Below are 115,343 nucleotides of genomic sequence, written 5' to 3' on the forward strand. Positions count from 1 at the left end.
TCAAGTGAAAAGCCCTGTACTGACGTACAGGGATTTTTGCTGTCTGTGACAAAATTGTCTGGAACAATTTGAACGCCGTTTACGGCGGCCCCTCCGGGGCGAGTATCCGGATGATACGAGTAATTTACGCAATTTCCCCAATAGAACCCGCAAAAAGATTAGCTTGCTCACAGTTTTTACTGCAACTACATCGAAACAGATTACTCTGTATAGCATCTCTTTTATCACCTGCTTTACTGGATCTTCAGGCTTTATGCCTATTCAGGAAGACAGGAGAAAAAAATGACAGAAGCAGCAACAACACATCAGGATAAAGCTGCTCTTACAGGTTCAGATACGCGGCGTCGCATTTGGGCAATTGTGGGAGCATCGTCCGGGAATTTGGTTGAGTGGTTTGATTTCTACGTCTACTCATTCTGTTCCCTCTATTTTGCACACATCTTTTTTCCTTCAGGTAATAGCACAACACAACTTTTGCAAACAGCAGGCGTATTTGCCGCAGGCTTCTTGATGCGGCCAATCGGAGGCTGGCTGTTTGGCTATATTGCGGATAAACACGGACGTAAGAATTCCATGCTTATCTCGGTTTGTATGATGTGCTTTGGATCGTTAGTGATCGCCTGTTTACCCGGTTACTCCACTATCGGGACATGGGCACCTGCGCTTCTTTTGTTGGCTCGCTTATTTCAGGGATTATCCGTTGGAGGCGAGTACGGAACAAGTGCGACATACATGAGTGAAGTCGCTGTAGAAGGGAGAAAAGGATTTTATGCGTCTTTTCAATATGTAACGCTTATCGGCGGGCAGCTTTTAGCACTTTTAGTCGTTGTCGTTCTTCAGCAAATTCTGAGTGAAGAAGAGTTACGTGAATGGGGCTGGCGAATTCCGTTTGCACTAGGTGCCGTTTTAGCTGTTGTTGCTCTCTATTTACGCCGCTCTTTGGACGAGACCTCCGATAAAGCAACACGGGAACATAAGGATGCAGGGACTCTGAGTGGGCTATGGAAACACCGCCGTGCATTTATTATGGTGCTGGGGTTCACCGCCGGTGGTTCGTTAAGCTTTTATACCTTCACAACTTATATGCAAAAGTATTTAGTCAATACCGCAGGCATGCATGCCAATACTGCCAGCGCTCTGATGACGTTCGCATTGTTTATATTTATGTTGGTACAACCCTTCTTTGGCGCGCTGTCTGACAAGATTGGCCGACGTAACTCCATGCTTTGTTTTGGTGGACTGGCGACAGTAATGACTGTGCCAATTCTTACCGCATTGCAAAACGTGACGTCCCCTTATGCAGCTTTCGGCCTGGTCATATTCGCTATGCTTATCGTCAGTTTTTACACGTCCATTAGCGGTATTTTGAAAGCAGAAATGTTTCCACCGGAAGTCCGGGCATTAGGTGTCGGCCTGTCTTATGCCGTGGCGAATGCATTGTTTGGTGGCTCAGCGGAATATGTCGCGCTTTCACTGAAATCGATAGGAATGGAAACCGCATTTTTCTGGTATGTCTCAGGAATGGGGGCTCTGGCATTCCTGGTTTCCCTGATGCTGCACCGCAAAGGGAAGGGAATCAAACTCTAATATTTGGCGAGTTGCCAGATTGCGTAGCCGGTGGCAGCACCGGCTACATCCCATGTAAAATCTTTCCAGCTCCATCCGCTGCCAGCTTCCCGACTATCCCAGAATTCTTTCGTTGCTCCAAGACTGACGGAAAATAAGAAACCGAAGTTTGCGCTGCGGGAATCGCTCCATCCCTGATGTTGGCCATACTCATTACCTGCAGCAGATAAAATAGCTGATGCGATAAAGTGCTGTGCTTTATCCTGACCATGCCACTGGTCTTGCGCCATATGGCTACAACCGCTGAGAAGGAGTATTGAGGGAAGTAAAAGACGTAGCATTCATGATCCTCTGGGTACAAAAAAGCCCTGCAAGCAGGGCTTTTCAGTATAGCGATGAACTACAGAATACGACTTATCAAACGATCGATACGGATACGGCGTAGACGGCGAATAAGTTTACGCACTTTCACAGGGTAATCAGCAATGCTCTGTAGATCATGATAGTGCTGAACTACCGTAGTATGAGTCCGGATTAAATCTAACTCATGGTCACGTTGAGCGGCCAGTTCTTGTTTAGGATCATGAATAAGAAGCGCATTCTCCAAATCTAGTCTCCATGCTCTCGGGTTAAGGTTATTACCCGTCAACAGCATCCACTCATCATCAACCCACATGCCTTTAAGGTGATAGCTGTTATCGTCATCTTTCCACAGACGTACCACCAATTGACCACTGTTAACGTAGTATTGTAGACGGCTCAGGAAGCGGCGAAGATTAATTTCATAGAGATAAGGCAATGCACCAATTATCTTAAACGGCTGATCTTCTGGAATATAAAAATCATTCGCCGTTTTATCACCGACAATAATCTCGACTTCTTTCCCTTCGCGTAACAGCTGGATGATACTCCGCACCAGCACAGCTGGCAGGTTGAAATACGGTGTACAGATAATCAGCTTTTGCTCGGTACACGGCATTAAATGGTAGATTGTTTTGTTCAGCAGACTACTTTTTCCCAGACCAACTAACGGCGTAACGGCAAGTTGCTCGTTATCGGCATTGCCCTGGAAATGGAAACTGGCATCACGTAACTCCTGACGGAATAAGCGAATGTCATTTTTAATTTCCGGACTTTTTGGTCGATGTTGTCTGTCTAATCGATGGACTGCGCGACCACCAACCAGATTTTCTTGCATCCAGTTATACATGATGTCGGACAGCTGAGAATTGCAGACAACCTGGTAGCGGTCATAGCGATATTTATCCTGCTGATGCAGGTAAACATCATTAATACTCGCGCCGCTATAAATCACGCAATCATCAACGATAAAACCTTTGAAATGCAGCACGCCCAAGGCTTCACGCGTGTTGACCGGCACGCCATAGACGGGGATATCTACGCCGGGGTACTCCTCGGTCATACGCTGATACCAGTCGGCATTGGTGTTAGTCGCAGCCGCGCCAATACGGCCTCGTTGAGCACGATGCCAGTCAACCAGAACGGTGACTGCAATTTCCGGACGTTGTTGCTTTGCCTTGTAGAGAGCATGCAACACGGCTTTACCGGCGTCATCTTGCTCAAGATACAGTGCGACAATGCAGATGCGGCGCGTAGCACCAGCAATTTTTTGCAGCAGAACTTCACGGAAATCCGCTGGGGAGAAAAGGGTCTTTACATCATCAACTGACTGAGAAAGCTTCGGCAATTGGGCAAGGTGTTGTTGATGTTTATTACGTTTAAATTTAGACAACATCACAGTGCGTATCTTCTCTATTCATTGGATGGCCTTCTGCAAAATCCAGACGTCAGAACTTGCTGATAATACCACTACTGACCCGTAAAGTGAGTAAGTTTTCCAGTACCTTACTCACGAATCTATGCTTTTAATCAATGGAAGAGTCAGGCTTACGATGCCATCTTCTAATTGAATATCGACATCAAATCCAAGCTTGCGAGCTAAAGAGACCATACCGCGGTTGTTCGGCATCGTAATACCATTCAGCCTTTGCAGGCCATGATCACCGGTGTAGCTAATCAGCTTTTCCAATAAGCGTCGCCCCAGTCCAAGCCCTTTCAAATCGGAACGAACCAGCACCGCAAACTCGGCATCAATATTATCGGGATCTGAGATTGCCCGTGTGACACCGATAATCTCCGGTGATCCATTTTGTTCACGAACAGCCACAAAAGCCATTTCTCGATCGTAGTCGATCTGGGTCATATTGGCTAAATCTTCATGGGTAAATTCGTTGATCTCACTGAAATAGCGATAGTAAAGATCCTCTTTGGTGACAAGGGAGATAAACTGTTGTAGCAACGGTTCATCTTCCGGCAGGATCGGGCGGAACAAACATTGTTCACCATTCTTGAGAATGATGTTTTCTTCCAGTTGATAAGGATAAGGGCGAATGGCAAGACGGCTTTCCGGATCGCCCTCAAACTTATCGAGCTGCAAAGTGACATCCAGCAAGGTGAATTCATTGCCCGAAGCCAGAAGGGGATGAATATCCAGGCGGCGAATTTCCGGGCAATCCACGATTAAGTTTGAAACCTGAACCAGGATTTGGCTAATTCCGGGAACATCCAGCGGACGTAATGCGCTGCGCCCACGGATCTTACCGCTTTTGATAGCCTGAATAACCAGATAGCGGGCGAGATTCATATTGAGCGGCGGTAATGCCACGACCGCCTGCTGATCCGGTCTCCATTCAACGCCACCTTCACCTAACATAATCAGCGGGCCAAATACCGGATCGTGTTCAACCACGATTCGAAGTTCCTGAGCGCCTGCACGGTTAGCCATGCTTTGTACCAACAATCCGTGGATCCGCGCTTGTGGCCACGCCATTTTAACGCGATCAATAATCGCATCAGCGGCTTGCTGAACCTCAGTAGCAGTTCTCAGATACAGCATCACCCCCTGGACTTCAGACTTATGCGGAATGTCCGGGGAACGTAACTTCAGCGCGACGGGATAACCAATTTGTTCGGCAATATGCACCGCTTCTGCGCTGTCACTCGCAATCCAGGTTGGCAACGTATTCAGCCCATACGCCTGTAAAATAGGGCGAACTTCATGGGTATCGAGCGAGGTAGCGCCTTCGCTTAATGCCTGCTGGAGAAGAAGGTGAGCTTCGCTGGTATTGGCTGTCAAATTGGCGGGCAAAGCCGGTGTTTCACGCAGTTGCTTCTGGTTTCGACGATATTCCACCATATGCATAAAGGCGGTAACGGCACCTTCAGGCGTACGGTAAGTGGGAATGCCTGCTTCGCTGAATAACCGCCTCGATTCCTGGGAAGAAAACTCGCCGCACCAGTTGGTGATTAAAGTGATGTATTTGCTGCGCGGGTGTCGGCGTATCAGCTCAATTAAAGCGGTGGCACTTTCGGTTCCTGGCGCCGCCGCACTCGGAGCATGAATAATCATTAACGCGTCAAAATCTTGGCTATCGAGCAGGGTTTCCACAGCACGCAGATAACGTTCAGGCGTCGCATCATCGCGAAGATCTAATGGATTGCCACTTTCAACACTGACTGGCAAAGCACTCTTTAGCTTATTAAGGATTTCATCACTCAGCGTCGCGAGCTTCCCGTTCCGCAGCCATAACTCGTCCAGTGCAAGAGCGGCAGGTGCCGCGCCATTGCTGATAATCATCAAACGCTCACCACGCAATGGACGCATGTGGCTTAAGGTTTCTACCGCCGAAAACAGCTCATGAGTGTCCTGGACGCGTAACAAACCGGCACGCTGAATAGCGGCGTCCCACGCGGCATCAAGTCCTAAATGTGTTTTAAGCAGTTCCTGCGCTTTTGCACTGCGCCCGCTTTTAATCACCAGAATGGGTTTATTACGTGAAGCACTTCGGGCAGCCGAGACAAAACGTCGTGCATCGCTTAGGTGTTCGAGATACAGCAAAATTGCGCTGGTTTTTGTATCGCGAGCCAGATAATCCAGCAGTTCATCAACATCAATATCAAGGCTGTCACCCAGAGCAATAAACCATGAGAATCCCATTTCCCGTTGCTGCGCCCAGTCGAGGATCGTGTTGGATACGGCGGCAGATTGCGAGATAAATGCAAGCTTTCCTTTCTGAATCGGAACGGGAGAGAAACTCGCATTCAGGCCTTGCCAGGGGGCAAGCAGACCGAGGCTATTGGGTCCGAGTAGACGCATTTGCCATTGGGTCGCACAGGCTAATAATTCGGGGAGCTGTTCTGGTGGCGCGGAGAGAATGATGCAGGCTTTGCACCCTTTTTCGCCCAGAGATTGCAATAATTCAAGGTTACGTTTCGAGTGAGTACAAATTACTGCAAGGTCAGGGGGAAAGGGGAGGCTTGATATATCAGGCCAGGCAAGAACACCGCATACCGCTTTATGGCTCGGTGTTACGGGCATTACCGGGCCATTAAAACCGCCAGCCAACAGATTGCGCATCATTAAGTAACCGGCACGATCTGTTTTCGCCGAAGCGCCGATAACAGCGATTGATTTGGGACGCAGCAGCGCCTCCAGCCCACGTTGACTCATTGTTCTCTCCACTGAGAATTAACTCAGTGAGTTTAAACGCTTTCTGGCTCTGCTGCTGTGATACGGGATTGATGATGAGGTTTACCTGCCAGATATCGTTCACGGAACAACGTGAAATGCTCTGTCAGACCTCTTGCCGCTTGTTCATCATCGGCCAGTGTGAGTAGTGCGGCGGCCACTTCGGCTGTGCAGTATTGACCGTCTGCGTGGGCTTCACGTAACTGATAAGCAGAGACAATACTCAAATCAACCGAAATAACGGGCAGTTGATCAAGCCAGGGGCTTTTTCGGAACATCTTGCGTGCTTCAGTCCAGGTGCCATCCAGCATAATAAACAGCGGTGGCTTGCCACTTTTTGGCGGCATCGTCAGCACTTCACGTCCGATGCTTGCATATGAGGCAGGGAATACAACCATCGGCTGGTAATCTGGTGAGCTGACTAAATCGAGCAGCGCCTCAGGTGGCTCGGTACGTGACCACTGGAAGGCTTCGGTATCAGGAAGAATATCTGCAATCAGTCTGCCAGTATTACTTGGCTTCATCGGTTCCGTATCGAACATAACTAAACAGAAACGGCTACGTGCATTCTGCGGTTGTAGCGTTTCACACAAACACTGTTTGAGCGGCAATAAGCAACGCTGGCAACGGCGAATGCGATTACCACGGGCGAGGAAAGGGCGAGTTGCACGCGCCAGGCGTTCGGCACGAAGACGTAAGACGGCGTTTTCAGTCATCAGATAAACAAGCTTAAAAACGCCATTCTAACGTAGATGAAGTTCACAGGTACAAGAAACGTACCCGTTAACTTAGAGATTTTCGTTCAGCCAGCTATCAAACGGGGCTTTCGGCATCGCTCCGTTTAGCATGTCGACCATCTCACCTTTTTTGAACACCATAATGGTGGGAATACTGCGGATGCGAAAACGTGCGCTAAGCGTCGGTTCTGCTTCAGTATTCACTTTAACGAAGCGTACTTTGCCACTTCGTTCTTCAGCGACATCTTCGAAAATTGGCGCGAAGTTGACACAAGGGCCACACCATGGTGCCCAGAAATCCACTACCACAGGCAAGTCGTCTTGCAGCAGCTTATCCAGAGTCTCGCTGGTGGCATTAATCACCTCACCATCAAAGAGATCATGACCACAACGGCCACATTTGGCACCGTCATCAATACGCTCATCAGGAATGCGATTAGTTGCCTGGCAGGCGGCACAAACGGTATTCATAACTAACCTCTAAAGGATGTGTTGTCTAATAATGGTGAAAGTCATAGATGATGTTTCTTATATGTTAAATATTATCGGCGATTAGTCGAGTGCCAGCAAAGTGATTTATTCGATGACTACAATAGTTACCGGCTTTTGACCAAAGTTAATGGCTAACGAGTGCCACATCGGGTAATCTGCGCGCCACGCGCTCAGCCAGGTGGAGAAAAGCATGAACGACGAATTTAAAGGTAAAAGCGGCAAGGTCAAAGTGATGTATGTCCGCGGTGACGATGACAGCGAAAAACGCAGCCAAAACCCGCGCACAGGTAAAGGCGGTGGGCGTCCTGCAGCACCGTCACGGGGTGAGGGCCGTCGTGGTCCACGTCGCGATGATAAACCTGGCGCAGGGCGCGAGCGGAATCGTAGTGACGATCGTGAAGACCGCGGGGATAACCCGTGGAGAACAGTCTCACGTCCGCCAAGAGAAGAAGTAGTAGAAGCAGGCGAGCAAATGGGTGCCAACGGCAGACCAATTGTTGACCCTGAAGTGATTCGCCGCCAACGTGCGGAAGAAACGCGTGTTTATGGTGAAAATGCTTGTCAGGCTCTGTTCCTGAGCCGTCCTGATTGCATCGTTCGCGGCTGGTTTGTCCAGAGCGTGACGCCGCGTTTCAAAGAAGCATTGCGTTGGATGGCTGCAAACCGTAAAGCCTACCATGTGGTCGACGATGCTGAGTTAGTGAAAGCATCCGGTACAGAGCACCACGGTGGCGTTTGCTTCATCATCAAAAAACGTCGCGGTATTACCGTTCAAAGCTGGCTGTCTAAAGCTGGTGAAGAAGATTGTGTGTTGGCGCTGGAAAACGTCGCTAACCCGCATAACCTCGGTGGCATTATGCGTAGCTGCGCGCACTTCGGTGTGAAAGGTTTGCTGGTGGAAGATGCAGCAATGCTTGAGTCTGGCGCTGCGGTTCGTACTGCCGAAGGTGGTGCCGAGCATGTTGAAGCTATCAGCGGCGAGACTTTCAATGAAGGTCTGGAGCAATTCCGTAAAGCAGGTTACGCGATTGTCACGACATCAAGCCATAAAGGAACTCCGCTTTTCAAAGCTGAGCTGCCGAAAAAAATGGTTCTGGTGTTAGGTCAGGAACGTGAAGGCGTTTCCGATGCGACCTTTGAAAATGCCGACATGAGCGTTGCCATCGATGGCACCGGTAATGTCGAAAGCCTGAACGTATCTGTCGCGACAGGTGTGTTGTTGGCAGAATGGTGGCGTCAAAACAAAGCGTAACGCTTTGAGAATGACCGAGCTAAATAAAAAGCCAGCCGTGAAGGTTAATGCCGATCATTTAAGGATCGGTTGACCGATCCGGTGGCTGGTGTAAAAAGGGTTCATGTTCATCATGGACCCTTTTTAATTGGAACTTTCACAAGCCCCTGGCATTATCAATGTCACCACGCCTGAACATGCCCGCAACCCCTCTGAATTTATCCCCTCTGAATTTATCCAGCGAGCACTTACGCTGACTGATACCGTCACGCTGCGCAAACGCCAACTTCCTCTCGAATCCATGATTTGTGCAGCCAGCCGGAGAAAAACGGCATGGCTGCTGATAACGTTGCCGTGGGCTTTACCCGGAAAGGTGCCGTGCGAGTTAAGGACGCTGTATGTGAAGGCGAAATGGCTGGTATTACCAGGGCGAAGGGAACGAAGTTGCCCACGAGAACTCAGGGTCAGAAGCAGAAAATACCCGGATAAAAAAGCTGCTGGTCACCTTAAGTGACCAGCATTAAGCGTAAGCTGGCTTTTTTTTCTCTTTATTCAGGTAACTCTGGCGTCCAGTGAATGGTGGGCTGATTACGCTCTGCCAGATATTCATTGGTTTTTGAGAAGTGACCGCATCCCAGAAAGCCCCGGTGTGCCGACAACGGCGACGGATGAGGCGCCAGCAAAACGTAATGGCGGTTCCGGTCAATAAAGCTGCCTTTCTTCTGTGCATGTGAACCCCACAGTAAGAAAACTACTCCTTCACAATGTTCATTTATCAAAGCGATGACTTTATCCGTAAAGGTTTCCCAGCCTAATTTCGCATGCGAATGCGCCTTGCCTGCTTCAACCGTTAGAACCGTATTGAGCAGCATTACGCCCTGGCGCGCCCAGCTTTCCAGATAGCCATGGTTTGGTCGCACAAAATCCGTAATGTCACTCTGTAACTCTTTATACATATTGGATAGCGAAGGTGGCACCGCAACACCCGGTAGCACAGAGAACGCCAGACCATGTGCTTGACCTGGTCCGTGGTAGGGATCCTGACCCAGGATCACAACTTTCACATCTCCTAGCTCAGTAAATCTGAAAGCATTGAAGACGTCCTTCTGAGGTGGGTATACAGTTACCCCAGCAGCACGACGTTCAGCAACGGTTGCCAGCGTATTCGTGAAATAGGTTTGTTGCTTCTCTTGCGCCAGCACATCGTGCCAGGTGAGTTGGGTCGTCATCTCGCTCTCCTGCGATTCGTAATGCGACTAGCTTAACGGCTTCTTTCTTCTAAGCAAATGAATGCGCTACAGAAGAAGCAAGAACCTAAAAAAAGTTGAAAATTTACATAATTTTTAACTTCTACTAAATGAGCTAAGTTGATGTAAAACAAATAAATGATATGATAGCCACATTGGTTGCATGGAATTAATTGATTTAAATCAAGGTTTGCCATGTGTTTGGCTAGTATAAAGATCAGTAACGCAACAATGGTTTTACCAATGAGCCAGTTTATGGCCCGAAATAGAATCACAAAATTAGCCCATAGGGAGAAATAAAATGATTACTGGTATCCAAATTACTAAAGCTGCAAATGATTCACTCCTGAACTCTATCTGGCTGCTGGACAGCGAGAAAGGCGAAGCGCGTTGTGTCTGTGCTAAAGCAGATTTTGCAGAAGATGAAGTTGTCGCAGTGAGCAAACTGGGTGAGTTCGAATATCGTGAAATCCCAGTTGAAGCAAAACCTGAAGTTCGTGTGGAAGGTGGTCAGCATTTGAACGTGAACGTTCTGCGCCGCGAAACTCTGGAAGATGCAGTTAAACATCCAGAAAAATACCCACAGCTGACCATTCGTGTGTCTGGTTATGCGGTGCGTTTCAACTCACTGACTCCAGAACAACAGCGTGACGTTATCGCTCGTACATTTACAGCAAGCCTGTAATAGTTAAAATATTAAAAAAGCCGGTGCAACTGCACCGGCTTTTTTTATGGGTTTGATTCAATAATGATGATTAAACCGCTAAAACATCCATTCAAAACATAAAAAAACCGCCTAAACGGAGGCGGTTTTAAGTATCAATGACGATTTATTCAGCAGAGTCAGTTTTCGCACTGCTTGGCTTGCGGCGCTTACCAACGTTCTTCTTATCACGAAGGCGAACTTTCACACGCGGTTTTTCTTTATCGTCTTTTTTCTTCTCTTCGCGCCTGGCGAGAACTTTCTTCGACGGTTTACCCGTGAGTTTCTCACTTGGCGCACGAGTCGTAGGACGCAGTTCATCAATCACACGCGATTTCATCGGCTCTTTCATGTAGCGAGTGACTTTGCCAAGCAGCAAATGGTCATGCGCTTCAACCAGTGAAATTGCCGTACCTTTGAGTCCAGCGCGGCCAGTACGCCCGATACGGTGCAGATAGGTATCAGCGGTACGTGGCATATCGAAGTTGAACACATGGCTGACTTCTGGAATATCAATACCACGCGCGGCAACATCGGTAGCAATCAGTACGTTCACGCGGCCATCAGTCAAACGCTTGATAGCTTCAGTACGCTTCATTTGCACCATTTCGCCTTCGAGATAGCAGGTGTTGATACCCGCTTCACGCAGCCACGCTACTAATTCATGCACACGATCGCGTTTACGCACAAACACGATTGAACGTGTGGTATCCGGTTGTTGTAGCAAATGCACCAACAGCGCGGTTTTATGTTCAACGTTGTCTGCGCGGTAGTACCACTGATGGATTTTCTTGCGCTCACGAGTTGATGATGTAGCAGAAACTTCAACAGGGTCTTCTAACAAACGCTCTGCAAAATTCTTAATTGCATCGCCTTCAAGCGTTGCGGAGAACAGCATGGTTTGTTTGCGCCAGCGAGTTTCAGCAGCAATGGTTTCGATATCCTGCGCAAAGCCCAGATCCAACATGCGATCGGCTTCATCAAGAATCAGTGTCTCTACCGCACGGCAATCAAAATTTTCTTCTTTAATGTATTGCAGCAGGCGACCCGTCGTTGCAACAACGATATCCTGGTTTTCGCTGAACACTTCTGCGTGGTTCATATAAGCCACGCCACCTGTGATGGTTGCGATATCAAGATGGGTATGTTTTGCCAGTTCACGAGCGTGATCGGCCACTTGCATTGCCAGTTCACGCGTTGGCGTGACGATCAAAATACGTGGTGGGCCAGACTTCTTACGCGGGAAATCGACCAAATGCTGTAACACAGGCAGCAAATAAGCGGCTGTTTTACCGGTACCGGTTGGTGCGGAACCGAGGACATCACGCCCTTCAAGTGCAGGTGGAATGGCGGCAGCCTGAATAGCTGTCGGGCGGGTAAAGCCCTTGTCCTGGAGCGCGAGCAACAAGCTCTCGTCAAGTTCGAGTTCGGAAAAAGTGGTTACAGTCATGGTCTTCCTCTATGTAGGGCGCCGATTATAGACGTTATGGCTGCGATCTTCATCTGTTTGTGTGGGTAACTGACGCTTTTCCTGGCTGCAAGTTTCCCCTATGCTACTCCAGTTTCTCTACAGGGTAGCTAAGATGTGCAGTCAAAAAGCAGTATTGCGTCGTGATGGATTCACCTTTAAACAGTTCTTTGTAGCGCACGATCGATGCGCAATGAAAGTTGGTACCGATGGCACGTTGCTGGGAGCGTGGGTTCCCGTCGCTAAAGTAAAGAATGCACTGGATATCGGCACTGGTAGCGGGTTGCTGGCATTGATGCTGGCGCAACGTACGTCTGAAGATGTAATCATTGATGCCGTGGAACTTGATCCCATTGCCGCAGAGCAGGCCGCGGAAAACGCGGCAGGGTGTAAGTGGTCTTCACGCATTAATGTTCATTGTGCGGATATCCGTGAGTGGGCGCAGCAAGCTACGCAACGTTACTCGTTAATAGTTAGCAATCCACCGTTTTTTGCACAGGGCAGTGATTGTGCATCCCCGGAACGTGCTCAGGCTCGTTATACCACGACGCTTGATCATCAGGCGTTGCTGAGCAGTGCAGCGGAATTGATCACGGAAGACGGCTTTTTCTGTGTGATCATGCCTGAAACGTCGGGAACAGCTTTTACTGAGTTAGCAAAAACGCAGGGATGGTTTGTACGTTATCGTACAGATATTGCAGATAATGAAACGCGTTTGCCGCATCGTGTGATGCTTGCGTTGTCACCGACAGACGGAGAGTACTTTACCGATCGTTTGATTATTCGTGGGCCAGACCAGCAATATTCCGAAGGATACTGTGGCCTAACCCAGGACTTCTATTTGTTTATGTAAAGCGGCGAAAGAATGCTTGGTCCGGAGTTATCAGCCAAATCCGGGTAGTCCAGAGTGTAATGCAAACCCCGGCTTTCTTTACGCATCATGGCACAGCGCACAATTAACTCTGCAACCTGAACCAGGTTGCGAAGTTCCAGTAAATTGTTCGACACGCGGAAGTTGGCATAGTACTCGTCGATTTCCTGCTGCAACATGGTAATTCTGCGCAATGCACGTTCCAGACGGCGAGTGGAGCGCACGATCCCGACGTAATCCCACATAAACAGACGCAGTTCATGCCAGTTGTGCTGGATAACCACCTGTTCATCAGGGTTATCGACGCGACTGTCATCCCAGTCAGGCAATGAGCGGGAAATTCGTGCGTATGGCATGCGCTTCATAATATCCTCCGCGGCTGACCAACCATAAACCAGACACTCGAGTAACGAATTTGACGCCATACGGTTTGCACCGTGCAGCCCGGTATAAGTCACTTCGCCGATAGCGTACAAGCCATCAACGTCAGTGCGACCATTCTCATCCACCATCACACCGCCGCAGGTATAGTGGGCTGCAGGTACCACGGGAACCGGTTCTTTAGTAAGATCGATACCCAGTCCCATCAGTTTTTCGTAAATGGTAGGGAAATGGTGGCGCACAAACTCTTCGGGCTTGTGGCTGATATCCAGATACATGCAATCGGCACCCAGACGTTTCATCTCATGATCGATGGCGCGTGCGACGATGTCGCGCGGGGCAAGTTCGCCGCGCTCATCAAAATCAGGCATAAATCGGCTACCATCTGGGCGTTTGAGATACGCACCTTCACCGCGTAATGCTTCGGTTAGCAGGAAATTTCGCGCTTGCGGATGGAACAAAGCGGTAGGGTGGAACTGATTAAACTCAAGGTTCGCTACACGACAACCGGCACGCCAGGCCATGGCAATACCATCGCCCGAAGAAATATCCGGGTTAGTAGTATATTGATAAACTTTTGATGCGCCGCCGGTGGCTAAAACCACAGCTTTCGTCCGGCAAGTTTCCACTTTTTCGCGGTTACGGTTCCAAATCCACGCACCCACCACGCGACGGGTGCCCGGCAGACCAATCTTATCTGAAACAATCAGATCGACAGCGTTACTCCGCTCAATCACGCGAATATTGGGATGGCTCAACGCTTTGCCGACCAGCGTGGTTTCAACTTCTTTACCTGTGGCATCTGCAGCATGCAGAATGCGGCGATGGCTATGCCCACCTTCGCGAGTTAGATGGTAGCTTTCAGCACCATTTGCCTGGATCTCAGTATCAAACAGCACGCCTTGATCGATTAACCACTGCACACAATGGCGCGCGTTACTGGCAACAAATTCCACCGCATCTCGATCGCAAATTCCGGCACCTGCAATCAGCGTGTCTTCGACATGTGAATCGATGCTATCCGTTTCATCAAACACCGCGGCAATGCCACCTTGAGCATAGAATGTCGAGCCTTCATTTATTGGCCCTTTACTCAGAACAATAACTTTGCAGTTTTCGGCAAGCCGTAAAGCGAGAGATAGGCCAGCAGCTCCGCTACCGACGATAAGTACATCACATGCGAGTTCGGAATTTGCGTTCATCGTGTTTAATTTACTAAACAAAGGTTGGGCCAGCATATCATCCGATGTGGGCTGTAACACGCTTTTTTTAAGGCTGCGTTATATCAACTAAACAAGAGGAGGGTTTTACTCAGTTTCATCCGAATAATAGCGTTAATACACACTTTTTCGCGCCAGCTCACCGTTAGTGGCAGATTTTCTGATGAAAAATCATGATTCATGCGATACTCTGCATGATTCTAGCGATCGCCTTTCAGGATAAAAAAGGTGCCACCGTTTGTGCCATGAAACTTATAATCAAGAAGAGACAATTCGTGGAACAGATCAGGAAAACAATGGCGTAATGGAACTTTGCTCAAATCGAGCGCTCCAACCGTGAACTTGCTCATTTATGCAGAGTTCGGGTGGCTTTTCAATTACGCGTGGAAATAGGTTTGGGGAGACATTACCTCGGATGAGCGAGCAGTTAACGGATCAGGTCCTCGTCGAACGGGTCCAGAAGGGAGATCAGAAGTCATTTAATTTACTGGTGGTTCGCTATCAGCATAAAGTGGCGAGTCTGGTTTCCCGCTATGTACCTTCAGGAGATGTTCCTGACGTGGTGCAGGAGTCTTTCATCAAAGCTTATCGCGCATTGGATTCATTCCGTGGCGATAGTGCGTTTTATACATGGTTGTACCGCATCGCGGTCAACACGGCAAAAAATTATCTGGTTGCTCAGGGACGTCGTCCTCCATCTAGCGATGTGGATGCAATTGATGCGGAAAACTACGAAAGTGGCAGTGCATTAAAAGAAATTTCGAACCCTGAGAACTTAATGTTGTCTGAAGAACTGAGACAAATAGTTTTCCGTACTATTGAGTCACTCCCTGAAGATTTACGCATGGCAATTACGTTGCGGGAGTTGGATGGTTTGAGCTATGAAGAAATAGCCGCCATCATGGATTGCCCAGTAGGGACTGTACGTTCTCGTATTTTCCGTGCGCGGGAAGCTATTGATAATAAAGTTCAACCGCTTATCAGGCGTTGACGATAGCGGGTTACTGGAAGGGTAATTAGGCATGCAGAAAGAACAGCTTTCCGCTTTAATGGATGGGGAAACTCTGGATAGCGAGCTGCTGAGCGTCTTATCACAAGACAAATCATTGCAGCAAAGCTGGGAGAGCTACCACCTAATCCGCGATACTATGCGCGGCGATACCAGTGAATTGCTTCATTTTGATATTGCAGCCAATGTTATGGCGGCGATTGAAAATGAACCAGTGCGTCATGTCACGCCACTTATCACGGAACAGCAGCCTGAACCTCAGCAATGGCAGAAAATGTCGTTCTGGAATAAGGTACGTCCTTGGGCCAGCCAATTGACTCAGGTAGGTGTTGCAGCATGCGTATCACTTGCGGTTATTGTTGGTGTGCAGCACTATAATGGCCAATCTGACAATCCTGCGCAGCCTGAAGCACCAGTGTTCAACACTTTACCTATGATGGGTAAAGCGAGCCCGGTAAGTTTGGGTGTACCGTCTGACAGTACTGCAAGTACCGGTCAGCAGCAGGTACAGGAACAACGTCGACGTATCAATGCTATGTTGCAAGATTACGAATTGCAGCGTCGTTTACACGCCGAGCAACTCCAGTTTGAACAGGCACAAACCCAGCAAGCTGCGGTACAAGTGCCAGGAAACCAAACGTTAGGAACTCAATCGCAGTAATGAAGCAACTTTGGTATGCAGTGTCTCTTATGACAAGCAGCCTGTTGTTCAGCTCAAATGCCTCGGCGGACACTGTTTCGTCCGGGGCATTGTTGCAGCAAATGAACCAGGCGAGTCAGTCACTCAATTATGAGTTGGCATTTATCAGCATTAATAAGCAAGGGATAGAGTCCTTACGCTATCGCCATGCAAGGCTTGATAATCGTCCACTCGCGCAATTGCTTCAGATGGATGGCCCGCGCCGAGAAGTTGTCCAGCGTGGCAGTGAAATCAGCTACTTTGAACCTGGGCTTGAGCCTTTTACGCTCACCGGTGACTACATCGTTGATTCGCTTCCATCCATCGTCTATACCGACTTCAAACGTTTAACGCCTTATTACGACTTCATTTCAGTCGGACGGACGCGTATTGCCGATCGTCTGTGCGAAGTGATTCGAGTCGTGGCGCGAGACGGCACCCGATACAGCTACATGGTGTGGTTGGACTCCGAAACCAAATTACCGATGCGTGTTGATTTGCTGGACCGTGATGGTGAAACGCTGGAGCAATTCCGTGTCATCTCCTTCAACGTCAGCAAAGAAGCTAATGGCATGATGCAGAGCCTCGCGAAAGCGAATTTACCGCCACTGTTATCAGTGCCAGGTGCTGAGAAAATCAATTTTTCCTGGGCGCCGACCTGGTTGCCGCAAGGTTTTAGTGAAGTCTCCAGCAGCCGCCGTCCATTGCCGACCGTTGATGTTCCAATCGAATCACGCCTATATTCTGACGGCCTGTTTAGCTTCTCGGTTAACATTAGTCGCGCAGCCAATAACAGCACTGATCAGATCCTACGTACCGGGCGTCGCACGGTAAGTTCCGAAATTCGTGATAAAACTGAAATCACTATCGTCGGTGAGTTGCCGCCACAAACGGCAAAACGTATTGCTGACAGCATTAAATTCAGGACTGCACAATGATTAAGGAGTGGGCAACAGTCATCTCCTGGCAAAAGGGTGAAGCATTGTTGAGTTGTGACGTTAAAGCGTCATGCAACAGCTGTGCTTCACGCGCAGGTTGCGGCAGCCGTGTTCTTAATAAGCTAGGTCCACAAACCAGTCATACCTTAGCGGTGGCTTGCGATACGCCACTGGTGGTGGGGCAAAAAGTCGAGTTGGGTATTGCCGAAGGCAGTCTGATTGGCTCTGCATTACTGGTGTACATGTCCCCGCTGGTGGGATTATTTGTGGTTTCGGCACTGTTTCAGGCGCTGTTTAGTACCAACTTTGCGGCGATTTGTGGCGCTCTGTTAGGCGGAGTGGGCGGTTTTCTTATCGCGCGTGGCTTCTCCTTGAAACTCAGTCGTCGTGAGTCCTGGCAGCCCGTTATTCTCAGCGTCGCCTTACCGCCAAATGCTCTAAGAGTCGAAACAACGACCTCTGCGGACAGCCAGTAACATCTGCGCTGCCCGCATTCCTTTAGACACACATTCCATAGGTCTTTCATCTCTCAGCGACGCTTGCATGATGACCTGTTTCCTCGCTTTCTCGTTGTAGTGTAGAATGCGGCGTTTCAGGCAAAAGACAGCCATTGACATCACGCTCTGTACAGCGCATTGCGCCGAGCTTTCCCGGATTTGTAAGGCATAAAAACCTCTAACTATGAAGAATATACGTAACTTTTCTATTATTGCCCACATCGACCACGGCAAATCGACGCTGTCTGACCGTATTATCCAAATTTGCGGTGGCCTGTCGGATCGTGAAATGGAGGCTCAGGTCCTCGATTCCATGGATCTGGAACGTGAGCGCGGAATTACCATTAAAGCGCAAAGCGTTACCCTGGATTACAAAGCAAGTGATGGTGAAACCTATCACCTGAATTTCATCGACACCCCAGGCCACGTAGACTTCTCTTATGAAGTTTCCCGCTCATTAGCGGCTTGTGAAGGTGCATTGCTGGTGGTGGATGCCGGTCAGGGCGTAGAAGCTCAGACCCTGGCAAACTGCTATACCGCGATGGAAATGGATCTGGAAGTGGTTCCTGTCCTGAACAAAATTGACCTGCCAGCAGCCGATCCTGAACGTGCTGCGCAAGAAATTGAAGATATCGTTGGCATTGATGCAGCAGATGCTGTGCGTTGCTCGGCAAAAACCGGTTTAGGTGTCACCGATGTTCTTGAACGTCTGGTTCGTGATATCCCAGGTCCTGAAGGTGATCCGGACGCGCCACTGCAGGCGCTGATCATTGACTCCTGGTTCGATAACTATCTTGGTGTTGTCTCTTTGGTCCGTATTAAAAACGGCACCATGAAGAAAGGCGATAAAATTAAAGTCATGAGTACCGGCCAGGTGTATAACGCTGACCGTCTGGGTATCTTTACGCCGAAACGTGTTGACCGTGATGTGTTGGGTTGCGGCGAAGTAGGCTGGTTGGTCTGCGCAATCAAAGATATCCTGGGCGCACCGGTTGGCGATACCTTGACTCTTGCTCGTAACCCAGCAGAAAAAGCGCTGCCGGGCTTCAAAAAAGTGAAACCGCAGGTTTATGCCGGTCTGTTCCCTGTCAGCTCTGACGATTACGAGAACTTCCGTGATGCGTTGGGCAAACTGAGCCTGAACGATGCGTCTTTGTTCTATGAACCAGAAAGCTCTACCGCGTTGGGCTTCGGCTTCCGCTGTGGCTTCCTCGGTCTGCTGCACATGGAAATCATTCAGGAACGTCTGGAGCGTGAATACGATCTGGATCTGATTACCACTGCGCCAACCGTAGTTTACGAAGTTGAAACCACCAGTGGTGAGACGATTTATGTCGATAGCCCATCCAAGCTGCCAGCGCTGAATAACATTGCTGAGTTGCGTGAGCCGATTGCTGAGTGTCACATGCTGATGCCTCAGGAATATCTGGGTAGCGTTATCACTCTATGTATCGAGAAGCGTGGCGTGCAGACCAACATGGTTTACCACGGTAACCAGGTTGCGCTGACCTATGAAATCCCAATGGCTGAAGTGGTACTCGACTTCTTCGACCGCCTGAAATCAACGTCCCGTGGCTATGCTTCCCTGGACTATAACTTCAAACGCTTCCAGGCATCAGACATGGTGCGCGTAGACGTATTGATTAACGGCGATCGCGTTGATGCCCTTGCATTGATCACTCACCGTGGCAACTCGCAGTTCCGTGGACGCCAGTTGGTCGAGAAGATGCAAGAGCTGATCCCTCGTCAACAATTCGACATCGCGATTCAGGCGGCAATCGGCGCACATATCATTGCGCGTTCGACCGTAAAACAGTTGCGTAAAAACGTATTAGCAAAATGCTACGGCGGTGACGTAAGCCGTAAGAAAAAGCTGCTGCAGAAACAGAAAGACGGTAAGAAGCGTATGAAGCAAGTCGGTAACGTCGAATTGCCTCAGGAAGCGTTCCTCGCCATTCTCCATGTTGGCAAAGACGGCAAATAATTTAAGGAGTTGGCATGGCGAATATGTTTGCGCTAATCCTCGTGATTGCGACGCTGGTAACGGGTCTTCTATGGTGTATTGATAAATTTATCTTTGCGCCAAAGCGTCGGGAAAAACAGGCGGCAGCGCAAGCTGCCACTGGCGATGCACTTGATAGCAAAACGCTAAAAAAAGTTGCACCGAAACCAGGTTGGTTAGAAACGGGGGCATCCGTATTCCCGGTGCTCGCTATTGTATTGATTGTGCGTTCGTTTGTTTACGAACCGTTCCAGATCCCATCAGGATCAATGATGCCAACGTTATTAATTGGCGATTTTATTCTGGTGGAGAAATTTGCTTACGGTATTAAAGATCCGATTTACCAGAAAACGCTCATCGAAACCGGTCATCCAAAACGTGGCGATATTGTGGTGTTCAAATATCCACAAGATCCGCGTCTTGATTACATCAAGCGTGCAGTCGGCTTGCCAGGCGACCGTGTTAGCTACGATCCTGTCGCCAAAGAAGTGACTGTTCAGCCAAATTGTAGTTCTGGTCAGGCATGTGATAACGCGTTGCCAATCACTTATAGCAATGTTGAACCTGGTGATTTTGTGCAGACTTTCGCGCGCCGTAACGGTGGAGAAGCAAACTCCGGTTTCTTCGAGTTGCCGTTAAACCAGACTAAAGAAAACGGTATCCGTCTGTCTGAGCGCAAAGAAACACTGGGAGACGTGACGCACCGCATTCTGACCGTACCAATTGCACAAGACCAACTGGGGATGTACTACCAGCAACCGGGTCAACAACTGGCAACGTGGATTGTGCCGCCGGGTCATTACTTCATGATGGGTGATAACCGCGATAACAGCGCTGATAGCCGTTATTGGGGCTTTGTTCCTGAGGCAAATCTGGTAGGTAAAGCGACCGCAATCTGGATGAGTTTTGAGAAACAAGAGGGTGAATGGCCAACGGGTGTTCGTTTAAGCCGTATTGGCGGAATTCATTGATCAATTAAATCCATTCAAGTGACGACATACCTTGTCGTTGCGTATAGAATATCCCCCCGTATTAGGCTGGCTCCCGTAAGGGAGCCACGGCAAACGAAACAGCGTTGGTTCTCTTCTTCAGGTCTGTTCCGTGTGCTGAATAATTGACGCATTCATTAATTGGTATCGCATGAACCCCATCGTAATTAATAGGCTGCAGCGTAAGCTGGGCTACACTTTTGTACATCAGGATCTGTTGCAACAGGCATTAACGCATCGCAGTGCCAGCAGCAAACATAATGAGCGTCTTGAGTTTTTAGGCGACTCCATTCTTAGCTACGTTATTGCAAACGCGCTTTATCATCGTTTTCCTCGTGTAGATGAAGGCGATATGAGCCGTATGCGTGCGACGCTGGTACGCGGAAATACGCTGGCAGAAATTGCCCGCGAATTCGAATTAGGCGAATGTCTGCGCCTTGGGCCGGGCGAATTGAAAAGTGGCGGTTTCCGTCGCGAATCTATTCTGGCCGATACCGTCGAAGCCTTAATTGGTGGCGTGTTCCTCGACAGCGATATCCAGAATGTTGAGCGTTTAATTCTTTCCTGGTATCAATCTCGTTTGGATGAAATTAGCCCAGGCGACAAGCAAAAAGACCCTAAGACGCGTCTGCAAGAGTATTTGCAGGGTCGCCACTTGCCACTGCCATCTTATTTGGTTGTGCAGGTTCGTGGTGAAGCGCACGATCAGGAATTTACCATTCACTGTCAGGTGAGTGGCCTGCCTGAGCCGGTGATTGGTACCGGTTCAAGCCGCCGTAAAGCGGAACAGGCTGCAGCTGAGCAGGCGCTTATCAAGCTGGAGCTGGAATAATGAGCGAAGAACAAACCTTTTGCGGATTCGTGGCCATCGTTGGTCGCCCGAATGTCGGCAAATCCACGCTGCTAAACCAGTTGCTTGGGCAAAAAATCTCTATCACTTCCCGTAAAGCGCAGACCACTCGTCACCGCATTATGGGTATCCATACTGAAGGCCCGTATCAGGCAATTTATGTTGATACCCCAGGGCTGCACATGGAAGAAAAACGCGCGATCAACCGCCTGATGAACAAAGCGGCGAGCAGCTCTATCGGTGACGTTGAGCTGGTTATCTTTGTAGTTGAAGGGACGAAGTGGACCGCAGACGATGAGATGGTGCTCAACAAGCTGCGTGACGCTCGCGCGCCGGTGATTCTGGCGGTGAACAAAGTTGACAACGTTCAGGATAAAGGCGTTTTGCTGCCGCATCTGCAGTTCCTCGGCAGCCAGATGAACTTCCTCGATATCGTGCCTATCTCTGCTGAGAATGGCATGAACGTGGACACAATCGCCAGCATCGTTCGTAAACGTCTGCCAGAAGCGATTCATCACTTCCCGGAAGATTACATCACCGACCGTTCACAGCGTTTCATGGCATCTGAAATCATCCGTGAAAAACTGATGCGTTTCCTCGGTGCTGAGTTGCCGTATTCTGTTACCGTTGAAATCGAGCAATTCGTGTCTAACGCCCGTGGCGGTTTCGACATTAATGGCCTGATTCTGGTTGAACGTGAAGGCCAGAAGAAGATGGTAATTGGCAACAAAGGCGCCAAGATCAAAACCATCGGTATTGAAGCGCGTAAAGACATGGAAGAGATGTTCGAAGCCAAAATCCACCTTGAACTGTGGGTTAAGGTTAAATCCGGTTGGGCTGATGACGAGCGCGCACTGCGTAGCTTGGGCTATACTGACGATTTGAAATAAGAAAATGGAAGGCTGGCAACGGGCTTTTGTCCTGCATAGTCGCCCCTGGAGCGAAACCAGCCTTCTGCTTGACCTCTTTTCTGAAGAGTCCGGGCGCGTTCGTTTAATTGCGAAAGGCGCTCGTTCTCGTCGCTCTAATCTTAAAGGGACGCTACAACCCTTTACCCCCTTGTTAGTTCGCTGGGGCGGTCGTGGTGAAGTCAAAACACTGCGAAGCGCCGAAGCTGTCTCACTGGCTCTCCCGCTTAGTGGTATCACGCTCTACAGCGGCCTGTACGTGAATGAACTGGTTTCTCGCGTGCTGGAAGATGAAACGCGTTTCTCTGAATTATTCTTCGATTACCTCCATTGCATTCAGGCATTAGCAGGAACGAGCGGCTCACCCGAACCGGCTTTGCGCCGTTTTGAATTGGCTCTGCTCGGGCACCTGGGATATGGCGTGGATTTCTTGCACTGCGCCGGAAGTGGGGAAGAAGTTAGCGATACCATGACTTATCGCTATCGTGAAGAGAAAGGGTTTATCGCCAGCCTGGTGGTGGATAATCGCAGTTTCACCGGACATGAATTAAAAGCCCTCGCGAACCGCGAATTTCCTGATGTTGCAACCTTACGCGCCGCAAAACGCTTTACCCGTATGGCATTGAAACCCTATCTGGGTGGCAAACCCCTTAAAAGCCGCGAATTATTCCGCCAGTTTGTGCCGAAAAAACCACCAATTAAATCACCTCAAGACCCGCAATAACGCCTTATCGTAGCCATGCTTTCCTCACCGGGTGTAAACTGCCGGAACTCAAACCTGTTCTGACCTCGAGGATTGTCATGGCTGAATTACTGTTAGGCGTAAACATTGATCACATCGCAACTTTGCGTAATGCACGTGGCACGGCATATCCTGACCCAGTGCAGGCGGCATTTATCTGCGAGCAAGCAGGAGCTGACGGTATTACGGTTCACCTGCGCGAAGATCGCCGCCACATTACCGACCGCGATGTGCGTATTCTGCGCCAGACCCTCGACACCCGTATGAATCTGGAAATGGCCGTCACCGAAGAGATGATTGGCATTGCTTGCGAGACTAAACCGCATTTCTGTTGCCTGGTGCCGGAAAAGCGTCAGGAAGTGACGACCGAAGGTGGGCTGGATGTCGCCGGTCAGCTGGATAAAATGCGCGATGCCTGCAAACGCCTCGCCGATGCCGGTATTCTGGTTTCCCTGTTTATCGACGCCGACCACGCGCAAATTGATGCTGCCGTCGCCGTGGGCGCGCCATATATCGAAATTCATACTGGTTGCTACGCCGATGCAAAAGACGAAGCGACTCAGGCCAAAGAACTGGCACGTATTGCAGAAGCGGCAACTTATGCCGCAGGAAAAGGCCTGAAAGTGAATGCCGGACATGGTCTGACTTATCACAACGTTAAAGCCATTGCTCGTCTGCCTGAAATGCATGAACTGAATATCGGCCATGCGATTATTGGTCGCGCCGTGATGAGCGGTTTGAAAGATGCAGTCGCAGAAATGAAACGCCTGATGCAGGAAGCGCGTAGCTAATGGCCATTCTCGGCCTTGGCACTGATATCGTTGAGATAGCGCGCATAGAAAGCGTTATCTCGCGTTCGGGCGACCGACTGGCGAAGCGTGTGCTGAGCGCCAATGAATGGCTGCAATATCAAGCGCACCAGCAACCGGTGCGCTTTCTCGCCAAACGTTTTGCGGTAAAGGAAGCGGCGGCCAAAGCCTTTGGCACCGGAATACGTAACGGGCTGGCGTTTAATCAGTTCGAAGTGTTTAACGATCCGCTCGGTAAACCACAGTTACGTTTTTGGGAAGAGGCGGAGCGAGTGGCGCAAAGAATGGGCGTTCGTTCGGTGCATGTTACGCTTGCTGATGAACGCCATTACGCCTGTGCGACCGTGATTATTGAGAATTAGAGTTTGTCGGCGTGGTGCAACTGTACAAACTTGTCCCACAGTTGCTCTTCGTTCTCGACGCGTGCCGGATCGCTGATGATGGTATTCGGGATCGGGCAAACTTTCTGGCAGGTAGGTGTTTCGTAGTGCCCGACGCATTCGGTGCAGCGATCGGTGTTGATCTCATAAATACTATCCCCCATGGAAATGGCTTCGTTCGGGCACTCCGGCTCGCACATATCGCAGTTAATACATTTTTTAGTGATGAGCAGCGCCATGGGAAGATCTCGATAACAACAGAAACAGGGCGGGCATTATACGCCCAAACTCCGGTCAAACCAGTTTTTTTACCAGCGCTTCACTGTGACGGATCCGTTTTGGCGCGTGTTCAAGATCACGCTGCACTAACGCCATAAACAGAAGATCAGTGAGCATCATCTGCGCACTGGTAGATGAAATCGCCGCGCTGCGCGTTGCTTGTTCTTCAGCGATGGTATACAGACAAAGCGTGGCGCGTTGCTGTAAAGCGTTAGGTGTAAACCCGGTAATGGCGAGGATTTTTGCGCCGGTGCGCAGTGTTTCATCGGCAGCGAGATTTATCTCACGCCGTTCACCAGAATAGGAAATCGCCAGCAGCACATCGTCGCTGCTCGAGGCTTGCGCCGTCGCCAGTAATGCGTGCATGTCTTGCTCAGCCACCGCGTTAATGCCAATTTTCATCAGCTTCCAGGCAAAATTCTTAGCCACCAGGCCGGACGCGCCAATGCCTACAAGCAACACACGCCGTGCGTTTCGCAACATATCCACACTCGCCAGCAGCTTCTCTTCGCTGTTGACATCAAGTGTTGCGTGCATCGCCGCCATATTATCCTTTATAAGCTTTTCGCCCACTAAACGCAGCGGGTCATCACCCAAAATCAGATTGTGAACCGGGACGGACTGCAATTCCTGGTGGCTTGCCAGCGCTTCGCTGATTGCCAGTTTGAGGGCCGGAAACCCTTTGAATCCCAGCTTTTGGGAAAACTTCACGACGCTTGACTGGCTCACGCCTGCTTCAGCAGCAAGTTGCTGTGAACTTAGATGACGGGCGTAGTCGGGCTTCTCCAGCAAAAAGTCAGCCAGTCTACGGTCACTTTGTGCAAGCGTTGGGTAGCGGCTTCGAATACGCAATAAGCAGTTCATTTCCTCTCCAGTCCGTCGGGTCAATTATGTGAGCAACTCCATAATAACGTAAATTACGCTCGCCTGAATGAATTTAATATTCCATTATGTGTAATCTTTACGGAATTAAATATTCAAAGGTGCATGATGAATCTCGGCTCACTCGTTTCTGAAACTCGCAATCCACAAACTATGGATCTCGATTGCCTCTCCACGCTGGAAATGGTTCAGCGTTTTAATCAACAGGATGCCCTGGTGGCGGGCGCAGTCGAAAAAACGCTGCCAGAGGTGGCCAAAGCTGTCGATGCCGCAGCGGCCTCATTGCAGGCTGGTGGCCGTTTGATTTATATGGGAGCGGGAACCAGTGGGCGTTTAGGCGTGCTGGATGCCTCTGAATGCCCGCCGACTTTTGGTGTCCAACATGGCCTGGTGATTGGTTTAATCGCCGGTGGCCCGGGTGCGTTACTGAAAGCGGTTGAAGGTGCTGAAGATAATCAGCAATTGGGTGAGGACGACCTGAAAGAGCTTGGGCTTACTGCAAACGATATGGTGGTTGGGCTTGCCGCGTCAGGGCGTACGCCTTATGTGATTGGCGGTTTGCGTTATGCACGTCACCTTGGCTGTCGTACTGCGGCTATCTCCTGTAACCCGGGTTCGGCTATCGCGCTGGAAGCTGAAATTGCTATTTCGCCGGTTGTTGGGCCAGAAGCATTAACCGGCTCGACACGTCTGAAATCAGGCACCGCGCAAAAACTGGTCCTGAACATGATTTCCACCGGCGCGATGGTGAAACTGGGCAAGGTCTACCAGAACCTGATGGTCGATATGAAAGCCACCAATATTAAGCTGGTGGACCGCGCATGCCGTATCGTGATTGAAGCGACAGGCGCGACACGCATCGATGCCGAAAACGCGCTCAAACAGACGGATTACGAAGTCAAACCCGCCATTTTAATGATACTCACCGGTGTCGATGCAAAGACCGCCCACACGCGTCTGGCTGACAGCAGTGGTTATCTTCGCTCAGCCCTTAGCCAATCTCAGTAGGGCTATTTTATTTGCCATTTTGAACCAGGGCAGTGCTCAAAATCCTCACGTACTACGTGTACGTTCCGGTTGCTGCGCGCTGTCCGTGTTCAAACTGACTGCAACAATAACGCCTACTGGGATAGGCTATAACTAAAAGCAGGCTCTGAATCATGGATAAGACAGCTACTCTCGCCAGTGAAATTTTGCTTGGAATCGGTGGGCAGGGGAATATCGCCCGTCTGGAAAACTGCATGACTCGCGTGCGCGTTGAAGTGAATGACGTAAGCCTTCTTGATATTGCCCGCCTGAAAAAACTGCCGGGTGTGAGTGGCTACGTGAAGCAGGGCGAGCAGCATCAGCTGATTGTTGGGCCAGGTCGTGCGGCACAAGTGGTGGATGCGATGCGCGAAATGTTGCAAAGCAGTGGCCAGACGCTCTCAAGCGAGGATGATATTGCGCAGAATAAAGCGCAGGCAAAAGCCCGTTATCAGGCACCGATGAGCGAAGCCCTGCGTAAGCTGGCGAATGTCTTTATTCCATTGATTCCTGCTTTTATAGCGTCGGGATTGATAACCGGGATCATCAACATCCTCAAGCGCCCGGACATTGTCGGTGACCTTGCCACGCAGTATCCGAACATTCTCGGCCTGCTTGCCATCTTCGGTAGCGCGGTGTTTGCTATCATGAATATTCTGGTTGGCGTGAATGCCGCCAAAGTCTTCGGCGGTTCGATGGCGATGGGTGGCGTAATGGCCGGGATCCTTTCCAGCCCGCAACTGGCGCAAATCCAGCTGTTTGGTGAAAATCTCCAGCCCGGTCGTGGTGGGGTGATTGCCGTATTGCTGGTGGTCGCGCTGATGTGCTGGATTGAAAAACGCTTACGTCGATTACTGCCGGGTTCCATTGAGTTAATTCTCAATCCGCTGCTGACGACATTAATTACCGCCTCGATTGCGATTGTGGCGCTGCAACCATTAGGTGGCCTGATTTCTGACGCGATTGCCCATGGTGCGACCCTGGCGATTGATAAAGGTGGGCTGGTGGTTGGGGCAGTACTATCGGGTGTCTTCCTGCCGCTGGTATTGTCGGGATTACATCAGGGGCTGGTGCCGATTCATGTTGAACTTATCCAGACTCACGGCCAAAACGCATTGTTGCCGATTCTGGCGATGGCAGGAGTTGGACAAGTCGGTGCGGCACTGGCCGTGTTGCTGAAAACGCGTAATCAGCGCCTGAAAAAACTGATTAAAGGTGCGTTACCCGTTGGGTTGCTGGGTATCGGTGAACCGCTGATTTTTGGGGTCACGCTTCCGCTCGGCAAACCGTTTATCGGCGCCTGTTTAGGCGGCGCGGTAGGCGGAGCGCTCATCAGTTACTGGAAAGTGGCCACTGTCATCACTTTCGGGATCTCAGGTTTACCCCTGGCATTAACAATTGTTGCCGGAAAAGTGATGTTCTATCTGTTAGGCTTCTTAATAGCGGTAATTGCTGGTTTCTTATTTACGTGGTTTATGGGCTTTAATGATCCAGAGGAGTAACGTTTGGCAATTCAGAGTGAGCGTCGGGTAGTTTTTTTCGATTTAGATGGCACGCTGCATCAGCAGGATATGTTTGGCAGCTTCTTGCGCTACCTGCTACGCCGTCAACCCCTCAATCTGTTACTTGTCGTTCCGCTCCTGCCGGTGATAGGTGGCGCGTTGCTGATTAAAGGACGCGCCGCTCGCTGGCCGATGAGTTTGCTATTGTGGGGCGCAACCTTTGGTCATAGTGAAACGCGCCTCAAGCAACTGGAAACCAATTTCGTGACGTGGTTTCGCAGCCGGGTCACCGCTTTCCCCGTGGTGCAGCAACGCCTGACCGATTATCTCACCAGCTCAGATGCTGACGTCTGGTTGATCACTGGCTCGCCACAGCCGCTGGTGCAGCAGGTTTATTTCGATACGCCGTGGCTGCCAAAAGTGAAATTAATCGCCAGCCAAATCAAGCGCTCCCACGGTGGGTGGGTACTCACATTGCGTTGCCTGGGACATGAAAAAGTGTCGCAGCTCGAACAGCAAATCGGCACGCCACTACAACTCTATAGTGGCTATAGCGACAGCAACCAGGACAACCCCTTACTCTATTTCTGTCAGCACCGCTGGCGGGTGACTCCGGAAGGCCAGCTACAGCAACTCGAATAATATCCTTCGTGCTTCAAGTCGCCGCCTGCCTGCACCTCGAATTATTTTGGCTATAAAAAGGAGCTGTGTATAATGCGCCGCCCGAAACTAGCCCGGAGAAACCCTTGAGCGAATTTACCCATGAACACTGGATGCGTCATGCATTGACTCTCGCACGTCGTGCATGGGAAGAAGGTGAAGTTCCGGTAGGTGCGGTCCTGGTGCATAACAACCAGGTGATTGGCGAGGGCTGGAACCGTCCGATTGGCCGGCACGATCCGACTGCTCACGCGGAAATTATGGCGCTACGTCAGGGCGGCCTGGTATTGCAAAACTATCGCCTGCTGGAAACCACGCTTTATGTCACCCTCGAGCCTTGTGTCATGTGTGCAGGGGCGATGGTTCATGGCCGCATCGGTCAACTGGTGTTTGGTGCGCGTGACGCCAAAACCGGCGCCATTGGCTCGCTTATGGATGTTTTGGGTCATCCTGGTATGAATCACCAGGTTACTGTGACTGAGGGCGTTTTGGCTGAAGAGTGCTCGGCAATGTTAAGTGATTTTTTTCGAGCACGGCGTCTTGAGAAAAAGGCGCTAAAGGAAAAGGCCCGAAGCGCGGAATAGCCAACTCGGCTGGAGCGACGGCCGGATACGCCCCGGCATATTTTTGCTCTTGCGCTTCCTGCTTCTCTTTTTCGAGTAAGTATCCCACCAGGCTGATGTAATACTTCCGGATGTTCTCCACATACGCATACGCTTCGTGACCACGGGCGTACCCATAGGTTGTTTTCGTGTAGTACTGTTTTTGGCTCAGTAGTGGCAGACGTATTTTGACATCTGCCCAGCTATCCGGATTGCCTTTCTGCTTCGCCGTCAGCTGGCGGGCATCAAGCATATGGGCATAACCCATGTTATATGCCGTCAGCGCAAACCAAATCTGTTCATCCTTTGGCACACTGTCGGGGACTTTGGTCATCATATCCCTCAGATAACGGCTTCCCCCTTCAATACTTTGCTCCGGATCTAACCGGTCAGTGACGCCCAGGCTTTGCGCGGTATTTTTGGTCAGCATCATCAACCCGCGGACACCGGTTGGCGACGTTGCCTGGTTATCCCAGTGTGATTCCTGATAAGAGATGGCAGCCAGCAAACGCCAGTCTATTTCGGTGGCATACTTTTCGAATAAGGGCTGTAGCTCGGGGAGTACCGCATCGACCGCTTTGAGGAACGTGCGGGTATCGACGTAATCAAAATCCCCAACGTGGCCGAGATATTTCTCTTCAAGGCGCGCAAATGTATCGTCACTGTTGAGTTGGTTATAAAAGTCGAGCAGGGCGGCGGACAGGCTGTCGTCGCTATCTAATGCGCTGAACCACGTCACCGGTTGTTCATCTGTGATATCCAGCGCAACCGCCAGTTGTGGATGAACGCGCTGGAAAGTGCTTATCGCAACCGAATCAGCAATGGTAAAGGCAATCTTTCCATCCACCACTTGCTGCATCAGCTCTGTACTGCTGAGGTGCTCATCAATACGCCAGCTCAAATCAGGATATTTTTGTTGTTTCAGTTTGTTCAACGCGCCGAGGGATGTGACGCCTGGCGAGAGCACCAACTGGTTTTCTTTGATGCCAGCCAACGTCTTAGGACGTGCACTACCCATGCGATAAACCATCTGCTGTGAGACGGAATAATAGGCTGGCCCCGCGCGGTAATGCTGGCTGCGTTGCGTGTCGTACACCAGGCCCGCCGCGATAATATCGGCGTTGCCATGATCAATATCGTCAAACAGTTCCTGAATATTGGGCCGTACGGTGACTTCAAGCTTAACGCCAAGATATTGAGCAAACTGTTCGGCTAACTCGTAATCGAGGCCAATTTTTTTGCCCTGAAAAAGGGTATAGGTCAGAGGCGATTCAATCGTACTGACGCGCAGAACCCCCCGCTCCTGAATGGCGGCGATACGGTTTTCGGCTTTTCCGAACCAGGGAATGGAGGGCCAGAGCGCCACTGCCAGCAACACGGTTACGGCACCGATTAGCAGATAATTAATTTTAAATCTTTTCAAATAGTTAATCTGCAACGAGGCGACGAGTCTTAGCTAACAACAGGCTTCAAAAGTGGAGGCTATACAATAAGGTGTGGCGCATTTTGCTTAACAAAACGCCACTGTGCAACTTATTCGACATTTCTGGCTATATTCTCGCCAATGAAAACTAATCCGTTTATTTCTACGCAAACGGTTTCGTCAAGGCCGCGGATTATCTATAATGGCGCCCGTTTTCCCCTTGCGCCCACTGAAGCGTCCCCCTGGCGTTTCGAAGACGAGAGATCTTTGATGATGGAAATTCTGCGTGGTTCGCCCGCTTTATCGGCATTTCGTATTAACAAATTACTGGCCCGTTTTAATGACGCCAACCTTCCGGTCAGCGACATTTATGCCGAGTATGTTCACTTTGCCGATCTCGATGCGCAGCTCGACTCTGAAGAGCACGCCCGTCTGCAACGGTTGTTGAAATATGGTCCAACCCTTGCCGACCACGCCCCGACCGGCCACTTGATTCTGGTCACGCCGCGTCCTGGTACCATCTCACCCTGGTCCTCTAAAGCGACTGATATTGCCCACAACTGTGACTTAGCCAAAGTGAAGCGCCTGGAGCGCGGTGTGGCTTATTACGTCACCGGCAGCACGTTGACTGATGCACAGCGTCAGGAAGTTGCGTCACTCTTGCATGACCGCATGATGGAAAGCGTGTTTGGCACGCTCGATGATGCCCGGCAACTGTTCTCCCAACATCAGCCTGCACCGGTGCAAAGTGTTGACCTGTTAACTCAAGGTCGCGAAGCGCTGGTTGAAGCCAACATCCGTCTGGGTCTGGCTCTGGCAGAAGACGAAATCGATTATTTGCAGGATGCGTTTACCAAACTGGGACGCAACCCGAACGACATCGAGCTGTACATGTTTGCGCAGGCAAACTCCGAACATTGCCGCCACAAAATCTTTAATGCCGACTGGATTATCGATGGCGTTGAACAGCCTAAATCGCTGTTCAAAATGATTAAAAACACCTTTGAGAAAACCCCGGACTATGTGTTATCTGCCTATAAAGATAACGCCGCAGTGATGGAAGGCTCGACGGTAGGGCGTTTCTTTGCCGATCATGATGCGGGCCGTTATGACTATCACCAGGAAGATGCGCATATCCTGATGAAAGTCGAAACCCACAACCACCCAACGGCAATTTCCCCGTGGCCAGGTGCGGCGACCGGTTCCGGTGGCGAAATCCGTGATGAAGGTGCGACAGGCCGTGGTGCTAAACCAAAAGCGGGCCTGGTTGGTTTCTCGGTTTCCAATTTGCGTATTCCTGGCTTTGAACAGCCGTGGGAAGAAGATTTTGGCAAGCCAGACCGCATTGTAACGGCGCTGGATATTATGACCGACGGCCCATTGGGCGGTGCGGCATTTAACAACGAATTTGGTCGTCCGGCACTGACCGGCTACTTCCGTACCTACGAAGAGCAAGTCAACAGCCATAACGGCGTTGAACTGCGCGGTTACCATAAGCCGATCATGCTGGCGGGTGGTATCGGCAACATTCGTGCAGACCATGTTCAGAAAGGCGAAATCACCGTTGGCGCGAAACTCATCGTGCTTGGTGGCCCATCGATGAACATCGGTTTGGGCGGTGGCGCGGCTTCTTCCATGGCTTCAGGCCAGTCAGATGCAGATCTGGATTTTGCTTCCGTGCAGCGTGATAACCCAGAAATGGAGCGTCGTTGCCAGGAAGTTATCGACCGTTGCTGGCAATTAGGTGACGCCAACCCAATCCTGTTTATTCATGATGTGGGGGCAGGCGGCCTGTCTAACGCGATGCCAGAACTGGTGAGCGATGGCGGTCGTGGTGGTCGTTTTGAACTGCGCGACATCCTCAATGATGAGCCAGGTATGAGCCCGCTGGAAGTGTGGTGTAACGAATCCCAGGAGCGTTATGTCCTGGCGGTTGCTCCAGACCAGTTGCCGCTGTTTGACGAGCTTTGCCGTCGTGAACGCGCGCCATACGCGGTTATCGGTGAAGCCACCGAAGAGAAACATCTGACACTCAACGACAGCCATTTCGACAACCAGCCGATTGATATGCCGCTGGACGTTCTGCTGGGCAAAACGCCAAAAATGGAACGTAACGTTGAAACCCTGAAAGCCAAAGGTGATGCGCTGGATTGCCGCAATATCACTATTGCTGATGCGGTAAAACGTGTGCTGCATTTACCGACGGTCGCTGAGAAAACCTTCCTGGTGACGATCGGTGACCGTTCGGTAACGGGCATGGTGGCTCGCGACCAGATGGTTGGCCCATGGCAGATCCCGGTAGCTAACTGTGCGGTCACTACCGCAAGCCTCGATAGCTACTACGGTGAAGCGATGTCTCTTGGTGAGCGTGCACCGGTTGCGCTGCTGGACTTTGCTGCATCCGGGCGTCTGGCAGTCGGCGAAGCGCTGACCAACATCGCAGCCACACAAATCGGCGCACTTAATCGTATTAAACTTTCAGCAAACTGGATGTCAGCAGCCGGTCACCCGGGTGAAGATGCGGGTCTGTACGAAGCAGTGAAAGCTGTCGGCGAAGAACTTTGCCCGACGCTTGGCCTGACTATCCCGGTCGGCAAAGATTCTATGTCGATGAAAACCCGCTGGCAGGAAGGTACTGAGCAGCGCGAGATGACTTCTCCGCTGTCACTGGTTATCACCGCGTTTGCCCGCGTCGAAGATGTGCGTCGTACCGTAACGCCACAGCTGCAATCCGAAGACAACGCCTTGCTGCTGATTGATTTAGGCGCAGGTCACAACGCGTTGGGCGCCACCGCGCTGTCCCAGGTTTACCGTCAACTGGGCGACAAACCTGCGGATGTACGCAGTGCTGAGCAGCTTAAAGGCTTCTTTAACGCCATTCAGGCACTGGTTGCTGAACAGAAACTGCTGGCCTACCACGACCGTTCTGACGGTGGTTTGTTGGTGACGCTGGCAGAGATGGCCTTTGCCGGTCACTGCGGCGTCGAAGCGGACATCGCCACTTTGGGTAAAGATCACCTTGCAGCACTGTTCAACGAAGAGTTAGGCGCAGTTATCCAGGTTAAAGCGGCTGATCGTGCGGACGTTGAGCAAACTCTGGCGGATCATGGTCTGGCGGATTGTGTTCACTTCCTTGGTAAAGCCGTGGCAGGTGACCGCTTCACTCTGAGCTCTGACGGTCACGCTGTATTTAGCGAAAGCCGTACCCAGCTTCGCATGTGGTGGGCGGAAACCACCTGGCAGATGCAGCGTCTGCGTGACAACCCTGATTGCGCTGACCAGGAACATAAAGCGAAAGCCAATGACAACGATCCTGGCCTGAACGTCAAACTGAGCTTCGATATCAAAGAAGATATCGCGGCACCGTATATCGCTAAAAGTGCACGTCCGAAAGTTGCCGTGTTGCGCGAGCAGGGCGTTAACTCCCACGTTGAAATGGCTGCAGCCTTCCATCGTGCAGGTTTTGATGCCATCGACGTTCACATGAGTGATTTGCTGGCAGGCCGTCGCGGTCTGGAAGATTTCCAGGCGCTGGTGGCGTGTGGCGGCTTCTCTTATGGCGACGTATTGGGCGCGGGTGAAGGCTGGGCGAAATCCATCCTCTTTAATTCACGTGTGCGCGATGAGTTCGAGACCTTCTTCCATCGTCCAGAAACTCTGGCGCTGGGCGTATGTAACGGTTGCCAGATGATGTCGAATTTGCGCGAACTGATCCCGGGCAGTGACCTGTGGCCACGCTTTGTGCGCAACCATTCTGACCGCTTTGAAGCACGTTTCAGTCTGGTAGAAGTGACCTCCAGCCCGTCGTTGTTGCTGCAAGGCATGGTCGGTTCGCATATGCCAATCGCTGTTTCTCACGGTGAAGGGCATGTTGAAGTACGCGATGCGGCGCATCTCGCAGCACTGGAAAGCAAAGGGCTGGTGGCGCTGCGCTTTATCGACAACTTCGGCAAAGTGACACAAGACTATCCCGCTAACCCGAACGGTTCACCAAACGGGATCACGGCAGTCACTAACGAAAGCGGGCGCGTCACTATTATGATGCCGCACCCGGAGCGTGTGTTCCGTACCGTCAGCAACTCATGGCATCCAGCCGAATGGGGTGAGGACAGCCCGTGGATGCGCATTTTCCGCAATGCGCGTAAGCAACTCGGTTAAATTCGATTAAGTTATTAAACATCCCTGCTTCGGCAGGGATTTTTTTTGTCACCGATTGCCGACAATGGGTAAATATAACTGTCGCAAATAGGTGACACTTAACTTATTGATTTTAAATCATATGTAAAACCGATATGTAAAGTGTTGCTAAATGGCGACATTAAGAGCAAAAAACAATCAAATTCAAAAATGAGTTATACGCTAAATAAACATAATAAAAACATTTAGATGTAAACTTTGTAGCAAACTTGGCACACATACTGCATAATACTCAGCAGTGGCTCATTCACCCTCTTATGTCAGCCCCCGCAAGGGTTGTGCTACATAAACCTTCGAATGACGCACACAAGGTGCCTGCCGTCCGACTTTTGATTATTGCCAGTCTCGTACTGCTTTATCATGCTCCGGGCGAAACGTTGAGTAAGGCACCGCCTGATTTCAGAACAAAGGCAGAGATTATTCTCTGCCTTTGTCGTTTTTATACCCGTCGCCCTTCATGCCGCAGGGGTGTTGGTTTCTCTCGCTCACCCGAATCACTTACTGGAGTAAGCTCATCGGGATTTACTCGATTGCCGCCTACCTGCATCCTGAAGTCACTTGGGTATAAAGGTTCTTTCTGAGTTGAATACTTTAAACTCTGCCCATTCCCCGCTAGCATCGACTTATTCAGAATCCGAATGAGATGAAGCTTTTGAACCAGTGGCATTTTTTCCCGCGCTCGTTACGCCAGCTTGTGATGATGGCTTTTTTGTTGGTGCTGGTTCCGCTGTTGGTTCTGGCGTGGCAAGCCTGGCAAAGCCTGAATGCGCTAAGCGATCAGGCGGCACTCACTAACCGCACAACACTTGTCGATGCGCGTCGCAGCCAGGCCATGACTAACGTGGCACTGGAAATGGAGCGTAGCTACCGGCAGTACTGCGTGCTGGATGACGCAACACTCGCCACGCTTTATCAAGGGCAACGTAAGCGTTACGCGCAAATGCTTGAAGCGCACGCTGGCGTGTTGCCGGACAATCAACTCTATGACGTGCTGCGCAAATCGCTAAACGACCTCGCCGAAATCCAGTGTAAAAATAGCGGGCCGGATACCACCGCCTCGGCAAACCTTGAAACCTTCGCCAATAAGAATGCTGAAATGGTGCAAGCCACGCGCTCGGTGGTCTTTTCCCGTGGACAACAACTTCAACAAGAAATCGCCGAACGCGGACAATTCTTTGGCTGGCAGGCGCTGGTTTTATTCCTGCTGAGTTTCGCGCTGGTGATTATCTTTACGCGCATGATCATCGGGCCGGTGAAAGGCATTGAACGGATGATTAACTTGCTTGGGGAAGGGCATTCGCTGGGCAACACGGTGCTGTTCAAAGGGGGGCCACGCGAACTGCGTTCGGTCGGGCAGCGGATTGTCTGGTTAAGCGAACGTCTCTCATGGCTTGAATCCCAGCGCCATGAGTTTTTGCGCCACATTTCCCATGAACTAAAAACCCCGCTTGCCAGTATGCGTGAAGGCACCGAACTGCTGGCCGATCAGGTTGTCGGGCCACTGACAAACGACCAAAAAGAAGTGGTGGAAATTCTTGATAATAGTAGCCGTCACTTACAAAAATTGATTGAACAATTATTGGATTACAACCGCAAACTGGCCGATGTCCCGGTCGAACTCGAAAAAGTTGAGCTCGGTCCACTCATGGATGTGATTATCGCTGCTCACAGTTTGCCAGCACGGGCTAAAATGATGCGTACCGAGTGCAATTTAAGTCCGGTGGCTTGTCTGGCAGAACCGATGTTGTTAACCAGCGTGTTGGATAATCTCTACTCCAATGCGGTGCACTATGGGTCTGAATCCGGTACCATTTATCTACGAAGCTCGCAGGTGGGTAACATGCTGCAGATTGATGTCGCGAACACAGGCGACCCGATTCCGTCTGCGGAGCGAGAGATGATCTTTGAACCTTTTTATCAGGGAAGCCACCAGCGAAAAGGTGCAGTAAAAGGTAGCGGCCTGGGTCTGAGTATTGCCCTGGATTGTATTCGTCGTATGCATGGCGAATTGCACCTGATTGACGATGAAACGGCAGATGTTTGCTTCCGTATCGAGTTGCCTGTATTTCCCGAGAAAAAATAAAAAATGAAAGTGACAATTTTTAGCGTGCTGCGCAATGGCTGGTTATCCCGCCGTGGCAGCTCTGTGTCGATTCGCCCGATCTCAGCTTTGTTCGTGCCGTTATTACTGGCGAGCTGTGTACAAAACACGCCACCGAAAGACGTAAAACACCCGCAACTCGTCGAAGAGCCGGAACAACAACTGGCGGATTACCTGTCGACGAATTGTGAAGATATCTGGCAAAACCAGAACCATGATTCCACCACCAACCCGCTGTACTGGTTGCGTGCGATGGATTGCTCCGAACGTTTAGCGCCAGCGCAGGCACGGGCAGAAGCTCGCCGCTGGCCGTCCGATAACTTTCGCGACACCTTCAAGCGCGGCATTTTGCTCTCCAACGCCAAAATCACCCCAACCGAGCGCCGCCGCTACATGACCAAACTGGATGCGATGACCGCTGACGTCCCGGCACAAGTGCGTTCGTTGTTCCAGGTCTGGCGTGATGGGCAGGCTTCTTTACTGGCGCTTTCTGACGAACGCACCCGCTACAGCAAATTGCAGCAAAGCTCTGACAATGAGCTGGATATGTTGCGCGAGCAGCAGCAACGCCTCAGAAGCCAGTTAAGTCTGACTACCCGAAAACTGGAAAACCTCACGGACATCGAGCGCCAGCTTTCCAACCGTAAACCGGCCACTGCCGAGTTACCGGATAACACCAAACCCGCGCAGGAGGCGAAACCATGACGCAGCGTAAACCCGCCAGATTGTTGCTGGTTGATGACGATCCCGGTCTGCTAAAACTTCTTGGTATGCGCCTGACGAGTGAAGGTTACACCGTCTCCACGGCGGAAAGTGGTGCGGAAGGGTTGCGTCTGCTGGGGCGTGAAAAAATTGACCTGGTGATAAGCGACCTGCGGATGGATGAAATGGATGGCATGGCTTTATTTGCCGAAATCCAGAAAGTACAGCCGGGAATGCCCGTCATCATTCTGACCGCTCACGGCTCCATTCCTGACGCAGTTGCTGCGACACAACAGGGTGTGTTTAGCTTCCTGACCAAACCGGTTGATAAAGACGCGCTGTACAAAGCCATTGACGATGCGCTGTCACATTCGCAAATCGCCGGCGATGACATGTGGCGCGATACCATCGTCACCCGCAGCCCCATCATGCAGCGTTTGCTGGAACAAGCCCGTATGGTCTCGCAGTCTGATGTGAGCGTACTGATTAATGGGCAAAGCGGCACCGGCAAAGAGATCCTCGCCCAGGCCATTCATAACGCCAGCCCGCGTAGCAAAAAAGCCTTTATCGCCATTAACTGCGGCGCATTGCCAGAGCAGTTGCTGGAATCCGAACTGTTTGGCCATTCCCGTGGCGCGTTTACTGGTGCGGTTAGCAGCAGAGAAGGGTTGTTCCAGGCCGCAGAAGGGGGAACGCTATTCCTCGATGAAATCGGTGATATGCCGATCCCTTTGCAGGTCAAATTATTGCGCGTGTTGCAGGAGCGTAAAGTTCGCCCACTGGGCAGCAATCGTGACCTCGATATCGATGTGCGCATCCTCTCCGCCACTCACCGTGATTTACCCAAAGCTATGGAGCGGGGCGAGTTTCGTGAAGACTTGTTCTATCGCCTGAATGTGGTAAGTCTCAAGATCCCGGCGTTGCACGAACGTGCCGAAGATGTTCCGTTGCTGGCTAATCATTTGTTACGTCAATCGGCTGACCGCCATAAACCCTTCGTGCGTAGCTTCTCAACCGATGCGATGAAACGCCTGATGGCGGCAAGCTGGCCGGGTAACGTGCGCCAGTTGGTCAACGTGATTGAACAATGTGTGGCGCTAACTTCGGCTCCGGTAATCAGCGAAGCGCTGGTTCAACAGGCGCTGGAAGGGGAAAACACCGCGCTGCCGACCTTTGTCGAAGCCCGTAATCAGTTTGAGCTGAACTATCTGCGCAAACTGCTGCAAATGACGAAGGGAAATGTCACTCAAGCGGCGCGTGTTGCGGGGCGTAACCGTACCGAATTCTACAAATTACTCTCACGGCATGAACTCGATGCCAATGACTTTAAAGAGTAGTCTGTGGTAATTTGAAGCCACGATCACTGTAGCCAAGCAGCACACTAAAGTTGTGCGGGAACCGGGAAGACCATGAAAAAAATTGATGCGATTATTAAACCGTTCAAACTGGATGACGTTCGCGAAGCGCTGGCAGAAGTTGGCATCACCGGCATGACGGTAACAGAAGTAAAAGGTTTTGGTCGTCAGAAAGGGCATACCGAACTGTACCGTGGTGCTGAGTACATGGTAGATTTCCTGCCAAAGGTGAAAATAGAAATTGTGGTGACTGACGATATCGTCGACACCTGCGTAGACACGATTATCCGTACCGCGCAAACCGGTAAAATCGGTGATGGTAAGATCTTTGTCTTCGATGTGGCTCGCGTGGTGCGTATCCGTACTGGCGAAGAAGACGACGCTGCTATTTAATTTTTACCCCTCACCCCGGCCCTCTCCCCAAAGGGGCGAGGGGGAAAGAAAATCCCTTCTCCTGCGGGAGAGGGCGAGGGGGAAAGAAAATCCCCTCTCCTGTGGGAGAGGGCCAGGGTGAGGGCATGTTTTCGGCTAAAAAATCACATCACTTTATGTGGACCAAAACACTCGTAATGAATCTGGTCCTGCGCAACACCCAACTTCACTAACTGCTCCGCAGCAAAACGCATAAACACCACCGGACCGCAGAGATAAAACTGCATATCTGGCGCGCTGATTTTGCTTTCCAGTGCCACTAAATCCATCAATCCTTCGCTATCGAATTTGGACTGTGCCCGGCAGATTTCACCCGGCGCGCGATACCACACGTGACGCTCAAAACGCGCTAACTGTTCACCCAGACGATTCACCTCTTCGGCAAACGCATGCACGTCACCGTTATCTGCCGCATGGAACCAGTTTACCTGTGCGCCATGACCATTTTTCGCCAGCGTATCCAGCATCGCCAACATCGGTGTCTGGCCGACGCCAGCCGAAATCAACGTCACCGGCGTTTGGGGGTCGACATCCATAAAGAAATCACCGGCCGGAGCAGCAAGATGAACTTCGTCACCCACTTGTGCATGGTTGTGCAACCAGCTTGAAACCTGGCCCAGATCTTCACGTTTCACGGCAATGCGATAAGTTTTGCCATCGGGCTTACGGGTCAGAGAATACTGGCGAATTTCCTGATGTGGGAACCCTTCAGGTTTTAACCACACGCCAAGATATTGACCTGGCTGATAATCGGCAACTGCTTCGCCATCCACTGGGGCAAACTCAAAACTGGTGATAAGCGTACTTTGCGGCTCTTTTGCCACAATGCGGAATGCCCGAGTGCCTTCCCAACCGCCATTTTTCGCAGCGTTCCCCTGGTAAATTTCCGCTTCACGATGGATAAACACACCCGCCAGCACGCCGTACGCTTTGCCCCACGCATCCAACACTTCCTGGCCCGGGCTGAACATTTCATCCAGCGTGGCTAACAGGTGGCCGCCGACAATGTCGTACTGCTCAGGTTTAATCTGGAAGCTGGTATGTTTTTGGGCGATTTTTTCTACCGCAGGCAACAGCGCCGCCAGATTCTCAATATTGGTCGCGTAGGCACAAATCGCATTGAACAGCGCTTCACGCTGATCGCCGTTGCGCTGGTTGCTCATATTAAAGATCTCTTTCAGCTCTGGGTTATGGCTGAACATACGATCGTAAAAGTGCGCGGTAAGTTTTGGGCCGGTGGCGGCGAGCAGGGGAATCGTGGATTTCACAACAGCGATGGTTTGTGCATCTAGCATGGTTTGGCTCCGGTTTTAATCAGAATATTTAATTGATGTATTTTAAATGCATCTTATAAAATTCCCCGACGAAAAAAAAGCACTACATTGTAAATGGACTCTTGTGGAGTCGATGTGGGTCACAGAACGTGAAATTTCCGCATGTTGATGATGAATTAATATCCGGAGAAATGGGGAACAGCTATTCGCGTCAAACCCTTGCTGGACGCCAAGCCAATCGTTTGCGTAAAAACCTCTGTCAAGACCTATCACACAGCGGAGTTTAGGTTTACACTGTTGCCCGTTGTATTTAAGGCGGCCTTAAAGCTGTTCAAATATTTACTGTTAGCTGAGTCAGGAGATGCGGATGTTAAAGCGTGAAATGAACATTGCCGATTATGATGCCCAATTGTGGCAGGCTATGGAGCAAGAAAAAGTACGTCAGGAAGAGCACATTGAACTGATCGCCTCCGAAAACTACACCAGCCCGCGCGTTATGCAGGCTCAGGGTTCTCAGTTAACCAACAAATACGCTGAAGGTTACCCAGGCAAACGCTACTACGGCGGTTGCGAATATGTTGATGTGGTTGAGCAACTGGCTATCGACCGTGCAAAAGAGCTGTTCGGCGCTGATTACGCTAACGTGCAACCGCACTCCGGTTCACAGGCTAACTTCGCGGTGTACACCACTCTGCTGGAACCAGGCGACACCGTTCTGGGTATGAACCTGGCACACGGCGGCCACCTGACTCACGGCTCCCCGGTAAACTTCTCCGGTAAGCTGTACAACATCGTGCCTTACGGTATCGATGAGACAGGTCATATCGATTACGCAGACCTGGAAAAACAAGCTAAAGCACACAAACCTAAGATGATCATCGGCGGTTTCTCAGCTTATTCTGGCGTTGTTGACTGGGCAAAAATGCGTGAAATCGCAGACATGGTTGGCGCTTACCTGTTCGTGGACATGGCACACGTTGCAGGTCTGATTGCCGCAGACGTTTACCCGAACCCAGTTCCACACGCACACGTTGTGACAACCACAACGCACAAAACGCTGGCAGGCCCACGCGGTGGTTTGATCCTCGCTAAAGGCGGCAGCGAAGAGCTGTACAAAAAACTGAACTCCGCAGTCTTCCCTGGCGCGCAGGGCGGCCCACTGATGCACGTCATCGCGGGTAAAGCTGTTGCACTGAAAGAAGCTATGGAGCCAGAGTTCAAAACTTACCAGCAGCAGGTTGCTAAAAACGCGAAAGCGATGGTTGCCGTGTTCCTGGAGCGTGGCTACAAAGTGGTGTCTGGCGGTACTGACAACCACCTGTTCTTGCTGGATCTGGTTGATAAAAACCTGACCGGTAAAGAAGCTGATGCTGCTCTGGGTCGCGCAAACATCACCGTGAACAAAAACAGCGTACCAAACGATCCGAAGAGCCCGTTTGTCACTTCTGGTATCCGTATCGGTACACCAGCTGTAACACGTCGTGGCTTCACCGAAGCTGACGTTCGCGAACTGGCTGGCTGGATGTGTGATGTGTTAGATAACATCAACGACGAAGCGGTCATCGAGCGCACTAAGAAGAAAGTTCTGGATATCTGCGCCCGCTTGCCGGTTTACGCATAAGCCGACACAACTGGTGGATGACGCTAACGCTTATCCACCCTACAAAACCCGTTTATCAGTCTTCGTAGGTCGGATAAGCGCAGCGTCATCCGACATAACTGGTGGATGACGCTCACGTTTATCCACCCTACAAAACCCGTTTGTCACCCTTTGTTATTTTTAACGCGACTATTGATCGCGGGTAATCGCCGAACACTTCTCAGCGATATTCACGGTATCTCCATTTTGAGTTGCCTGTTTACACTCGTCCATTGGCGACATAGGCGGTGGTGTATTGACAGTCTGGGCGGCACATCCGGTTAATAATATTCCGCAAATTATTATTCCTGCTTTGAACATCACTTCACTCCCGATTTGAAAGGGGCGCTGCTATAAAGGGCAAATAACAGATCCTGGACGGTATCAGTCTGCCAGGTTTTTCCGCTGTCCACAGAATGGCGAAGTTCTCCGCGGGCGTAGGGATTATTTGTGCTTACGCGCAGGCTGTAACTGTTTTTTCCCCCAGGTTGAGTGGTTGATCCCTGTGAGCTGAAAATCAGTGCATAGCGTTTGTTAATATCCAGCCCCATCAAACGAGGCCAGAGCGAGTAAATCGCCGGGCTTGCGGGCAGGTTAAACGGTGGCAGTGCTGCGGAAAATAGTGTTTGAGTGGGATTGTCATGAGCATCAAGCTCCACAATTCGTAAGCGTAAATTATCGCCAGGTACGGCATCCACATAATTTTCTGATAACCAGAAATCGAGCTTTGGCAGATCGGGCTGTTGCAGCGTGAATGTCTGCATGAGTTGCTGCTCGCCCTGGAGATCGGTGCGCTCGCTACCCGGTGCATTACTATCCTGCACGACACGCATCTCAGGAATTGTTGTGGCGTGCTGGTAAACCTCAATTGCAGGTTCGTTAAGGGTCCCTTCGTGGCTATCAAACTCAATGCGCAGATGACGAGCGGTCAATTCCGGGAGCGAAAAGGTTCGCTTGTCACCGAGGATAAATCCACGGGCTAATGTGTGCCATGCACCATCCTTCTGATAAGCCAGCACATAATTGCGTATCGCAAACGGTGCCGGTTCTTTAACCACGACCTGATTAAATCGCGTCAGCTTGCCCAAATCCAGTTCATAGCTGTTCGTTGTGGCGGTAATCGCCTTACCCTGTGCCAGGTTATCAGGTGCAGGAAGAGTCACGCCAGTGGGTCTGCTGAAGTGGAGCAGAGCGGTCGCTCCTCCCGCCAGTGGGTAGCTCAAAACGCCGAGTTTTTGCTGCCAGCTTTGCCCACTGTAAAGTTCGGTTATCTGCCACTCGCTACCGGCTTTAAGCCCCAGTGATTCAGGCGAAAGCGGCAAGGATATCGATTTGCTCTGCCAGTTTGTTAAGCCCGCGTACACGCCACCTTTGCCGTCGGCTCGCACCAGTATTGCCGGGCTGTGTTCGCCAGCATGATAAAAATGACTCATAGAAACGGGACGTGCGGCGACACCGTCTTTGGCTACGTTCAGCAAGGCTTTATTTTCCAGCCATGCGCTGCGGTCTTCATCGATAAATGGTAAATTGTCCCCCGCCAGCCAGTGCCCGCCGCCAAGTGCAACTGTGGTTGCAAGCCGCAGGGCTGCCAGTTGACCGTAACGCTTCGCCCCCTGAGAAAGGTTCTCTGGCAGGAACATATCGGCATCGTTGTAATCGTATAACGTGCCATTGCTCCACCAGGACGCCGCGCTGTTAAATGCCTGACGTTCAATGCCGCTATAGTTTGCCACCCCCAGCGAAGTATCGCAGGCCGCACGCCTACCATGGGTAAACGCTGCTGGCAACAATGGCGCGATGGATGCATTCAGGAATACCGGGCGACCACTTGCCAGCACTTCATCACGCATAATCTGCATCCCAATGCGGTAGTTCTGAATGCCGTTCACTGCGGGATCGTAGTGCTTGCCTTCGTACAAACCCATATCCAGAAAATCGAGTTTGATGTAGTCGTAACCCCAGGTGAGATAATTTTTAATATTCCGCCGCACGATGTACTTCGCCGCCGGGTGTGACATATCCAGCGCATAACTGCCAAGATAGGTTTTCACCAGCTTGCCGTTCTCATCATGCAAACAGGCATCGCGGTGGGTGTAACCTGTGTCGTCTACCGGCAGATCCAGCCAGTTTTCGTAAATGGCAAATGGCGTCAAATAGCCGCCCGCTTTCAGCTCCTTCTTATGCACATAATCGGAGAATGTTTTCATGCCCTCGGGATAGCTTTCGGGCTGGAACCCGCCGTCCATGTTGACGTACTCATAGCCGAGTGGTTTGAGATTTTTTGCGACGTAATCGGTGATGTCATACATATCCCGCGCTTTACCGTAGCTATCGTGCGAGTAAAACGCATTAAACCCAACGGGAACGCCACCCTGCCAGTTGAGGCGGGGTTCGCCCTGGTTGTAGATTTTCCCGTAGGTTTCCAGCCCGTTGCGGTAATCCTCGAAGTAGCCGATAAAAAACAGATCGGAACTGACCTGTTTGCCACTTTGTGTTCCGCCCCAGTTGTACAGCGCGAACTTGCTGAGTGCCCCATTAGCTTGTCGGGCTTCACCCAGCAGCTGGCTACTTTTCCATTTCTTTACGCTTGCGGCACCGGCGATTAAACCGTGGTAGCTGATATTGTCGAACAGTGCGGTGACCCAATGGCTCACGCCGTTGAACTTCACCATCGGTTCCTGTGGGTTAGCGAAACGATCCGTGCCGTTCTGGCTCACACCAAAGTGGTTAACCGCCGCTACCCCAAAATCGAAATTATTTGAGTAAGGTGTGGTGTAGATGCGTTTATCCTTCCCTTGCCCGATATCGGCAAACTTCGCGCTGACTGGCGTGAGCTTTTTCACCTCCAGAAGGTGTGCCGAGGCCACCTGCATATCACTCAACAGCCAGCTTTTATCGTCAAAGAACCAGAAAGTTATGCTCAGGATGTTGCCGTTGGCAAAGCGATTGCTCAGCGTGAGTTTCTCGCCTTCGCCTCGTTGTTTATCATTCACACTCTGCCAAAACGCAGTCCGGCTAACGGCCTGCTGGCTATTGAGTGTTGCAGAACTTAGCTCCGCTTCACTGTGGAAAGTTTTAATCAGCGGTTTGTCGCTCCACAGTAAATCACCGGTACCGTGGCTGAGATCGTAGCGCAACGTATACTCGCCGTGACGCACCGTCACTTTTTGCCCCTGCTGAGAAAATTCGGCTGCATGGGCGGCATTTAGCGTGACAAGCAATGCGAGGGTAAACAGCGTTCTATTCATCATTTTGCCCTCCATTAAAAGACAGTAAACGGTGCAATGACATTGAATTTAATGTCAATTTCATCCTGGAACATATTGTTGTAGCCGCCGCTGTAGTTCGGGTTGCTGCCGTGGTTGTCGTAGTTGATGTAATGCAGATTGAACAACGTGCCTTTCAGGCGACCGGTTTGCACAACATGGGCAAGATTGAATGTCCAGGCGGACTCATCAATGCGCTGGCTTTGGTCTGCCAGTTCGCCATCGACGGTACATGTGGTGCAGGGTTTGCCACCCCAGCCATACACATAACCCGCGCCAACCGCCCAGCCTGGGAGTTCATAGTTTTTCAGGTCATAGGTCACACCGGCAAAAACCGAGGTTTCGCCGTTGGCATCGAAGTCAGACCCTGCATCCCACCAGATATCCAGCCGCCCGTTGGAGCTGGCATAGGCCGGAGTGATACGTTGCAGGAAGAATCCCTGGTTGCCTTCGGCTTTTACTGTCTGCGCCTCGAGGCGAAAATCCAGCGTATCAAGGGTGTAACCGAGTGTTATCCCTTGCAGCCAGGCAAGCCCATCGTATTCGTCGTTCACCGAGCCGTAAGCGGCAATCGAATTATCCCCGACCATGTCTCTGGCACCATAAAACTGATAGCTCAGGCGCAGATCGTTTCCCGCCACCGGGAAGCTGTACGAGAGCTTCGTCATGTATTGATCCATAAAATCAGCGGCCTGCGCCCATGAAGTTTCCAGCACTACTTTATTCCTGAAGTCGTAGCGTATGCCCAGGGCATGGACGTAATCGATTTTGGTGGTGTTATCGGCGGCGCGGAATTCGTACATCTCGGTGTACCACGGGGCTTTGTATTTATCTGACCAGAAATAAGAGCTGGAGAGTGCGCCATATTGACCGAAGTCCCAGGTACCACCCATTTCAGCACCCTGATAGGCACCAGGTACAAATCCCCAGTGCACAGCGAGCAACGTTTGTCCGGCTGGCTGGATATAACCGGCGCGCATCCAGTAATCGTCATGTTTTAATTTCAGCGCGGCTTTGTAGAGGTTGAAGCCGCCTTTATCCCCTGACCAGTCTTCATCCCAGCGCTGGTTTGCCGAGCTAAGGCTAATTTCATTCGGGTGTGCGGCGCTGCCGGTGGCGAGGTTGGCGGCGGCAAAACCTGCGACGTCAAGGCCAATAAAACCCCCGGCGTAACCTGAAACAAAATCGAGATTGGCGTTAAAGGTTGCGTGGTGAAGGTCTTCAACGTAATGGCCGTAATCCGGGCTACCGACGGTCATATCGCGTTTGTCACGGTAGCGTTGCGAGTAGTAAATACCGCCAGTTAAATGAGAGTCATCTACGAAACCTTCGGCCTGCACGGGCGTCGCTATCATTAACGCTGGAGCGGCGACCAGTGCGGCGGCCAGCAGCGGTTGTAAGGATATGTCACGCATAGGGGATCCTTCCATGAATATACCCGTCATACTTCGAGTCGCAGGGGTGTTGGCTGCACTCACAAACCCCAGTCACTTACTCAAGTAAGCTCCTGGGGATTTGCTCCCTTGCCGCCTGGCTGCAACTCGAATTATTTTGGGTTTAGAATAAGTAAAGAATGGGGCGATTAGCCCCCTAAAAAGCTATGGCAGGCGCTTCAGATGCCAGATACGGCTGACATAATCGCGGCTGAGCGGCGGGTCGATATACATCCCTCTGTACATCAGCTCATCCCCGCCAATCTGCTGCGGCTGGTTGTCTATCTGATAAATAACGTCGGCATCCAACCCGGCAAGGCGTACTAAGCGGTGCGGCGCAGAGGCCTGGCTGACCAGAGAAAACGCCATCAGAAGCGCTTCACTTCTATCCTGCGAAACGAACATCCACGCAGCAAAATCTGCATTTTCCCAGGGGCTTACCAGGCGCCAGAAGGTGCCAAATTGCAGCAATTCACGGTGCTGTTTATAAAAAGCAATTTGTTTACAGACCGCTTCGTCACGTTCAGTATCCTTGCGCATCAGGTCGAGCATCAGGCCGTAGTTGCCACTCATCGCAACAGCGCCACGCATGCCCATGCTGGTGGAACGCCCCATCTGATGATTCGGGACTTCCGAAACGTGCGCGCACTGCATAATCGGCGGGTAGAGCAGGCTGGTTGAGTACTGGATATGCACCCGTGAAGCCGCATCGGTGTTATCACTCACCCAGGCCTGGGCCATGTAGTGCAACATTCCGGGGTCGAAGCGCCCACCTCCGCCCGCGCAACATTCAAATAAAATGTGCGGGAAACGAGTCGTCAGCGCATCGAGCAGCTCATACAGACCCAGGATGTAACGGTGAGCCGTTTCCTGCTGGCGCTCGGGGCTTGCGGTCGTCGAGCCCACCTCCGTCATATTGCGATTCATATCCCACTTGATGTAATCAATGGGATGTTGCTCCAGGAATGCGCACATTTGCGTCAGAATGTTGTTCCGCACCTCCGGGCGACCTAAGTCAAGAATGTACTGATTACGCCCTTGCGAAAGTGGCTGGTCCCCGGCGTTGAGCACCCAATCGGGATGCTGCGCGAATAACTCACTGCGCCGCGAAATCATCTCCGGTTCAAACCACAAACCGAACTTCATCTCCAGCCTGTGAACCTGATCAATTAACGGGCGCAGGCCATTGGGAAACTTCTGCTGGTTGACGAACCAGTCGCCAAGCGATGAGGTGTCGTCCTCGCGCTTGCCAAACCAGCCGTCATCCAGCATCAGCAGCTCCACGCCAAGCTGTTTTGCATTGCGGGCAAAACGCAGTAGTTTTTCCTCGTTAAAGTTGAAGTAGGTGGATTCCCAGTTGTTGGCCAGAATCGGCCGAACCAGATGGCGATGCTGTCCGCGCACCAGATTGTCGCGATAAAGTCGGTGCAGCACCTGAGAAAGGCCATTAAGACCGCTCTCGCTCCACGCCATTACCACTTCCGGCGTCTGGAAGCTCTCTCCAGCCTGCAACTGCCAGCCGAAACCGTGCGGGTTAATGCCCAGCATGACTCGTGTCTGGCGATACGCATCAACCTCGGTACGGGCGGTAAAGTTCCCGCTGTACACCAGATGCAGCGCCCATGCTTCTCCCTGCATCTCCGTGGTTTCCGGGCGCACCAGACCAATAAACGGTTGTTGATGGGTACTACTGGCACCGCGCTTGCTGTCCAGCACTGTGATGCCAGGGTTGAGTGGCTGGCGATGAAGGCTACGTTCCCGCGCCCAGGCTCCCGGAAACTGAATCTGCTGATAGTCACTATCAGGGAAATCTATCGAGCAGCTCAGAGCGCGTAGCAGCCTTAAGGGTTTATCGCTCTGGTTAATAATGCGTGCGGAGCGGGTAATAACCGGCAGACAGCGAAATACCGTGTAGCTCAGCTCAACCTGCAGATGAGTCACTGGGTCGGCGAGGGTAATGATCAATGTGTCAGCTTCATCCGGCGTTTCCACCCAGGTTGCGGGTAAGCCTTCAAGGTGTGGTTTGCCCGTCAGGATTTGATGCGAAACATAATGCAGATTACTGACCTGGTGGCCATCCGCATAGCGCACTTCATAAGCGGGCTCGCGGTAATCTCCCGCGCCGTGGCCAGGATATTCCTGCAACACGGTATCGAGCGAGAACGTTCTGTCCTGCCAGTGGGCAGGGGTCGGCGAAAATGACGAGCGATCAAGTTTCGGGTAATCATGAAACGGGTGAAAAGCGGTAACGCGTTTGCCCCAATAGCAATGCACCAGAAAGCGCTGGTGTTCAATCCCTATCACGTAGCTAATCAGTGGGTTATGCAGATGAAACACCTGCTGTTCGGCATTCCAGGTAATCATGATTTCACCTCTACATGCGGATGGGTATTACGTTGATGAATATCCTCAAGGATTTCGTAAAAGCGTTTCTCAGTGATTTCATATCTGGAAAGGGGGATCAGACTTATGAGCGTTAATGCGCCGGGAATTAAGGTAAATAACAGGCCAATCCACATTGCGGTTTCAGCAGCTTGCACCTGATGGGGGATATACCCTGCCCAGGACAACATAAAACCACCAATAGCTCCACCAATAGCTCCGGATAATTTGGTCTTAAATATATTGAGAGAGAAAACCATCCCTTCGGAACGGTTGCCACTGCGCCATTCTCCATATTCCACACAGTCTGCCACCATCGAATAAAGCGATATTTGCCCGATGCCACCACAGAATGGTGCCAGTGCGCCAATGATGAAAATAAAGGTGATATTGGTCTGGAAAAAGAACAGCAACATACATGCAGCAGCCATCACAGTACTGCTATATATCGCAGTGTTCTTCTTGCCTATTTTTGCTGAGATAAACGGTGAAATTACCGCTCCGGCAACCTGTGCAATCATCGACACGGTGAGAAAGACACCGAGCATCATTTCCGCATTCAAATTATAAATAAAGAAATAGAGTTGGAATGTGCCACGAATAACGCCAATCATTTCTAATAAAAACATGCCTACCAACAACAGGCGAAGAGGGCGATGTTGTTTTAATAACGTCCAGAACCCTTTAAAACTTTGACGCTCTTTTCGCGGTACGGAATATTTTTCTTTGACACCAAAGAAAGTAATCAACATGCAGATTAAGAAGATAGCGCTGTAAATAACCGCCACGCCTGCCCAACTCCCCACAAATTTAACCAGCCATAAGGTTGCCGCACTGACGGAGAGAAAGCCAAAAGTGGCAATGGTTCGAGGGATGGTGATGACTTTGCTGCGTTCCGTCGGATCCTGAGTGATTGCCGCAGAGAGTGACCAATAAGGGATATCAATAATCGCAAAGCAAATACTCCACAAAATATAGGTGGAGTAGGCGTAAGCCAATTTTCCTGCTTCAGATAAATCAGGGCTAAGGAAACAGGCCACGGTGGTGAGGGAAACCAGAATACTGCCGACCAAAATCCATGGCCTGAATTTACCCATTTTTGTGTGGGTATTATCCACAAGGATCCCAAGGGCAATATCCGTTGCACCATCCACCAGACGAGCAATTAAAAATAATAAACCTACAGCGGCCGCTTTAATTCCAAAACTGTCGGTGTAATACAACATCAGGTAAATAGCGATAAAGGCGTACATCACATTTGCGCCATAACTGCCTATGCCATAGGAAATGGCGGTAGTCCAGGACACTTTGTCGCGTGGATATCTCTCTTTTTCAGCGTTAGAACCTTCAGTTGATCGGGCTAATTCCATTGGAGTCACTCCTGTGTTAATGGAACAATTAACTCGGAAAGGTATTCGGTAAATTAAACTGATATGCCGAAGGAGGCTAAGCGTAGAGGATTAAAAATAATGGAAACTTGCGCGGGGGTTTATATTTAACTAAACAGCGATTACTAATATTTTAAGAGTGATGCGGCGATCTTCAGGAAACACGCTCATGTTTCCTGAAGTTCTCTTGTTTATATGTATTGGCTGGGTGAATATATATAATGAAAAATAGCGTTATAAATTATCTATTCACCTTCAAGCGTACTTTCAACATATAAATAGCCAATTCCCATCACTTGCTGCGAACGAGTCAACTGGCCAAAATTGATTTGTGTGGCATTGGCTTTTACCGCGTTGCCGTGATCAAACGGGTTAAAGCCAATTTGCCTGGCGACGGTCGCAAGCCACTCATCTCCAAATCCACAGCAGCGGCCATAAAACCATATCTGGTTGATATTCAGAATATTGAGGAAGTTATACAAGCTCAGTCCGATAGCGTTAGCGGCATTTTCCACCCAGCGACGCACCTGTTCGTTACCTTCATGCCAGGCGGTAATTAACTGCGTGGACGTTAAAGTGTCAGGGTCTAACCCGGGAGTTGAAGGGCGAGATTTTAACCATATCCGAGCCTGCTTTTTTAACGCCGTTAGCGAAGCCACGGTTTCAAGGCACCCGTATCTTCCGCAGTCGCAAGCCATTCCGTCGGGATTGACAATCGTATGGCCGATTTGCCCGCTTCCGTACAGGCTGCCGCGATAAATTTGCCCGTTTATCACAAACGAAGAACCGATACCGTAATCCACATTGATGACGCAAAAATCCTGGCGGCTCGCGGGGTTTTGCCATTTTTCAGCCAACGCCAGCATCACGCAGTCGTTATCCACGCGCACGGAAATCCCGAGCTTTTCTTCCAGCAGATATTTAATTTCCACCGGGCTCTTCCACGGCGCTTGCGGCATGGTTTGTGAAACGCCGGTAATCGGGTCGACTTGCCCGTGAATAGCCAGCGCTAAATTGATGGTCTTTTTTGGCCAGCTTTTACCCTGGCTGCGCCAGACACTTTCGATGGCAGCCAGCAACGCTTGCGGCGTAGCGGCGTTGATATGAATAGCGGTAAATTCCCCGAGCGGCGAAAGCTGGGCGTCGCAAAGTTGGCTTTCAATACTGGTCGGGGTCACATTCATGCAAAGAATGAAATCACCGTCGGAAGGGATTTGGTAACTACCGCTGTTAATGCCCCGATTGCTCAGGTTTTCGCTGGAATGGCTGAGCTTTCCATCCGCAACTAACTCTTCAAGGATCTTACTCACCGCCGGGATCGAAAGACCGGTGTACTGGGAAAACTGCGACTTACTGAGCCGCTTATGTTGCCACACCAGCTTCATCAGGGTCTGACGATTAATCTGTCTCACCCGTTGGTTGTTCAACCCTGAAGTCTGCATTTAACTTAACTCCGTTAACTATATTGCGTGAGCATTAAGCATTTTAAGCCGCGATGAGTTCCCTACACTCCAAACATATCCTATTTCACTGTTGATTGTTTACTGGAGATGCGAAATGTACGGAGCCGTTAACGTCTGGCAAGAGACTATTGCTTTACCCACCTGGACTACCGGTGCGGAAGACCCGAATCCGATGTTTTTGGAAAACCGTGTGTATCAGGGATCTTCAGGTGCAGTTTATCCTTACGGCGTGATTGACACGCTCACCGGCAAGCGTGAGATGCGTGATTACAAAGCTGTATGGATTGAGAACGACTTTATTAAGGTCATGTTGCTCCCGGAACTGGGTGGTCGTATTCACCGCGCTTATGACAAAGTGATGGAGCGCGACTTCGTTTACTACAACGAAGTGGTAAAACCGGCGCTGGTGGGATTAGTGGGGCCGTGGATTTCTGGCGGTATTGAATTTAACTGGCCACAGCACCACCGCCCAACCACCTTTATGCCAGTAGATGTGACGTTCCAGAAGCATGCAAACGGCGCGCAGACGGTCTGGCTCGGCGAGGTGGAACCGATGCGTGGCTTGCAGGTGATGACCGGCTTTACGCTGTATCCGGAAAAAGCACTGATCGAAATTACCGGTAAAGTGTTCAACGGGAATGCCACACCACGCCATTTCTTATGGTGGGCGAACCCCGCAGTTAAAGGCGGCGATGAGCACCAAAGCGTGTTTCCACCAGACGTCACGGCGGTATTTGACCACGGCAAACGCGATGTTTCTGCTTTCCCGATTGCCCACGGGACTTACTATAAAGTCGACTATTCCGCTGGTGTCGATATCTCGCGCTACAAAAACATTCCCGTTCCAACGTCGTATATGGCGGATAAATCAGATTACGATTTTGTCGGCGCATACCATCACGGCGAGCAAGGCGGTCTGCTGCACATCGCCGATCACCATGTTTCCCCCGGCAAAAAACAGTGGACCTGGGGCAACTGCGATTTCGGCCAGGCCTGGGATCGGAATCTCACCGACGAAAATGGCCCCTACATTGAACTGATGACTGGCGTGTTCACCGACAACCAGCCGGATTTCACCTGGATTGCGCCTTATGAAGAGAAAATATTCGTACAGAATTTCCTGCCGTATAGCCAGCTCGGCACTTTGCAGAATGCCAACACGCAGGCGGCCATCAAACTGGAGCGCCACAATGGCGACCTCAAACTGGGTGTCTACGCCATTGCGCCACTCACTGACGCCACCCTTGAAATTGAATCGGCAGGCAGCCTGCTTTGGAAAACGTCGCTGACGCTACAGCCCGCGCAGGCGTGGCAGGATTTTGTTGAGGACAGCTGGCCGCAGCGTTTAACGCTGAATCTTCGTGACGCGCAAGGCAACCTGATCCTCAGTTATTGCGAGCACATTGCAGAGGATTTACCGCTGCCGCAGCCCGCTTCTGTTCCCGCCAAACCGCATGAAATCTCCAACTGTGATGAACTCTATTTTATCGGCCAGCATCTGGAGCAATACCTGCATGCCAGCCGCTCGGCATTCGATTACTACCAGCGCGCGCTGGCGTTAGATGCCGGAGATTATCGCTGCAATGTGGCATTAGGGCAGCTTGAGTTAAACCGTGCTAACTGGGCGGTTGCCGAACAGCTGGCGGATGCGGCACTGAAACGCGCTCATCGTCTGAATAAGAATCCGCAAAATGGCGATGCCAGCATGTTGCGCGGTACCGCAAAAGAGCGGCAGGGTGATTTCGCAGGCGCATTTGATGATTACTTTAAAGCGAGCTGGAGCGGTAATTGCCGTGATGCGGCATTTTACGCACTCGCCCGTCTGGCTTTGCGAAAAGGTGATGCCGCTCAGGCGCTGGTGTTTGTGAATCAAAGCCTGAAATTTAATGGCAGCAATAATCTGGCGATGGGGCTAAAAGCGCTGCTGTTGCAGCAAACGGGGGGCGCGCCACAGGCACAACAATGGATTGCACAGCAGCTTGAAGAATATCCCCTCAGTTACGTACTGCATTACGCACGTTGGGCGATGACGCAAAACGAAACTGACAAAGCTGAACTGGTGCGCGTCACCGGGCGTCGCGGAGTCAACGCCAGTGTGCTGGCGGGATGGCTGGTGAGTTTAGGTGATGAAACCGCCGCTAAAAAAATGTTGAGCATTCTCGATTCCCAGGAAGCGATGCCGCTGCTGTGGCAAGCGGCTTTAGAAACCGACCACGCACAGCAACTTGCTTACGTGAAACAAGCGCAGGACTGCTTTGCTCGCAAAGTGCGATTCCCTAACACACTCGATGAAGTGCAGATGCTGCAACGTCTGCCGCACGATGGCTTCGCGCAATATCTGTTGGGCTGCTTCTGGTACAGCAAACGCCGTTACTGCGAAGCCGTCACCTGTTGGGAATTTGCCGCGCATCAGTTGCCTGAGTTTGGTGCGGTGCAGCGTGTTTTAGGCATTCATGCCTGGAATAAACTGCACGACGCGCAACTGGCAGAACAGTATCTGCAACACGCGGTTGAGCTTGAACCGGATAACGCTCGCTTCCTGTTTGAACTCGATTATCTGCAAAAACTCACGGGTCGCTCAACGAAGCAGCGTCTGGAGAACCTCGCGGCTCGCCGGGATGTGGTGCTTAAACGTGACGACCTGACGGCTGAGTTACTCAGCTTGTGGAACATTCATGGCGAAACTGACGCTGCGGCTCAGGTGCTGGCTCAACGTAAATTCCATCCATGGGAAGGCGGGGAGGGCAAAGTCACCGGGCAGTATCTGATTAACCTGCAACGCAGAGCGCTGGCGGCGATTGCCGATAAGCAGTTTGGACAGGCGGAAGAGTTACTTCAGCAAGCACTGAGTTACCCTGAAAATCTCGGCGAAGGGCGTTTAGTCGGCCAGAGCGATAACGATATCTGGTATCTGCTGGGCTGGTGTGCGCAGCAACTGCAACAGCCAGAACGCGCTCAGCGCTTTTTCGCCCGCGCGCTGGAAGGCGGTTCCACTCTGGAAGCCGGACGTTACTACAACGATCAGCCTGTCGATTATCTGTTCTACCAGGCGATGGCGCTGGTGCAAACCGGCGAAAAAGTTAAAGCCCAGCAGCATTTCCGTCGCTTTATTACCTGGGCGGATAAGCATGTGAACGATCACTCCGAACCTGATTTCTTCGCGGTATCGCTACCCGATTTAGTCGCGCTGGATGCTGACCGTCAATCCGCTCACCAGCAGCACTGCCTGTTTGTTACCGCCCTTGGGCATCTCGGACTGGAGGAATATCCCGCGTATGAATCAGCGCTGAAAACCTTGTTGTCGCAAAACCCGGCTCATGACAAAGCGCATCTGCTGCAGCTTGCTGTGCAGTGCGGTGTGTTTGCCGAATAACAATAAATAGCGGGATAAAAATTCGTAGGTCGGATAAGCGTGAGCGTCATCCGACACAATCGGTGTAAACGGTGGATGGCGCTTACGCTCATCCACCCTACAAAACCTGCTTTTCTGGCCTCTGTATCTCTACAAGATTGAAATGAGGAATAACGATGAATACTGTGCAGACACAATTACGCATGGGCTATGTCTGGACTATCTGTCTGGTCGCCGCCTGCGGAGGTTTACTGTTTGGTTACGACTGGGTGGTGATAGGTGGGGCGAAACCGTTCTACGAAGCCTATTTTTCAATTACCGATCCCGCACAATCCGGCTGGGCTATGAGTTCTGCACTGGCGGGATGTGTTTTTGGCGCATTAATTTCGGGCTGGAGTGCCGACAAATTTGGGCGTAAAGCGCCGCTGATTTTGTCGGCTATCTTATTTAGCGCCTCGGCCTGGGGCACGGCGATGGCCAGTAGCTTCGATATGTTTGTGGTGTACCGCATTGTTGGGGGCGTGGGTATTGGCCTGGCTTCTGCACTAAGCCCGATGTATATCGCGGAAGTCAGCCCGGCGGAAAAACGCGGTAAGTTTGTTGCCATCAACCAGTTAACAATAGTGGTGGGCGTGCTGGCAGCCCAGTTGATTAACCTGATGATTGCCGAACCGGTGACCTCAACTGCGACGATGCAGCAAATCACGGAAAGCTGGAATGGTCAGGTCGGCTGGCGCTGGATGTTTGGTGCGGAACTGGTTCCGGCTCTGGCATTTTTAGTGCTGATGTTCTTTGTACCAGAATCACCACGCTGGCTGGCTCGTGCCGGTAAAAATGAACGTGCTCATCAAATGCTTAAACGTATTGGCAATCAGCAATATGCCGATGAGACACTCAATGACATTCTGCAAACCCTGAATAAAGACACGCAAAAAGTGTCCTGGAGCGCGTTGTGGCAGCCTCAGGTCAAGCCGATCATTATCATCGGGATGGTGCTCGCGGTATTCCAGCAATGGTGCGGGATTAACGTGATATTCAACTATGCGCAGGAGATTTTTGCCTCCGCCGGGTTTGATATCAACAGCACGCTTAAATCGATTGTGGCTACCGGTTTGATTAACCTTATCTTCACCCTTGCCGCATTACCGTTGGTCGACAAAATTGGTCGCCGCAAACTGATGCTGTTTGGCGCGGCGGGTTTAACCATTATCTATGCGTTAATCGGTGTGGCATATGGCCTGGGTATTATGGGGCTGCCGGTGTTGATCCTGGTTCTGGCGGCGATTGCGATTTACGCACTGACGCTGGCACCGGTGACCTGGGTTCTGCTTTCAGAGATTTTCCCGAACCGGGTGCGCGGGCTGGCAATGTCTTTAGGGACACTGGCGCTATGGGTGGCGTGCTTCCTGCTGACTTACACCTTCCCGTTATTAAACGCCAGTCTGGGTGCCGCAGGCAGCTTCTTGTTGTACGGTGTGATTTGTGCGGCGGGCTTTGTTTACGTGCGTCGTTATGTGCCTGAAACCAAAGGTGTCAGCCTGGAAGCACTGGAAAAACGTATGGCGGATCAATACGGTGCTGAGGCGAAAGCCCGTGCGCAAAGAGTGACGCATTAAGCGATGAAAACCTTATTACTCGAAAATGAATTTCTGCGTTTGACCGTCGCCCCGCAAGGGGCGGCAGTTCTCAGCCTCGATTCGAAAAAACATCAACAGCCGATTCTGTATGCCGGAGGAAAAGCGCTGTTCCCGATGTTGCCGCTGGCAAATCGCGTCGCCGGGAATGCGTTCCCGCTGCTTGGGGAAACCGTTGAGCTGCCGGACAGCGAAGCGGATGCGCAATTCTTCCTTCACGGCGATGGCTGGCTGAAAACCTGGCAGGTTGAATCGCATGACGCTGTGCAAATCACGCTCACGCTTGAAAGCCGCCACTGCTGTGGTTTTGATTATCAGGCCCGGCTCATTTACCGGTTGCACGGGCCGCGCCTGATAGCGGAACTTGAGTTGATGCACAGGGCGGAGAAGCCGATGCTATACGGACTGGGCTTTCATCCGTTTTTTCATCTCACGCCTGATACCCATGTGCAGTTTGCGGCGACGGGATTCTGGCCGGAGGGTGAGGATCATTTGCCGGAACAATGGTGTGGCAAACTCACGCCGCAAACGAATTTCATCGCGCCAAAAATCCCGTACAATCAGTGGCTGAATGTCGGTTTTTCCGGCTGGAGTGGCAACGCGTTGATTGAGCACCACGGCATGTGCGTGCAGCTAACATGCGCGACGCCGTATTTGATGGTGTTCCGTATGGCTGACCAACCGTTTATCTGTCTTGAACCACAAAACCATCCGGTGAATGCCCACAATATGGACGGGCAACCGGGGCTGGTGTTGTTGCAACGTCAGCAATCAACGGCGATGAAAATGGAAATTGCGATTAGCTGAGTTGATGCGCGCATGAACCTTTAATCATGGGGATCAGAAGCTATAACCCATCTTTAAATAGATCCCCTGATTATCATCTTTCCCCATGGCGTACTCGAGATTCACCACAATCCCCGCTTCGGGTTTAAGCAGGTACTGCACGCCTGCGCCCCACGCCGGATATAAGTTTTCACTGTCCCCACAGTTGAGTTGCTCACCGCTGGTTGAGTCGCCATATAAACATGCCGCACCGGCAAACACCGTGGCGGTCCAGCGGTCAGCCAGTTTGTAACGCTCCTCAACTTCTATGGAGGACATGTGCTGTGCGAGATATTCACCCGGTGTGTAACCACGCATATAAACCGGAGAGTAAGCCCCCGCAGGGGCATCGTTGGAAAACTGGTGGCGGCTGCGCACGGCGAAAACGTTGCCATCGCCGTGTTGCCAGTAGCCGCGGTAATCGACGCGCCAGATATCGAAGTCTTGTTCTCCGCCCAACGCTTCCCGATAGGCCATATTATTGACGTTGAGATACCAGCCTTGGGTGGCTTTAAAGTCGTTGTCGCGGGAGTCGTGCATCACGACGGCACCCACACCGCCGGACTTGTAACCGACTAACCCCATTTCATCGAGGATTTCGTTGGAGGTGGGATCTTGTCCTTGCAATTCATAGTTGGAATAGGCGCCCTGCGCCCCGAGGAACCAGTCGCCCTCAACCCGATAGAGATAACGCAAAAATGCGAAACTGTAGTTATCGTTGGTGCTCAATGGCTTGCCGGAGCCGAGATAATTTTCGTAGTCGTTGTTAATATCCCCGACCATCACACCACCCAGAATACGGTGCTTGTCTTCACCAAAAGAGGTTTTGGCAAAAGCGTTGGCAATCAAGGATTCTGAAGTGGTGTACTTGGCCGACACGCCGAACAGAGAAGGGCGCGACTTCTCATCAAAGCGGTGCATGTAGCCCACCATCATCCCTGCTGCGGTATCGAGTTTTGGACTGGAACTGAATAGCGGAACGAACAACCACGGAGAGGGCGCGGCCTTTTTGTCTTTATCTGACTCGCTTCCTTCATGACTGTCTTCAATCATGTCGTTTTTTGCATCAGCAGGGGATGTCTCAGTGGCATTGGCCGGTAACGTGAGCATCGACAGAATCAGGATCAAACCCCTGAAGAGAATGGTATTAGACATGACAGCTTCAAACTTTTGTTCGATTTAACGGAACGAGATTCTAATGGAAAAGATGACAGATTGAATTTCACTGTTTATATAAAAATAAATGGACGCGTTGAATTGAATATATTGAGTTATAAAACAATAGTTTCCGGATGTTATTAGTCTGTTAATGATTGCTTGCAAGCTCGCCACCGCTCGGCGACACTAACGCCTCCAAAACGGGAGGGATCATGGTTTTGCATTCAACGCGCTGGCTTGCGCTCAGTTATTTTACCTACTTCTTTAGTTACGGGATTTTTCTACCCTTCTGGAGTGTCTGGCTTGCTGGAGTTGGCTTGCCGCCTGAAACCATAGGGTTGTTGCTCGGTGCAGGGTTAATCGCCCGTTTCCTCGGTAGTTTGCTACTGGCTCCTCGAGTTACCGATCCTTCCCGACTTGTTTTTGCCTTACGTTTACTTGCCTTACTTACGCTGATTTTTGCCGTCGCCTTCTGGTTCGGGCAAACCGCCACCTGGCTGCTGGTGGTGATGGTCGGCTTTAACCTGTTCTTCTCACCGCTGGTGCCGCTGACTGATGCACTGGCCGGCACCTGGCAGCGCCAAATCACTATGGATTACGGCCGTGTGCGGCTGTGGGGATCGCTGGCATTTGTTATCGGTTCCGCCATGACCGGCAAACTGGTCAGCCTGTTTAGCTATCAGGCGATTCTGGTGCTGTTGAGTATCGGGGTCGCGTCGATGCTTATCGGCATGATGTTGCGCCCATCGGTGATGCCGCAGGGAGAAACCCGACATAGCGAAGGTGCGGGTTGGCCTGCCTGGAAGAAACTGGTGCTCGGTTCGTGGCGTTTCCTGGCCTGTGTAACCTTGCTGCAAGGCGCGCACGCGGCTTACTACGGATTCAGTGCCATTTACTGGCAAGGCGCGGGATATTCCGCCTCGGTGGTGGGCTATTTGTGGTCCCTTGGCGTGGTCGCTGAAATTGTGATTTTTGCCCTCAGCAATAAGCTGTTCCGCAACTGGAGCGCCCGGGATTTGCTGCTGCTTTCTGGCGTGAGCGGTATTCTGCGCTGGTGCCTGATGGCGTATACGACCGATTTACCGTGGCTGATTGCCGCGCAAATCCTGCATTGTGGTAGCTTCACCGTTTGCCACCTTGCGGCGATGCGTTATATCTCCGCGCGTGAAGGCAATGAAGTGATTCGTCTACAGGCGGTCTATTCGGCGGTGGCAATGGGCGGCGGTATTGCCATTATGACAATGTTCTCCGGCTACCTTTACCAGCATATGCAGGGCGGGGTGTTCTGGATGATGGCCTTAGTTGCTGTTCCGGCATTGTTTATTCGCCCGCGCCCTGTTTCATACTGCGTTAACACTCGATAATCTTGCGTATCTGCTGCTGCTGGTGGTCACCCAGTGGCAGCGTGACGTGAATCAACGGTGGCGAGTAGAGTGGCAGAGTGGTGGAGTAGGGCGTAATCACCAGCACCACCTCTTTTGGCGCTCCCTCCTTTTGATAGCTATGAATCGTCAGATGTTTAATATTGAGCGGCAGCAACGTCAGCTCACGTAGCTGCTGTTCAATATCTTGTTCAAGCTCCAGATTGTTGCCGGTGAGCAACAGCACCTGCTTCTCATGCAGGTCATTTTCCTGCATTAACCACGCGCCAAAAATCACGGCCACCAGACCCACTTCTTCGTCAGAAAAACGCAGCTCATAATGCGTTTCAAACTCGCTGAAAACTTCACGCGTGGTGCGCATCAGCCGCGGGTACAGTCGGGTAATCTCTTCCGGCAAACTGTTATCAATGCCGATACAGAACTGGCAGCGATCCAGCGCCTGAGCCAGATGAATATAGAGCTGGTCGCTCAGACCCTGTTCGTCGCTAAACGACATCCCTGCTTGTTCACGAAAACGCGCGATCATTCCGGAAATCGCGGTACGCAGGCGTAAGTCCTGATGATGGCTATCGTTAATCGGGTCGGGCATGCGTAATAAAAGGAATAACAGTGCGAGGAATAATTGCTCGTTTTCATTGGCCGATTGCAGCACACGGCGCTTCCAGTGGCGGGCAATCTCAAGCGCTGCTAAGAACTCCGGGCGCATCTGCGTCCATGCCCGTTGCTGCTCAGTGAATTCTGGGGTAATCCCCGCATGATGTTGATGCAAACAGTACTGCAAAAACAGCGTTATAAACTGCACGTCGCGGGTGTCAAACTGCCGCTGTAAGCGCCTTGCACACAGGCTAACCAACGCCTGGAGATTCTTTTCATCGTACAAGGCGGTCAGGATCCCTTGCTGTTTAAGCTGGGTTTTGAGTGCTGGAGTAAAATGTTGCTGCACGAAGTGCGGACATAAGCGCAATGCTCGACGTAACCAGTGCAACAAGCACAGGCGGCGATTCAGAGGCGTGCCCTCAATCCGATAGCTACCATCCTGTTGTGTGATAAGACTCAGCCGGTGATAGCGCTGGATTTCATCGCTCGTGTCGGCTATATCTTGCAGGGTTTTGATGTCGTCAACACCGTTGAGCCTTGCGAGGATCTCCGGAGTGACCGTCTGGCCCGGTATATAGAGCAACAAAAGCAGGTGGCAGCGACGCTGCGGACTGGAGAGTACAGATGGTGGTGGGGAAAGCAGTGTCATCATCCGCATAACCAAGTCAAAGGTGATTAATGCTAAGAGTAGCTAAACCTTTTGTCGTAGAGAGTCCCATTTGAGCTTTTTAATTACGGAATTCTGACTGGCTCACAGAATTTTAAGTTTGAGAGAATAATGAGCGGGAAAATGTGTAACAGAATTGCGTTTTTTGCCTTGAGTGCGGCGCTTTTTAGCCCGATGGCTTTGGCACATCCGCACAGCTTTATTACGCTCGTGACCACCGTCATGACCGAAAACGACCAGCTTACCGGTCTGAAAATGCAGTGGACGATGGATGAAATTACTTCAGCGGATCTACTGTATGACGCGGGTGATGCAAAGCCCGATTCACCGGTCTGGAAGAAGCTTGCCGCCGAAGTGATGGCGAATGTTTTAGGGCAACATTATTTCACTGAATTCTGGCACAACGGCGAGAAAGTGACATTTAACAATTTGCCGCCAGAGTACGGGCTCGCACGGGTAGGGCATCAGGCGGTACTGACCTTTATTTTACCGCTGGCACATCCGCAGCCGTTAAAAGGGCAAACCTACCAGTTCGCAACCTTTGACCCGACCTATTTTGTCGATATGAGTTATGACCATCCGTCCGATGCCAGCGTGCCGAAAACATTAGCGTCACAATGCAAAATCTCAGTGAAAACACCGCAACCCACCGAGGATATGCAGGCGTTTGCTTTGTCGCTAGATAAAGCCGATGCACCGCCAGAAGATATGGAACTGGGTAAACAATTTGCTCAACAGGTGACGTTGCAATGTCAGTAATGCCTTCCGCCAGATCTCACTCACGCCGCTGGTTACAACTGTGGCCGCTGGCGATTTTCCTGCTTACCTGCGCGATTGGGCTCTACAGCCTGTGGCTCTTCTGGCCGCAAATCATCCTTAACAGCGCGATGTGGCAGAAATCGATTAACCAGCAAATGAGTGCGCTGTTGCGTGAGGTTGCTGAAAACCCAACGCGAGCGGGCTGGTCGCTGCTGTCATTTAGTTTTGTCTACGGCGTGCTTCATGCTTTGGGGCCAGGACATGGCAAAGTGGTGATTACCACCTGGCTTGCCACCCATCCTTCGCGTTTGAAAAGCAGTCTCAAACTAACTTTTGCCGCTTCCTTATTACAAGGGTTGGTGGCGATTGGGCTGGTGACGGTGGTGCTGGGGTTACTGGCCTTACCGTCGCGACAATTGCATATGAGCAGTTTCTGGCTGGAGAAAGGCAGTTATTTGCTGGTGGGTATTTTAGGACTGATGCTGTGCGCCCGCGCGTGGCGAAATCTACGAAAGGTGCTGCGCAAACCTGCGCGTTTTACCGGCTTCACGCCACATCATGTTCACGATGAGAAATGCGGGTGTGGCCATCAGCATTTGCCAACAGAAAAGCAGCTTGAGGCAGGAGAGGACTGGCGCGCCCGGTTAATGATTGTTTTATCGATGGGCATGCGCCCGTGTTCCGGTGCCATCATGGTGCTGTTGTTTAGCAAAGTGACTGGCGTATATAGCTGGGGGATGTTGTCAGCGCTGACCATGGCGGCAGGCACATCAATAACCATTTCAGGGCTGGCATTTTTGGTCCATGGATTCCGAAATCTGGCAGTGCGCATGAGCGGTAATAAAGCACCGGTTTTATGGCGACAAGTGGCCTGGGCGACACTGGCTTTAGCGGGGGGCACAATTCTGGTATTAGCTGCGGTAGTGATGTGGCTGAGTGCTCAACCGGTCGTGCGGGGGATTAGACCTTTTTAGCGTTTGATTAAAACAACCCTCACCCCGGCCCTCTCCCTGAGGGAGAGGGGGAAAAAATGTTCCCTCTCCAGAGAGCTGGGGGGAAATGTTCCCTCTCCAGAGGGCGAGGGGGAAAATGTTCCCTCTCCAGAGGGCTGGGAAAAAATGTTCCCTCTCCAGAGAGCTGGGGGGGAATATTCCCTCTCCTGGGGGAGAGGGTTAGGGTGAGGGCTTTAAAGATTAACGCTTCAGCGCTTCGCTCAGTTCATCACGCATCGTTGCCAGCATAGCTTTAACAACGCGCGGATTACCTGCAACGATGTTGCCGGTCAACAGGTGGTTATGGCCGCCGGTGAAATCACACACCAGGCTACCCGATTCGCGAGCAATCAGTTCGCCTGCTGCAAAATCCCATGGCTTCAGACCAATCTCGAAGAAACCATCAACACGGCCAGCCGCAACGTAGGCCAGATCAAGTGCTGCTGAACCGGTACGACGGAAGTCTGCACACTGGGTGAACAGTTTAGCGACGATGTTGATATAAGGAGTGGCGTGTTGCTTCAGCTTGAATGGGAAGCCCGTTGCCAGAATGGTGCCATCGAGGTCACGAGCATTGCTGCCGCGCAGACGGTAACCGTTCAACTGTGCGCCTTGACCACGAACAGCGGTGAACAACTCGTTACGCATTGGGTCATAAACCACAGCAACTTCGGTGCGGCCTTTAACACGAACAGCGATAGATACCGCGAAGTGCGGCAAACGTTTGATGAAGTTTGAAGTGCCATCCAGAGGATCGATAACCCATTGCACATCCTGCTCGGTACCCGCCAGTTCGCCTGATTCTTCAGCGATAATGGTGTGTTGCGGGTAGGATTTGCGGATAATTTCGATAATCAGGCGCTCAGCCTCTTTATCGACGTTAGTCACAAAATCGTTGCTGCCTTTCTGGCTCGTTTCTACAGCGTCAGGGGTTTCGTAGTTCTTGGCAATTAAATTGCCCGCCTTGCGCGCTGCGCGCACGGCGATGGTCAGCATCGGATGCATCGGTCTCTCTCTGGATGTTAAAGAACGGGAAAACGCGGCGGAGTATAGCAGAGCGTTCGGAATATGTCTCAGGGTTATGATAGGATAACGCGATAATCTTTTCAGGCTATGAGTCAATAATGCTGCAAAACGTACGTATAGTGCTGGTTGAAACCTCTCATACTGGCAACATGGGCTCTGTAGCTCGTGCGATGAAAACCATGGGGCTGACAAATCTTTGGCTGGTAAATCCGCTGGTTAAACCTGACTCACAGGCCATCGCGCTTGCGGCGGGTGCCAGTGATGTTATCGGCGAAGCTAAAATTGTCGACACGCTGGACGAAGCGTTGGCGGGATGCAGCCTGGTGGTTGGCACCAGCGCACGTTCTCGTACGCTGCCATGGCCGATGCTTGATCCACGCGAATGTGGTGTAAAGAGTATTTCTGAAGCGCAAGATTCGCCAGTGGCGATTGTTTTTGGCCGCGAGCGCGTGGGCTTAACCAATGACGAACTGCAGAAATGCCACTATCACGTTGCGATTCAGGCAAACCCGGAATACAGCTCGCTTAACCTGGCGATGGCAGTGCAAATCCTCGCTTATGAAGTGCGAATTGCATGGCTTGCTACACAAGAAGAAGGCAAAGAAGCGCCGGTTGTGGAAGACCAGACTCAGTATCCGTCGGTTGACGATCTCGAGCGTTTTTACGGTCATCTGGAACAAGTTCTGCTGAAAACCGGCTTTATTCGCACCAGCCATCCGGGTCAGATTATGAGTAAATTACGCCGCTTATATACTCGTGCACGCCCGGAAACTCAGGAACTTAACATCCTGCGCGGCATGCTTTCTTCTATTGAAAACGAGAAAAAATCCGGCAAATAATACTTGAGTAAATTACTAGGTTAAATAGTTGACCAATTTACTCGGGAATGTCAGACTTGCGGCCTGCTATGTGACAATCACATTTATAAAAAACCCCCGGTTCGAGGGGCAATTTGAGGTTAAGTAAGACATGAGACTGACATCTAAAGGACGTTATGCCGTGACCGCAATGCTTGACGTTGCGTTGAACTCCGAATCAGGTCCAGTACCACTGGCTGATATTTCAGAACGTCAGGGAATCTCTCTCTCCTACCTGGAGCAGTTATTCTCCCGCCTGCGTAAAAATGGCCTGGTTGCCAGCGTACGTGGTCCAGGCGGTGGTTATCTGTTAGGTAAAGAAGCTAACAGCATCGCGGTTGGCGAAGTCATTAGCGCCGTAGATGAATCTGTTGACGCGACGCGTTGCCAGGGTAAAGGTGGTTGTCAGGGCGGCGATAAGTGCCTGACTCACGCGCTGTGGCGCGATCTGAGCGACCGTCTGACCGGTTTTTTAAATAACATCACCTTGGGTGAGCTGGTGAATAACCAGGAAGTGTTGGATGTCTCTGGCCGTCAGCACAATGAAAACCATCGCAGCACGCGCTCCCAGGACGCGATCGACGTCAAACTGCGCGCATAAGCAGACAATTAGATTTTTTAGAATCAGGCCTGGGTGCTTCGCACCCGGCTTTAACCTTTACGCCTGGTTCTTCGCATTGTGATGTACGGAGCTAAAAGAGCAATGAAATTACCAATTTATCTCGATTACTCTGCGACTACGCCGGTTGATCCACGCGTTGCGCAGAAAATGATGCAGTGTTTGACTATGGACGGAACCTTCGGTAACCCGGCTTCTCGTTCTCACCGTTTCGGTTGGCAGGCAGAAGAAGCTGTTGATATCGCCCGTAACCAAATCGCTGAACTGGTTGGTGCCGACCCTCGTGAAATCGTCTTTACCTCCGGCGCAACTGAATCCGATAACCTCGCTATTAAAGGTGCCGCTAACTTCTATCAGAAGAAAGGCAAGCACATCATCACCGTAAAAACCGAACACAAAGCTGTGCTGGATACCTGTCGCCAGCTTGAGCGTGAAGGTTTTGAAGTGACTTACCTGGCACCACAGAGCAACGGTATCGTTGACCTGAACGTGCTGCAAGCGGCAATGCGTGACGACACCATTCTGGTCTCCATCATGCACGTGAACAACGAAATCGGCGTGGTACAAGATATCGCGGCAATCGGTGAAATCTGCCGTGCGCGTGGAATTATCTATCACGTGGATGCGACTCAGAGCGTGGGCAAACTGCCTATCGACTTGAGCAACCTTAAAGTTGACCTGATGTCCTTCTCTGGTCACAAAATCTATGGCCCGAAAGGGATCGGCGCGCTGTATGTTCGCCGTAAACCACGTATTCGTATCGAAGCTCAGGTACACGGTGGCGGTCACGAGCGCGGCATGCGTTCTGGTACTCTGCCTGTTCACCAGATCGTCGGCATGGGCGAAGCTTACCGTATCGCGAAAGAAGAGATGGAAACAGAAATGTCCCGTCTGCGCGGTCTGCGTAACCGTCTGTGGAACGGCGTGAAAGATATGGAAGAAGTATATCTGAACGGTGACCTGGAGAATGGGGTTCCCACTATCCTGAACGTAAGCTTTAACTACGTTGAAGGCGAGTCCTTGATCATGGCACTGAAAGACCTCGCGGTTTCTTCTGGTTCTGCCTGTACATCAGCAAGTCTTGAGCCATCCTATGTGCTGCGCGCGCTGGGTATGACTGATGAACTGGCTCACAGCTCCATCCGTTTCTCTTTAGGTCGTTTTACTACTGAAGAAGAGATCGACTACACCATCGAACTGGTACGTAAGTCTATTGGCCGTTTGCGCGACCTTTCTCCACTGTGGGAAATGTTCAAGCAGGGCGTGGATCTTAATTCCATCGAATGGGCTCATCACTAAGAGTTAGTGACGGACGTCGTTCATAACGAACATCGAAATCGAATTCAGGAGAATTAAAAATGGCTTATAGCGAAAAAGTAATCGATCACTACGAAAACCCACGCAACGTTGGCTCTTTTGACAACAGCGATGACAGCGTTGGTTCCGGTATGGTAGGTGCGCCTGCTTGTGGTGACGTGATGAAGTTGCAGATTAAAGTCAACAATGAAGGTATTATTGAAGACGCTCGCTTCAAAACCTATGGCTGTGGCTCTGCCATCGCTTCCAGCTCGCTGGTAACCGAATGGGTTAAAGGTAAATCTTTGGATGAAGCGCAAGCAATCAAAAACACCGACATTGCAGAAGAACTTGAACTGCCGCCGGTGAAGATTCACTGCTCAATCCTTGCAGAAGACGCTATCAAAGCGGCTATCGCGGATTACAAAAGCAAACGTGAAGCTAAATAATAAATTTGAGTCTTTTTCAAAATAATTTGAGTTGCAGCCAGGCGGCAAGCTCATGAATCTCCAGTCGCTTACTAAAATAAGTGACTGGCGTAAGTGAGAATAGCCAACACTCCTGCGACTTGAAGAATGAAGAAAAATTGATTGAGGTTGTTGTATGTCGATTACCCTTAGCGACAGTGCTGCCGCACGCGTGAATGCCTTTCTTTCCAATCGTGGTAAAGGTTTTGGTTTGCGCTTAGGCGTTCGCACATCTGGCTGCTCTGGCATGGCTTATGTTCTTGAATTTGTTGACGAACCTATGGATGAAGACACCGTGTTCGAAGACAAAGGCGTGAAAGTGGTCGTCGATGGTAAAAGCCTGCAATTTTTGGACGGCACTGAGCTCGACTTCGTCAAAGAAGGTCTTAACGAAGGGTTTAAATTCACTAACCCGAACGTGAAAGACGAGTGCGGTTGCGGCGAAAGCTTCCACGTCTGATAAGCGCCAATACCCCGCGTAGCGTAAGTTGTGCGGGGTATCACGCTCTACTATGAAACCCCGAGTCTGTTATGGATTACTTTACCCTCTTTGGGTTATCGCCAGGATTCACTGTCAACACTGAGCTGCTGGCTACCCGTTACCAGGAGCTGCAACGCCAGTTCCATCCGGATAAATACGCCAGCCGCCCTCAGGCGGAACAACTGCTGGCGGTCCAACAATCTGCGACCATCAATCAGGGCTGGCAAACGCTGCGTCACCCGCTGCCGCGCGCCGAGTACATCCTCTCTCTCAACGGTTTTGATCTGGCTAACGAGCAGCATACCGTGCGCGACACCGCGTTTTTGATGGAGCAACTCGAATTACGCGAAGAGCTTGATAACATCGAGCACGCCAAAGATAGCGACCGCCTGGAATCCTTCAGTGCCAACGTGAATGCGATGGTGAAAACCCGCATGGCTCAAATGGTGCAGCAACTGGATAACCAGGACTGGACGCAAGCGGCAGATACTGTGCGTAAACTTCGTTTTCTCGATAAACTGCGCAGCCAAATAGAACAACTCGAAGAAAAGCTGCTCGATTTTTAACTGGAAGCTCAATATGGCGTTATTACAAATTAGTGAGCCGGGTCTAAGTGCGGCACCTCATCAGCGTAAGCTGGCGGCGGGTATCGACTTAGGCACCACCAATTCACTGGTTGCAACTGTGCGTAGCGGGCAAGCTGAAACGCTGCCTGACCATGAAGGGCGTCATCTCTTGCCTTCAGTGGTGCACTATCAGCAACAAGGCCTGAATGTTGGTTTTGACGCGCGCGCGCAAGCGGCAATCGACCCGGCAAACACCATCAGCTCAGTAAAACGTCTGATGGGTCGCTCGCTTGTGGATATCCAGACGCGTTACCCGCATCTGCCTTATTCACTCCAGGCGAGTGAGAATGGCCTGCCGATGATCAACACGCCGGCCGGACTGCTGAACCCTATTCGTATTTCATCCGACATCCTCAAAGCTCTTTCTGCGCGCGCAACCGAAGCGCTGGAAGGCCAGCTTGATGGCGTGGTGATTACCGTTCCTGCTTATTTCGATGATGCACAGCGTCAGGGCACCAAAGATGCAGCGCGTCTGGCTGGTCTGCATGTTCTGCGTTTGCTGAATGAACCGACTGCTGCGGCGATTGCCTACGGTCTGGACTCCGGCAAAGAAGGCGTTATTGCCGTTTACGATTTGGGCGGCGGTACTTTCGATATCTCTATTCTGCGTTTAAGCCGTGGTGTGTTTGAAGTGCTGGCGACCGGCGGCGATTCCGCACTGGGCGGCGATGACTTCGACCACCTGCTGGCTGACTGGCTGCGTGAACAAGCGGGCGTGGCTGACCGCAGCGACGACCGCGTGCAGCGCCAGTTACTCGACGCCGCGATTGCCGCAAAAATTGCCTTAAGCGATGCCGAAACCGCAACGGTTGAAGTGGCTGGCTGGACAGGCACCGTCACCCGCGAGCAGTTCAACGAACTGATTGCCGCTCTCGTTAAACGTACTTTGCTGGCCTGCCGCCGCGCATTGAAAGATGCAGGTGTCGAAGCCTCTGAAGTGCTGGAAGTGGTGATGGTCGGCGGTTCAACCCGCGTGCCATTAGTGCGCGAACGTGTGGGTGAGTTCTTTGGCCGCACGCCGCTGACTTCCATCGATCCGGATAAAGTCGTCGCCATTGGCGCTGCGATTCAGGCCGACATTCTGGTGGGTAACAAGCCGGACAGCGAAATGCTGCTGCTGGATGTGATCCCGCTGTCGCTGGGTCTTGAGACCATGGGCGGGCTGGTGGAAAAAGTGATTCCTCGCAACACCACGATTCCGGTGGCGCGGGCGCAGGACTTCACCACCTTTAAAGACGGCCAAACGGCGATGTCGATCCACGTGATGCAAGGCGAGCGCGAACTGGTGCAAGATTGCCGTTCGCTGGCACGTTTTGCGCTGCGTGGAATCCCGGCGATGCCTGCGGGTGGGGCGCACATTCGCGTGACCTTCCAGGTGGATGCGGACGGCCTGCTGAGCGTGACCGCCATGGAGAAATCCACCGGCGTAGAAGCGTCTATCCAGGTGAAGCCTTCTTATGGCCTGAGCGACGGTGAAATTGCCTCGATGATCCAGGATTCCATGAGTTTTGCCGAGCATGATGTGAAAGCGCGCATGCTGGCGGAGCAAAAAGTTGACGCCGCCCGCGTGCTGGAAAGCCTGCAAGGTGCGTTGAGCTCGGATGCCGCGCTGTTAAGTGCGGCTGAGCATGCGGAAATTGACTCAGCAATGGCGGCATTAAGCACGGCCGCAGCGGGCGATGATACGGATGCTATTGAACAAGCCATTAAAAACGTAGACAAACAAACCCAGGACTTTGCCGCTCGTCGTATGGATGAATCAATCCGTAAGGCGCTGAAAGGCCACTCCGTGGACGAGGTTTAACATGCCAAAGATTGTATTTTTGCCTCATCAGGATTTGTGTCCAGATGGCGCAGTTTTGGAAGCAAATGTCGGTGAAACCATTCTTGATGTTGCCCTGCGCAACGGTATCGAGATTGAACATGCCTGTGAAAAGTCCTGTGCCTGCACCACCTGCCACTGTGTGGTGCGTGAAGGTTTCGACTCCCTGGCTGAAAGCACGGAAGACGAAGATGACATGCTGGACAAAGCGTGGGGTCTTGAGCCTGAAAGCCGTTTAAGCTGCCAGGCACGTGTTACAGACGAAGACCTGGTGGTTGAGATGCCGCGCTATACCATCAACCACGCGCGTGAGCACTAACAGGAGCCGCAAATGGGACTGAATTGGACCGATAGCCGCGAAATTGGCGAAGCGCTGTATGACAGCCGCCCGGATCTTGATCCGAAGACGGTACGTTTTACTGACCTTCATCAGTGGGTCTGCGATCTGGAAGATTTTGACGATGATCCAAACGCATCCAATGAAAAAATTCTGGAAGCTATTCTGTTAGTCTGGTTAGATGAAGCCGAATAGTTATAACTGTCATCCTTCAAGCTGCAGGCGCGTTGACTGCACTCACTCACCCCAGTCACTTACTTTATGTAAGCCCCTGGGGATTCATGAGCTTGTCGCCTTCCTGCAACTCGAATGATTTAGGTTATGAAAAAGGGCTGCCAATGGTGGCCCGTTTTTATATAAAGCATGAGCTGAAAAAGTATAAGGAAAAGAAAATGACACAAGCCATGAAAATCACGCTTTCCACTGCGCCTGCCGATGCGCGTTGGGGCGAAAAAGCTGCTTACAGTATCAATGACGAAGGGATTACCCTGCACCTGACAGGCAAAGATGACCTGGGGTTAATCCAACGCGCGGCACGTAAAATCGACGGCCAGGGCCTGAAGCATGTAGAGCTTGCGGGTGACGGTTGGGATGTAGAAAAAAGCTGGGCATTCTGGCAGGGCTACCGAGCACCAAAAGGCACGCGCAAAGTTGACTGGGCTGTGCTGAGTGAAGAAGAGCAAAAAGAGCTCAACAACCGCCTGAAAATCATCGACTGGGTACGTCATACCATCAACACCCCAGCAGAAGAACTTGGCCCAGAACAACTGGCTTCGCGCGCGGTAGATCTGCTGTGTGATGTCGCGTGTGACAAAGTATCCTACCGCATCACTAAAGGCGAAGATCTGCGCGAGCAGAACTACATGGGTATCCACACCGTTGGCCGTGGTTCAGAACGTGCGCCAGTCTTGCTGGCACTGGACTACAACCCAACAGGTAACCCGGAAGCCCCGGTTTATGCCTGTCTGGTCGGTAAAGGTATTACTTTCGATTCCGGTGGCTACAGCATCAAACAAAGCGCGTTCATGGACTCCATGAAGTCTGACATGGGCGGTGCTGCAACCATTACTGGCGCTCTGGCCTTCGCCATTACTCGTGGCCTGGATAAACGCGTCAAACTGTACCTGTGCTGTGCGGATAACCTGATCAGCGGTAACGCCTTTAAACTGGGCGACATCATTAAGTATCGTAACGGCAAAACCGTTGAAATCATGAACACCGATGCAGAAGGTCGTTTAGTGCTGGCTGATGGCCTGATTGATGCATGCGCTCAAAAACCTGAACTGATCATCGACTGCGCGACGTTAACCGGTGCGGCGAAAACGGCACTGGGTAACGATTACCACGCTCTGTTCAGCTTTGACGATGAGCTGGTAAACCGCCTGATGGCGAGTGCGGCAGCAGAGAACGAGCCTTTCTGGCGCCTGCCGTTGGCTGAGTTCCATCGCAACCAGTTGCCCTCTAACTTTGCTGATCTGAACAACACCTCTAACGCTTCCTACCCAGCGGGTGCCAGCACGGCAGCGGGCTTCTTGTCCCACTTCGTGGAAAATTATCACCATGGTTGGCTGCACATTGATTGCTCCGCAACATACCGTAAGGGTGCGGTTGAGCAGTGGTCTGCTGGTGCAACCGGTATTGGTGTGCGTGCCATTGCTAATTTGTTGACCGGTAAGTAACTGTTTGCTCCTTCTCCTGGGGGAGAAGGCCGGGATGAGGGCGACCTCGCTTGACGGCTGTCATCAATGTTTACCCCCTCACCCTAACCCTCTCCCTCAAAGGAGAGGGGATCAAATCGGGATAATCTGGAACCACCATGTCAGAATCAAAAAACGAACTTGAAACCCTGCTTGAGCAGGCGGCTACTGAACCCGCTCACCGTCCGGCATTTTTCCGCGTATTGCTGGAGTCTACCGTTTGGGTGCCCGGTAGCGCGGCAGAAGGCGAAGCCATTGATGCCGACAGCGCAGTGGAGTTGCAGCACTGGGAAAAAGACGATGGCACTTCTGTCATCCCATTCTTCACCTCAGTTGAAGCGCTGCAGGAGGCCATCAGCCACGAGCAGGCTTTTGTCGTGATGCCGGTACGTACGCTGTTTGAAATGACGCAGGGTGCAACACTGTTTTTGAATGCGAAATTGCCGACGGGTAAAGAGTTTACCCCGCGTGAAATCACGCATTTAATCAGCGATGAAAGTGACCCATTAACTCAGCAAGAAGTGTTGGATGGCGGAACGTCGTTGCTGCTTTCCGAAGTGGCTGAGCCGCCGGCACAAATGGTCGATTCATTAACCACGCTGTTTAAAAATCTCAAAACAGTGAAGCGTGCTTTTATCTGCTCAATCAAAGAACGTGCAGATGAACAGCCAAATTTGCTGATTGGTATTGAAGCTGAAGGGGATATTGAAGCGATTATTCGCCAGGCGGGGAGTGTTGCAACCGACACTTTGCCAGGTGATGAGCCGGTCGATATTTGCCAGGTCGTCGAAGGTGAGAAGGGCATCAGCCATTTCATGATGGCGCACATTACGCCATTTTATGAACGCCGCTGGGGCAGCTTCCTGCGCGATTTCAAAACCAATCGAATTATCTGATGGTTTAGCTTGTCGCTTGTAACAGCAACAAATCGATAAGCATCACCAGATTAGACTCAAACGAGGTGATCCCGGCAGCTTCTGCTGCATAGTGGATTGCCTCGTCATAAAGCTGAAAATGCACATCCGCAAGTTCGGACAAACTGTTCGGCGACGCGCGAGTAAATGCCACAATCGCCATCCCCACATTCTGTGCAATCCGCGCTTTATCCAGTACCTGTTCGGTTTCGCCGCTACGAGAAATGGCGATAAAAACCTGGTACTTGGACGCATTGCTAAGGAATATTCCCCGACTATCCCCTGGACCTGAAATAAACGCCGTTTTGCCCAGTACCTGTAGTTTCTTAGTGAGGTATTCCGCAAACAGATAGGAAAAACCGGCACCGTATAAAAAGAAGCTCTCTTTTTCACGCAGCAATGTCGCGAACTGCTCCATCACGTCGGGTGTTACCCAACGGAATGTTTGCTGGTAATTCGCCACAAACTCATTGAATAAGACCGGCAGTGTGGCCGTGGGCTGTACAGGTTGCTGAGCAATATGTGGTGCGTTGGAAAGCAGCTGTTTACAGTGCCAGATAAGTTCACTAAAGCCACTAAACCCCAGCTTATGACACAGCCGCATAATGGTTGCGCTGGAGACAAACGTCGCCTGGGCAAGCTCGCGCACCGTAATATTGCCGACCAACAACGGGTGGTTCGTCAGATGTGATAGCACGCGATACTCAGCGCGGGTTAAAGACTCCCCACGCTCCAGCAGGCCGGCCAGGCGGTTATCCATTACAGAGATTGTGCAGGTTCGACAGGCAAATCAGGGCGTGCACCCCATTCACTCCAGGAACCGTCATACAGCGAAACACCATTGACGCCCAGCGTGGTTAACGCCAGCACCACAACCGCTGCAGTAACGCCTGAGCCACAACTCGCGATGACAGGTTTATCGAAACTGACACCCTGGCGGGCGAAGATATCACTCAGCTCATCCGTGGTTTTCAGCTGACCATTTTCCACCAGATCGCTCCACGGTACGTTCAGCGCACCCGGGATATGCCCGCGTCTTAAACCCGGACGAGGTTCGTCGACTTGTGCGTTAAAGCGTGGGGCAGGGCGTGCATCCACGATTTGCGCGGTGCCTTCATGGCTGACCAACAGAACATCGGTCAGACGTTTAATCACCAGGGGATCGAAGTTCACATCAAACTCACCTTCCGGCAATTCGACATCCCCTTTTTCGAGCGGCAACTCTTCGCGCTGCCAGTCGGCCAGACCACCAGCCAGAATCGAGACTTTCTCCGCGCCAAACGTACGCAGCATCCACCAGGCACGTGGGGCAGAGAACAGGTTACCTTCATCGTAAACAATCAGATGTTTGTCCTGGCTGATACCCAACTCGCGCATCGCGACGGCAAAGGCTTCAGCGCGCGGCATCATATGCGGCAGCGGGCTTGTGTGATCGGAAAGGGATTCGATATCAAAAAATACCGCACCCGGCAGATGGCCTGCGCGGTATTCACCAGGTACATCCCGGTGTTCCTGGCCGGGAGGAGCCATGCGAGCATCAATAATCTGGATATTCGCATCATTAACATGTTCTGCGAGCCAGTCGCCCGCAACGAAGAAAGTGGTGGACATGGTTGCCTCCGATTTATTGCCTGTTATCGGATTGTCGGTGTTTTTCAGCAAACCGACAAGCCACCATGTCCAGGTGCGCGAGGTGCCTCGTATTTATTGCAAAACTATTTCACGGCTTCGCCATCTTTCCACGCTTGTTGCAGTTGCGGCCAGTAATCACGATTGGCTTCAATCATATCGTCAAGAATCGCTTTCGCATGCTGCATGGTCGGCACGGTGCGGTTTAGGGTAAACGCCTGCAAGGCCTTTTCGTAGCTGCCTTCAATCGTCGCTTCCACCAGCAATTGTTCTGACGCCAACTGCTGCATCAGCAACGTTTGGTGGAATAGAGGAACGGCACCCATACGCACCGGTTCAGGTCCTTCAGAAGTGATATAGGCTGGCACTTCCACCATCGCGTCATACGGCAGGTTGGCAATCGCCCCTTTGTTTTCCACAATCACCAGGTGGCGTTGGCGTAAATCAAAGGCCAGGGAGCAGGCGACATCAACAATAAATGCCCCGTGTACGCCGACATGGAACGCGTCTGGCAAAATGCCCGTTTTTTTATACTCGTCAGCTGCAGCAAAAAGTTTCTTCTCACGCCCATCCATCACTTCGTTGGCGCGAGTGTAGTCAGGGTTTTGATGTTCAACGATGTCGTTTGGCATCAGGTAATACTGCAAATACGGGTTCGGCAGGTATTCCGGGAAATGATCCATTATCGGTTTTATATGGCGCCAGGTTTTCACCCAGGAGGGATCCGAATGCTGCGGATCGGTTTGCGCAGCGTCTTCGGTTAAAAGCCCAAACCTGGCGATATGACGACGCAATTCCGGCAGACGATCTTCCCCATCAACCAGCACGCGGGTAAACCAACCAAAATGGTTCAGACCGAAGTAATCCACTTCCAGTTTATGGCGATCTACGCCGAGGATCGCGCCCATATTTCGCATCGCGGCGACCGGCATATCACAAATATTCAGCACTCGAGCCTTCGGGCGCAGGCGACGCACGCCTTCAGCAACAATCGCCGCAGGGTTTGAATAGTTAACAATCCACGCTTTTGGATGCGCATAACGCTCAACAAAATCGCATAATTCCACCATCGGTAAAATGGTGCGTAAACCATATGCCAGCCCGCCTGGTCCACAGGTTTCTTGCCCAACAACGCCATGGCGTAATGGGATTTTTTCATCCTGCTCACGCATTTTATATTGACCCACACGCATCTGAGCGAAGACGAAATGGGCACCGCTAAAGGCGACTTCCGGGTTGGTCGTCACGGTGAATTTAATGCTTTGGCTATGGTCACGGATCACTTTCTCAACCACCGGAGCAATGACCGACTGGCGCTCGCCATCAATATCGTAGAGGCGAATTTCAGCTAATGGGAAATCGGCCAGGCGCACCATCAGGCTCTTAACAATGCCTGGCGTGTAAGTACTACCGCCACCGGCAATGGACAAAATAAATGGGGGTTTCAACATCATTGGCTCCTTTAGAGATTCGTCTCTACTGCTTCTCGCATTTTTTTGACATGCAGCCCGTAGACCACCTGAACGTTATTACCTTGTTTAATCACCCCTTTCGCGCCAGTGGATTTCAGGCGGGGCTCGTCGATAAATGAAACATCACGTACCGTCACTCGCAGGCGGGTGTAGCAGTTGTCGACCACTTCGATATTGGCTCTTCCACCCAGACCCTCAATAATGGCTTCACCCAGCCCATCGTTGCTGCCTTTGGCTTGATACTCTTGTTTGCTATAAAGTTTTGTTTCTTGCTCGTCGTCCTCACGCCCCGGCGTTTTCATATCGAAGCGGCGAATAAGGAAGCGGAACACCAGGAAATAGATAACCGACATCGTCAGGCCGACGGCGATATACATCGGCCAGTTGGACTTCTCGGTGCCCAGCGGCAGGTTATACAGAATGAAATCGATAATGCCGTTTGCGCCAATCGCGTGGACGCCCAGCAGGTAGAACAGCATCATGCCGATGCCGGTCAATACGGCATGCACGCCAAATAGCATTGGGGCGACAAACAGGAAGGAAAACTCCAGCGGCTCCGTGACCCCCACCAGTAAAGAGGTCAGGGCTGCCGGGATAAGAATCGCTTTCGCCGCTGCTTTGCGCTCAGGTTTGGCGGTCATATACATAGCCAGTGCCGCAGCAGGAAGTCCGAACATTTTACTAATGCCGCGAGCGTCCCACACCACCGTGCTACTCAGTTGATGAACACTCGGACAGGCCATTTCAGCGAAGTAAATATTGCGCGCGCCCTGGTAAATATTGCCGCAAACATCGGCGGTGCCACCTAATTCGGTGTAGAGGAATGGCGTATAGACCAGGTGATGTAGACCGGTTGGCACCAGAATGCGCTCAAGGAAGCCGTAGATAGCAACACCAAATGCGCCAGCCCCTTTAATCGCCAGCGCCAATGCACTGATTCCATGTTGAGCAAACGGCCAGAGTTCACTCATCACAACGCCAAGTAACATCGAAACCGGAAGCATGATAATGGCGACGAAGCAGTGCCCGGAGTAAATCGCCATCGCACCCGAAAACTGTACGCTGGAGTAACGGTTGTACAAATATCCAGACAGTGCACCGGTGAGGATCCCGGCAAATACGCCCATCTCAAGCACCTGTACGCCCAACACCATGCTTTGCCCTGCGGCTCGCATCTGTTCTGCTGGCGCCAGTTCGCCTTGTAGTTGTAACGTCACATTCATTGCATTAATGAATACGATAAAAGTGACCAGGCCAATCAATGCGGCATACCCTTTGTCTTTGGCTGCAAGACCAATAGGAATGCCTACGCCAAACACCAGCGCCAGGTTCGCCAGCACTGATACGGCTGATTTGGAGATGAGCACCCCAGTGTGCTGAATAGATGGGTGGCCGAGGAACGGTAAATATTCCGCCAGATTGCCATTGCCCAGTACATTGCCGAACGCGATGAATAAACCGACGATCGGTAAAATAAGCACTGGGCCATAGAGCGATTTTCCGAAATTTTGTAGGGCATTAACGGCACTTTTCATTTAGCAGTCTCTTATTATCTCTTTGGCTAAACACCGCGTTGAGGCAGCGACTCAGCACAAAATGTAGCAAGAATAAGGTCTGGATTTCTATCTATCTTATTGTTTTAAAAACAAATGACTTTGAAGGTTACATGTAACCTTTCAGGCTGTGATCGCGCTTCCACTTTGCAACAGAAATGCACATGAAACAGTTGCACTAATAAACGTTTCCTTTGCGAGGAAACGCGCAATGAAGAATCTTCATACTTTCGTTTTTTTAATGTACCCGCATAATACAAGTACAATATCGTGGATTAATGGGCCAGAACGGCCAGGGATAAAACATGAGAGCAATACGTCTGGGTGCGCTGGCTGCGACGCTGGTGGCAGCTTTTGCCCTTGCAGGGTGCGACGATAATGACAAATCTCAACCGGTGGCTAAAAGCGATAGCGCCGCCCAGCAAGCTGCGGCTCCCGTGGTAAAACCGGATGCCTCGCAACTTGAAAAGTTAGCCAAAGATTCAGCGGGCAAACCGCTTAAATTGCTTGATGCCTCCGAGGTTCAGCTTGATGGGGCGAGCACGTTAGTCCTCACGTTCTCCATTCCACTCGATCCGAATCAAGACTTCTCCCGGGTCGCCCATTTGGTAGACAAAACCAGCGGTAAAGTGGACGGTGCATGGGAACTGTCAGCCGACCTGAAAGAATTACGTTTGCGCCACCTTGAGCCGAAACGTGAACTGATACTAACGGTTGATAACGGCTTGCTTGCTCTAAATAAAACCACATTTAACGATTCGTTCGAGAAGCAAATTTCGACACGTGATATTCAACCGAGCGTTGGATTTGCCAGCCGGGGTTCCTTGCTTCCCACCAAAGTGATTGCAGGCTTACCGGTGATGGCACTCAACGTCGATAAAATTGACGTCAATTTTTACCGGATCAAAGGCGAATCCTTAAGTTCATTCATCAGTCAGTGGCAATACCGCAACTCAGTCTCTAACTGGGAATCTGACAATTTACTCAAGCTAGCCGATCTGGTTTACAGCGGCAGGTTTGATCTTAATCCGGCGCGCAATACTCGTGAAAAACTGCTGCTACCGCTAGGCGAAATTAAACCGCTACAACAACCTGGCGTCTATATCGCGATTATGAACCAGGCCGGTCATTACAGTTATAGCAATGCCGCCACGCTTTTCACCTTAAGTGACATCGGCGTGTCAGCACACCGTTACCATGACCGGTTAGATGTCTTTACCCAAAGCCTGGAAAATGGTGCCGCGCAGTCGAGTGTCGAAATCTCCCTGCTTGATGAAAAAGGGCAAACTCTGACACAGGCGAAGAGCGATGGTGATGGCCACGCGTCGCTTGAAAAACCAGGTAAAGGGACATTGTTACTGGCGCGAAATGGCGAACAAACGACCTTGCTGGATTTGAGTCGTCCTGCACTGGATCTGGCTGAATTCGATATTGCCGGTGATGCCGGATTTGCTAAGCAATTCTTTATGTTTGGCCCAAGGGATCTTTACCGCCCAGGTGAAACCGTTCTGCTTAACGCCTTGCTACGCGACAGCGATGGGAAAGTACTGCCTGCACAACCGGTGAAACTGGAAGTGGTGAAGCCGGACGGTCAGGTCGCCAGAACCCAAGTCTGGCAGCCAGAAAAGGGTTTGTATCAGTTCAGCTACCCATTGAATGCGAATGTGCAAACCGGCAACTGGCAGGTGCGCGTCAATACCGGCGATAACCAGCCACGTATCTGGTCGTTTAAAGTCGAAGACTTTATGCCAGAACGTATGGCGCTCAATATTACCGGCAATAAAGACCCCGTTAGTCCTGATGACGCTGTGAGTTTCGAAATCGCCGGGCGTTATCTGTACGGTGCACCTGCGTCTGGTAACAATCTGCAAGGGCAACTGTTCTTACGTCCGCTTCGTGAAGCAGTATCTGCTCTGCCAGGTTTCCAGTTTGGCGACATTAACGAAGAAAACCTCACGCGTAATCTGGATGAAGTCCAGCTCCAGCTTGATGAGCAAGGCAAAACCACCGTGAGTACCGATAGCCAGTGGGCTGATGTCCACTCGCCTTTACGGCTGGTGCTGCAAGCCAGTTTGCTGGAATCAGGCGGCCGCCCAGTAACGCGTCGCGCTGAACAGGCTATCTGGCCTGGGGATGCGCTGCCCGGCATTCGCCCTCAATTTGCTAGCAAAGAGATCTACGATTACCGAACTGACAGCACCCGTACTCAACCTATCGTCGACGAAGACACTAACGCCGGTTTTGACATTGTTTATGCCAATGCAAAAGGGGAAAAACTGGCGGTTTCTGGGCTGGATGTACGGCTCATCCGCGAACGCCGGGATTACTTCTGGAGTTGGGAAGAGGGTGAAGGCTGGCAGTCTCAGTATGACCAGAAAGATCTCGTAGAAGCGGAACAAAAACTCACGCTTGCTGCGGGCGAAACCGGCAAAGTGGCTTTCCCCGTTGAATGGGGATCCTATCGTCTTGAAGTCCGTGATCCGGATACAGACATTGTAAGCAGCCTGCGTTTCTGGGCGGGTTACAGCTGGCAAGACAATAGTGATGGCGAAGGAGCCGTGCGCCCAGATCGTGTGACGCTGAAAATAGATAAGCCAGCTTATAAGGCGGGCGATACCATCAATCTGCATATTTCAGCCCCCGCTGCGGGTAAAGGCTATGCGATGGTGGAATCCAGTGATGGCCCACTGTGGTGGAAAGAAATTGATGTGCCTGAAAAAGGCATGGACATCGCTATTCCAGTGGATAAAAGCTGGCAGCGACACGACCTGTATTTGAGCACACTGGTGATTCGACCGGGTGATAAGAGCCGTTCGGCAACACCAAAACGCGCAGTCGGTATTTTGCATCTTCCACTGGCGGATGAAAGCCGTCGACTGGGGCTGACGCTTGAAGCTCCCGCGAAGATGCGCCCGAATCAAAATATGACCGTGAAAATCAAAACTCAGCCCATTAACGGTGAAATGCCGAAGCAAATTAATGTGCTGGTCTCCGCCGTTGATAGCGGTGTATTGAATATTACCGACTACAAAACCCCAGACCCGTGGGAAGCCTTCTTTGGGCGTAAACGTTACGGTGCGGATTTATACGATATCTACGGCCAGGTAATTGAAGGGGAAGGGCGCTTAGCCGCGTTACGTTTTGGTGGTGATGGTGACGAAGGTGATGCGCTAAGTCGTGGTGGTAAAAAACCGGTCAACCACGTCACAATCATTGCTCAGCAAGCTCAGCCGGTACAACTGGATGAGAAAGGCGAAGGGACGGTTACGCTCCCCATTGGCGATTTCAACGGTGAACTGCGTGTCATGGCGCAAGCCTGGACCGACGACCGTTTTGGTAACAGCGAGGATAAAGTGGTGGTCGCCGCTCCACTGGTGACTGAACTGGCCGCACCGCGCTTTATGGCGAGCGGTGATAGCAGCCGTTTAGCGATGGATCTGACCAACCTTACTGACCAGCCGCAACAACTGAATATAAACCTGAACACCAACGGATTAATTTCCCTGGACTCAGCGGCATTGCAAACGGTGAAACTGATGCCAGGCGCTCGTCAAACGCTGTTTATCTCAGTCCGTGCGTTGGATGGTTTTGGTGATGGGCAACTCAACGCGCAAATCAGTGGCGTCAACTTACCTGGCGAAACCTTCACGCCGCTGCAAAAACAGTGGACCTTATCTGTGCGTCCTCCGTTCCCGGCCCAGAGTATCAACAGTGGTGCAGTCCTGGCTCCTGGGGAAGTGTGGAATATTCCGCCGCGACATATTTCCGGTCTGGTTCCAGCAACACTTGAAGGCCAGGTATTGCTCAGTGGTCGTCCGCCGCTAAACCTGGCGCGCTATATTCGTGAGCTTAAGGCATATCCGTATGGTTGCCTTGAACAAACCACCAGCGGCCTGTTCCCATCGCTTTATACCAATCAGGCGCAGCTTGCTGCACTGGGAATAAAAGGCACTACGGATGAGCAGCGTCGTGCAGCCATTGATTTGGGAATTTCTCGACTACTCGATATGCAGCGCGATAACGGCAGCTTTGGTTTATGGGACAAAGAAGGACCGGAAGAATACTGGTTAACGGCTTATGTGACTGATTTCCTGGTACGGGCGAGCGAACAAGGTTACAGCGTGAATGTTGATTCGCTCAATAAAGCCAATCAGCGCTTGCTGCGTTACCTTCAGGATCCAGGTCTCATCGCACTGCGTTACAGCGATGATGCCGCAGCCAGTAAGTTTGCCATTCAAGCCTATGCAGGCCAGGTTCTGGCGCGCCAGCAAAAAGCACCTCTTGGAGCGTTACGTGATCTCTGGCAGCGGCACAACACTGCCCGTGCTGGCTTACCACTGGTGCAACTGGGGGTGGCGTTAAAATTGATGGGTGATGCTCCTCGTGGTGAGGAAGCGATCAAGTCAGGGCTGCAAACCCGTCGCAGTGACGAGCGTATCTGGATGGCGGATTACGGCAGCGAACTGCGTGATAAAGCGATGGTTCTCAGTCTTCTCGAAGAGAATAAATTGCTGCCAGACCAGCAAAATAATTTGCTGTTGGATTTGTCTAACCTCGCCTATAGCCAACGCTGGCTGTCCACTCAGGAAAGTAACGCACTCTTCCTGGCGGGCCGTAACTGGCAAACAGCGAAAGGGGACTGGCAATCACAGACCTCCTTTACTGACGAACCGCTGGTGAGTGGACAATCAATGACCCGTAATCTGACGGCTGAACATCTCGAACATCTGCAAGTCACTAACACCGGTAACGGTAACCTTTATCTGCGTTTAGACAGCGTGGGCTATCCGCAACAGGCTCCAGCGCCTTATAGCAATGTGTTACACATCGAGCGTCATTTCCTGGATGCGAAAGGCAATAGCAAATCGTTGTCAGAGCTGAAAAGTGGTGAGCTGGTGATGGTCTGGTTAGATGTTTGGGCAGATAAAAATGTACCTGATGCGCTGGTGGTCGATTTACTGCCTGCCGGACTTGAGCTGGAAAACCAGAACCTTTCTGATAGCAGCGCCAGCTTGAGTGACAGTGATAATCAGGTGCAGGGTTTACTTAGCCAGATGCAACAGGCTGATATCCAGCACATGGAATTCCGTGACGATCGTTTTGTTGCCGCATTGCCACTTAATGAAAGCCAGCATGCGACACTGGTTTATCTGGCACGCGCGGTGACGCCGGGAACTTATCAGGTGCCGGTTTCTCAAGTGGAATCGATGTATGTGCCGCAGTGGCGGGCAACAGGAGCCAGCAGCGGTATGCTGACTGTTCATCCGTAACAGGCCTGGTCAAGTGCGACAGCCTTTACGTTGGCGCCGCCGCTACCTTTTCGTGGTGGCGCCTTTCATTCTATGTCTGGGGATATGGCTGGCAGATCGGCTTTGGCCACTGCCGCTGTCTCAGGCTAATCCTGCACGTGTCGTGGTTGCCGCAGATGGTACGCCACTGTGGCGTTTTGCTGATGAGAACGGCATCTGGCGTTATCCGGTCACGCTTACAGATGTCTCGCCCCGTTACCTCGAAGCCCTGATCAACTATGAAGATCGCTGGTTTTGGGAGCATCCAGGGATTAACCCGTTTTCGATTCTACGTGCTGCTGGCCAGGATCTTCTCAGCGGGAAGGTGATTTCCGGTGGCAGTACGCTGACGATGCAAGTGGCGCGCTTACTCGATCCTCACCCCCGAACTTTTGGCGGGAAAATTCGCCAGGTGTGGCGAGCGCTGCAACTTGAGTGGCATCTTTCGAAAGAGCAAATTCTCACGCTTTATCTGAACCGCGCACCTTTTGGCGGTACGTTACAGGGAGTGGGGGCTGCGAGCTGGGTCTACCTGGGAAAATCCCCTGAGCATCTAAGTTATGCAGAAGCGGCTTTACTGGCTGTACTTCCACAGGCACCGAGTCGCTTGCGCCCGGACCGCTGGCCTGAGCGTGCGCAAGCGGCCCGTGACAAAGTACTGCTTCGCATGGCTGAGCAGGCAGTCTGGGAACCGCAGCAGGTTAAAGAGTCCCTAGAAGAACCCGTTTGGCTTGCAGCACGGCAGATGCCGCAATTAGCACCGTTACTTTCTCGTTATCTGATCAATCACAGTCGTGAGCAGAAAATCACCACCACTATCGATGCACCGTTACAACGTCAACTGGAAGAGCTGGCGCTGAACTGGAAAGCTCAACTACCGGCGCGTTCGTCAATGGCGATCCTGGTGGTCGATCACACCACTATGGAAGTTCGCGGCTGGGTTGGTTCCGCCGATATTAATGACCAGAGTCGTTTCGGGCATGTGGATATGGTTACGGCGATTCGCTCACCAGGCTCGGTGCTCAAACCCTTTGTCTATGGCCTTGCATTGGACGATGGGTTAATTCATCCCACCTCGTTGTTACAAGATGTGCCTCGTCGCTTTGGCGATTATCGCCCGGGAAATTTCGACACCGGCTTTCATGGTCCCGTTAGTATGAGTGAAGCACTGGTGCGTTCGCTCAATCTCCCAGCGGTGCAGGTGCTTGAAGCGTATGGGCCAAAACGCTTTGCCGCGCAGCTGCGTAACGTTGGTTTGGATCTGCGTTTTCCTGCAAACAGCGAGCCTAATCTTTCGCTTATTCTGGGCGGCGGCGGGGCGCGGTTGGATCAGTTAGTTGCTGCTTACAGTGCTTTCGCCCGCCATGGACGCGCGGCACATTTGCGCTTGCAGCCAGATCAACCGCTGGTTGAGCGACCCTTGATGTCTGCGGGAGCCGCCTGGATCATTCGCCGGATTCTGGCGGGTGAGGCACAGCCGCAGCCGGATGCTACTTTGCCAGCGGTCGTGCCTTTGGCCTGGAAAACAGGCACCAGTTACGGCTATCGCGATGCGTGGGCTATAGGGATAAATCCTCGCTATCTGATTGGCATCTGGACGGGCCGTCCTGATAGCACGCCCGTTGCGGGGCAGTTTGGTTTGGGTAGTGCCGTGCCTCTTTTAAACCAGGTCAATAATTTACTGCAAGCCACGTCTGCGATTCAGCAAGCGCGTCTGCCGGTTGATCCACGCCCGGCGACGATATCTGCAGGTGAAATTTGCTGGCCGGGAGGCCAAAATCTTGCTCCAGGAGACAGCAATTGCCGACGCCGGTTATCGGGCTGGTTACTCGATAACAGCCAACCACCAACACTTGAAGCGCCAGGGCAAGAGGGCATTCAGGGGTCGAGAAAGGTTGTCTGGCTGGACGAGCAAGGCAAACGTGTCGCAGCTGACTGCCCAAATGCGACACAACATATTATTTCTTTGTGGCCCCTGCCACTTGAGCCCTGGTTGCCCGTAAGTGAAAGACGAGCGGCTCGTTTGCCACAGATTTCGGCTCAATGTCCGCCACCACAGAAAGATGAAGTTACGCCTTTATTGTTGTTGGGTGTACGTGAGGGCGCTATTTTGAAGCGTCTGCCTGGCGAACTGAGCTTAGTCTTTCGCTTGAGTGCGCAGGGTGGGCAAGGAGATCGCTGGTGGTTTCTGAATGGGGAACCGGTAAGCGAAAACCAGAACGGGGTGGTGCTAACTCTGGATAAACCGGGAAATTATCAGGTGTTGGTGCTTGATGAAGCCGGCCAGATTGCGGCTGCGCATTTCACTTTGCAGTAGAGTGATAGTGTGATTTTTAGGCGCTTAAGTCAAAAGTGTTGCCGATGTTCGCTTTATTTTAAAAAAATGTTACCTACATCCATAGGCAACACGAGACTTGCTCATTATAATCGGCGCCAAATCATAACCGGTTCCCCCGTTATTCTTCGATCCGCAGGGGTGTTGGCTGCGTTCACTCACCCCAGACACTTACTTAAGTAAGCTCCCGGGGATTCCTGAACTTGCCGCCTTCCTGCAGCTCGAAGTATTTAGGGGGAATACCGGTGCAAACAGAACAGACACAGAGGTAATCATGGCTATTGAACGTACTTTTTCCATCATCAAACCAAACGCGGTGGCAAAAAACGTTATTGGTAACATTTATGCTCGTTTTGAATCCGCAGGGTTTAAGATTGTTGGCGCAAAAATGCTGCACCTGACGACTGAGCAGGCTCAGGGTTTTTATGCTGAGCACGAAGGCAAACCATTCTTCGACGGTCTGGTTGAGTTCATGACTTCCGGGCCAATCGTTGTTAGCGTTCTGGAAAGCGAAAATGCTGTTCAGCGTCACCGTGACATTATGGGCGCAACTAACCCAGCTAACGCTCTGGCAGGTACTCTGCGTGCAGATTACGCTGACAGCTTCACCGAAAACGGCACCCACGGCTCTGATTCTTTAGAGTCAGCTGCACGTGAAATCGCTTACTTCTTCGCTGAAGGCGAAGTTTGCCCGCGCACTCGCTAATTACCCTTTCGTGTTGGAGAGCAGGGAGAAACACCTGCAAACCAAATGAAGTGGGCATTAGCACTATCTGTTAAGCGACCGTTACATTTTATTTGTATGTACATCGCTTTCAGACATGGCATCTGTGCCATAGAATTTGTACAATGCTACGCCCCGGATGAGCCTGCTCTCCGGGGCGTATCTTTTTAACCCTCCTGGGGCCGTAACGTGTAACAACGAGGCCGGAAGAAATTATGTCAGAGCAAATTGTCACTCCTGAGACACCAGTTTCAGTCGTTTTCAACAAGTCAGAAAAAATCAACCTGTTGGATCTAAACCGCCAGCAACTGCGAGAGTTCTTCGCTGAAATGGGCGAAAAACCTTTCCGTGCTGATCAAGTCATGAAATGGATGTATCACTATTGCAGTGATGACTTCGATGACATGACCGACATCAACAAAGTTCTGCGCAACAAACTCAAAGAAGTCGCTGAAATTCGCGCACCTGAAGTTGCTGAAGAGCAACGCTCTGCCGATGGCACCATCAAATGGGCAATCAGAATCGCCGATCAGCTGGTTGAAACGGTGTATATCCCTGAAGAAGACCGCGCAACCTTGTGTGTTTCCTCTCAGGTAGGTTGTGCTCTGGAATGTAAATTCTGCTCAACCGCTCAGCAAGGTTTTAACCGTAACCTGCGTGTTTCCGAAATTATCGGCCAGGTATGGCGTGCGGCTAAAATTATCGGCGCGCAAAAGAAAACCGGCGTCCGTCCTATCACCAACGTGGTGATGATGGGGATGGGGGAGCCGTTACTGAACCTCAACAACGTGGTTCCAGCAATGGAAATCATGCTTGATGATTTCGGTTTTGGGCTTTCTAAACGTCGTGTCACACTTTCTACGTCGGGTGTGGTTCCAGCACTGGATAAATTGGGCGACATGATTGATGTGGCACTTGCCATCTCTCTGCATGCTCCTACCGATGATATTCGTGACGAAATCATGCCGATCAACAAAAAGTACAATATCGAGACCTTCCTGGCTGCAGTGCGTCGCTATCTGGAGAAATCCAATGCCAACCAGGGTCGTGTTACCGTGGAATACGTTCTGCTGGATCACGTCAACGATGGTACTGAACATGCGCATCAGCTGGCTGAATGCCTGAAAGATACGCCATGTAAAATTAACCTGATCCCATGGAACCCGTTCCCGGGCGCACCATATGGTCGTAGTTCCAATAGCCGAATTGACCGTTTCTCAAAAGTTTTGATGAGTTATGGCTTCACTACCATCGTGCGTAAGACGCGTGGCGATGATATTGATGCGGCTTGCGGACAGTTGGCCGGTGAAGTTATTGACCGTACCAAACGTACGTTGCGTAAACGTATGCAAGGTGAACCTATTGATGTTAAAGCAGTCTGATAAGCATTCATTTTTATCAGATGCGTGCCATACCGTCTTGCGGCTGTATGGCACGAAAAACACGTAGTTATATCTTGCAGTTATGCAAGGTTAGCAACTGTCTTTAAGATTAATAATTACGGTGCGTTTCACCGCGCTTTAAGGCAGTATGTAGCGGCACAACAATAGTTTAGGCACATCTATTTAAGCCATCGTGGGTCTCAATCCACTGACAACATTCAAAATGATGTCTATGGTTAACTCATCGGTGATCAAGCCTTCATGTAAAACGGTTGGTTTATGTGAATAAGTAGTTTGAGCTGAATACTATGTTGTCTGAAGGGGTGCCCTTCAGAAGAAAAATTAGTTTCGCGGAGCGGGAGAGTGTGGCGTAGCGGAAATGCTGTGCGACAAGGCTCCTGCCTAATTCCTCAATCGAACAGCACCAGCAGTTGTAGCTAATGAATACTGAAGCCACTCAAGAATCAAATGCAGCAAAAACCACGGGCGAACGTCTGCGTACAGCTCGTGAAGAACTCGGTCTTAGCCAACAAGCTGTGGCAGAACGCCTGTGCCTGAAGGTTTCTACCGTCCGGGATATTGAAGATGACAAGGCGCCTGCCGACTTAGCGTCAACGTTCCTGCGTGGTTATATCCGCTCTTATGCACGTCTGGTGCGTATCCCCGAAGAAGAACTGTTACCCATGATGGCAAAACAGGCGCCGATTAAGGCTGCCAAAGTTGCCCCAATGCAAAGTTTTTCCTTAGGTAAACGTCGTAAGAAACGTGACGGTTGGTTAATGACCTTTACCTGGCTTGTTCTGTTTGTTGTTGTCGGTCTGACGGGCGCATGGTGGTGGCAAAACCACAAAGCGCAGCAGGAAGAAATTTCGACGATGGCAGATCAATCCTCAGCTGAACTTTCAGCAGGTAATAGCAATTCTCAATCCGTTCCATTGAATACCACTGATTCCTCTGCCGCTGATACTTCAGCCCAGCAGCCTGTGCAGACTCCTGCGACACCTTCTGCACCTACGACTGACTCAACACAAAATACGGATCCGGCAGCTACGGCTCAGCAAACCACTACAGCGGATCCTTCCGCTGTAGTGTCTCCAAGCCAGGCTCCTGTAGACAATGCGCAGGCCACTACTACGCCTGCGCCGAATGCCACTTTACCTACCGATCAAGCCGCTGTGACCAATCCTGCAACGGCTCCGGCTGATCCGAATGCTTTAGTCATGAATTTTAATGCCGATTGTTGGCTGGAAGTGACCGATGCGACGGGTAAAAAACTGTTCAGCGGTATGCAACGTAAAGATGGCAATTTGAATTTAGCCGGTCAGGCACCGTATAAGTTGAAAATTGGTGCACCGGCGGCAGTACAGATTCAGTTCCAGGGTAAACCTGTCGACCTGAGTCGTTTTATCAGAACTAGCCAGGTTGCACGTCTGACGGTAAGTGCTGAATAATTGCAGCCAGCATGACGCGTAATTGTGGAGATTTGTAATGCATAATGAAGCCCCAATTCAACGTAGAAAATCCAAACGGATCTACGTCGGGAATGTGCCAATCGGCGACGGGGCACCGATCGCCGTCCAGTCAATGACCAACACCCGTACCACGGATGTTGAAGCTACTGTTAATCAGATCAGAGCATTAGAAAGAGTGGGAGCAGATATCGTTCGTATATCTGTGCCGACGATGGATGCAGCAGAAGCCTTCAAGCTGATCAAACAGCAGGTCAATGTTCCGCTGGTCGCTGATATCCATTTTGACTACCGTATCGCCCTCAAAGTGGCCGAGTATGGTGTCGACTGTCTGCGCATCAACCCAGGTAACATCGGTAACGAAGAGCGTATTCGCACCGTTGTCGATTGTGCCCGCGACAAAAATATCCCTATCCGGATTGGCGTTAACGCCGGATCGCTGGAAAAAGATCTCCAGGAAAAGTATGGCGAACCCACACCTCAGGCGTTGTTAGAGTCTGCGATGCGTCATGTGGATCATCTGGATCGCCTTAACTTTGATCAATTCAAAGTCAGCGTGAAAGCATCGGATGTTTTCCTCGCTGTTGAATCCTACCGTTTACTGGCTAAGCAGATTGATCAACCGTTGCACCTTGGGATCACCGAAGCAGGTGGCATGCGCAGTGGTTCTGTGAAATCAGCTATTGGCTTGGGTTTACTGCTTTCCGAAGGCATTGGTGACACGCTGCGCGTTTCACTAGCAGCCGATCCTGTTGAAGAGATCAAGGTTGGTTTCGATATTTTGAAATCATTGCGCATCCGTGCTCGCGGTATTAACTTCATCGCCTGCCCAACCTGTTCGCGTCAGGAATTCGATGTTATCGGCACTGTGAATGCCCTTGAAGAGCGCCTGGAAGATATCATCACGCCAATGGATGTTTCGATCATCGGTTGTGTGGTGAACGGGCCGGGCGAAGCATTGGTTTCCACCCTGGGTGTGACCGGCGGCAACAAGAAAAGTGGTTTCTATGAAGACGGTGTGCGTCAACGCGAGCGAATGGATAACGAAAACATGATTGCGCAGCTTGAAGCGCGTATTCGTGCCAAGGCATCCATGCTTGATGAATCACAGCGGATTGCTATCCAGCAGTTGGAAAAATAGTGCGAAACATGGGAAGCATTCGGCTTCCCGTGTATGATTGAACCCGCCAGACGTTTTGCGAAAGCGAACAGTCTGATTTCGGGTTCATTTTTTGTATAAATTCGGTAGAGAATAAACGTGGCAAAAAACATTCAAGCCATCCGCGGCATGAACGATTACCTGCCTGGCGAAACCGCCATTTGGCAGCGCATTGAAGGCATTCTGAAACAGGTGCTCGGCAGCTACGGTTACAGCGAAATCCGTTTGCCGATTGTAGAGCAGACCCCGTTATTCAAACGCGCCATCGGTGAAGTCACCGACGTGGTTGAAAAAGAGATGTATACCTTTGAGGACCGCAACGGCGATAGCCTGACCTTGCGCCCTGAAGGCACCGCGGGCTGCGTGCGTGCCGGTATCGAACATGGTCTTCTGTACAATCAGGAACAGCGCTTGTGGTACATCGGGCCGATGTTCCGCCATGAGCGTCCGCAAAAAGGGCGTTATCGCCAGTTCAATCAGTTGGGTGTCGAAGTCTTTGGTCTGCAAGGGCCAGATATTGACGCGGAACTGATTATGCTGACTGCTCGCTGGTGGCGTGCTTTGGGTATCGACCAACACGTCAGCCTGGAACTGAATTCTATCGGTTCTCTTGAAGCTCGTGCTAACTATCGTGATGCGCTGGTTGCGTTCCTTGAACAGCATAAAGAGAAACTCGACGAAGATTGCCAGCGTCGTATGTACAGCAACCCGTTGCGCGTTCTGGACTCAAAAAATCCAGACGTTCAGGCATTGCTGGATGACGCGCCAACACTTGGCGAGTATCTGGATGAAGAGTCTCGTGAACATTTCGCGGGTCTGTGCCAGTACCTGGATGCTGCCGGTATCGCGTATACCGTGAATCAGCGCCTGGTGCGTGGTCTGGATTACTACAACCGCACTGTGTTCGAGTGGGTGACTAGCAGCCTGGGTTCTCAAGGTACCGTGTGTGCCGGTGGCCGTTACGACGGTTTAGTTGAGCAACTCGGTGGCCGCGCAGCCCCAGCAGTGGGTTTTGCGATGGGTCTGGAACGTCTTGTTTTACTTGTTCAGGCTATTAATCCGGAATTTAAAGCAGAATCTGTTGTCGATATTTACCTGATATCGTCAGGTCAGGGAACGCAAGCTGCAGCAATGCTGTTGGCTGAGCAATTACGTGACCAGGTCCCAGCAATCAAGCTGATGACTAACTACGGCGGTGGTAACTTCAAGAAGCAGTTCGTCCGTGCAGACAAGTGGGGTGCGCGTGTTGCACTGGTGCTGGGCGAAACTGAAGTGGCTAATGGTCAGGTCGTCGTGAAGGATCTGCGCACAGGTGAGCAAACTACCGTTGAACAAGCAAACGCGGTCGCTCATTTGCAGGCGCTACTGGGCTAATTTCCCCAGTGATTAATCGTTAAGGAGAAGGACTGCGTGGAAATTTACGAAAACGATAACGAACAGGTTGATGCGGTAAAACGCTTCTTTGCTGAAAACGGCAAAGCGCTGGTAGTTGGTGTTGTTCTGGGTATTGGCGCACTGGTTGGCTGGCGTTACTGGAACAGTCATCAGGCTGAAAGCTCAATGGCTTCTTCTCTTGAGTACCAAACCGTCACTCAAGCTGTGCGTGCTGATCAACCTGCAACGTTGAGTGCAGCAGAAAAATTCGCAGCTAACACCAAGAATACTTACGGCGCATTAGCTTCACTTGAAATTGCGCAGAAGTACGCTGATAACAACGACCTGGCAAAAGCGGCAGCGCAATTGCAGCAAGGTCTGAGCAGCACCAGCGATGAAAATTTGCAGGCGCTGATCAATGTTCGTCTGGCACGTGTTCAAATTCAACAAAAGCAAATTGATGCTGCGCTGAAAACGCTCGATAGTGTTAAAGGTGAAGGTTGGGTAGCGATTATCGCTGATTTACGCGGTGAAGCGTTGCTCAGCAAAGGGGATAAGCAAGGTGCACGCGATGCGTGGAGCAAAGGCTCACAAACCGACGCTTCTCCAGCCCTGCGCGAAATGATGCAGATGAAAATTAATAATTTGTCGAGCTAAGAGGGACCCGATGCAATTGCGTAAACTACTTGTACCAGGGCTGATTTCTCTGACGCTGCTCAGCGGTTGTTCACTGTTTAGCGGTGAAGAAGACGTGGTTAAAATGTCTCCACTGCCGACAGTTGAAAACCAATTCGAACCTGAAAAATCATGGAGTACTTCTGTTGGTAGCGGAATTGGCGATTTCTATTCCAATTTGCATCCAGCGTGGCAGGACGGCAACATTTATGCCGCCGATCGCCGTGGTATCGTTAAAGCCGTTAATGCGGACGACGGTAAAGAAATCTGGTCTATCGATCTTTCTGAAAAGACGAACTTTTATTCCAGCAACCTGCCGGCATTGCTTTCTGGTGGCGTAACGGTTGAAGGTTCACATCTATACGTTGGTAGTGAGAAAGCACAGGTTTATGCGCTTAACACCTCTGATGGTAGTATTGCGTGGCAAAGTAAAGCCGCAGGCGAAGTGCTGTCTCGCCCTGTAATCAGCGAAGGTTTAGTTCTGGTTCATACCAGCAATGGCCAGCTTCAGGCATTCGATGAAGCTGACGGTTCAGTGAAATGGACTGTAAACCTGGATATGCCAGCACTTTCTCTGCGTGGCGAATCAGCACCTGCAGTCGCGTTTGGTGCTGCAATTGTTGGCGGTGACAACGGTCGCGTAAGCGCGGTTATGCTGAAGCAAGGTCAGCTAATTTGGCAGCAACGTATCTCTCAGGCAACCGGTGCTACCGAGATTGACCGTTTGAGCGATGTCGATACGACGCCAGTGGTTGTTAACGGTGTGGTCTACGCGCTGGCATATAATGGCAACCTGACTGCGCTGGACTTACGTTCAGGCCAGGTGATGTGGAAACGTGAATTGGGTTCAGTAAACGACTTTATCGTTGATGCGAACCGTATTTTCCTCGTCGACCAGAATGACCGTGTGATTGCTCTGAATGCCGATGGCGGTGTCACGCTTTGGACACAAAGCGATTTACTGCACCGTAATCTGACGACACCTGTTCTGTACAACGGATATCTGGTTGTTGGTGATAGCGAAGGTTATATGCACTGGATTAATGCTGATGACGGTCGCTTTGTTGCCCAACAAAAAGTGGACAGTTCTGGATTCCAGACTGAGCCAGTTGTCGCCAGCGATAAGCTGTTGATTCAGTCAAAAGACGGTACGTTGTACGCTATCAAGCGCTAAACTTGCCTGAAGTAATTTTGAGTGCGAAACGGTTCCTGTAGTCCGGGAGCCGTTTCCTGTTTTTAGAAACGACGTGGTTTGACGTCGTTTTATGATGAATTTTGAGTAATGAGGCTTTTATCATGGTACCTGTGGTTGCGCTTGTCGGGCGCCCTAATGTCGGAAAATCCACGTTGTTTAACCGCTTGACGCGTACCCGAGATGCGCTGGTCGCGGATTTCCCGGGGCTGACTCGCGACCGCAAGTATGGTCGTGCTGAAGTGGAAGGTCGCGAATTTATCGCCATTGATACCGGCGGTATTGATGGTACAGAAGATGGCGTTGAAACGCATATGGCTGCGCAGTCGCTGTTAGCGATTGAAGAAGCTGATGTGGTGCTGTTTATGGTGGATGCGCGTGCTGGCCTGATGCCTGCCGACGAAGCCATTGCTAAACATCTGCGTTCTCGTCAGAAGCCAACCTTTTTGGTGGCGAACAAGACTGACGGTATGGATCCTGACCAGGCGGTTATTGATTTCTACTCTTTGGGATTAGGTGAAATTCACCCGATCGCCGCCTCTCACGGTCGCGGTGTCACAACCTTGCTCGAACACGTGCTGATCCCATTTATCGACGAAACTAACCCGCGCGAGCCGGAAGAAGAAATCGATGAAGATGCAGCCTACTGGGCGGCATTCAATGCCAAGAATGGCATTGTGTCAGACGACGAAGAGCTGGAAGAAGAAGAGGAAGAAGAAGCTTTTAATCCTCAGGATTTGCCAATCAAACTGGCAATCGTTGGCCGTCCGAACGTAGGTAAGTCAACGCTCACCAACCGTATTCTTGGCGAAGACCGTGTTGTGGTTTATGACATGCCGGGAACTACGCGTGACAGCATCTATATCCCAATGGAGCGTGATGAGCGTGAATACGTTCTTATCGACACCGCTGGGGTGCGTAAACGTGGCAAAATCACTGAAACCGTTGAGAAATTCTCGGTAATCAAAACCCTGCAAGCGATCGAAGATGCGAACGTTGTGATGCTGGTGATTGATGCTCGTGAAGGTATCTCCGATCAGGATCTGTCTCTGCTAGGCTTTATCCTCAATAGTGGGCGCTCACTGGTGATTGTGGTCAACAAGTGGGATGGTCTGAGCAACGAAGTCAGAGAACAAGTCAAAGAGACGCTGGATTATCGTCTTGGCTTTATCGACTTTGCTCGCGTCCACTTTATCTCTGCATTGCACGGCAGCGGTGTTGGCAACTTGTTCGAATCCGTTCGTGAAGCTTATGACAGCTCCACGCGCCGCGTAAGCACAGCACTTCTGACTCGTATCATGACCATGGCTGCTGAAGATCACCAGCCACCGTTGGTTCGTGGTCGTCGTGTTAAGCTGAAATATGCTCACGCAGGTGGTTATAACCCGCCAATCGTCGTGATTCACGGCAACCAGGTTAAAGACCTGCCGGACTCCTACAAGCGTTACTTGATGAACTACTTCCGCAAATCGCTGGATGTCATGGGTACACCAATCCGTATCCAGTTCAAGGAAGGCGAGAACCCGTTTGCCAACAAACGTAACACCTTGACGCCAAACCAGATGCGTAAACGTAAGCGTTTGATCAAACACATCAAGAAAAGCAAATAAGACTGCGCGGTAACCAGCCGTGAGCAAAACAAAAAGCCCGCATCGCGGGCTTTTTTACATTCAGGCTCTTGGTCAGGAATTTGCTTATTGTACCTGGTACTTTTTCTGCAATTCGGTGATGCGTTCCTGATAGGAATCGTGCAGGCATGAGGTTTTATTTTCTGCTTTCCAGCATTCATCTCGGCCTTTAATCCATCCACGTTGCTCGGCCTTAAGCGTTGAATTATTGCTGGATTTTACCAGCGCATGCTTGTAGGTATTCGTCAGTTTGAGATCCAGGGCAGATAGCGCTCCATCCTGGCAAATGAGCTCTTCCATGCTACCTTTATTCACGCCTGAGCAAGAAAACGATGGGCCTGTTTGCTGCTGTGTTTTTTTATTCTCAGCGGGCGCGAAGCTCACTTCATCCTCAGGCATACAGACGCCATGAGTGCGATTAGGGCCGGTAAAAGAAATCTCAGGATTACCGTCTGCTGAACGCACAATGCTGATCACCGTTTTACCGCTAGTCGCTTCCCAGTAGGTTGGGCTGCTTTGCTCAATCGTCGCTTTTTGACCATTCACCCACACGCCACCTTTACCGTCACTGTAGGTGCCGCCAGTTTTCCCGCAGCTAAAATTGAACGCCTGTGGAGGTGTCGTCTTTTCAGTCGTCGCTAGCGCAGCCAGCGGAAACAAAACTAACGCAATGAGAACGATATTTTTCATGGTGAACCCTTAGGTCGAAATTTGCGTACTGGATCCAGTATGCGTTACGCCAGGGAATTTAACACGCAGGTGTAAGGCCGGATTATCACTTTCATCTTTCAGCTTCACCCCGGTTAACCGGCGCAAAAAGGCTTGCTCCAGCAACCATGCGAGTTTAAACGCGGCGGCGGTGTGGCAAAGCCCTTGCGCACGAATATTGGAGATGCAGTTGCGTTCAGACTCCTGGCGCTTACGTTCGGGATCCCACGTCAGATAAACCCCAAGGCTGTCCGGTGAAGATAGTCCGGGCCGCTCGCCAATCAGCATCGCGACGGCTTTGCAGTTGAGGATTTCACCAATATCGTCGCCTAAAGCCACTCGTGACTGGTGAGCCAGTACCACAGGAGCCAGCGTCAGACCCAGCGTTTTGAGGTACGGCAATAGCTCGCGGATCAGCGCTACGGACTGACGATGTACCGCATGAGAAGAAAGCCCATCCCCAATCACCAGCAGTGAGTCGACATTGCCGATATTGCTGGTTTGCAGCATCGTCCGGCTTTCATCATCCAGTTTACGTCCCAGATCCGGGCGGTTCAGATAGATATGGCGGTCTTGCGCCGCGCTTTTTACCGTCAGCGTCGGCAAACCCATATCGGCCAGTTCTTTGCTTATCTCTTCACTATGAAAAGGCTGATGGACAGCATCTCTGGCCTGCGCATGGGCGAGACCAAAATTGAGTACTTCTTTGGTAGGCAGGCTTGCACCGCTGCGCCCAAGGGCGATACGGGCAGCGGTGAATTCCCGTAATAATGTCCATGCATCTGCATTCATAAGGTCATCCCCTGCGCGAGTACGGTTAACAGAGGATGGTTTGCCCCCGTCAAACGTAGCTGCCCATGCGCATCGATAATCTGCATGCGGGTCAGCCATTCAGCGAATTCCGGCGCATGTTTTAGCCCCAGCAAACGGCGGGCATACAACGCATCGTGGAAAGAGGTGCTCTGGTAGTTGAGCATTATGTCATCCGCTCCTGGCACGCCGATTAAAAAGGTCAGCCCGGCGTTACACAACAGGGTGAGAAGGGTATCCATATCATCCTGGTCCGCTTCGGCGTGGTTGGTGTAACAAACGTCGCAACCGAGCGGTAACCCCATTAACTTTCCGCAGAAATGATCTTCCAGCCCCGCGCGGATGATTTGTTTACCGTCATACAGATATTCCGGCCCAATAAATCCTACAACCGTGTTGACCAGTAGCGGATTGAAATGACGGGCCACCGAATACGCCCGGGCTTCGCAGGTTTGTTGGTCGACGCCATGATGCGCGTTGGAAGATAAACAACTTCCCTGACCGGTTTCGAAATACATCACATTATTACCCAGCGTGCCGCGATTTAAGCTCAGTGCTGCGTCATGCGCCTCCTGTAACAGCGCCAGATTGATGCCAAAGCCGCTATTCGCCGCTTCCGTCCCCGCGACCGATTGAAACACTAAATCGACGGGCGCACCGCGTTCAATCAACTGCAAAGTGTTAGTGACATGGGTAAGCACGCAGGATTGGGTCGGAATCGCAAAACGGCTGATTATGTCATCCATCATATAATTCAGCCGTTCAAGCACTGGCAGGCTGTCGCTGGCAGGGTTAATGCCAACCACTGCGTCACCCGCGCCATACAACAGCCCGTCGAGCATGCTGGCCGCGATGCCCTTCATATCGTCTGTGGGGTGGTTGGGTTGCAGACGCACGCTAAGGTGGCCCCGCAAACCGATAGTATTGCGAAAGCGGGTGGTTATCTGGCATTTGCTCGCCGCCAGAATCAAATCCTGATTGCGCATCAGTTTGCTTACCGCAGCGGCCATTTCCGGCGTAATGCCTTTGGCAACCTGGCGTAACGTCTGGCTGTCTGTCGCATCATCAAGTAGCCAGTTACGAAAATCACCGACGGTTAAATGGCTAATGGCCTGAAAAGCAGTTTTATCATGAGTATCAATAATCAGGCGGGTGACTTCATCTTGTTCGTAGGGGATAAGCGGGTTATCGAGGATTTCACGCAACGGGACATCAGCCAGTGCCATTTTTGCTGCCATGCATTCTTCTGCACTTTGCGCCGCAATTCCCGCCAGATTATCCCCGGATCGCGCCGGGGAAGCTTTGGCCATTAACTCCTTGAGGCTGGCGAACCGATAACTGCGATGTGCAAGAATAGTGTTATACATTTCTTCTCCCCGGTGGATAATCCACAGCTATGCACGGTGCGCCAGTATTCTGGGTACAACAAAAGATGAATATAGTTGAAGAACAGAAAGGAGTGATTTATGGAAGTGAAATGTCCGGTGTGTGAAACCCCATTACAGCAAACAGACTCGGATGCGCGCTGCGAAACCTGCCAGCAGGATTATCGCCTGGAACCTCGCTGCCCGGATTGCCATAAGCCGCTGGAAGTTTTAAAAGCGTGTGGCGCCGTCGACTATTTCTGCCAAAATGGCCATGGATTGATCTCGAAGAAACGCGTCGAATTCGTGCCTGTTGCGAACTAAGTTCTAACTTTTCGCAACCGTTTTTCGCTTGCGTGCAGGTTTCACCGGTGTAATGCCGGTGACCAGGCTTTCCACCCAACCATCCTCGAGACGCGTTGTCAGCATATCTCCGGAATGCACCTGTTTCGTCTTCTTCAGCACTTTGCCGTCAGTCGCGGTGGTTACGCTATAGCCACGCGCAAGTGTTGCCAGCGGGCTTACCCCTTCAAGTTGCGCGATGGCAGTGACAAATCGCTGGCGAGTGCTGCTCAGACGCGCGGTCACAACCTGCGATAAACGATATTCCAGCTGCTGCAAGCGAGTCTGGGCACGGTGGATCCGTGGCTGCGGTTGTTGCTGATTCAAACGCTGCATCAAACGTTGCTGCTGTTGTGTCGTGCGGCGCAGTTTTGCATCCATCGCAACATTCAGACGTTGTTGCATACGATCAAGCAGGGTTTGCTGGCGAGCCAGACGCAGTTGCGGATGTTGCTGTTGTAAACGATGGTGCAAGCGCGTAAAGCGCTGCGTTCGCTGGGCGAGATAGTAATCCATCGCCATTTCCATGCGCTGCTGTTGCGACTGGAGCTGGCGCAGCAATTCAAGTTGATTACGGCTGACAATTTCTGCCGCAGCGGAAGGTGTCGGCGCACGCACATCAGCGACAAAATCGGCGATCGTGACGTCAGTTTCATGCCCTACGGCACTAACGATAGGAATTTTGCTGGCAAAAATAGCCCTGGCAACTCGCTCATCGTTAAAACTCCACAGGTCTTCCAGCGAACCACCGCCGCGTCCAACAATCAGCACATCACACTCGTTGCGCTGGTTGGCTAACTCTATCGCCCGCACGATTTGCAGCGGGGCATCAGCGCCCTGAACCGCAGTGGGGTAAATAATTACTGGCAGGGAAGGGTCACGACGTTTCAGGACATGCAAGATGTCATGTAGCGCGGCACCTGTTTTTGAGGTGATGACCCCAACCTGATGCGCGGGTGTTGGCAGAGGCTGCTTATGAATCTGCTCAAACAGACCTTCAGCGGTGAGGCGTTGTTTCAGCTCTTCGTACTGCTGCTGCAACAGACCTTCACCCGCCGGTTGCATGCTTTCAACGATAATCTGGTAATCACCGCGTGGCTCGTACAGCGTCAGAGTTGCACGCACCAGCACCTGCTGCCCATGTTGTGGACGGAAGGTCACGCGTCGATTGCTGTTACGGAACATCGCACCACGAATTTGCGCGGTATCGTCTTTGAGCGTGAAGTACCAGTGACCGGAAGCGGGTTGGGTGAAGTTGGAAATTTCACCGCTGATCCAGACTTGCCCCATCTCTTGTTCCAGCAGCATTCGGACCGTCTGATTCAGACGGCTGACGGTAAAAATTGATGGAGTATTTATCGTTGGCATGTGACCTGGATCAAATTCTAAATCAGCAAGTTATTCGGTCGATAGTACCTCTCGTATTCTCCTTGGCAAGGAGTTTTCTTAAAAAAGTGTGGATGCAATCGATTCCGCTCTGTATAATGCCGCGGCAATATTTTATCTGTTCTCATTCACCCCAGGTTGAGATATTGCCATGCTACGAATCGCTAAAGAAGCACTGACGTTTGATGACGTTCTCCTCGTTCCAGCTCACTCTACAGTTCTGCCTAACACGGCCGATCTCAGCACCCAACTGACCAAAACTATTCGTTTGAATATCCCTATGCTCTCAGCAGCAATGGATACCGTAACGGAAGCCCGTCTGGCCATCGCTTTGGCTCAGGAAGGTGGACTTGGTTTCATTCACAAAAACATGTCGATTGAGCGCCAGGCTGAAGAAGTCAAACGCGTGAAAAAACACGAAAGTGGTGTTGTTACTGACCCACAGACCGTGTTGCCGACCACCACTCTGCACGAAGTGAAAGAACTGACCGCCCGTAACGGTTTCGCCGGTTACCCGGTTGTGACCGAACAAAACGAGCTGGTGGGTATCATCACCGGTCGCGATGTACGTTTTGTTACTGACCTGAACCAACCTGTTAGCGTGTACATGACCCCGAAAGAGCGTCTGGTTACCGTGAAAGAAGGCGAAGCGCGTGATGTCGTGCTGTCCAAAATGCACGAAAAACGTGTTGAGAAAGCGCTGGTCGTTGACAGCAATTTCCACCTTCACGGCATGATCACCGTAAAAGACTTCCAAAAAGCCGAACGTAAACCTAACGCCTGTAAAGACGACCAGGGCCGTTTGCGTGTGGGTGCGGCAGTTGGCGCAGGTGCGGGCAACGAAGAGCGTATCGACGCTCTGGTAGCCGCTGGCGTCGATGTTTTACTGATTGATTCCTCTCATGGTCATTCCGAAGGCGTTCTGCAACGTATTCGTGAGACTCGCGCTAAATATCCTGACCTGCAAATCATCGGCGGCAACGTAGCAACCGCTGCGGGCGCACGTGCCCTGGCTGACGCTGGCGTAAGTGCAGTGAAAGTCGGTATCGGACCTGGCTCCATCTGTACTACTCGTATCGTCACCGGCGTAGGTGTTCCGCAAATCACTGCGGTAGCGGATGCGGTTGAAGCACTGGAAGGTACCGGCATTCCTGTCATCGCTGATGGCGGTATCCGCTTCTCAGGCGACATCGCGAAAGCTATCGCTGCGGGCGCATCTGCGGTGATGGTTGGCGGTATGCTGGCAGGGACTGAAGAATCTCCAGGTGAAATCGAACTCTACCAGGGGCGTTCTTTCAAATCTTACCGTGGTATGGGCTCTCTGGGCGCGATGTCCAAAGGTTCTTCTGACCGTTACTTCCAGACTGACAACGCAGCCGACAAACTGGTACCGGAAGGTATCGAAGGCCGTGTGGCTTACAAAGGTCGCCTGAAAGAGATCGTTCACCAGCAAATGGGCGGCCTGCGTTCCTGTATGGGTCTGACCGGCTGTGGTACCATCGATGCCCTGCGTACTAAAGCGGAATTTGTACGCATCAGCGGTGCGGGTATTCAGGAAAGTCACGTCCACGATGTGACGATTACTAAAGAGTCCCCTAACTACCGCATGGGTTCCTGATTACTCGTCATTCTTCAAGTTGCAGATGCGTTGGCTGCACTCGTTCACCCCAGTCACATAGTTATCTATGTTCCTGGGGATTCGCGAGTTTGCCGCCTTCCTGCACCTCGAATTATTTAGAGTAATCCTTCTGATGATTTACTTGCCCTGTTTCACTATTCCTGGAATTAGAATCAATGACGGAAAACATCCATAAACATCGCATACTTATCCTCGATTTCGGTTCTCAGTACACTCAACTGGTAGCGCGCCGCGTGCGTGAGTTGGGCGTTTACTGTGAGCTGTGGGCATGGGATGTCACTGAAGCACAGATTCGAGAATTTAATCCAAGCGGTATTATTCTTTCTGGTGGACCGGAAAGTACGACTGAGCAGGACAGCCCACGTGCACCTGACTATGTCTTTACCGCGGGTGTGCCTGTATTTGGTGTGTGCTACGGCATGCAGACCATGGCGATGCAGCTTGGCGGCCACGTTGAAGGTTCCAACGAACGTGAGTTCGGTTACGCGCAAGTTGAAGTGAAAACAGACAGCGCGCTGGTTCGCGGCATCGAAGACTCTCTGAGTGCCGAAGGCAAACCGCTGCTGGATGTCTGGATGAGCCATGGCGATAAAGTCACCGCGATCCCTTCCGACTTCGTTACCGTTGCGAGCACCGAAACTTGCCCGTTCGCGATTATGGCAAATGAAGAAAAACGTTTTTATGGCGTGCAGTTCCACCCGGAAGTGACCCACACCCGTCAGGGCCAGCGTCTGCTGGAGCGTTTTGTTCTGGATATCTGCGGCTGCGAAGCACTGTGGACTCCGGCAAAAATCATCGAAGATGCGATTGTTCGTCTGCGTGAACAAGTAGGCAACGACAAAGTCATTCTGGGCTTATCTGGTGGCGTGGATTCCTCCGTTACCGCTATGCTGCTGCACCGCGCGATTGGCGACCGTCTGACCTGCGTATTCGTTGATAACGGCCTGTTGCGTTTGAACGAAGCCCAACAAGTGATGGACATGTTTGGTGACCACTTCGGCCTGAACATCGTGCACGTTGAAGGCGAAGAGCGTTTCCTGTCGGCATTAGCGGGCGAGAACGAGCCAGAAGCGAAACGTAAAATTATCGGCCGCGTGTTTGTTGAAGTGTTCGATGAAGAAGCACTGAAACTCGAAGACGTGAAGTGGCTGGCGCAGGGCACCATTTACCCTGATGTTATCGAATCCGCTGCTTCTGCGACTGGTAAAGCACACGTCATCAAATCTCACCACAACGTGGGTGGCTTGCCGAAAGAGATGAAGATGGGTCTCGTTGAGCCGCTGCGTGAGCTGTTCAAAGACGAAGTGCGCAAAATTGGTCTGGAGCTGGGCCTGCCGTACGACATGCTGTACCGTCACCCGTTCCCGGGTCCAGGTCTTGGCGTGCGCGTATTAGGCGAAGTGAAGAAAGAGTATTGCGACCTGCTGCGTCGTGCCGATGCCATCTTTATCGAAGAGCTGCATAAAGCGGATCTCTACAACAAAGTTAGCCAGGCGTTCACTGTGTTCCTGCCGGTGCGTTCTGTCGGCGTGATGGGCGATGGCCGTAAATACGATTGGGTTGTTTCACTGCGTGCGGTGGAAACCATCGACTTTATGACCGCGCATTGGGCGCACCTGCCATACGATTTCCTTGGCCGTGTTTCCAACCGCATCATCAACGAAGTAAACGGTATTTCCCGTGTGGTTTACGATATCTCTGGCAAACCGCCAGCGACTATCGAGTGGGAATAATTTCGCTTATTCAACCGTTGTTTTGATGAAATGAAATAATCGAAACCCTCTGTTTTGCAGAGGGTTTTTCTTTTTATGGCTCAGGCTAAAATGCGTTCAGCCCAGACGCTGATATCATCGCCGCTGCTAAGATCTGCCTGCACCAAACCGTTCACCATAAAAGTCGGCGACACATGGATGCCATTCTGACGCGCATATTTACAGTGCCATTTGATGTCATTCTGTAACGCCGGATGACCAGGCTGGATAGTCGGTATAGCCAGCTTCTTTGCCACCAAACAAGGCGGCTGGATTAGTGATGGGTGCCAGCGGCAGGTTTTCCGCGAGACGGCGTGGGAAATCCGGGTTAGCAATAAACGGACGTCCGAAGGCAATCAAATCTACAACCCCTGCGCCGAGCAGCTTTTCGGCTTTCTCTTGTGTGTAATTCCCGGCGACGATAATGGTGCCTCTGAAGGTCGTACGTAAGGTTTCCCGAAACTCATACGGCACCTGTGGCGCATCATCCCAGTCAGCTTCCGCCAGATGGATAAAGGCGATACCTTTTTGTTCACACCACGCAGCCAGAGCCAGAATCGCTTCTATGGCCTGCGGGTCATCCATGCCACGCTGCGTAATAAACGGCGCAAGACGGATACCTGTTTTGTCTGCTCCAATCGCATCGCTAATGGCTTCCAAAACTTCTTGTGCGAAGCGCACGCGGTTTGCCAGGCTGCCGCCGTATTCGTCGGTGCGCTTGTTCGAGGTGCGGCGCAGGAACTGATCGATCAGATAGCCGTTGCCACCGTGGACTTCTACCCCATCAAACCCGGCTTCAATGGCGTTAAGCGCTGCGTGGCGATAATCAGCAACCACCTGACGAATATCGTCATGGGTTAATTCGCGCGGAACGGGGCAGTCAACCATTCGGCCTACGCCGTCGCTTCCCACCACCCAGACTTGTGCATCCGGCGAGAGCGCAGAAGGGGCAACCGGCTTGCCGTCAGCGTGAAAGCTTTCATGGGACATGCGCCCGACGTGCCACAGTTGCGAGAGGATCTTTCCGCCCACCTGATGAACAGCCTCCGTGACCAGACGCCAGCCATGAATCTGCTCGGGTGAGTGAATGCCAGGCGTCCAGGAGTAGCCCTGACCCTGCGGTGATATTTGAGTCGCTTCGGTGATGATGAGCCCCGCAGACGCGCGTTGCTGGTAATACTTCGCCATCACAGCGGTCGGGATATTCCCCGGCTGTGCGGAGCGCGAGCGTGTCATGGGAGCCATAACAATACGGCTACGGGTTTCAATTGACCCAACATGAGTAGCCTCAAACAGGTGGCGTGATTTCATTTTTTCGACTCCGGGATAGTGAACGATGCATTGACTTTACGGGTCGTTTGTCGTTTTGATAATGGCATTGAAAACTGATTGTCTATTCAGGAAATTAGAATAATGGGCAAGCTCGAAGATATGGCGTTGCTGGTGGCGGTGACAGAGGCGGGGGGATTAGCGGCTGCTGGTCGACGGATGAATCTGTCGCCTGCCACCATGACTGCGCGATTGAAAGCACTGGAGGAGCGCTATCAAACGCGTTTTTTTAATCGCTCCACCCGAGCCATTGCGTTGACGCGCGCCGGCGAGGAATTTTATTACGCCGCACTTCGGGTGCTTGAGGAGGTGGAGCAGGCGGAATCAAAGCTGATACAAAAAGAGGGCGTGCTGAGCGGGACTCTGCGGATTGCCGCTCCTTCTGATTTTGGGCGTCAGTATCTTTCACCTGCGCTCCTCGATTTTTCCCGCCAGCACCCGGAAGTTAAAAGTTCACTGTATCTGAGTGAAGATGTGGTGGATCTGATTTCCTTACGGCTGGATATGAGTATTCGCTTTGGGAATTTGCCGGACAGCAATCTGGTGACAAAAAACATCAGGCAAAACCATCGGGTTCTGGTGGCTTCACCAGCTTATCTTGCCGCCCATGGCGAGCCGCATTCAGTGGACGATTTAGTGGCGCATCGTTGCCTGGTCATGGAGCGTCGGGGAACGCTGATGAATGAGTGGCGTTTCGCGAGTGAAGGGGAGACGCAGAGCCTGCGCGTGACGCCGGCCATGGTATGCGACGATGGTGCGCTATTGCGACAATGGGTTCTCGCTGGTGCCGGGATTGCCAGTAAATCCTGGTGGGACGTCAAACGAGATGTAGAACAGGGGCGGCTGAAAGTGCTACTGGCTGACCGTTTCATCGGTTTTAGCCGTCATGACAAAAAGCAGGTGGGATTACAGTTTGTCTATCCGCAGCGTCGGTTTCAGCCGGTACAGGTGTCGATGTTTAGCGAGTTTTTCATCAACTGGCTGGAAAATGAGTAACCCGTCATAATGATTGAGATGTGACAAATCTCACCGGCTGGAAGTCAGTGTTATTAATTTTAATTAAAAGAAGGCGTTACCGGTTGGTGTTATCCACTGATAGGCTGCTTTGTTGGGCTTCTACTTTATCCTGATGATGGTACCAGGCGCCGATGGCAGAGTAGACAAAACGGCCAAAAAGGAAGAGAAAACTGATGAGCAGAATAATGCGGGTCATACGATTGTTAAACTTATGTCGTCTTCGCATACTCGTAACCTGTGTCACGCAAATGATCCTTGATGTTTGCCCGTCAACCGCGGGCGACGTGTGTATTTATACACAGTGGTGCGCGAAGGTCAATTCCTGGACATCTCAGATTTGCTCACGGAAACATTCACCCTTGTTATATAAACATTTCTTAATATTAGTTGATTACTAAATATGCAGTATTTATTTTAATTTCTTTACTAAAGAAACTAAAACTCCGGCTAAAATTGATTTAGATCATCTTCTTAAGCCCATCCCTAACTAAAATCTGCACTCTATTCCATAGCAATATGGTTATATCGGCCAGGCTGGATTCCTGTTCGAAACTTACCCACGCTGGATGACAGGGTTTTGGCGATAACGAATGTATCTGGCTAGCTGGTATAAAAAAAATAAAGACAAATGGTGGGCGCTTCCTTTGGTGCTGCCGGGTATTCTCCTCCCCATCGCCATGTGGTGTAACGCTCAAACCGTGATGGATGGTGGGCGCGTGTTCCTCGTCTACATGCCGCTTGGTTTGATGACCGCATTCCTGTTAGTTTTCGGCTGGTCAGCCCTGTTCGGAATTACTCTTGCGCTCTTAATCTACTTTTTCCCTTTAAGAGGTGATTTCGCCCCCTTAATGGCGATTATTCATTTCTTAGTTCCCATCACGATAAGTTGGGGCGGCTACCGTGTTTTCGTCCCAAGACGTAGCTCAATCATGTTTGGTGCCATTACTCTTACGGCACAACGCATGATTTGGTTGGTATTGATCAACTCGTTGATATTTTTAGCTATCTATCAGTTGGGCATTTTCTTCGGCTGGTACATAGATGCAGGCAGTAGCACTATAGAAAACGTGCTCCACGCGCGGACGCTCATCAATTTTCAGGCAGTGCTGATTGGTTGCTTAACGGGGATGCCATTCTTCTATACCGTCATCCGCATGTGCCGTAACCCGCGTTTCGCTATCTCATTTGTTTCGCGGATGAAGGCGCAAATGCAGTCGGGAGTGACGAAAACTGAGATGGTGCTTTGGGCCGCTCTGGTCGTCCTGTTGATTAGCCTGCTGTTAGTCCCCAATAATGGTGTCACCACCATTTTCACCACCGATTACACGCTCACGTTAATCCTGCCGCTGATGTTGTGGGGGGCGATGCGCTTTGGTTTCCTGTTTATCACGACCAGCTGGACCGTTATCTTAATTATCCTGTGTAGCGGTTTTCATAACTATTTGCCGCCTTACATGGGCTTCCAGCTCCATCTGGCGATCGCTTCTTCCTGTTACGCGGTTTTCTCGTTGACTATCTATCTGATGGCCGTTGTCACGACTCGTCAGCGTTTTCTGCATCGCAAAGCGCACCGTGTCGCATTTATTGACCCCATCGTGCAAATGGCGAATCTGCGGGCGCTGAACCGCGATCTGTTCCGCAATCCCTGGTCGGCGTTAGCTTTTTTGCGTATACCCGAACTGGAGCTTTTGGGACGTAACTACGGCGTGCAACTTCGTATTCAATATAAGCAGCAGCTCAATGATTATCTGCAACCCATTTTGAACGATAACGAAGATGTGTATCACCTGTCAGGCCATGAGCTGGCGGTGCGCCTGAATTATGACTCGTATCATGAGCGCATTGAGTCTCTCGACCAGCACGTGAAACAGTTCCGCTTTATGTGGGATGGCATGGCGCTGCAGCCGCAAGTGGGTATCAGTTACTGCCACATCCGCCAGCCGGTCACTCACATTTACTACCTGCTTGGCGAGCTCAGCACCATGGCTGACTTATCGCTCTCAACCTCAAAACCGGAAAGCTTGCAGCAGCAGGGTTCAAACCACGTGCAGAACGCGGTGAGAAATAAAGTGGCGATGATGAACCGCCTGCAAGTTGCGATTGATTCCGGGAATTTCGTCCTGATGGTGCAGCGTATCGAAGGGATCCGTGGCGATACTTACCATGAAATTTTGCTGCGAATGAAGGGCGATAACGAAGGGGATAACCTGTTTATGCCTGACGCCTTTTTGCCGGTGGCACATGAATTTGGCTTGTCTTCTAAAATCGACAAATGGGTATTAGAAGCTACCTTGAAATTCATGGATACCCATCGGGAGCAGCTTCCTGGCAGCCGTTTTTCCATCAACCTGACTCCGGCGTCAGTGGGGCGTTTACAGTTTGCAGGCGAAGTAAAACGTCTGTTGAAAGGCTACAACATAGAACCCTGGCAGCTGATTTTTGAAATTACCGAAAGCAACGCATTAACCAATATTGAGCAAGTTAATGCGACGCTGACCGCATTACAAAATATGGGATGTCGGGTAGCGATAGACGATTTTGGTACAGGTTATGCCAGCTATGCACGCCTGAAAGATATCAGCGCCGACATCCTGAAAATCGACGGTAGTTTTATTCGCAATATTCTTACCAGCAGTCTGGATTTTCAGATTGTGGATTCTATCTGCCAGTTGGCTCGTATTAAAAAGATGCAGTTGGTGGCGGAGTATGTGGAAAGTGAACAGGTCAAAGCCGCAGTGCAGAGCCTGGGCATCGATTATTTCCAGGGCTATTTGATAGGGCGCCCGCGACTGTTAGAAACCCTGCTTGAGCAGGAAGACGAAGCAGTGATAGCACAAACGCCCTGATGGGCGTTTGTTGTTTTACTTTCAGGCTGCCACGTTCGGGCTGGCTTCCTCTTCAATCGAAAGTCGCCATCCTGCAGTATTGTCCCAGTATTGCTGTTCGCGTTCTAAATCCAGCAGCACCAGCGTGTTCTGGCTAAACCAGTCGTACGGGAAGCGCAGCGTCCAGTGGTTCTCGTCTGTTTCCAGCACCAGTGTTGGCGGCGTGGTGGTTGCCTGACGTTGGTTATTCAGCAATACGGCCAGGCGCAGGATCTGAATTAACGGCAGGAACTGTTTTTTCTTAAACAGGGTAAAACGTGGCAGATCGTCAATCTTGATTGCTTTGCGGTGATAACGCACAAGCGATGCAATCAGCGTCTGCTGTTCCTGGTTAAAGCCCGGCAGGTTGCTGTGCTGCAGAATATAAGCCGAGTGGCGATGTAGCCCACTGTGATTAATATTTAGCCCCACTTCGTGCAGCATCGCCGACCATTTCAGCAGCGCGGCCATTTGTGGATTAGCCTGCTTCGGGTTTTGAACTTCCCACTGCTGATAAATATGCTCAGTGGTACTCAAGACACGTTTGGCCTGATCGCTATCAATATGGTACTGATTCGCGAGGCTTTGCGCGGTGCGGATACGAATATCCTGATGGCGGAAGCGGCCCTCCATTTCATAGAGTACCCCCTCACGCAGCGCACCATCGGACAGGCGCAATTCACGAATTGCCAGTGAGTCAAATACCCCGCAAAGAATCGCAAGACCGGGCACAAACACCGCTTTACGCTCTTCCGATAAACCAGGCAGGCTCATCGAGTTAAAGCTCTTGTACTTCAGGACTTCATCACGCAGCTTTTCCAGGCGATCCGGGGTAATAATCCCGTCTTTTTCGCCCATATTGACCAGCACTTCGTGGGCGGCTTTGATGGTACCAGACGCACCCATCGCCACATTCCAGCCCTGTAAGCGATACTGCCAGGAGAGGTTTTCCAGCTTTTGCACTGCAGCAAGCCGCGCACGCTTAAAGTTTTCTGGGCTTATATTCCCTTTCGGGAAAAAGTTTTGTGCAAAGCTCACACAGCCCATGCGGCGGCTTTCCACCAGCATTGGTTCGAAATCTTCGCCGATGACTAACTCAGTCGAACCGCCACCGATATCAATCACCAGCTTGCGGCCCTTTTCAGGCTGCGTATGTTCCACACCCATAAAAATCAGACGCGCTTCTTCGTTACCGGAAATGATTTCAATCGGGTAGGGGATAACCTGCTCGGCGCGTTTCAGGAACTCTTCTGCGTTTACCGCCTGACGCAAACTGTGCGTCCCGACGATACAAACATTGTCTGCAGAGAATCCCTGAAGGCGCTCCGCAAATAACGCCAGGCATGACAGCCCACGTTCCATCGCTTCTTCGCTTAACTCGTTTTCGGCATTCAGACCATCAGCCAGATGAACGCGCTGTTTCAGACGGCCGATGATTTGCATCGCGCCATCAACGACGCGCGCGATGACCATATGGAAGCTGTTCGAGCCAAGGTCGACCGCAGCGAATTCTTGCGGTCGTGGAGTGTGTTTTTTTATCGGCATAATTTTATAGTCGACATATAACCTTCATCTTTCAGGTTGCAGGTGCGTTATTCAGGTTGTTCCAGAGACTTAATGTAATCGTATATCGCCAGCTGTGAGCGTACCTTGCGGCGATTACCGCGCGGAACATAGCGGTTACTCAACTCTTTGTCGATATAGCGTGCTTTTACCGTGTCACTGAACAAGATTTCAATGATATCCAACACCCGTTGTTTCAGGCGCGGATCGAGGATGGCGACCGCAACTTCGATACGGTAATCAATGTTACGCGTCATCCAGTCGGCAGACGAAAGATACACTTTCTTATCGCCACCGTTTTCAAAGATATAAACCCGGTCGTGTTCCAGGTAACGGTCAACGATACTGATCACCCGAATGTTATCGCTGATCCCCTCCAGATTCGGGATAAGCGAGCACATACCGCGCACCAGCAAATTCACCTTCACACCCGAGCTTGACGCAGCATACAGCCTGTCTACCAGCCCTTTATCGACCAGGTTATTCAGTTTCAGAGTAATGCCAGACGGCTCGCCGTTTTGCGCATTCGCAATCTCTTTATCGACCAGATCGTAAAGCAGGCGACGTGAGTTCTGCGGCGACACCATCAGATGCTCGAACGTCACCGGGCGATACGGGTTTTCGATAAAGTTGAATACCCGTCGCACTTCATTGGTGATGCGAGCATCGCAAGTCAGCAAGGAATAGTCGGTATAAAGACGCGCGGTTTTCTCGTTAAAGTTACCGGTACCGATGTGGGCGTAACGCACCACTTCTTCGCCTTCTTTACGAGAAATCAGGAATAATTTGGCGTGAATTTTCAGGCCTGGCGCGGAGAAAATAACGTGTACGCCCGCTTCAGTCAGGCGCTTCGCCCAGTGAATGTTGGCTTCTTCATCAAATCGCGCCTGCAGTTCAACCACAACAGTGACTTTTTTCCCGTTGTGCGCGGCATGAATCATCGATTCGATAATGCGCGAGTCTTTCGCCACGCGATAAATATTGATTTTAATCGCCAATACACTCGGGTCGAACGAGGCCTGACGCAGCAATTCCAGCACGTGTTCAAAAGTGTGGTACGGGTAATAAAGCAGCACGTCACGATTACGAATCGCATCAAATCCGTTACGGAATTTATCGAACCAGATATGGCGCAGACGCGGCAGAGGTTTATTGATTAAATTGGCTTTGCCAACATTCGGGAAGCTAATGAAATCTTTAAAATTGTGGTAGCGGCCACCGGGAATAATGGAGTCGTAATTAGTGATAGTCAGCTTATTACGTAGCATTTCGACCATCGCATCAGGCATATCGCGCTGGTAAACAAAACGCACCGGCTCTGCGGTAAGACGCTGTTTTAAGCTCGATGACATCAGTTCCAGCAGGCTGGACTCCATTTCTGTCACCAGGTCGTATTCTGCGTCGCGCGTCATTTTCATTGAATAGGCGTTCAGCGCATCGTAATCGAAGAAGCCTTTGAAAATGTCGTCCAGGCAATAACGCAGAATGTTATCCAGCAGGATCATGGGTTTGCGGCGACGCGGCGCTTCCGGTGGTAAATTCACAAAGCGCGGAACTTTATCTGACGGGATTTCCAGCAGGGCGTAACGAATATCGGTGCCGCGAATAATCTCAACCGCCAGATAGGTGTAATCATCTTTAAGGAACTGCACCAGATCGGTTTCGTTATTGATGAGGATCGGTGTGATGTGCTGGCGCAGATAATGTTTGAAATAGTGGCGCAGCCAGTTTTGCTGATTCGGGGAAAGCTGGCGTTCGTTAATCAGGAAGATCTGATTACGCGCCATTTCCAGCAGCAAATCGTTATACAACCCATCAAATTCCTGGTCGGCTTTCAGCACGCGCGCCTGAATTTTATTGAGTAGATGGCGCGAATTGGGAGCCGTACCTTGTTCTTCACTGATCAGAATTCGCCGCTTAAGTTCAGCGAATCGGACCTTGTAAAATTCATCAAGGTTATTCGAATAGATGCCGAGAAAACGCATTCTCTCAATCAGCGGATTAATTTTATCCGCTGCTTCCTGGAGCACACGTTCGTTAAAAGACAACCAGCTCAGTTCTTTTTCGATATACAGCTTATCCTGACCCATTAGCCCTCACTTGCGTTTTCGTGGACGTAAAAATGCCGTCACGTCTGACATTATGGCGAGCTTTGACGTGGAATGTCCATCAATGGCCGTAAACCCATTTCATTCACGCTTCCAGCACTGTGAGACGCATGACAGACGCGCGGACGTTTTTTAATTAAAATGGCGTTTTATAAAGTGGTGGGAGCAGGGGATGTGGGAAACACGGGCGCTTGAACTGAACAATCAGGAGCTATGGAACTGGTATCAAGCCTGCCGGTTTGTCGATTACGCTTGTGAACATCACTTCAATACCGTGGTGATAGGGCAAACCGATTTATTGGGCAAACTTGTCACTCCAGCAGGCTACACTCCGGCGCAATATAATGACCGCATCTCTGTGCATCAGCGCAGTTGCTGTGTTTACTTAAATCGGTTAGCACAATATTGCAAAGCACGTGGCTTGCGGTTCTATCTTCAGGCGAAAGAGTTGGGTTTTCCGGCTGATTTACTCCTGCAACAACCGCAGTTATTCGATGGTCAAGGCGGCCTGCGCTTTGATGTTGATTTCTGGAGCCAGTATCTGGCAGATAAGCTGGCGCTGGTCTGTAAGCAGATCCCCGCGATAGACGGTCTGTTGCTGGCGATTTCCAATACTGACAGTCTGGTACCGATAACGGCTCCTGACTGGAAAACGAATCTCGCGCAGCAAAAAAAATCAGCCAGTACGGCGCTTTACCGCTGCTGTTTTAATGCCGCCAACCAGGTTATGAAACGCCATGACAAACATTTGGTACTGCGTCTTTTCCCCGCCAGTATCGACGGAGTTGAACCGGTTCTCGACGCTATCGCAGGTTTACCAGCAGAAGTTGCGGTGTCGATAAAACTCACCCCGGAACGCTTCTGGCCCGAATTCCCCAATAACCCGGCATTGCTGGCGATCACCGACCGTGAAGTCTGGGCAGAAGTTGACGCTGCAGGGGAAGAAGTGTGTTGGGGAAATCTGCCGTTTATCCGCGTTGATGAAATTCAGGGAAGGTTACTTTGGTGCCAGGCCAGCAACCCGGCTATCAAAGGCGTGCTGTGTAAAGCAAGCTGGGAAGGTATCGATAATCACTGTGTGATTGGCACCTTAAGTGAATTTAACCTCTTTAGTTGTGCACGGTTTCTCGATCCAGACGCCCCATCAAAGAGTACCTCGCAGTTGCTGAAACGTTGGCTAATGGAATGCTGGCAATGGCAGGCGGATGAAGAGCAGCTACAGGTGTTGAAGGCGTTGTTTGAGCAGGCGCATCAGGTTATTTACAGCGCCATTTATACCCGCCACCATGTTTTCCATCGGCATAGTCTGCTACCTGAAAGCTACGGTCAGGTGGTCTGGAGTTTGTACGGCCAGCTCAACCGCAACCACTGGTTGCCCGGTTCTGCAGATGACATCGTCTTTGAAAAGCAGGATAGCGCGGGTGCCTCACGGAAACTTTCGTTGATTGCCGCCGAGAAAGATAACGCATGGACAGGTGCGGAAAACGTTCAGCGTCAGGCATTCGCATTTGCGCAAACTGCCGGTTTCCCTCCAGCATTCGCCCGGCGTTGGCAAACAGAATGGCAGGGAGTGTTTTTGTATTGCCGGGCGTTTATTCATGCGCAAAAAGCCTTTTTCACTTTGCATTATGCCCGTGAAGTTGAGAACAACTGGAGTCTGCGCGAAGTCTGCCAGGCCAATATTCAGGCACTCTTTGGAACGGCTCATGAGATGGAAGATTTCTGCGGGAAATGTAGTGATCTTCCTCCGGCCATGCATGTGATGTTTGATGCCGGACGAGCCCGTGCGCTCGCGGGGAGTTTGAGTAAAGAGCTGGCGAAATTATCTGGCTAGGGGGTGTTGGTCGGGCAAGCAATAGCGCCATCCGACCAACAAATCCATCATAACTAAATGTGTAAACGCAGAGATTCAACCAGGCAGAGAATCGCCATCGCTTGCCCATACGGCATTGAAGTCAGCGGGATATTTCGATAATGGTCGAGGTCGTTGCCCATCGCTGTACCAAATGAAACCTGTGTCAGTTCACCTTCTGGCGTGATGTGTCTGATAATCCCCTCGGTGGCACGTTGTGCGACGGGTAGCCAGTGGCTCTCAAGGTAGCCCAGCCGGACGGCCTTAAAGATCCCCGCCGCGAATCCGGCGCTTGCAGAGGCCTCAACATAGCTTTCAGGGTCGTTAAGCAGCGTTGGCCACAGACCATTCTCCGCCTGACATTGGGCCAGTGCCGCTACCTGATTACGCAAAACATTGCACAACTGGCGATAAAGCGCGTCCTGCGGCGATAAATCTAATAACTCCAAAAACTCAGGAATGGCGAGCGTAATCCAACTATTGCCACGTGCCCACAGCGCGCCGGCAAAATGATGCCGCCCCTCGAAGTTCCAGCCGTGATACCACAGTCCGGTTTTAGGTTCAGCAAGGTACTGGATATGCTGCGTAAACTGATATTTCGCCTCTTCAATCCACTCTGGTTTATTGAGCAATTTCCCTATTTTGGCCAGTGGCAGTACCGCCATCATCAAGGTGTCGTCCCAGATTTGCTGGTGGTGGTCGTTTTCATAGGTGACATGCTGGAAACAGCCTTCATCGGTGCGCGGCAGTTGATGTTGAAGCCAGCGACCCCAGGTTTCCAGGTAAGGGAGCCACTGTGGATTTGGCTGCTCTTCATAACACAATGCCAGCGTCAGGAACGGGCAGGCGGTATTGACGTTTTTAACTGGCGTACCTTCAGCAAAACGGTCGCTAAACCACTGGTCAATAATCTTTTTAGCATGCTCAGAGCCACTCACCTGGTAGTAG

The 115,343-nt window shown here is 51.3% G+C and carries 93 protein-coding genes and 1 pseudogene (1 of these 94 running past the window's edge); 60 read left to right on the forward strand and 34 right to left on the reverse strand.

All coding sequences use genetic code 11. The features are described from left to right. Positions 1–282: 282 nt before the first annotated feature. Positions 283–1,587: an MFS transporter gene (locus WBL83_RS15550; protein WP_424590004.1), complete on the forward strand. Its 1,305-nt coding sequence runs from the start codon at positions 283–285 to the stop codon at positions 1,585–1,587. Here WBL83_RS15550 and WBL83_RS15555 read toward each other — a convergent pair. The 5 genes from WBL83_RS15555 to trxC all read right to left on the reverse strand — a co-directional run bounded on the left by WBL83_RS15555 (position 1,584) and on the right by trxC (position 7,323). Next, a complete protein-coding gene (locus WBL83_RS15555) occupies positions 1,584–1,907 on the reverse strand; it encodes a YfiM family lipoprotein (RefSeq protein WP_424590005.1) in 324 nt (107 codons plus the stop codon). The two genes, WBL83_RS15550 and WBL83_RS15555, sit on opposite strands and share 4 nt — an antisense overlap. A gap of 59 nt (positions 1,908–1,966) precedes the next feature. Then, positions 1,967–3,322 (reverse strand): CDP-diacylglycerol--serine O-phosphatidyltransferase, encoded by a 1,356-nt coding sequence (pssA, locus tag WBL83_RS15560; RefSeq protein WP_424590006.1) that lies wholly within the window; start codon positions 3,320–3,322, stop codon positions 1,967–1,969. 114 nt (positions 3,323–3,436) lie between these two features. Beyond that, positions 3,437–6,097, reverse strand: a complete 2,661-nt coding sequence (locus tag WBL83_RS15565) for a bifunctional acetate--CoA ligase family protein/GNAT family N-acetyltransferase (RefSeq protein WP_424590007.1) — start codon at positions 6,095–6,097, stop codon at positions 3,437–3,439. A gap of 32 nt (positions 6,098–6,129) precedes the next feature. Beyond that, complete coding sequence (locus WBL83_RS15570; protein ID WP_424590008.1) at positions 6,130–6,831, reverse strand: tRNA-uridine aminocarboxypropyltransferase; 702 nt, start codon at positions 6,829–6,831, stop codon at positions 6,130–6,132. A gap of 72 nt (positions 6,832–6,903) precedes the next feature. Next, complete coding sequence (trxC, locus tag WBL83_RS15575; RefSeq protein WP_424590009.1) at positions 6,904–7,323, reverse strand: thioredoxin TrxC; 420 nt, start codon at positions 7,321–7,323, stop codon at positions 6,904–6,906. A gap of 211 nt (positions 7,324–7,534) precedes the next feature. Between trxC and WBL83_RS15580 the strand changes: the two genes are divergently transcribed. Beyond that, positions 7,535–8,596, forward strand: coding sequence for a tRNA/rRNA methyltransferase (locus WBL83_RS15580; protein WP_424590010.1), 1,062 nt, complete (start codon positions 7,535–7,537; stop codon positions 8,594–8,596). A 127-nt stretch (positions 8,597–8,723) separates the two neighbouring features. Further along, complete coding sequence (locus WBL83_RS15585) at positions 8,724–9,089, forward strand: transposase domain-containing protein (protein ID WP_424590011.1); 366 nt, start codon at positions 8,724–8,726, stop codon at positions 9,087–9,089. Positions 9,090–9,123: 34 nt separating this feature from the next. On the opposite strand, the gene ung is transcribed toward WBL83_RS15585, so the two are convergent. After that, positions 9,124–9,804: a uracil-DNA glycosylase gene (ung, locus tag WBL83_RS15590; RefSeq protein ID WP_424590012.1), complete on the reverse strand. Its 681-nt coding sequence runs from the start codon at positions 9,802–9,804 to the stop codon at positions 9,124–9,126. A 319-nt stretch (positions 9,805–10,123) separates the two neighbouring features. On the opposite strand from ung, the gene grcA reads away from it, so the two are divergent. Beyond that, positions 10,124–10,507, forward strand: coding sequence for an autonomous glycyl radical cofactor GrcA (gene grcA, locus WBL83_RS15595; protein WP_183270239.1), 384 nt, complete (start codon positions 10,124–10,126; stop codon positions 10,505–10,507). A gap of 145 nt (positions 10,508–10,652) precedes the next feature. On the opposite strand, the gene srmB is transcribed toward grcA, so the two are convergent. Next, the gene (gene srmB / locus WBL83_RS15600; RefSeq protein WP_424590013.1) at positions 10,653–11,975 is read right to left on the reverse strand and encodes an ATP-dependent RNA helicase SrmB; all 1,323 of its coding nucleotides are present in this window, start codon (positions 11,973–11,975) and stop codon (positions 10,653–10,655) included. Between the two features lie 133 nt (positions 11,976–12,108). Here srmB and trmN point away from each other — a divergent pair, with 133 nt between their 5' ends. Then, positions 12,109–12,846 carry a tRNA(1)(Val) (adenine(37)-N(6))-methyltransferase TrmN gene (trmN, locus tag WBL83_RS15605; protein ID WP_424590014.1) on the forward strand — a complete coding sequence of 246 codons (738 nt, stop codon included), beginning with the start codon at positions 12,109–12,111 and terminating at the stop codon, positions 12,844–12,846. On the opposite strand, the gene nadB is transcribed toward trmN, so the two are convergent. Then, positions 12,831–14,447, reverse strand: coding sequence for an L-aspartate oxidase (nadB, locus tag WBL83_RS15610; RefSeq protein ID WP_424590015.1), 1,617 nt, complete (start codon positions 14,445–14,447; stop codon positions 12,831–12,833). The genes trmN and nadB overlap by 16 nt on opposite strands. A gap of 354 nt (positions 14,448–14,801) precedes the next feature. Here nadB and WBL83_RS15615 point away from each other — a divergent pair, with 354 nt between their 5' ends. From WBL83_RS15615 to acpS, 12 genes are all read left to right on the forward strand, one after another. After that, a complete protein-coding gene (locus WBL83_RS15615) occupies positions 14,802–14,858 on the forward strand; it encodes a hypothetical protein (RefSeq protein WP_370090880.1) in 57 nt (18 codons plus the stop codon). A 22-nt stretch (positions 14,859–14,880) separates the two neighbouring features. Continuing rightward, entirely contained in the window at positions 14,881–15,456 is a 576-nt protein-coding gene (gene rpoE / locus WBL83_RS15620) for an RNA polymerase sigma factor RpoE (RefSeq protein WP_016537822.1), read from the forward strand. Positions 15,457–15,487: 31 nt separating this feature from the next. Next, entirely contained in the window at positions 15,488–16,135 is a 648-nt protein-coding gene (gene rseA / locus WBL83_RS15625; RefSeq protein WP_424590016.1) for an anti-sigma-E factor RseA, read from the forward strand. Continuing rightward, the gene (gene rseB / locus WBL83_RS15630; RefSeq protein ID WP_424590017.1) at positions 16,135–17,091 is read left to right on the forward strand and encodes a sigma-E factor regulatory protein RseB; all 957 of its coding nucleotides are present in this window, start codon (positions 16,135–16,137) and stop codon (positions 17,089–17,091) included. The genes rseA and rseB overlap by 1 nt, the downstream gene beginning before the upstream one ends. Next, positions 17,088–17,567, forward strand: coding sequence for a SoxR-reducing system protein RseC (gene rseC, locus WBL83_RS15635; protein WP_424590018.1), 480 nt, complete (start codon positions 17,088–17,090; stop codon positions 17,565–17,567). The genes rseB and rseC overlap by 4 nt, the downstream gene beginning before the upstream one ends. A gap of 205 nt (positions 17,568–17,772) precedes the next feature. Beyond that, positions 17,773–19,572: a translation elongation factor 4 gene (gene lepA, locus WBL83_RS15640; RefSeq protein WP_424590019.1), complete on the forward strand. Its 1,800-nt coding sequence runs from the start codon at positions 17,773–17,775 to the stop codon at positions 19,570–19,572. 14 nt (positions 19,573–19,586) lie between these two features. Then, on the forward strand, positions 19,587–20,561 hold the full coding sequence (gene lepB / locus WBL83_RS15645) for a signal peptidase I (protein ID WP_424590020.1): 975 nt from the start codon (positions 19,587–19,589) through the stop codon (positions 20,559–20,561). 169 nt (positions 20,562–20,730) lie between these two features. Beyond that, positions 20,731–21,411: a ribonuclease III gene (rnc, locus tag WBL83_RS15650; protein ID WP_034459305.1), complete on the forward strand. Its 681-nt coding sequence runs from the start codon at positions 20,731–20,733 to the stop codon at positions 21,409–21,411. After that, positions 21,411–22,319, forward strand: coding sequence for a GTPase Era (gene era / locus WBL83_RS15655; RefSeq protein ID WP_424590021.1), 909 nt, complete (start codon positions 21,411–21,413; stop codon positions 22,317–22,319). The genes rnc and era overlap by 1 nt, the downstream gene beginning before the upstream one ends. Before the next feature lie 4 nt (positions 22,320–22,323). Continuing rightward, positions 22,324–23,061 (forward strand): DNA repair protein RecO, encoded by a 738-nt coding sequence (recO, locus tag WBL83_RS15660; RefSeq protein WP_424590022.1) that lies wholly within the window; start codon positions 22,324–22,326, stop codon positions 23,059–23,061. Between the two features lie 77 nt (positions 23,062–23,138). Then, positions 23,139–23,870 carry a pyridoxine 5'-phosphate synthase gene (gene pdxJ / locus WBL83_RS15665; RefSeq protein ID WP_424590023.1) on the forward strand — a complete coding sequence of 244 codons (732 nt, stop codon included), beginning with the start codon at positions 23,139–23,141 and terminating at the stop codon, positions 23,868–23,870. Beyond that, positions 23,870–24,250, forward strand: coding sequence for a holo-ACP synthase (acpS, locus tag WBL83_RS15670; protein ID WP_064544373.1), 381 nt, complete (start codon positions 23,870–23,872; stop codon positions 24,248–24,250). Before pdxJ ends, acpS begins: the two co-directional genes overlap by 1 nt. Here the strand turns inward: acpS and WBL83_RS15675 are convergent. Both WBL83_RS15675 and WBL83_RS15680 read right to left on the reverse strand, forming a co-directional pair. Continuing rightward, positions 24,247–24,507: a YfhL family 4Fe-4S dicluster ferredoxin gene (locus tag WBL83_RS15675; RefSeq protein ID WP_424590024.1), complete on the reverse strand. Its 261-nt coding sequence runs from the start codon at positions 24,505–24,507 to the stop codon at positions 24,247–24,249. The genes acpS and WBL83_RS15675 overlap by 4 nt on opposite strands. Before the next feature lie 55 nt (positions 24,508–24,562). Continuing rightward, the gene (locus WBL83_RS15680; protein WP_424590025.1) at positions 24,563–25,411 is read right to left on the reverse strand and encodes a MurR/RpiR family transcriptional regulator; all 849 of its coding nucleotides are present in this window, start codon (positions 25,409–25,411) and stop codon (positions 24,563–24,565) included. Positions 25,412–25,537: 126 nt separating this feature from the next. Here WBL83_RS15680 and murQ point away from each other — a divergent pair, with 126 nt between their 5' ends. From murQ to tadA, 4 genes are all read left to right on the forward strand, one after another. Continuing rightward, the gene (gene murQ, locus WBL83_RS15685; RefSeq protein ID WP_424590102.1) at positions 25,538–26,437 is read left to right on the forward strand and encodes an N-acetylmuramic acid 6-phosphate etherase; all 900 of its coding nucleotides are present in this window, start codon (positions 25,538–25,540) and stop codon (positions 26,435–26,437) included. A gap of 152 nt (positions 26,438–26,589) precedes the next feature. Then, complete coding sequence (locus tag WBL83_RS15690) at positions 26,590–27,957, forward strand: PTS transporter subunit EIIC (protein WP_424590026.1); 1,368 nt, start codon at positions 26,590–26,592, stop codon at positions 27,955–27,957. A gap of 9 nt (positions 27,958–27,966) precedes the next feature. Further along, positions 27,967–28,599, forward strand: coding sequence for a phosphatidylglycerophosphatase C (gene yfhb, locus WBL83_RS15695; RefSeq protein WP_424590103.1), 633 nt, complete (start codon positions 27,967–27,969; stop codon positions 28,597–28,599). Positions 28,600–28,730: 131 nt separating this feature from the next. Next, a complete protein-coding gene (tadA, locus tag WBL83_RS15700; protein WP_424590104.1) occupies positions 28,731–29,201 on the forward strand; it encodes a tRNA adenosine(34) deaminase TadA in 471 nt (156 codons plus the stop codon). Here the strand turns inward: tadA and mltF are convergent. Further along, the gene (mltF, locus tag WBL83_RS15705) at positions 29,086–30,642 is read right to left on the reverse strand and encodes a membrane-bound lytic murein transglycosylase MltF (protein WP_424590027.1); all 1,557 of its coding nucleotides are present in this window, start codon (positions 30,640–30,642) and stop codon (positions 29,086–29,088) included. The genes tadA and mltF overlap by 116 nt on opposite strands. A 270-nt stretch (positions 30,643–30,912) precedes the next feature. On the opposite strand from mltF, the gene purL reads away from it, so the two are divergent. The 5 genes from purL (at position 30,913) to glnB (ending at position 39,390) form a co-directional block, all read left to right on the forward strand. Then, on the forward strand, positions 30,913–34,800 hold the full coding sequence (gene purL, locus WBL83_RS15710; RefSeq protein ID WP_424590028.1) for a phosphoribosylformylglycinamidine synthase: 3,888 nt from the start codon (positions 30,913–30,915) through the stop codon (positions 34,798–34,800). 682 nt (positions 34,801–35,482) lie between these two features. Next, complete coding sequence (locus WBL83_RS15715) at positions 35,483–36,922, forward strand: sensor histidine kinase (RefSeq protein WP_424590029.1); 1,440 nt, start codon at positions 35,483–35,485, stop codon at positions 36,920–36,922. A 3-nt stretch (positions 36,923–36,925) separates the two neighbouring features. Further along, a complete protein-coding gene (gene qseG, locus WBL83_RS15720) occupies positions 36,926–37,645 on the forward strand; it encodes a two-component system QseEF-associated lipoprotein QseG (RefSeq protein ID WP_424590030.1) in 720 nt (239 codons plus the stop codon). Next, on the forward strand, positions 37,642–38,979 hold the full coding sequence (glrR, locus tag WBL83_RS15725; protein ID WP_424590031.1) for a two-component system response regulator GlrR: 1,338 nt from the start codon (positions 37,642–37,644) through the stop codon (positions 38,977–38,979). Before qseG ends, glrR begins: the two co-directional genes overlap by 4 nt. A gap of 72 nt (positions 38,980–39,051) precedes the next feature. After that, positions 39,052–39,390 carry a nitrogen regulatory protein P-II gene (gene glnB, locus WBL83_RS15730; RefSeq protein WP_002438074.1) on the forward strand — a complete coding sequence of 113 codons (339 nt, stop codon included), beginning with the start codon at positions 39,052–39,054 and terminating at the stop codon, positions 39,388–39,390. Positions 39,391–39,533: 143 nt separating this feature from the next. Here glnB and hmpA read toward each other — a convergent pair whose 3' ends face one another. Then, positions 39,534–40,724, reverse strand: coding sequence for an NO-inducible flavohemoprotein (gene hmpA, locus WBL83_RS15735; protein ID WP_424590032.1), 1,191 nt, complete (start codon positions 40,722–40,724; stop codon positions 39,534–39,536). 346 nt (positions 40,725–41,070) lie between these two features. On the opposite strand from hmpA, the gene glyA reads away from it, so the two are divergent. Then, positions 41,071–42,324 (forward strand): serine hydroxymethyltransferase, encoded by a 1,254-nt coding sequence (glyA, locus tag WBL83_RS15740; protein ID WP_424590033.1) that lies wholly within the window; start codon positions 41,071–41,073, stop codon positions 42,322–42,324. Between the two features lie 338 nt (positions 42,325–42,662). Here the strand turns inward: glyA and WBL83_RS15745 are convergent, their stop codons facing one another. The 5 genes from WBL83_RS15745 to WBL83_RS15765 form a co-directional block, all read right to left on the reverse strand. Then, complete coding sequence (locus WBL83_RS15745; protein WP_424590034.1) at positions 42,663–45,593, reverse strand: hypothetical protein; 2,931 nt, start codon at positions 45,591–45,593, stop codon at positions 42,663–42,665. An 11-nt stretch (positions 45,594–45,604) separates the two neighbouring features. Continuing rightward, positions 45,605–47,023 (reverse strand): OprD family outer membrane porin, encoded by a 1,419-nt coding sequence (locus tag WBL83_RS15750; RefSeq protein WP_424590035.1) that lies wholly within the window; start codon positions 47,021–47,023, stop codon positions 45,605–45,607. 183 nt (positions 47,024–47,206) lie between these two features. Further along, positions 47,207–49,405: an alpha-galactosidase gene (locus WBL83_RS15755; protein ID WP_424590036.1), complete on the reverse strand. Its 2,199-nt coding sequence runs from the start codon at positions 49,403–49,405 to the stop codon at positions 47,207–47,209. Next, positions 49,402–50,793: an MFS transporter gene (locus tag WBL83_RS15760; protein WP_424590037.1), complete on the reverse strand. Its 1,392-nt coding sequence runs from the start codon at positions 50,791–50,793 to the stop codon at positions 49,402–49,404. Before WBL83_RS15760 ends, WBL83_RS15755 begins: the two co-directional genes overlap by 4 nt. Positions 50,794–51,056: 263 nt before the next feature. Continuing rightward, positions 51,057–52,253 (reverse strand): ROK family protein, encoded by a 1,197-nt coding sequence (locus WBL83_RS15765; protein WP_424590038.1) that lies wholly within the window; start codon positions 52,251–52,253, stop codon positions 51,057–51,059. A gap of 115 nt (positions 52,254–52,368) precedes the next feature. On the opposite strand from WBL83_RS15765, the gene WBL83_RS15770 reads away from it, so the two are divergent. From WBL83_RS15770 to WBL83_RS15780, 3 genes are all read left to right on the forward strand, one after another. Continuing rightward, positions 52,369–55,647, forward strand: a complete 3,279-nt coding sequence (locus WBL83_RS15770; protein WP_424590039.1) for a DUF5107 domain-containing protein — start codon at positions 52,369–52,371, stop codon at positions 55,645–55,647. 155 nt (positions 55,648–55,802) lie between these two features. After that, positions 55,803–57,242, forward strand: coding sequence for a sugar porter family MFS transporter (locus WBL83_RS15775; protein WP_424590040.1), 1,440 nt, complete (start codon positions 55,803–55,805; stop codon positions 57,240–57,242). A 3-nt stretch (positions 57,243–57,245) separates the two neighbouring features. After that, complete coding sequence (locus WBL83_RS15780; RefSeq protein WP_424590041.1) at positions 57,246–58,067, forward strand: aldose 1-epimerase; 822 nt, start codon at positions 57,246–57,248, stop codon at positions 58,065–58,067. A 33-nt stretch (positions 58,068–58,100) separates the two neighbouring features. Here the strand turns inward: WBL83_RS15780 and WBL83_RS15785 are convergent, their stop codons facing one another. Next, the gene (locus WBL83_RS15785; protein WP_424590042.1) at positions 58,101–59,240 is read right to left on the reverse strand and encodes a hypothetical protein; all 1,140 of its coding nucleotides are present in this window, start codon (positions 59,238–59,240) and stop codon (positions 58,101–58,103) included. A 215-nt stretch (positions 59,241–59,455) separates the two neighbouring features. On the opposite strand from WBL83_RS15785, the gene WBL83_RS15790 reads away from it, so the two are divergent. After that, the gene (locus WBL83_RS15790) at positions 59,456–60,607 is read left to right on the forward strand and encodes a 3-phenylpropionate MFS transporter (RefSeq protein WP_424590043.1); all 1,152 of its coding nucleotides are present in this window, start codon (positions 59,456–59,458) and stop codon (positions 60,605–60,607) included. Here WBL83_RS15790 and csiE read toward each other — a convergent pair. Then, complete coding sequence (gene csiE, locus WBL83_RS15795) at positions 60,594–61,874, reverse strand: stationary phase inducible protein CsiE (protein ID WP_424590044.1); 1,281 nt, start codon at positions 61,872–61,874, stop codon at positions 60,594–60,596. The two genes, WBL83_RS15790 and csiE, sit on opposite strands and share 14 nt — an antisense overlap. A gap of 138 nt (positions 61,875–62,012) precedes the next feature. Between csiE and WBL83_RS15800 the strand changes: the two genes are divergently transcribed. Both WBL83_RS15800 and WBL83_RS15805 read left to right on the forward strand, forming a co-directional pair. Beyond that, the gene (locus WBL83_RS15800; protein ID WP_424590045.1) at positions 62,013–62,648 is read left to right on the forward strand and encodes a DUF1007 family protein; all 636 of its coding nucleotides are present in this window, start codon (positions 62,013–62,015) and stop codon (positions 62,646–62,648) included. After that, on the forward strand, positions 62,639–63,622 hold the full coding sequence (locus tag WBL83_RS15805) for a nickel/cobalt transporter (RefSeq protein WP_424590046.1): 984 nt from the start codon (positions 62,639–62,641) through the stop codon (positions 63,620–63,622). Before WBL83_RS15800 ends, WBL83_RS15805 begins: the two co-directional genes overlap by 10 nt. A 219-nt stretch (positions 63,623–63,841) precedes the next feature. Here the strand turns inward: WBL83_RS15805 and suhB are convergent, their stop codons facing one another. Further along, on the reverse strand, positions 63,842–64,645 hold the full coding sequence (suhB, locus tag WBL83_RS15810) for an inositol-1-monophosphatase (protein ID WP_424590047.1): 804 nt from the start codon (positions 64,643–64,645) through the stop codon (positions 63,842–63,844). A gap of 119 nt (positions 64,646–64,764) precedes the next feature. On the opposite strand from suhB, the gene trmJ reads away from it, so the two are divergent. From trmJ to sseB, 11 genes are all read left to right on the forward strand, one after another. Then, positions 64,765–65,505 carry a tRNA (cytosine(32)/uridine(32)-2'-O)-methyltransferase TrmJ gene (trmJ, locus tag WBL83_RS15815; RefSeq protein ID WP_424590048.1) on the forward strand — a complete coding sequence of 247 codons (741 nt, stop codon included), beginning with the start codon at positions 64,765–64,767 and terminating at the stop codon, positions 65,503–65,505. Between the two features lie 130 nt (positions 65,506–65,635). Then, positions 65,636–66,124, forward strand: a complete 489-nt coding sequence (gene iscR, locus WBL83_RS15820; RefSeq protein WP_183270206.1) for a Fe-S cluster assembly transcriptional regulator IscR — start codon at positions 65,636–65,638, stop codon at positions 66,122–66,124. Between the two features lie 102 nt (positions 66,125–66,226). Continuing rightward, positions 66,227–67,441 (forward strand): cysteine desulfurase, encoded by a 1,215-nt coding sequence (iscS, locus tag WBL83_RS15825; RefSeq protein WP_424590049.1) that lies wholly within the window; start codon positions 66,227–66,229, stop codon positions 67,439–67,441. A 59-nt stretch (positions 67,442–67,500) separates the two neighbouring features. After that, positions 67,501–67,887, forward strand: coding sequence for a Fe-S cluster assembly scaffold IscU (iscU, locus tag WBL83_RS15830; protein WP_015703172.1), 387 nt, complete (start codon positions 67,501–67,503; stop codon positions 67,885–67,887). Between the two features lie 154 nt (positions 67,888–68,041). Then, positions 68,042–68,365, forward strand: coding sequence for an iron-sulfur cluster assembly protein IscA (gene iscA, locus WBL83_RS15835; protein WP_424590050.1), 324 nt, complete (start codon positions 68,042–68,044; stop codon positions 68,363–68,365). A 71-nt stretch (positions 68,366–68,436) separates the two neighbouring features. After that, entirely contained in the window at positions 68,437–68,952 is a 516-nt protein-coding gene (gene hscB / locus WBL83_RS15840) for a co-chaperone HscB (RefSeq protein WP_424590051.1), read from the forward strand. Positions 68,953–68,965: 13 nt separating this feature from the next. Then, on the forward strand, positions 68,966–70,816 hold the full coding sequence (gene hscA / locus WBL83_RS15845; RefSeq protein WP_424590052.1) for a Fe-S protein assembly chaperone HscA: 1,851 nt from the start codon (positions 68,966–68,968) through the stop codon (positions 70,814–70,816). A gap of 1 nt (position 70,817) precedes the next feature. Next, positions 70,818–71,153, forward strand: a complete 336-nt coding sequence (gene fdx, locus WBL83_RS15850) for an ISC system 2Fe-2S type ferredoxin (RefSeq protein WP_034459208.1) — start codon at positions 70,818–70,820, stop codon at positions 71,151–71,153. 12 nt (positions 71,154–71,165) lie between these two features. Beyond that, complete coding sequence (gene iscX / locus WBL83_RS15855; RefSeq protein WP_424590053.1) at positions 71,166–71,366, forward strand: Fe-S cluster assembly protein IscX; 201 nt, start codon at positions 71,166–71,168, stop codon at positions 71,364–71,366. Positions 71,367–71,563: 197 nt separating this feature from the next. Then, positions 71,564–72,850, forward strand: a complete 1,287-nt coding sequence (pepB, locus tag WBL83_RS15860; RefSeq protein WP_424590054.1) for an aminopeptidase PepB — start codon at positions 71,564–71,566, stop codon at positions 72,848–72,850. 137 nt (positions 72,851–72,987) lie between these two features. Beyond that, positions 72,988–73,764 carry an enhanced serine sensitivity protein SseB gene (gene sseB, locus WBL83_RS15865; RefSeq protein WP_424590055.1) on the forward strand — a complete coding sequence of 259 codons (777 nt, stop codon included), beginning with the start codon at positions 72,988–72,990 and terminating at the stop codon, positions 73,762–73,764. 4 nt (positions 73,765–73,768) lie between these two features. Here sseB and WBL83_RS15870 read toward each other — a convergent pair whose 3' ends face one another. The 4 genes from WBL83_RS15870 to WBL83_RS15885 all read right to left on the reverse strand — a co-directional run bounded on the left by WBL83_RS15870 (position 73,769) and on the right by WBL83_RS15885 (position 78,418). Further along, positions 73,769–74,542 (reverse strand): MurR/RpiR family transcriptional regulator, encoded by a 774-nt coding sequence (locus WBL83_RS15870; protein WP_424590056.1) that lies wholly within the window; start codon positions 74,540–74,542, stop codon positions 73,769–73,771. Then, positions 74,542–75,393 (reverse strand): 3-mercaptopyruvate sulfurtransferase, encoded by an 852-nt coding sequence (gene sseA / locus WBL83_RS15875; protein WP_424590057.1) that lies wholly within the window; start codon positions 75,391–75,393, stop codon positions 74,542–74,544. Before sseA ends, WBL83_RS15870 begins: the two co-directional genes overlap by 1 nt. A 104-nt stretch (positions 75,394–75,497) precedes the next feature. Then, a complete protein-coding gene (locus tag WBL83_RS15880; protein ID WP_424590058.1) occupies positions 75,498–76,862 on the reverse strand; it encodes a 6-phospho-alpha-glucosidase in 1,365 nt (454 codons plus the stop codon). Positions 76,863–76,873: 11 nt separating this feature from the next. Further along, entirely contained in the window at positions 76,874–78,418 is a 1,545-nt protein-coding gene (locus WBL83_RS15885; protein ID WP_424590059.1) for a PTS transporter subunit EIIC, read from the reverse strand. Between the two features lie 323 nt (positions 78,419–78,741). On the opposite strand from WBL83_RS15885, the gene WBL83_RS15890 reads away from it, so the two are divergent. From WBL83_RS15890 to der, 10 genes are all read left to right on the forward strand, one after another. After that, on the forward strand, positions 78,742–83,706 hold the full coding sequence (locus tag WBL83_RS15890; RefSeq protein WP_424590060.1) for an alpha-2-macroglobulin family protein: 4,965 nt from the start codon (positions 78,742–78,744) through the stop codon (positions 83,704–83,706). Positions 83,707–83,719: 13 nt separating this feature from the next. Beyond that, positions 83,720–86,041 (forward strand): peptidoglycan glycosyltransferase PbpC, encoded by a 2,322-nt coding sequence (pbpC, locus tag WBL83_RS15895; protein ID WP_424590061.1) that lies wholly within the window; start codon positions 83,720–83,722, stop codon positions 86,039–86,041. Between the two features lie 292 nt (positions 86,042–86,333). Beyond that, positions 86,334–86,765, forward strand: coding sequence for a nucleoside-diphosphate kinase (gene ndk, locus WBL83_RS15900; RefSeq protein ID WP_424590062.1), 432 nt, complete (start codon positions 86,334–86,336; stop codon positions 86,763–86,765). Positions 86,766–86,998: 233 nt separating this feature from the next. After that, complete coding sequence (locus WBL83_RS15905; RefSeq protein WP_424590063.1) at positions 86,999–88,165, forward strand: bifunctional tRNA (adenosine(37)-C2)-methyltransferase TrmG/ribosomal RNA large subunit methyltransferase RlmN; 1,167 nt, start codon at positions 86,999–87,001, stop codon at positions 88,163–88,165. A gap of 440 nt (positions 88,166–88,605) precedes the next feature. After that, positions 88,606–89,616: a cytoskeleton protein RodZ gene (gene rodZ / locus WBL83_RS15910; RefSeq protein WP_424590064.1), complete on the forward strand. Its 1,011-nt coding sequence runs from the start codon at positions 88,606–88,608 to the stop codon at positions 89,614–89,616. Between the two features lie 37 nt (positions 89,617–89,653). Continuing rightward, the gene (gene ispG / locus WBL83_RS15915; RefSeq protein WP_424590065.1) at positions 89,654–90,775 is read left to right on the forward strand and encodes a flavodoxin-dependent (E)-4-hydroxy-3-methylbut-2-enyl-diphosphate synthase; all 1,122 of its coding nucleotides are present in this window, start codon (positions 89,654–89,656) and stop codon (positions 90,773–90,775) included. 117 nt (positions 90,776–90,892) lie between these two features. Then, positions 90,893–92,167, forward strand: a complete 1,275-nt coding sequence (gene hisS / locus WBL83_RS15920) for a histidine--tRNA ligase (RefSeq protein ID WP_424590066.1) — start codon at positions 90,893–90,895, stop codon at positions 92,165–92,167. A gap of 36 nt (positions 92,168–92,203) precedes the next feature. After that, positions 92,204–92,824 carry a YfgM family protein gene (locus WBL83_RS15925; protein ID WP_424590067.1) on the forward strand — a complete coding sequence of 207 codons (621 nt, stop codon included), beginning with the start codon at positions 92,204–92,206 and terminating at the stop codon, positions 92,822–92,824. Positions 92,825–92,834: 10 nt separating this feature from the next. Next, entirely contained in the window at positions 92,835–94,016 is a 1,182-nt protein-coding gene (bamB, locus tag WBL83_RS15930) for an outer membrane protein assembly factor BamB (protein ID WP_424590068.1), read from the forward strand. A 122-nt stretch (positions 94,017–94,138) separates the two neighbouring features. Continuing rightward, positions 94,139–95,644, forward strand: coding sequence for a ribosome biogenesis GTPase Der (gene der, locus WBL83_RS15935; RefSeq protein ID WP_424590069.1), 1,506 nt, complete (start codon positions 94,139–94,141; stop codon positions 95,642–95,644). Positions 95,645–95,728: 84 nt separating this feature from the next. On the opposite strand, the gene WBL83_RS15940 is transcribed toward der, so the two are convergent. The 3 genes from WBL83_RS15940 to WBL83_RS15950 are packed head-to-tail and all read right to left on the reverse strand — an operon-like array spanning position 95,729 to position 98,547. Further along, on the reverse strand, positions 95,729–96,352 hold the full coding sequence (locus WBL83_RS15940) for a lysozyme inhibitor LprI family protein (RefSeq protein WP_424590070.1): 624 nt from the start codon (positions 96,350–96,352) through the stop codon (positions 95,729–95,731). A gap of 9 nt (positions 96,353–96,361) precedes the next feature. Beyond that, positions 96,362–97,162, reverse strand: a complete 801-nt coding sequence (gene eutC / locus WBL83_RS15945; RefSeq protein ID WP_424590071.1) for an ethanolamine ammonia-lyase subunit EutC — start codon at positions 97,160–97,162, stop codon at positions 96,362–96,364. Then, a complete protein-coding gene (locus WBL83_RS15950) occupies positions 97,159–98,547 on the reverse strand; it encodes an ethanolamine ammonia-lyase subunit EutB (RefSeq protein WP_424590072.1) in 1,389 nt (462 codons plus the stop codon). The genes eutC and WBL83_RS15950 overlap by 4 nt, the downstream gene beginning before the upstream one ends. Positions 98,548–98,646: 99 nt before the next feature. Between WBL83_RS15950 and WBL83_RS15955 the strand changes: the two genes are divergently transcribed. Next, positions 98,647–98,868, forward strand: a complete 222-nt coding sequence (locus WBL83_RS15955) for a zinc ribbon domain-containing protein (protein WP_424590073.1) — start codon at positions 98,647–98,649, stop codon at positions 98,866–98,868. A 3-nt stretch (positions 98,869–98,871) separates the two neighbouring features. Here the strand turns inward: WBL83_RS15955 and xseA are convergent, their stop codons facing one another. Continuing rightward, positions 98,872–100,254: an exodeoxyribonuclease VII large subunit gene (gene xseA, locus WBL83_RS15960; RefSeq protein WP_424590074.1), complete on the reverse strand. Its 1,383-nt coding sequence runs from the start codon at positions 100,252–100,254 to the stop codon at positions 98,872–98,874. A gap of 169 nt (positions 100,255–100,423) precedes the next feature. Between xseA and guaB the strand changes: the two genes are divergently transcribed. Beyond that, entirely contained in the window at positions 100,424–101,890 is a 1,467-nt protein-coding gene (guaB, locus tag WBL83_RS15965; RefSeq protein ID WP_424590075.1) for an IMP dehydrogenase, read from the forward strand. Between the two features lie 176 nt (positions 101,891–102,066). After that, entirely contained in the window at positions 102,067–103,644 is a 1,578-nt protein-coding gene (gene guaA, locus WBL83_RS15970; RefSeq protein ID WP_424590076.1) for a glutamine-hydrolyzing GMP synthase, read from the forward strand. An 80-nt stretch (positions 103,645–103,724) separates the two neighbouring features. Here guaA and WBL83_RS15975 read toward each other — a convergent pair. Both WBL83_RS15975 and WBL83_RS15980 read right to left on the reverse strand, forming a co-directional pair. Continuing rightward, positions 103,725–103,877: pseudogene (locus WBL83_RS15975) on the reverse strand (thioredoxin); the annotation flags it as partial. After that, the gene (locus WBL83_RS15980; protein WP_424590077.1) at positions 103,861–104,973 is read right to left on the reverse strand and encodes an alkene reductase; all 1,113 of its coding nucleotides are present in this window, start codon (positions 104,971–104,973) and stop codon (positions 103,861–103,863) included. The pseudogene WBL83_RS15975 and the gene WBL83_RS15980, both read right to left, overlap by 17 nt. 102 nt (positions 104,974–105,075) lie before the next feature. On the opposite strand from WBL83_RS15980, the gene WBL83_RS15985 reads away from it, so the two are divergent. After that, positions 105,076–105,987 carry a LysR substrate-binding domain-containing protein gene (locus WBL83_RS15985; RefSeq protein WP_424590078.1) on the forward strand — a complete coding sequence of 304 codons (912 nt, stop codon included), beginning with the start codon at positions 105,076–105,078 and terminating at the stop codon, positions 105,985–105,987. A gap of 76 nt (positions 105,988–106,063) precedes the next feature. On the opposite strand, the gene WBL83_RS15990 is transcribed toward WBL83_RS15985, so the two are convergent. Beyond that, the gene (locus WBL83_RS15990) at positions 106,064–106,252 is read right to left on the reverse strand and encodes a YfgG family protein (protein WP_183270179.1); all 189 of its coding nucleotides are present in this window, start codon (positions 106,250–106,252) and stop codon (positions 106,064–106,066) included. Between the two features lie 346 nt (positions 106,253–106,598). On the opposite strand from WBL83_RS15990, the gene WBL83_RS15995 reads away from it, so the two are divergent. Next, on the forward strand, positions 106,599–108,854 hold the full coding sequence (locus WBL83_RS15995; protein ID WP_424590079.1) for an EAL domain-containing protein: 2,256 nt from the start codon (positions 106,599–106,601) through the stop codon (positions 108,852–108,854). Between the two features lie 21 nt (positions 108,855–108,875). Here WBL83_RS15995 and ppx read toward each other — a convergent pair whose 3' ends face one another. Both ppx and ppk1 read right to left on the reverse strand, forming a co-directional pair. Then, positions 108,876–110,417: an exopolyphosphatase gene (ppx, locus tag WBL83_RS16000; protein WP_424590080.1), complete on the reverse strand. Its 1,542-nt coding sequence runs from the start codon at positions 110,415–110,417 to the stop codon at positions 108,876–108,878. A 47-nt stretch (positions 110,418–110,464) separates the two neighbouring features. After that, a complete protein-coding gene (ppk1, locus tag WBL83_RS16005) occupies positions 110,465–112,525 on the reverse strand; it encodes a polyphosphate kinase 1 (RefSeq protein WP_424590081.1) in 2,061 nt (686 codons plus the stop codon). 190 nt (positions 112,526–112,715) lie between these two features. Between ppk1 and WBL83_RS16010 the strand changes: the two genes are divergently transcribed. Beyond that, the gene (locus WBL83_RS16010) at positions 112,716–114,377 is read left to right on the forward strand and encodes a hypothetical protein (RefSeq protein WP_424590082.1); all 1,662 of its coding nucleotides are present in this window, start codon (positions 112,716–112,718) and stop codon (positions 114,375–114,377) included. Between the two features lie 53 nt (positions 114,378–114,430). Here WBL83_RS16010 and WBL83_RS16015 read toward each other — a convergent pair whose 3' ends face one another. Then, positions 114,431–115,343: the 3' portion of a glycoside hydrolase family 88/105 protein gene (locus tag WBL83_RS16015; RefSeq protein ID WP_424590083.1), read on the reverse strand. Its footprint extends 194 nt past the window's final position; 913 of the gene's 1,107 nt are visible here — the last part of the coding sequence; the start codon falls outside the window, past its right edge — the gene reads right to left on this strand; the stop codon is at positions 114,431–114,433.

Origin of the sequence: Buttiauxella sp. (assembly GCF_049686335.1) — a bacterium.
Taxonomy (GTDB): domain Bacteria; phylum Pseudomonadota; class Gammaproteobacteria; order Enterobacterales; family Enterobacteriaceae; genus Buttiauxella.

Bases quoted from the DNA above. Each gene is read 5' to 3' on its own strand.
- WBL83_RS15550 (WP_424590004.1), top strand. From the start codon at position 283: ATGACAGAAGCAGCAACAACACATCAGGATAAAGCTGCTCTTACAGGT.
- WBL83_RS15555 (WP_424590005.1), bottom strand. From the start codon at position 1,907: ATGCTACGTCTTTTACTTCCCTCAATACTCCTTCTCAGCGGTTGTAGC.
- pssA (WP_424590006.1), bottom strand. From the start codon at position 3,322: ATGTTGTCTAAATTTAAACGTAATAAACATCAACAACACCTTGCCCAA.
- WBL83_RS15565 (WP_424590007.1), bottom strand. From the start codon at position 6,097: ATGAGTCAACGTGGGCTGGAGGCGCTGCTGCGTCCCAAATCAATCGCT.
- WBL83_RS15570 (WP_424590008.1), bottom strand. From the start codon at position 6,831: ATGACTGAAAACGCCGTCTTACGTCTTCGTGCCGAACGCCTGGCGCGT.
- trxC (WP_424590009.1), bottom strand. From the start codon at position 7,323: ATGAATACCGTTTGTGCCGCCTGCCAGGCAACTAATCGCATTCCTGAT.
- WBL83_RS15580 (WP_424590010.1), top strand. From the start codon at position 7,535: ATGAACGACGAATTTAAAGGTAAAAGCGGCAAGGTCAAAGTGATGTAT.
- ung (WP_424590012.1), bottom strand. From the start codon at position 9,804: ATGACGACCCAACTCACCTGGCACGATGTGCTGGCGCAAGAGAAGCAA.
- grcA (WP_183270239.1), top strand. From the start codon at position 10,124: ATGATTACTGGTATCCAAATTACTAAAGCTGCAAATGATTCACTCCTG.
- srmB (WP_424590013.1), bottom strand. From the start codon at position 11,975: ATGACTGTAACCACTTTTTCCGAACTCGAACTTGACGAGAGCTTGTTG.
- trmN (WP_424590014.1), top strand. From the start codon at position 12,109: ATGTGCAGTCAAAAAGCAGTATTGCGTCGTGATGGATTCACCTTTAAA.
- nadB (WP_424590015.1), bottom strand. From the start codon at position 14,447: ATGAACGCAAATTCCGAACTCGCATGTGATGTACTTATCGTCGGTAGC.
- rpoE (WP_016537822.1), top strand. From the start codon at position 14,881: ATGAGCGAGCAGTTAACGGATCAGGTCCTCGTCGAACGGGTCCAGAAG.
- rseA (WP_424590016.1), top strand. From the start codon at position 15,488: ATGCAGAAAGAACAGCTTTCCGCTTTAATGGATGGGGAAACTCTGGAT.
- rseB (WP_424590017.1), top strand. From the start codon at position 16,135: ATGAAGCAACTTTGGTATGCAGTGTCTCTTATGACAAGCAGCCTGTTG.
- rseC (WP_424590018.1), top strand. From the start codon at position 17,088: ATGATTAAGGAGTGGGCAACAGTCATCTCCTGGCAAAAGGGTGAAGCA.
- lepA (WP_424590019.1), top strand. From the start codon at position 17,773: ATGAAGAATATACGTAACTTTTCTATTATTGCCCACATCGACCACGGC.
- lepB (WP_424590020.1), top strand. From the start codon at position 19,587: ATGGCGAATATGTTTGCGCTAATCCTCGTGATTGCGACGCTGGTAACG.
- rnc (WP_034459305.1), top strand. From the start codon at position 20,731: ATGAACCCCATCGTAATTAATAGGCTGCAGCGTAAGCTGGGCTACACT.
- era (WP_424590021.1), top strand. From the start codon at position 21,411: ATGAGCGAAGAACAAACCTTTTGCGGATTCGTGGCCATCGTTGGTCGC.
- recO (WP_424590022.1), top strand. From the start codon at position 22,324: ATGGAAGGCTGGCAACGGGCTTTTGTCCTGCATAGTCGCCCCTGGAGC.
- pdxJ (WP_424590023.1), top strand. From the start codon at position 23,139: ATGGCTGAATTACTGTTAGGCGTAAACATTGATCACATCGCAACTTTG.
- acpS (WP_064544373.1), top strand. From the start codon at position 23,870: ATGGCCATTCTCGGCCTTGGCACTGATATCGTTGAGATAGCGCGCATA.
- WBL83_RS15675 (WP_424590024.1), bottom strand. From the start codon at position 24,507: ATGGCGCTGCTCATCACTAAAAAATGTATTAACTGCGATATGTGCGAG.
- WBL83_RS15680 (WP_424590025.1), bottom strand. From the start codon at position 25,411: ATGAACTGCTTATTGCGTATTCGAAGCCGCTACCCAACGCTTGCACAA.
- murQ (WP_424590102.1), top strand. From the start codon at position 25,538: ATGAATCTCGGCTCACTCGTTTCTGAAACTCGCAATCCACAAACTATG.
- WBL83_RS15690 (WP_424590026.1), top strand. From the start codon at position 26,590: ATGGATAAGACAGCTACTCTCGCCAGTGAAATTTTGCTTGGAATCGGT.
- tadA (WP_424590104.1), top strand. From the start codon at position 28,731: ATGCGTCATGCATTGACTCTCGCACGTCGTGCATGGGAAGAAGGTGAA.
- purL (WP_424590028.1), top strand. From the start codon at position 30,913: ATGATGGAAATTCTGCGTGGTTCGCCCGCTTTATCGGCATTTCGTATT.
- WBL83_RS15715 (WP_424590029.1), top strand. From the start codon at position 35,483: ATGAAGCTTTTGAACCAGTGGCATTTTTTCCCGCGCTCGTTACGCCAG.
- qseG (WP_424590030.1), top strand. From the start codon at position 36,926: ATGAAAGTGACAATTTTTAGCGTGCTGCGCAATGGCTGGTTATCCCGC.
- glrR (WP_424590031.1), top strand. From the start codon at position 37,642: ATGACGCAGCGTAAACCCGCCAGATTGTTGCTGGTTGATGACGATCCC.
- glnB (WP_002438074.1), top strand. From the start codon at position 39,052: ATGAAAAAAATTGATGCGATTATTAAACCGTTCAAACTGGATGACGTT.
- hmpA (WP_424590032.1), bottom strand. From the start codon at position 40,724: ATGCTAGATGCACAAACCATCGCTGTTGTGAAATCCACGATTCCCCTG.
- glyA (WP_424590033.1), top strand. From the start codon at position 41,071: ATGTTAAAGCGTGAAATGAACATTGCCGATTATGATGCCCAATTGTGG.
- WBL83_RS15745 (WP_424590034.1), bottom strand. From the start codon at position 45,593: ATGATGAATAGAACGCTGTTTACCCTCGCATTGCTTGTCACGCTAAAT.
- WBL83_RS15750 (WP_424590035.1), bottom strand. From the start codon at position 47,023: ATGCGTGACATATCCTTACAACCGCTGCTGGCCGCCGCACTGGTCGCC.
- WBL83_RS15755 (WP_424590036.1), bottom strand. From the start codon at position 49,405: ATGATTACCTGGAATGCCGAACAGCAGGTGTTTCATCTGCATAACCCA.
- WBL83_RS15760 (WP_424590037.1), bottom strand. From the start codon at position 50,793: ATGGAATTAGCCCGATCAACTGAAGGTTCTAACGCTGAAAAAGAGAGA.
- WBL83_RS15765 (WP_424590038.1), bottom strand. From the start codon at position 52,253: ATGCAGACTTCAGGGTTGAACAACCAACGGGTGAGACAGATTAATCGT.
- WBL83_RS15770 (WP_424590039.1), top strand. From the start codon at position 52,369: ATGTACGGAGCCGTTAACGTCTGGCAAGAGACTATTGCTTTACCCACC.
- WBL83_RS15775 (WP_424590040.1), top strand. From the start codon at position 55,803: ATGAATACTGTGCAGACACAATTACGCATGGGCTATGTCTGGACTATC.
- WBL83_RS15780 (WP_424590041.1), top strand. From the start codon at position 57,246: ATGAAAACCTTATTACTCGAAAATGAATTTCTGCGTTTGACCGTCGCC.
- WBL83_RS15785 (WP_424590042.1), bottom strand. From the start codon at position 59,240: ATGTCTAATACCATTCTCTTCAGGGGTTTGATCCTGATTCTGTCGATG.
- WBL83_RS15790 (WP_424590043.1), top strand. From the start codon at position 59,456: ATGGTTTTGCATTCAACGCGCTGGCTTGCGCTCAGTTATTTTACCTAC.
- csiE (WP_424590044.1), bottom strand. From the start codon at position 61,874: ATGATGACACTGCTTTCCCCACCACCATCTGTACTCTCCAGTCCGCAG.
- WBL83_RS15800 (WP_424590045.1), top strand. From the start codon at position 62,013: ATGTGTAACAGAATTGCGTTTTTTGCCTTGAGTGCGGCGCTTTTTAGC.
- WBL83_RS15805 (WP_424590046.1), top strand. From the start codon at position 62,639: ATGTCAGTAATGCCTTCCGCCAGATCTCACTCACGCCGCTGGTTACAA.
- suhB (WP_424590047.1), bottom strand. From the start codon at position 64,645: ATGCATCCGATGCTGACCATCGCCGTGCGCGCAGCGCGCAAGGCGGGC.
- trmJ (WP_424590048.1), top strand. From the start codon at position 64,765: ATGCTGCAAAACGTACGTATAGTGCTGGTTGAAACCTCTCATACTGGC.
- iscR (WP_183270206.1), top strand. From the start codon at position 65,636: ATGAGACTGACATCTAAAGGACGTTATGCCGTGACCGCAATGCTTGAC.
- iscS (WP_424590049.1), top strand. From the start codon at position 66,227: ATGAAATTACCAATTTATCTCGATTACTCTGCGACTACGCCGGTTGAT.
- iscU (WP_015703172.1), top strand. From the start codon at position 67,501: ATGGCTTATAGCGAAAAAGTAATCGATCACTACGAAAACCCACGCAAC.
- iscA (WP_424590050.1), top strand. From the start codon at position 68,042: ATGTCGATTACCCTTAGCGACAGTGCTGCCGCACGCGTGAATGCCTTT.
- hscB (WP_424590051.1), top strand. From the start codon at position 68,437: ATGGATTACTTTACCCTCTTTGGGTTATCGCCAGGATTCACTGTCAAC.
- hscA (WP_424590052.1), top strand. From the start codon at position 68,966: ATGGCGTTATTACAAATTAGTGAGCCGGGTCTAAGTGCGGCACCTCAT.
- fdx (WP_034459208.1), top strand. From the start codon at position 70,818: ATGCCAAAGATTGTATTTTTGCCTCATCAGGATTTGTGTCCAGATGGC.
- iscX (WP_424590053.1), top strand. From the start codon at position 71,166: ATGGGACTGAATTGGACCGATAGCCGCGAAATTGGCGAAGCGCTGTAT.
- pepB (WP_424590054.1), top strand. From the start codon at position 71,564: ATGACACAAGCCATGAAAATCACGCTTTCCACTGCGCCTGCCGATGCG.
- sseB (WP_424590055.1), top strand. From the start codon at position 72,988: ATGTCAGAATCAAAAAACGAACTTGAAACCCTGCTTGAGCAGGCGGCT.
- WBL83_RS15870 (WP_424590056.1), bottom strand. From the start codon at position 74,542: ATGGATAACCGCCTGGCCGGCCTGCTGGAGCGTGGGGAGTCTTTAACC.
- sseA (WP_424590057.1), bottom strand. From the start codon at position 75,393: ATGTCCACCACTTTCTTCGTTGCGGGCGACTGGCTCGCAGAACATGTT.
- WBL83_RS15880 (WP_424590058.1), bottom strand. From the start codon at position 76,862: ATGTTGAAACCCCCATTTATTTTGTCCATTGCCGGTGGCGGTAGTACT.
- WBL83_RS15885 (WP_424590059.1), bottom strand. From the start codon at position 78,418: ATGAAAAGTGCCGTTAATGCCCTACAAAATTTCGGAAAATCGCTCTAT.
- WBL83_RS15890 (WP_424590060.1), top strand. From the start codon at position 78,742: ATGAGAGCAATACGTCTGGGTGCGCTGGCTGCGACGCTGGTGGCAGCT.
- ndk (WP_424590062.1), top strand. From the start codon at position 86,334: ATGGCTATTGAACGTACTTTTTCCATCATCAAACCAAACGCGGTGGCA.
- WBL83_RS15905 (WP_424590063.1), top strand. From the start codon at position 86,999: ATGTCAGAGCAAATTGTCACTCCTGAGACACCAGTTTCAGTCGTTTTC.
- rodZ (WP_424590064.1), top strand. From the start codon at position 88,606: ATGAATACTGAAGCCACTCAAGAATCAAATGCAGCAAAAACCACGGGC.
- ispG (WP_424590065.1), top strand. From the start codon at position 89,654: ATGCATAATGAAGCCCCAATTCAACGTAGAAAATCCAAACGGATCTAC.
- bamB (WP_424590068.1), top strand. From the start codon at position 92,835: ATGCAATTGCGTAAACTACTTGTACCAGGGCTGATTTCTCTGACGCTG.
- der (WP_424590069.1), top strand. From the start codon at position 94,139: ATGGTACCTGTGGTTGCGCTTGTCGGGCGCCCTAATGTCGGAAAATCC.
- WBL83_RS15940 (WP_424590070.1), bottom strand. From the start codon at position 96,352: ATGAAAAATATCGTTCTCATTGCGTTAGTTTTGTTTCCGCTGGCTGCG.
- eutC (WP_424590071.1), bottom strand. From the start codon at position 97,162: ATGAATGCAGATGCATGGACATTATTACGGGAATTCACCGCTGCCCGT.
- WBL83_RS15950 (WP_424590072.1), bottom strand. From the start codon at position 98,547: ATGTATAACACTATTCTTGCACATCGCAGTTATCGGTTCGCCAGCCTC.
- WBL83_RS15955 (WP_424590073.1), top strand. From the start codon at position 98,647: ATGGAAGTGAAATGTCCGGTGTGTGAAACCCCATTACAGCAAACAGAC.
- xseA (WP_424590074.1), bottom strand. From the start codon at position 100,254: ATGCCAACGATAAATACTCCATCAATTTTTACCGTCAGCCGTCTGAAT.
- guaB (WP_424590075.1), top strand. From the start codon at position 100,424: ATGCTACGAATCGCTAAAGAAGCACTGACGTTTGATGACGTTCTCCTC.
- guaA (WP_424590076.1), top strand. From the start codon at position 102,067: ATGACGGAAAACATCCATAAACATCGCATACTTATCCTCGATTTCGGT.
- WBL83_RS15980 (WP_424590077.1), bottom strand. From the start codon at position 104,973: ATGAAATCACGCCACCTGTTTGAGGCTACTCATGTTGGGTCAATTGAA.
- WBL83_RS15985 (WP_424590078.1), top strand. From the start codon at position 105,076: ATGGGCAAGCTCGAAGATATGGCGTTGCTGGTGGCGGTGACAGAGGCG.
- WBL83_RS15995 (WP_424590079.1), top strand. From the start codon at position 106,599: ATGTATCTGGCTAGCTGGTATAAAAAAAATAAAGACAAATGGTGGGCG.
- ppx (WP_424590080.1), bottom strand. From the start codon at position 110,417: ATGCCGATAAAAAAACACACTCCACGACCGCAAGAATTCGCTGCGGTC.
- ppk1 (WP_424590081.1), bottom strand. From the start codon at position 112,525: ATGGGTCAGGATAAGCTGTATATCGAAAAAGAACTGAGCTGGTTGTCT.
- WBL83_RS16010 (WP_424590082.1), top strand. From the start codon at position 112,716: ATGTGGGAAACACGGGCGCTTGAACTGAACAATCAGGAGCTATGGAAC.